Annotated in this window: 100 protein-coding genes, 1 tRNA gene and 1 other RNA gene (1 of these 102 only partly in view); 36 read left to right on the top strand and 66 right to left on the bottom strand. The window is 58.1% G+C overall.

Going from position 1 to position 102,022, the window contains the following annotated elements; genetic code table 11:
- Together ACKWJN_RS10745 and ACKWJN_RS10740 are read left to right on the top strand one after the other, a co-directional pair.
- The coding region (locus ACKWJN_RS10745; RefSeq protein WP_408596759.1) for a sodium-dependent bicarbonate transport family permease at positions 1-567 on the top strand (567 nt) is incomplete at its 5' end.
- A 7-nt stretch (positions 568-574) separates the two neighbouring features.
- Positions 575-1,429, top strand: coding sequence for a DUF6671 family protein (locus ACKWJN_RS10740; protein WP_408596757.1), 855 nt, complete (start codon positions 575-577; stop codon positions 1,427-1,429).
- Between the two features lie 51 nt (positions 1,430-1,480).
- Here ACKWJN_RS10740 and ACKWJN_RS10735 read toward each other — a convergent pair whose 3' ends face one another.
- Together ACKWJN_RS10735 and ACKWJN_RS10730 are read right to left on the bottom strand one after the other, a co-directional pair.
- Positions 1,481-1,897, bottom strand: coding sequence for a type II toxin-antitoxin system VapC family toxin (locus tag ACKWJN_RS10735; RefSeq protein WP_408596755.1), 417 nt, complete (start codon positions 1,895-1,897; stop codon positions 1,481-1,483).
- Positions 1,898-1,899: 2 nt separating this feature from the next.
- Complete coding sequence (locus ACKWJN_RS10730) at positions 1,900-2,130, bottom strand: antitoxin (protein ID WP_408596753.1); 231 nt, start codon at positions 2,128-2,130, stop codon at positions 1,900-1,902.
- Positions 2,131-2,204: 74 nt separating this feature from the next.
- Here ACKWJN_RS10730 and ACKWJN_RS10725 point away from each other — a divergent pair, with 74 nt between their 5' ends.
- The 6 genes from ACKWJN_RS10725 to ACKWJN_RS10700 all read left to right on the top strand — a co-directional run bounded on the left by ACKWJN_RS10725 (position 2,205) and on the right by ACKWJN_RS10700 (position 5,697).
- Positions 2,205-2,393, top strand: coding sequence for a hypothetical protein (locus ACKWJN_RS10725; protein WP_408596752.1), 189 nt, complete (start codon positions 2,205-2,207; stop codon positions 2,391-2,393).
- A gap of 5 nt (positions 2,394-2,398) precedes the next feature.
- Entirely contained in the window at positions 2,399-2,572 is a 174-nt protein-coding gene (locus ACKWJN_RS10720; RefSeq protein ID WP_408596750.1) for a hypothetical protein, read from the top strand.
- A gap of 131 nt (positions 2,573-2,703) precedes the next feature.
- Entirely contained in the window at positions 2,704-3,309 is a 606-nt protein-coding gene (locus tag ACKWJN_RS10715) for a hypothetical protein (RefSeq protein ID WP_408596748.1), read from the top strand.
- 128 nt (positions 3,310-3,437) lie between these two features.
- Positions 3,438-4,415, top strand: coding sequence for a Bug family tripartite tricarboxylate transporter substrate binding protein (locus ACKWJN_RS10710; RefSeq protein ID WP_408596746.1), 978 nt, complete (start codon positions 3,438-3,440; stop codon positions 4,413-4,415).
- Between the two features lie 26 nt (positions 4,416-4,441).
- Complete coding sequence (locus ACKWJN_RS10705; protein ID WP_408596744.1) at positions 4,442-5,035, top strand: nuclear transport factor 2 family protein; 594 nt, start codon at positions 4,442-4,444, stop codon at positions 5,033-5,035.
- A gap of 17 nt (positions 5,036-5,052) precedes the next feature.
- The gene (locus ACKWJN_RS10700) at positions 5,053-5,697 is read left to right on the top strand and encodes a glutathione S-transferase family protein (RefSeq protein ID WP_408596742.1); all 645 of its coding nucleotides are present in this window, start codon (positions 5,053-5,055) and stop codon (positions 5,695-5,697) included.
- On the opposite strand, the gene ACKWJN_RS10695 is transcribed toward ACKWJN_RS10700, so the two are convergent.
- Positions 5,670-6,473, bottom strand: coding sequence for a TetR/AcrR family transcriptional regulator (locus ACKWJN_RS10695; protein ID WP_408596740.1), 804 nt, complete (start codon positions 6,471-6,473; stop codon positions 5,670-5,672). The two genes, ACKWJN_RS10700 and ACKWJN_RS10695, sit on opposite strands and share 28 nt — an antisense overlap.
- Before the next feature lie 81 nt (positions 6,474-6,554).
- Here ACKWJN_RS10695 and ACKWJN_RS10690 point away from each other — a divergent pair, with 81 nt between their 5' ends.
- Genes ACKWJN_RS10690 through ACKWJN_RS10660 form a run of 7 tightly spaced genes read left to right on the top strand, consistent with a single transcriptional unit; the run spans position 6,555 to position 13,101 of the window.
- A complete protein-coding gene (locus ACKWJN_RS10690) occupies positions 6,555-7,805 on the top strand; it encodes an alpha/beta hydrolase (protein ID WP_408596738.1) in 1,251 nt (416 codons plus the stop codon).
- 39 nt (positions 7,806-7,844) lie between these two features.
- A complete protein-coding gene (locus tag ACKWJN_RS10685) occupies positions 7,845-8,822 on the top strand; it encodes a Bug family tripartite tricarboxylate transporter substrate binding protein (RefSeq protein ID WP_408596737.1) in 978 nt (325 codons plus the stop codon).
- 35 nt (positions 8,823-8,857) lie between these two features.
- Positions 8,858-10,543: an AMP-binding protein gene (locus ACKWJN_RS10680; protein ID WP_408596735.1), complete on the top strand. Its 1,686-nt coding sequence runs from the start codon at positions 8,858-8,860 to the stop codon at positions 10,541-10,543.
- A 15-nt stretch (positions 10,544-10,558) separates the two neighbouring features.
- Complete coding sequence (locus tag ACKWJN_RS10675) at positions 10,559-11,179, top strand: VOC family protein (RefSeq protein WP_408596733.1); 621 nt, start codon at positions 10,559-10,561, stop codon at positions 11,177-11,179.
- On the top strand, positions 11,179-11,433 hold the full coding sequence (locus ACKWJN_RS10670; protein WP_408596731.1) for a hypothetical protein: 255 nt from the start codon (positions 11,179-11,181) through the stop codon (positions 11,431-11,433). Before ACKWJN_RS10675 ends, ACKWJN_RS10670 begins: the two co-directional genes overlap by 1 nt.
- Positions 11,430-12,647: an FAD-dependent monooxygenase gene (locus ACKWJN_RS10665; RefSeq protein ID WP_408596729.1), complete on the top strand. Its 1,218-nt coding sequence runs from the start codon at positions 11,430-11,432 to the stop codon at positions 12,645-12,647. The genes ACKWJN_RS10670 and ACKWJN_RS10665 overlap by 4 nt, the downstream gene beginning before the upstream one ends.
- Positions 12,637-13,101 carry an acyl-CoA thioesterase gene (locus tag ACKWJN_RS10660; protein ID WP_408596727.1) on the top strand — a complete coding sequence of 155 codons (465 nt, stop codon included), beginning with the start codon at positions 12,637-12,639 and terminating at the stop codon, positions 13,099-13,101. The genes ACKWJN_RS10665 and ACKWJN_RS10660 overlap by 11 nt, the downstream gene beginning before the upstream one ends.
- On the opposite strand, the gene ACKWJN_RS10655 is transcribed toward ACKWJN_RS10660, so the two are convergent.
- Genes ACKWJN_RS10655 through ACKWJN_RS10645 form a run of 3 tightly spaced genes read right to left on the bottom strand, consistent with a single transcriptional unit; the run spans position 13,091 to position 17,260 of the window.
- Positions 13,091-14,791, bottom strand: a complete 1,701-nt coding sequence (locus tag ACKWJN_RS10655) for an FAD-dependent monooxygenase (RefSeq protein ID WP_408596726.1) — start codon at positions 14,789-14,791, stop codon at positions 13,091-13,093. The two genes, ACKWJN_RS10660 and ACKWJN_RS10655, sit on opposite strands and share 11 nt — an antisense overlap.
- A gap of 29 nt (positions 14,792-14,820) precedes the next feature.
- Positions 14,821-16,071, bottom strand: coding sequence for an MFS transporter (locus ACKWJN_RS10650; RefSeq protein WP_408596724.1), 1,251 nt, complete (start codon positions 16,069-16,071; stop codon positions 14,821-14,823).
- A gap of 16 nt (positions 16,072-16,087) precedes the next feature.
- Positions 16,088-17,260, bottom strand: a complete 1,173-nt coding sequence (locus ACKWJN_RS10645; protein WP_408596723.1) for an ABC transporter substrate-binding protein — start codon at positions 17,258-17,260, stop codon at positions 16,088-16,090.
- A gap of 103 nt (positions 17,261-17,363) precedes the next feature.
- On the opposite strand from ACKWJN_RS10645, the gene ACKWJN_RS10640 reads away from it, so the two are divergent.
- On the top strand, positions 17,364-18,056 hold the full coding sequence (locus ACKWJN_RS10640; protein WP_408596721.1) for a glutathione S-transferase family protein: 693 nt from the start codon (positions 17,364-17,366) through the stop codon (positions 18,054-18,056).
- A gap of 64 nt (positions 18,057-18,120) precedes the next feature.
- Here ACKWJN_RS10640 and ACKWJN_RS10635 read toward each other — a convergent pair whose 3' ends face one another.
- Positions 18,121-18,972, bottom strand: a complete 852-nt coding sequence (locus ACKWJN_RS10635; protein WP_408596719.1) for an alpha/beta fold hydrolase — start codon at positions 18,970-18,972, stop codon at positions 18,121-18,123.
- Positions 18,973-19,058: 86 nt separating this feature from the next.
- On the opposite strand from ACKWJN_RS10635, the gene ACKWJN_RS10630 reads away from it, so the two are divergent.
- The 3 genes from ACKWJN_RS10630 to ACKWJN_RS10620 are packed head-to-tail and all read left to right on the top strand — an operon-like array spanning position 19,059 to position 21,937.
- A complete protein-coding gene (locus ACKWJN_RS10630; protein ID WP_408596718.1) occupies positions 19,059-20,024 on the top strand; it encodes a Bug family tripartite tricarboxylate transporter substrate binding protein in 966 nt (321 codons plus the stop codon).
- Positions 20,021-20,899: an alpha/beta hydrolase gene (locus tag ACKWJN_RS10625; RefSeq protein ID WP_408596716.1), complete on the top strand. Its 879-nt coding sequence runs from the start codon at positions 20,021-20,023 to the stop codon at positions 20,897-20,899. The genes ACKWJN_RS10630 and ACKWJN_RS10625 overlap by 4 nt, the downstream gene beginning before the upstream one ends.
- Positions 20,900-20,941: 42 nt before the next feature.
- Positions 20,942-21,937, top strand: coding sequence for a Bug family tripartite tricarboxylate transporter substrate binding protein (locus tag ACKWJN_RS10620; protein WP_408596715.1), 996 nt, complete (start codon positions 20,942-20,944; stop codon positions 21,935-21,937).
- 104 nt (positions 21,938-22,041) lie between these two features.
- On the opposite strand, the gene ACKWJN_RS10615 is transcribed toward ACKWJN_RS10620, so the two are convergent.
- The 5 genes from ACKWJN_RS10615 to ACKWJN_RS10595 are packed head-to-tail and all read right to left on the bottom strand — an operon-like array spanning position 22,042 to position 27,521.
- Entirely contained in the window at positions 22,042-23,022 is a 981-nt protein-coding gene (locus ACKWJN_RS10615; RefSeq protein ID WP_408596713.1) for a Bug family tripartite tricarboxylate transporter substrate binding protein, read from the bottom strand.
- Positions 23,023-23,040: 18 nt separating this feature from the next.
- A complete protein-coding gene (locus tag ACKWJN_RS10610) occupies positions 23,041-24,579 on the bottom strand; it encodes a bifunctional 3-(3-hydroxy-phenyl)propionate/3-hydroxycinnamic acid hydroxylase (RefSeq protein WP_408596711.1) in 1,539 nt (512 codons plus the stop codon).
- A gap of 2 nt (positions 24,580-24,581) precedes the next feature.
- Positions 24,582-25,487, bottom strand: a complete 906-nt coding sequence (locus ACKWJN_RS10605) for a VOC family protein (protein ID WP_408596709.1) — start codon at positions 25,485-25,487, stop codon at positions 24,582-24,584.
- Positions 25,488-25,499: 12 nt separating this feature from the next.
- Complete coding sequence (locus ACKWJN_RS10600) at positions 25,500-26,531, bottom strand: amidohydrolase family protein (RefSeq protein WP_408596707.1); 1,032 nt, start codon at positions 26,529-26,531, stop codon at positions 25,500-25,502.
- A gap of 18 nt (positions 26,532-26,549) precedes the next feature.
- Positions 26,550-27,521, bottom strand: a complete 972-nt coding sequence (locus tag ACKWJN_RS10595) for a Bug family tripartite tricarboxylate transporter substrate binding protein (protein WP_408596706.1) — start codon at positions 27,519-27,521, stop codon at positions 26,550-26,552.
- Between the two features lie 161 nt (positions 27,522-27,682).
- On the opposite strand from ACKWJN_RS10595, the gene ACKWJN_RS10590 reads away from it, so the two are divergent.
- Positions 27,683-28,675: an amidohydrolase family protein gene (locus tag ACKWJN_RS10590; protein WP_408596704.1), complete on the top strand. Its 993-nt coding sequence runs from the start codon at positions 27,683-27,685 to the stop codon at positions 28,673-28,675.
- Here ACKWJN_RS10590 and ACKWJN_RS10585 read toward each other — a convergent pair.
- The 6 genes from ACKWJN_RS10585 to ACKWJN_RS10560 are packed head-to-tail and all read right to left on the bottom strand — an operon-like array spanning position 28,660 to position 34,950.
- Complete coding sequence (locus ACKWJN_RS10585; protein WP_408596703.1) at positions 28,660-29,250, bottom strand: CoxG family protein; 591 nt, start codon at positions 29,248-29,250, stop codon at positions 28,660-28,662. The genes ACKWJN_RS10590 and ACKWJN_RS10585 overlap by 16 nt on opposite strands.
- A gap of 19 nt (positions 29,251-29,269) precedes the next feature.
- A complete protein-coding gene (locus tag ACKWJN_RS10580) occupies positions 29,270-30,427 on the bottom strand; it encodes a vWA domain-containing protein (RefSeq protein ID WP_408596701.1) in 1,158 nt (385 codons plus the stop codon).
- Positions 30,428-30,444: 17 nt separating this feature from the next.
- Positions 30,445-31,350, bottom strand: a complete 906-nt coding sequence (locus tag ACKWJN_RS10575) for an AAA family ATPase (RefSeq protein WP_408596700.1) — start codon at positions 31,348-31,350, stop codon at positions 30,445-30,447.
- Entirely contained in the window at positions 31,347-32,138 is a 792-nt protein-coding gene (locus tag ACKWJN_RS10570; protein WP_408596698.1) for an FAD binding domain-containing protein, read from the bottom strand. Before ACKWJN_RS10570 ends, ACKWJN_RS10575 begins: the two co-directional genes overlap by 4 nt.
- A 13-nt stretch (positions 32,139-32,151) precedes the next feature.
- Positions 32,152-32,619, bottom strand: coding sequence for a (2Fe-2S)-binding protein (locus ACKWJN_RS10565; RefSeq protein WP_408596696.1), 468 nt, complete (start codon positions 32,617-32,619; stop codon positions 32,152-32,154).
- Positions 32,620-32,637: 18 nt separating this feature from the next.
- Entirely contained in the window at positions 32,638-34,950 is a 2,313-nt protein-coding gene (locus ACKWJN_RS10560; RefSeq protein WP_408596695.1) for a xanthine dehydrogenase family protein molybdopterin-binding subunit, read from the bottom strand.
- 157 nt (positions 34,951-35,107) lie between these two features.
- On the opposite strand from ACKWJN_RS10560, the gene ACKWJN_RS10555 reads away from it, so the two are divergent.
- Complete coding sequence (locus ACKWJN_RS10555) at positions 35,108-36,049, top strand: NAD(P)-dependent oxidoreductase (RefSeq protein WP_408596693.1); 942 nt, start codon at positions 35,108-35,110, stop codon at positions 36,047-36,049.
- A gap of 22 nt (positions 36,050-36,071) precedes the next feature.
- On the opposite strand, the gene ACKWJN_RS10550 is transcribed toward ACKWJN_RS10555, so the two are convergent.
- Genes ACKWJN_RS10550 through ACKWJN_RS10535 form a run of 4 tightly spaced genes read right to left on the bottom strand, consistent with a single transcriptional unit; the run spans position 36,072 to position 40,413 of the window.
- Complete coding sequence (locus tag ACKWJN_RS10550) at positions 36,072-36,662, bottom strand: carboxymuconolactone decarboxylase family protein (RefSeq protein WP_408596691.1); 591 nt, start codon at positions 36,660-36,662, stop codon at positions 36,072-36,074.
- Positions 36,663-36,684: 22 nt separating this feature from the next.
- Positions 36,685-37,662, bottom strand: coding sequence for a Bug family tripartite tricarboxylate transporter substrate binding protein (locus tag ACKWJN_RS10545; protein WP_408596689.1), 978 nt, complete (start codon positions 37,660-37,662; stop codon positions 36,685-36,687).
- Between the two features lie 8 nt (positions 37,663-37,670).
- Positions 37,671-38,639: a Bug family tripartite tricarboxylate transporter substrate binding protein gene (locus ACKWJN_RS10540; RefSeq protein WP_408596688.1), complete on the bottom strand. Its 969-nt coding sequence runs from the start codon at positions 38,637-38,639 to the stop codon at positions 37,671-37,673.
- Positions 38,640-38,682: 43 nt separating this feature from the next.
- Positions 38,683-40,413: a thiamine pyrophosphate-requiring protein gene (locus ACKWJN_RS10535; RefSeq protein ID WP_408596686.1), complete on the bottom strand. Its 1,731-nt coding sequence runs from the start codon at positions 40,411-40,413 to the stop codon at positions 38,683-38,685.
- An 86-nt stretch (positions 40,414-40,499) separates the two neighbouring features.
- Here ACKWJN_RS10535 and ACKWJN_RS10530 point away from each other — a divergent pair, with 86 nt between their 5' ends.
- Positions 40,500-40,958 (top strand): surface-adhesin E family protein, encoded by a 459-nt coding sequence (locus ACKWJN_RS10530; RefSeq protein WP_408596684.1) that lies wholly within the window; start codon positions 40,500-40,502, stop codon positions 40,956-40,958.
- A gap of 26 nt (positions 40,959-40,984) precedes the next feature.
- Here the strand turns inward: ACKWJN_RS10530 and ACKWJN_RS10525 are convergent, their stop codons facing one another.
- Positions 40,985-42,031 carry a type IV pilus twitching motility protein PilT gene (locus ACKWJN_RS10525; RefSeq protein ID WP_408596683.1) on the bottom strand — a complete coding sequence of 349 codons (1,047 nt, stop codon included), beginning with the start codon at positions 42,029-42,031 and terminating at the stop codon, positions 40,985-40,987.
- 179 nt (positions 42,032-42,210) lie between these two features.
- Here ACKWJN_RS10525 and ACKWJN_RS10520 point away from each other — a divergent pair, with 179 nt between their 5' ends.
- Entirely contained in the window at positions 42,211-42,675 is a 465-nt protein-coding gene (locus ACKWJN_RS10520) for a hypothetical protein (RefSeq protein ID WP_408596681.1), read from the top strand.
- Between the two features lie 66 nt (positions 42,676-42,741).
- On the opposite strand, the gene ACKWJN_RS10515 is transcribed toward ACKWJN_RS10520, so the two are convergent.
- From ACKWJN_RS10515 to aceA, 11 genes are all read right to left on the bottom strand, one after another.
- Entirely contained in the window at positions 42,742-43,716 is a 975-nt protein-coding gene (locus ACKWJN_RS10515) for an NADPH:quinone oxidoreductase family protein (protein ID WP_408596680.1), read from the bottom strand.
- Positions 43,717-43,810: 94 nt separating this feature from the next.
- Positions 43,811-43,887: transfer RNA gene (locus ACKWJN_RS10510), tRNA-Pro, on the bottom strand.
- A gap of 22 nt (positions 43,888-43,909) precedes the next feature.
- Positions 43,910-44,374 carry a MerR family transcriptional regulator gene (locus tag ACKWJN_RS10505; protein ID WP_408596678.1) on the bottom strand — a complete coding sequence of 155 codons (465 nt, stop codon included), beginning with the start codon at positions 44,372-44,374 and terminating at the stop codon, positions 43,910-43,912.
- Positions 44,375-44,485: 111 nt separating this feature from the next.
- Positions 44,486-44,821, bottom strand: coding sequence for an integration host factor subunit alpha (locus tag ACKWJN_RS10500; RefSeq protein ID WP_408596676.1), 336 nt, complete (start codon positions 44,819-44,821; stop codon positions 44,486-44,488).
- Between the two features lie 27 nt (positions 44,822-44,848).
- Complete coding sequence (gene pheT / locus ACKWJN_RS10495) at positions 44,849-47,275, bottom strand: phenylalanine--tRNA ligase subunit beta (RefSeq protein ID WP_408596674.1); 2,427 nt, start codon at positions 47,273-47,275, stop codon at positions 44,849-44,851.
- 25 nt (positions 47,276-47,300) lie between these two features.
- Complete coding sequence (gene pheS, locus ACKWJN_RS10490; RefSeq protein ID WP_408596672.1) at positions 47,301-48,353, bottom strand: phenylalanine--tRNA ligase subunit alpha; 1,053 nt, start codon at positions 48,351-48,353, stop codon at positions 47,301-47,303.
- Between the two features lie 120 nt (positions 48,354-48,473).
- The gene (rplT, locus tag ACKWJN_RS10485) at positions 48,474-48,833 is read right to left on the bottom strand and encodes a 50S ribosomal protein L20 (protein WP_100144263.1); all 360 of its coding nucleotides are present in this window, start codon (positions 48,831-48,833) and stop codon (positions 48,474-48,476) included.
- A gap of 26 nt (positions 48,834-48,859) precedes the next feature.
- Positions 48,860-49,063: a 50S ribosomal protein L35 gene (gene rpmI, locus ACKWJN_RS10480; protein ID WP_100144261.1), complete on the bottom strand. Its 204-nt coding sequence runs from the start codon at positions 49,061-49,063 to the stop codon at positions 48,860-48,862.
- A gap of 87 nt (positions 49,064-49,150) precedes the next feature.
- Positions 49,151-49,759, bottom strand: a complete 609-nt coding sequence (infC, locus tag ACKWJN_RS10475) for a translation initiation factor IF-3 (RefSeq protein ID WP_408596763.1) — start codon at positions 49,757-49,759, stop codon at positions 49,151-49,153.
- 67 nt (positions 49,760-49,826) lie between these two features.
- On the bottom strand, positions 49,827-51,734 hold the full coding sequence (thrS, locus tag ACKWJN_RS10470; RefSeq protein ID WP_408596670.1) for a threonine--tRNA ligase: 1,908 nt from the start codon (positions 51,732-51,734) through the stop codon (positions 49,827-49,829).
- A 97-nt stretch (positions 51,735-51,831) separates the two neighbouring features.
- A complete protein-coding gene (gene aceA, locus ACKWJN_RS10465) occupies positions 51,832-53,163 on the bottom strand; it encodes an isocitrate lyase (RefSeq protein WP_408596668.1) in 1,332 nt (443 codons plus the stop codon).
- A 517-nt stretch (positions 53,164-53,680) separates the two neighbouring features.
- On the opposite strand from aceA, the gene ACKWJN_RS10460 reads away from it, so the two are divergent.
- Positions 53,681-54,145, top strand: coding sequence for an SWIB/MDM2 domain-containing protein (locus ACKWJN_RS10460; RefSeq protein ID WP_408596666.1), 465 nt, complete (start codon positions 53,681-53,683; stop codon positions 54,143-54,145).
- A 64-nt stretch (positions 54,146-54,209) separates the two neighbouring features.
- Here the strand turns inward: ACKWJN_RS10460 and ACKWJN_RS10455 are convergent, their stop codons facing one another.
- From ACKWJN_RS10455 to ACKWJN_RS10410, 10 genes are all read right to left on the bottom strand, one after another.
- A complete protein-coding gene (locus ACKWJN_RS10455; RefSeq protein WP_408596665.1) occupies positions 54,210-55,910 on the bottom strand; it encodes a thiamine pyrophosphate-binding protein in 1,701 nt (566 codons plus the stop codon).
- An 18-nt stretch (positions 55,911-55,928) separates the two neighbouring features.
- Entirely contained in the window at positions 55,929-57,140 is a 1,212-nt protein-coding gene (locus ACKWJN_RS10450; RefSeq protein ID WP_408596663.1) for an MFS transporter, read from the bottom strand.
- A gap of 93 nt (positions 57,141-57,233) precedes the next feature.
- Positions 57,234-59,837, bottom strand: coding sequence for an ATP-dependent chaperone ClpB (gene clpB, locus ACKWJN_RS10445; protein WP_408596661.1), 2,604 nt, complete (start codon positions 59,835-59,837; stop codon positions 57,234-57,236).
- 171 nt (positions 59,838-60,008) lie between these two features.
- Positions 60,009-60,485 (bottom strand): molybdopterin synthase catalytic subunit MoaE, encoded by a 477-nt coding sequence (moaE, locus tag ACKWJN_RS10440; RefSeq protein ID WP_408596659.1) that lies wholly within the window; start codon positions 60,483-60,485, stop codon positions 60,009-60,011.
- A 2-nt stretch (positions 60,486-60,487) separates the two neighbouring features.
- Positions 60,488-60,739 carry a molybdopterin converting factor subunit 1 gene (gene moaD / locus ACKWJN_RS10435; RefSeq protein WP_408596657.1) on the bottom strand — a complete coding sequence of 84 codons (252 nt, stop codon included), beginning with the start codon at positions 60,737-60,739 and terminating at the stop codon, positions 60,488-60,490.
- Positions 60,736-61,980 (bottom strand): gephyrin-like molybdotransferase Glp, encoded by a 1,245-nt coding sequence (gene glp / locus ACKWJN_RS10430; protein ID WP_408596655.1) that lies wholly within the window; start codon positions 61,978-61,980, stop codon positions 60,736-60,738. The genes moaD and glp (ACKWJN_RS10430) overlap by 4 nt, the downstream gene beginning before the upstream one ends.
- Positions 61,977-62,507, bottom strand: coding sequence for a molybdopterin-guanine dinucleotide biosynthesis protein B (gene mobB, locus ACKWJN_RS10425; protein ID WP_408596654.1), 531 nt, complete (start codon positions 62,505-62,507; stop codon positions 61,977-61,979). The genes glp (ACKWJN_RS10430) and mobB overlap by 4 nt, the downstream gene beginning before the upstream one ends.
- Positions 62,504-63,937: a threonine synthase gene (gene thrC / locus ACKWJN_RS10420; RefSeq protein ID WP_408596652.1), complete on the bottom strand. Its 1,434-nt coding sequence runs from the start codon at positions 63,935-63,937 to the stop codon at positions 62,504-62,506. The genes mobB and thrC overlap by 4 nt, the downstream gene beginning before the upstream one ends.
- Positions 63,937-65,247 carry a homoserine dehydrogenase gene (locus tag ACKWJN_RS10415; protein WP_408596650.1) on the bottom strand — a complete coding sequence of 437 codons (1,311 nt, stop codon included), beginning with the start codon at positions 65,245-65,247 and terminating at the stop codon, positions 63,937-63,939. Before ACKWJN_RS10415 ends, thrC begins: the two co-directional genes overlap by 1 nt.
- Positions 65,244-66,470, bottom strand: coding sequence for a pyridoxal phosphate-dependent aminotransferase (locus ACKWJN_RS10410; protein ID WP_408596648.1), 1,227 nt, complete (start codon positions 66,468-66,470; stop codon positions 65,244-65,246). Before ACKWJN_RS10410 ends, ACKWJN_RS10415 begins: the two co-directional genes overlap by 4 nt.
- A gap of 89 nt (positions 66,471-66,559) precedes the next feature.
- On the opposite strand from ACKWJN_RS10410, the gene ACKWJN_RS10405 reads away from it, so the two are divergent.
- The 3 genes from ACKWJN_RS10405 to ACKWJN_RS10395 all read left to right on the top strand — a co-directional run bounded on the left by ACKWJN_RS10405 (position 66,560) and on the right by ACKWJN_RS10395 (position 69,413).
- Positions 66,560-66,943, top strand: coding sequence for an Mth938-like domain-containing protein (locus tag ACKWJN_RS10405; RefSeq protein WP_408596646.1), 384 nt, complete (start codon positions 66,560-66,562; stop codon positions 66,941-66,943).
- Between the two features lie 140 nt (positions 66,944-67,083).
- The gene (locus tag ACKWJN_RS10400; RefSeq protein ID WP_408596644.1) at positions 67,084-67,563 is read left to right on the top strand and encodes a peroxiredoxin; all 480 of its coding nucleotides are present in this window, start codon (positions 67,084-67,086) and stop codon (positions 67,561-67,563) included.
- Positions 67,564-67,724: 161 nt separating this feature from the next.
- A complete protein-coding gene (locus tag ACKWJN_RS10395; RefSeq protein WP_408596642.1) occupies positions 67,725-69,413 on the top strand; it encodes a PhoH family protein in 1,689 nt (562 codons plus the stop codon).
- A gap of 3 nt (positions 69,414-69,416) precedes the next feature.
- Here ACKWJN_RS10395 and dnaB read toward each other — a convergent pair whose 3' ends face one another.
- The 8 genes from dnaB to ppsA form a co-directional block, all read right to left on the bottom strand.
- A complete protein-coding gene (gene dnaB, locus ACKWJN_RS10390; RefSeq protein ID WP_408596640.1) occupies positions 69,417-70,826 on the bottom strand; it encodes a replicative DNA helicase in 1,410 nt (469 codons plus the stop codon).
- Between the two features lie 140 nt (positions 70,827-70,966).
- A complete protein-coding gene (gene rplI / locus ACKWJN_RS10385; RefSeq protein WP_408596638.1) occupies positions 70,967-71,419 on the bottom strand; it encodes a 50S ribosomal protein L9 in 453 nt (150 codons plus the stop codon).
- Positions 71,420-71,431: 12 nt separating this feature from the next.
- On the bottom strand, positions 71,432-71,713 hold the full coding sequence (gene rpsR, locus ACKWJN_RS10380; RefSeq protein WP_066706571.1) for a 30S ribosomal protein S18: 282 nt from the start codon (positions 71,711-71,713) through the stop codon (positions 71,432-71,434).
- Between the two features lie 12 nt (positions 71,714-71,725).
- Complete coding sequence (gene priB, locus ACKWJN_RS10375) at positions 71,726-72,016, bottom strand: primosomal replication protein N (RefSeq protein WP_408596635.1); 291 nt, start codon at positions 72,014-72,016, stop codon at positions 71,726-71,728.
- A gap of 23 nt (positions 72,017-72,039) precedes the next feature.
- Complete coding sequence (rpsF, locus tag ACKWJN_RS10370; protein ID WP_408596633.1) at positions 72,040-72,405, bottom strand: 30S ribosomal protein S6; 366 nt, start codon at positions 72,403-72,405, stop codon at positions 72,040-72,042.
- Positions 72,406-72,477: 72 nt separating this feature from the next.
- On the bottom strand, positions 72,478-74,472 hold the full coding sequence (locus tag ACKWJN_RS10365) for a VC_2705 family sodium/solute symporter (RefSeq protein WP_408596631.1): 1,995 nt from the start codon (positions 74,470-74,472) through the stop codon (positions 72,478-72,480).
- Complete coding sequence (locus ACKWJN_RS10360) at positions 74,462-74,725, bottom strand: hypothetical protein (RefSeq protein ID WP_408596629.1); 264 nt, start codon at positions 74,723-74,725, stop codon at positions 74,462-74,464. The genes ACKWJN_RS10365 and ACKWJN_RS10360 overlap by 11 nt, the downstream gene beginning before the upstream one ends.
- Positions 74,726-74,806: 81 nt before the next feature.
- Positions 74,807-77,197 (bottom strand): phosphoenolpyruvate synthase, encoded by a 2,391-nt coding sequence (gene ppsA / locus ACKWJN_RS10355; RefSeq protein ID WP_408596627.1) that lies wholly within the window; start codon positions 77,195-77,197, stop codon positions 74,807-74,809.
- A gap of 134 nt (positions 77,198-77,331) precedes the next feature.
- On the opposite strand from ppsA, the gene ACKWJN_RS10350 reads away from it, so the two are divergent.
- Positions 77,332-78,153 (top strand): pyruvate, water dikinase regulatory protein, encoded by an 822-nt coding sequence (locus tag ACKWJN_RS10350; RefSeq protein WP_408596625.1) that lies wholly within the window; start codon positions 77,332-77,334, stop codon positions 78,151-78,153.
- A gap of 9 nt (positions 78,154-78,162) precedes the next feature.
- Here the strand turns inward: ACKWJN_RS10350 and ACKWJN_RS10345 are convergent, their stop codons facing one another.
- Positions 78,163-78,570 carry a GlcG/HbpS family heme-binding protein gene (locus ACKWJN_RS10345; protein ID WP_408596623.1) on the bottom strand — a complete coding sequence of 136 codons (408 nt, stop codon included), beginning with the start codon at positions 78,568-78,570 and terminating at the stop codon, positions 78,163-78,165.
- Positions 78,571-78,744: 174 nt separating this feature from the next.
- Between ACKWJN_RS10345 and ACKWJN_RS10340 the strand changes: the two genes are divergently transcribed.
- Complete coding sequence (locus tag ACKWJN_RS10340) at positions 78,745-79,431, top strand: Bax inhibitor-1 family protein (protein WP_408596621.1); 687 nt, start codon at positions 78,745-78,747, stop codon at positions 79,429-79,431.
- A 44-nt stretch (positions 79,432-79,475) separates the two neighbouring features.
- Here ACKWJN_RS10340 and rlmD read toward each other — a convergent pair whose 3' ends face one another.
- The 5 genes from rlmD to ppa form a co-directional block, all read right to left on the bottom strand.
- A complete protein-coding gene (gene rlmD, locus ACKWJN_RS10335) occupies positions 79,476-80,867 on the bottom strand; it encodes a 23S rRNA (uracil(1939)-C(5))-methyltransferase RlmD (RefSeq protein WP_408596619.1) in 1,392 nt (463 codons plus the stop codon).
- A gap of 7 nt (positions 80,868-80,874) precedes the next feature.
- The gene (locus ACKWJN_RS10330) at positions 80,875-81,708 is read right to left on the bottom strand and encodes a peptidoglycan DD-metalloendopeptidase family protein (RefSeq protein WP_408596617.1); all 834 of its coding nucleotides are present in this window, start codon (positions 81,706-81,708) and stop codon (positions 80,875-80,877) included.
- 16 nt (positions 81,709-81,724) lie between these two features.
- Positions 81,725-82,528, bottom strand: coding sequence for a protein-L-isoaspartate(D-aspartate) O-methyltransferase (locus tag ACKWJN_RS10325; RefSeq protein WP_408596761.1), 804 nt, complete (start codon positions 82,526-82,528; stop codon positions 81,725-81,727).
- 2 nt (positions 82,529-82,530) lie between these two features.
- Positions 82,531-83,283 (bottom strand): 5'/3'-nucleotidase SurE, encoded by a 753-nt coding sequence (gene surE, locus ACKWJN_RS10320; RefSeq protein ID WP_408596615.1) that lies wholly within the window; start codon positions 83,281-83,283, stop codon positions 82,531-82,533.
- Positions 83,284-83,431: 148 nt separating this feature from the next.
- Positions 83,432-83,968 carry an inorganic diphosphatase gene (gene ppa, locus ACKWJN_RS10315; protein WP_408596613.1) on the bottom strand — a complete coding sequence of 179 codons (537 nt, stop codon included), beginning with the start codon at positions 83,966-83,968 and terminating at the stop codon, positions 83,432-83,434.
- Between the two features lie 220 nt (positions 83,969-84,188).
- Between ppa and ACKWJN_RS10310 the strand changes: the two genes are divergently transcribed.
- The 4 genes from ACKWJN_RS10310 to glp (ACKWJN_RS10295) all read left to right on the top strand — a co-directional run bounded on the left by ACKWJN_RS10310 (position 84,189) and on the right by glp (ACKWJN_RS10295) (position 89,395).
- A complete protein-coding gene (locus ACKWJN_RS10310) occupies positions 84,189-86,234 on the top strand; it encodes a sodium-translocating pyrophosphatase (RefSeq protein ID WP_408596611.1) in 2,046 nt (681 codons plus the stop codon).
- 78 nt (positions 86,235-86,312) lie between these two features.
- Positions 86,313-87,476, top strand: coding sequence for a GTP 3',8-cyclase MoaA (moaA, locus tag ACKWJN_RS10305; protein ID WP_408596609.1), 1,164 nt, complete (start codon positions 86,313-86,315; stop codon positions 87,474-87,476).
- A gap of 3 nt (positions 87,477-87,479) precedes the next feature.
- Positions 87,480-88,118, top strand: coding sequence for a molybdenum cofactor guanylyltransferase MobA (gene mobA / locus ACKWJN_RS10300; protein ID WP_408596607.1), 639 nt, complete (start codon positions 87,480-87,482; stop codon positions 88,116-88,118).
- Positions 88,115-89,395, top strand: a complete 1,281-nt coding sequence (glp, locus tag ACKWJN_RS10295; protein WP_408596605.1) for a gephyrin-like molybdotransferase Glp — start codon at positions 88,115-88,117, stop codon at positions 89,393-89,395. Before mobA ends, glp (ACKWJN_RS10295) begins: the two co-directional genes overlap by 4 nt.
- Before the next feature lie 49 nt (positions 89,396-89,444).
- Here the strand turns inward: glp (ACKWJN_RS10295) and ACKWJN_RS10290 are convergent, their stop codons facing one another.
- The 4 genes from ACKWJN_RS10290 to ACKWJN_RS10275 all read right to left on the bottom strand — a co-directional run bounded on the left by ACKWJN_RS10290 (position 89,445) and on the right by ACKWJN_RS10275 (position 95,072).
- Positions 89,445-92,543, bottom strand: coding sequence for an efflux RND transporter permease subunit (locus tag ACKWJN_RS10290; RefSeq protein WP_408596603.1), 3,099 nt, complete (start codon positions 92,541-92,543; stop codon positions 89,445-89,447).
- Positions 92,540-93,724, bottom strand: a complete 1,185-nt coding sequence (locus ACKWJN_RS10285; protein WP_408596601.1) for an efflux RND transporter periplasmic adaptor subunit — start codon at positions 93,722-93,724, stop codon at positions 92,540-92,542. The genes ACKWJN_RS10290 and ACKWJN_RS10285 overlap by 4 nt, the downstream gene beginning before the upstream one ends.
- A 158-nt stretch (positions 93,725-93,882) precedes the next feature.
- Complete coding sequence (gene rnhA / locus ACKWJN_RS10280; protein ID WP_408596599.1) at positions 93,883-94,335, bottom strand: ribonuclease HI; 453 nt, start codon at positions 94,333-94,335, stop codon at positions 93,883-93,885.
- Positions 94,332-95,072 (bottom strand): class I SAM-dependent methyltransferase, encoded by a 741-nt coding sequence (locus ACKWJN_RS10275; protein WP_408596597.1) that lies wholly within the window; start codon positions 95,070-95,072, stop codon positions 94,332-94,334. Before ACKWJN_RS10275 ends, rnhA begins: the two co-directional genes overlap by 4 nt.
- Between ACKWJN_RS10275 and gloB the strand changes: the two genes are divergently transcribed.
- Complete coding sequence (gene gloB / locus ACKWJN_RS10270; RefSeq protein ID WP_408596595.1) at positions 95,071-95,853, top strand: hydroxyacylglutathione hydrolase; 783 nt, start codon at positions 95,071-95,073, stop codon at positions 95,851-95,853. The genes ACKWJN_RS10275 and gloB overlap by 2 nt on opposite strands.
- Positions 95,850-97,322 carry a transglycosylase SLT domain-containing protein gene (locus ACKWJN_RS10265; RefSeq protein WP_408596593.1) on the top strand — a complete coding sequence of 491 codons (1,473 nt, stop codon included), beginning with the start codon at positions 95,850-95,852 and terminating at the stop codon, positions 97,320-97,322. The genes gloB and ACKWJN_RS10265 overlap by 4 nt, the downstream gene beginning before the upstream one ends.
- Positions 97,323-97,355: 33 nt before the next feature.
- Here the strand turns inward: ACKWJN_RS10265 and recR are convergent, their stop codons facing one another.
- The 3 genes from recR to dnaX are packed head-to-tail and all read right to left on the bottom strand — an operon-like array spanning position 97,356 to position 100,155.
- Positions 97,356-97,952 (bottom strand): recombination mediator RecR, encoded by a 597-nt coding sequence (recR, locus tag ACKWJN_RS10260; protein ID WP_408596591.1) that lies wholly within the window; start codon positions 97,950-97,952, stop codon positions 97,356-97,358.
- The gene (locus ACKWJN_RS10255; RefSeq protein WP_100145958.1) at positions 97,952-98,275 is read right to left on the bottom strand and encodes a YbaB/EbfC family nucleoid-associated protein; all 324 of its coding nucleotides are present in this window, start codon (positions 98,273-98,275) and stop codon (positions 97,952-97,954) included. The genes recR and ACKWJN_RS10255 overlap by 1 nt, the downstream gene beginning before the upstream one ends.
- Before the next feature lie 29 nt (positions 98,276-98,304).
- Complete coding sequence (dnaX, locus tag ACKWJN_RS10250; protein WP_408596588.1) at positions 98,305-100,155, bottom strand: DNA polymerase III subunit gamma/tau; 1,851 nt, start codon at positions 100,153-100,155, stop codon at positions 98,305-98,307.
- Positions 100,156-100,208: 53 nt separating this feature from the next.
- On the opposite strand from dnaX, the gene ffs reads away from it, so the two are divergent.
- Positions 100,209-100,305: signal recognition particle sRNA small type (gene ffs / locus ACKWJN_RS10245), an RNA gene on the top strand.
- 8 nt (positions 100,306-100,313) lie between these two features.
- On the opposite strand, the gene ACKWJN_RS10240 is transcribed toward ffs, so the two are convergent.
- Positions 100,314-102,022: the 3' portion of a DUF1302 domain-containing protein gene (locus ACKWJN_RS10240; protein WP_408596586.1), read on the bottom strand. Its footprint extends 148 nt past the window's final position; only the last 1,709 of its 1,857 coding nucleotides appear in the window; the start codon falls outside the window, past its right edge — the gene reads right to left on this strand; it ends in the stop codon at positions 100,314-100,316.

Raw genomic sequence — 102,022 nt, 5'->3', positions numbered from 1 at the left:
CAAAAAGCGGCCACGCCCGTGGTGGCAGTGGGGGGTGGGGTTGCGGCGCTTGGTGGGCCGTCGGCCAAGCCCACGGCGTCGATCGGCAAGATCTTGCACGAGTCGTTCACCGACGGCGCGCAGTTGCTGCTGTTGGGCGCCATGGTGGTGGGGCTGATCACGGGTGACGCGGGCAAGCAGGCCATGCAACCGTTTTCTGGCGATTTGTTCAAAGGCATGTTGTCGTTCTTCTTGCTCGACATGGGCTTGATGGCTGCGCGCAACTTGCCCCAAGTCAAAGGCAAGTCGCCGGTGCTGGTGGCCTATGCGGTGTTGGGGCCCATCGTGCATGCCAGTGCGGCCCTGGGGTTGTCCTGGTGGCTGGGCCTGCCCGCCGGTGACGGTGCTTTGCTGATGGTGCTGGCCGCCAGCGCCTCGTACATAGCCGTGCCTGCGGTGCTGCGGTATGCGTTGCCAGAGGCCAACCCATCGCTGTACTTCGGGCTGAGTTTGGGGGTGACGTTTCCACTGAACATTCTGGTGGGCATCCCCATTTACGTAAACTTGGCCCACGCAGTTCTGACTTAAATCTCGCATGGCAATTTCTCATCGGCCCGCTTACCAAGGCCTTCAAGTTGCGCTGTTAACGCAACACGGCAAGCAAGACTTGTTACGCACTCCCTTGGAGCGCGCCTTGGGCTGCCAGTTGTTGCACACCAGCGCCTACGACACCGACACCTTGGGCACGTTCACGGGCGATGTGGCGCGGCATGGCTCACAACGCGAAGCGGCCCGACAAAAAGCACAGATCGCCATGGCGCTCACGGGCGCACAGGTGGGGCTGGCCAGCGAGGGGGCGTTTGGCACCGACCCTTTCACGGGCTTGATGCCCTGGAACACCGAGGTGCTGCTGTGGGTCGACCAGCGCCAAGGCTTTGAAGTGATGGGCCTGGCACATGGGCCCGCGCAAAGCGCGCACACGAATGTGAGCACGCTGGAGGCCTTGCACCAGTTCGCCGCGCAAGCGCAGTTTCCTGAGCACCATGTGGTGGTGCGCTCAGAGCCACAGGGTGCGCACCTCTTCAAAGGGGTGTGCACGTGGCCAGACCTTGAAGATGCCTTTCGCTTGGTGAAGGCCGATTCAGCCAACGGCGTGGTGTGGGTAGAAAACGACCTGCGCGCCTTTTGCAACCCCACGCGGCAAACCATCATCCGCAAAGCGGCAGACGACTTGATCCACAAATTGCTGTCTGCCTGCCCCCAATGCCAAGCACCGGGCTACAGCCCCACCCGCCACATCACAGGCTTGCCTTGCCGCGCGTGTGGCCACAAGACACGACTGCCCATGGCCGAGGTGTGGCACTGCGACACCTGCAACCACGAAGAACAACGTACAACCAACGCCGACGACTGGGCTGACCCCAGCCGGTGTGATGCGTGTAATCCTTGATGCAAGCAGGATGGGCCAGCAGGCACGGACGCAGGGGAAGCTTGGATCGACTCAGGCCACCCAGTTTTCCACCCGCAGCCCAGGCACGCGGCTGAATTCGCGCAAGTTGTTGGTCACCAGCGTCCACCCCTCTGCCAATGCGTGAGCGGCTATCCAGAGATCGTTGTTGCCAATGGGCAAGCCCTGTTGCGACAGCGTGGCGCGGACATGGCCATAGTGCTCAGCAGCGGCTGTGGGCAAGGCGCAGGGTTGAATCATCTGCACCAATTGCGCAATGGTGGCCAAAGCGCGTTCGCGGGATTGGCTTTTTTCGGCACCAAAGCGCAGATCGCCCACGGTGATGGTGGACATGGCCAATTGCTGTATCGACAGTGCCTCAAACCTGTGGCGCACAGCCGCTGGCTGCCCTTTGGCGATGTAGATGCAGATGTTGGTGTCCAGCAGGTAGCGGGTGGGCGCACGGGCCATTGTCAAAGCTCCTCGCGCTCTTGGGGCGGGGTGTCTTGGCGGCCGTCGGCCATGAAGTCAGCGGGCAAGCTACCCAGCAAGTCAAACACAGCAGCAGCGTTGGCGGGCACTTGGCGTAGCACGATGTCGTTACCTTGCCGAAAGATCTCGACGCGGTCTTGCTCAAACCGAAACTCTTTGGGCAAACGCACGGCCTGGCTATTGCCAGACTGAAAAATGCGGGCGTAGGTCATGACGAGTCCTTGCACAATGTATCTACATTCAGTATATACATCCATCTATGACCTGTCTAGCAGCTCAGAAGCACATGTCGATTCGAGCTGAGACATGGGTCAAAACCCTTATGTTGAATTTTTTGCAGGTTGTTCAGCGTGCGGGTGAGGTGCCGGCGCAAGGCTTCACTGGCCTCGGCATTGCGGCCTTTTTCCAGCAAGTCCAAGATGCGCAGGTGCTGTTGGCAGTGCTCTTGGTAACGCGTCGGGCAATGTGGAAATGACCTTTGTGAGCTACACCGCCGCCAAGGGCTTCATCAAAGACCCGGACTTGTCCAAGAAGCTGCAAGACCAAGGCGGCGAGCCCGCGCCCATGGGCACGCAACAGTTCCGCGAGTTCATCAAAACCGAGTCGATGCAGTTTCAGCGCATTGTGGACAGCGCCAAGATCACGGCGGAATGAAGAGCCACGCCCAAACCTAACACCTAGGTTTTACATTCTTGTGTGCCCCATAAGTTCTCTCAAGTCTGCGTGGCTGGTGTCGATCAACCGGATGAGAATCCATTCGTTTGTGAACACACCAGGAGCGCCCCGTGAACCCATCTTGCCCCACCGACACCGCTGACACCTCAGCCTACAGCTGCCTGTGCTGCGCCCCCAACAGCCTGTCGGCTGGCCACACGCGTCGTGGTTTTTTAGGCTTGGGCACAGCCGCCTTGGCGGGTGGCTTGTTGGCCACCACCGCCGGCCCCGCGCAAGCGGCCAGTGGCAACTACGAAGCCATGTTGGTCAACTGCATTGACCCCCGCTTCACCACCCTGAGCTGGCAGTACATGGGCTTGTTGCACGGCATCGCACGTGACAAGCTGGCCGACAACTACAGCCAGTTTGTGTTTGCGGGCGGCCCCATTGGCGCCATCCACCCCAAGTTCGCGGCTTGGCACAACACCTTCTGGGAAAACCTCGACATCACCGTGTCCTTGCACCACATCCCCCGCGTGGTGGCCTTGACCCACCGCGACTGCGGCGCGGCCAAGCTGGCCTTTGGCGACGCCAAGGTGGCGACCAAAGAAGAAGAAACCCATGCCCATGCTGAAGCCTTGATGGCATTCAGGGCCGCCGTGATCAAACGCCAGCCCAAGTTGAGTGTGATCACCGGCATCATGGACTTGACGGGCAAGGTTGACCTGATCGGTTGACCTCGCGGGAGGGTGATCCGCGCGGGCACGCGCTATCACCAAGAAGACTTTGGCGACTTTGGGATTGGCGAAGCGCTGACTAAACTGCACTCGGCCCGATACAACCCCCGAGACAAGCAGGTAGCCGCGTGACCCATTTTTTTCTTCGCCTGTCAGCCCCTGTGCTGATCACCCTGGGCCTCTTGTGCGGCCAAGCACTGGCCCAGAACTACCCAACCAAACCGATGCGTCTGATCGTGCCCACCGCCCCAGGCGGGGGCTACGACTTTGTGGGACGTGTGTTGGCCGAGAAGCTCTCCGCCGAATTGGGCCAAGCCATGGTGGTTGAAAACCGCACCGGCTCGGGCACTGTGGTGGGCACCCAAGCGGCAGCGGCGGCTGCACCCGACGGCTACACCCTGCTGATGGGCGGCTTGGCCAACATCGCCTTCACCCCCGGGCTGTACGACAAGCTGCCCTACAACCCCGCCACAGACTTTGTGCCGGTGGCGCTGGCCGGTTCGTTTTCGTACACGCTGATTGCACGCAAGGACTTGCCCTTGAACACGCTGCAAGAGGTGATGGACTTTGCGCGCGCCAACCCCGGCAAACTGACGATTGCCACCGGCGGCACGGGAACAGGCCAGCACGTCGCTGCCGCCTTGCTCAAGAGCCTGGCCCATGTGAATATTTTGGAAGTTCCCTACAAAGGCGCCCAACCGGCTTACACCGATTTGTTTGGGGGTCGGGTGGACTTGTTTTTTGACAACACCGCCACCGTGCGGCCCTTCTTGGAGGGCGATCGCGTGAAAGCCATCGTGACCTCCAACGCCAGCCGCGACCCCTTGTTGCCGCAGGTTCCGTTTGGTCGCGAAGCGGGCTTGCCCGGCTTGGTGCTGGAGAGTTGGATTGGCATTTTTGCGCCAAGCCAAACCCCAGCGCCGGTGGTCGAGACTTTGCGCACCGCCATGGGCAAGGTGATGCAGCAGGCGGACTTGCGCAAACGCCTCGAAGGCTCTGGGGTGCGCGTGTTCAACATGCCAGCCAAAGAGACCGAACAATTTGTCAAAGCAGAAGCCGACAAATGGCCCAAGTTTTTACGCCAAGCAGGCATCAAGGCAGAGTGACCATGGCCCCACACCCCACCCCACCCATGACACTGCAAACCTTGCTTGACCGTGCAGCCATCACCCAAGTCGTTCAAGACTGGGGGCTCGCCCGCGATGCCGGACGTTGGGAGCAGCTGCGTTCTTTCTACACAGCCGATGCGGTGATGTACACCACCTGGTTTGTGGGCCCGGCGCAGGAGTTTGTCGACCGCTCCACCGAAGCCGCCAAGCGGGGCGCCAAGGCGCAACACTTCATTGGCGCGGCCACCCTAGACATCCAAGGCGACAAGGCCTTGGCAGAGACGCGCATGATCTTGCTCGCGCGCGGCATGGTCCACGGCGTGGAAGTAGACGTCACCTGTTACGGTCGGTTTTTCGACCAGTTTGTTCGCCAAGGCGATGCCTGGCGCATTCAGCAGCGTGTGCCGATTTACGAAAAAGACCGCATGGATGTGCTCGACCCAGCCACCCAGCTCACGCTCGATCCGGCTGTGTTGGCCCGCAACCCAGAGGGCTACCGCCACCTGGCCTATATGCAGTCACAAGGCGGTGCCACCATCACCGAAGGCTTACCCACCCCCAACAGCGAGGTGCTGACACGCTTGTATGCGCAAGGTCGCACTTGGCTCAACACTTGATCAACCGAAGGACCCCCATGAAACTCACCCTCGCCTACTGCCCAGGTGCCTGCTCTTTGGTGCCTTACGTCTTGCTCACCGAAGCGGGCGCAGCGTTTGACACCCTGCCCATCAACCTTGGCAAAAACGAACACAACCGCCCCGAGTACCTGCGCATCAACCCCAAGGCCAAGGTGCCTACGCTGATCATCGATGGCGATCCACTGACCGAAAACGTGGCCATTCAAATGTGGATTGCGCGTCAGTTCCCACAGGCCCAGTTGTTGCCCCAAGACCCGATGGCCTATGTGAAAGCCATTTCCTTGATGGCGTGGTGTTCTTCGGGCATTCACCCCAAGCTCACGCAGCAAGCGCGCCCCGAGCGTTATTGCGCCTTGGAGGGCAGCGCCGACAGCGTGCGCGAGCTGGGGTCGCACTCTTTGTTTGAACTGTTTGAAATTGCCGACCAGATGCTGGCCGGACGTGAATGGTTTTTTGACCACTTCACCTGCGTCGACGCCTACTTTTACTGGTGTTTTCGCCGTGGCTCGCAGTTCAAGCCCGATGTCTCGGGATTCAAGAACTGCATGGCCCACCTGCAGCGCATGCAAGCGCGCCCCAGTGTGCAAAAACTCTTGGCCTACGAAGCGCAGGTTCAGGCGGACTTTGCCAAGGCGGCTTGAACACGGCTCTTGGGCAATGGCTTGCCCCGCTTGCTGGGGGGCAGCCACAGTTCAAAGCTGTCGATCAAGAGCCGCAAGCCCTCAGGAAAGACGGTGTCAGAGTCGAGCGTGCTGAAAGCATCCGCAAAATAGTGCGCCCCCGAGAGCTCACCTTGCGGGGCAGAGTGGATGTGGTCTTGGATGTAGTGCGCATGGAAGGCGGGCAACTGCCGACTGACCTGTGCATAGGCTGAGGTCATCACATACTGCGACATCAAGTGGTAGCCCATGGCGGCGTGCTGGGGCTTGAAGCCTGCGCGCTTGAAGATGCTGGCGATGCGATCCAGGTAAAGCACACCAAAGTCGGACTCGCCTTCGCTGACTTGTTGGAACAGACGAAAGCGGTTGTGCGACATCATGTAGCGCAACACACCGCCGTATTCCACCCCCATGGCAAACGACTGGTGGGCTTCACGCCAGAGGTCTTTTTTCCAGTCGCCGGTGAGCGCTTGCAAGCGCGAGTAGCGTTCTTTGAAATACCGGTTGGCCACGCCCGAGATCAGGTCGTCCCGGCTGCCAATGTAGTAATGGATCAAGGTGGGTGCCACACCCAACTCGCGCGCCAAGCCCACCATTGAAATATCCCCCAAGGGCTCGGTTTTGGCCATGGCGGTGGCCGTGGCCAAAATTTGCTCGCGGGTGATGGTGGTGGCGCCCCCGCTTTCGGCAGCTTCATGGCGACTGGGGCGGCCGCGCTTGCGCGCCAGGGTGGCACTTGGAGAAACTTGATTTGACATCGATCAGGGTTTTTCTTGATTTATTTGTGACTGTCTCAATAGTTTAATTGAGACCATCTAAATTAATTGTAAGACGCCGCTATGAGTCAGACCCCCAAGGGCAAAGTCACCGCTGGCTTGCGAGGCGCAGGCTGGAACCCTCAACGCATGGACCGGCCTTTCACCACCCGCCCGTTCAGCCTGCACACGGCGGACAACCAACGCACACTGGGTTTGCTGTACGCGCAAACCGGGCACGAAAAAACCGTGGTGTGTTTGATGCACCCACGCGAGTTCACAGGCACCCCTTACCTGGTGCCCGATGTGCTGGACGCGGGGTGTGCCGCCTATGTGCAAGCGCCCCGATCGATTGGCAACGACTTGCGCTTGGAGCATGAGCTGGCCCTGCTGGACGTGGCCGCCAGCATGGCGCATTTGCGCAGCCTGGGGTTTGAGCGCATCGTGTTGTTGGGCAACTCGGGCGGTGCGGGCTTGTATGCCTTCTACACCCAGCAGGCCTTGCGTGCGCCCGAGCAACGCATTGCACGCACGCCCGGCGGGCGCCCGGTCGATCTGGCGGGTGCCCACATGCCAGCGCCGGATGACTTGATTTTTGTCTCGCCCCACCCCGGTCAAGGCAAGTTGCTGATGAACGGCATCGACCCGTCGGTCAGCGACGAGCACGACCCCTTGTCGGTGGATGCAGCGCTTGACCCGTTCGACGCCCACAACGGGTTTGTCACGCCGCCCGCCTCGTCCCACTACAGCCCTGAGTTTGTGAGCCGCTACCGTGCCGCGCAGCACGCCCGCATCGAGCGCTTAGACGCCCATGCGCGCGCCATCTTGGCCACGCGCGCGCAGGCGCGCAAACAAATGAAAGAAGGTGACACCTCGGTGCACACCCAGCGACGGGCCGCGCACACGCCCATCACCGCCATTTGGCGCACCGATGCCGACTTGCGCTGCTGGGACTTGTCGCTCGACCCCTCTGACCGCGTGGTGGGTGGCCTGTGGGGCCGTGACCCCTTTGCCTCCAACTGGGGCAGCGTGGGTTTTGCCCGCATGGTCACCGCCGAGTCGTGGTTGTCCACCTGGTCGGGCATCAGCTCGAACGCGAGTTTCGAGAAATGCGGCCCGGAGATTCAAGTGCCCTCGCTGGTGATTGAGTACACCGGGGACCAAGCCGCATTTCCGTCGGACATGGCGGCCATTTACGCGTCCATCGGCACCTCCCACAAGCGGCGCGAACGCGTGCGCGGCAACCACCACGGACAGGCCTTGGCCGAAGGCGAAGAGACCGGACAAGTCTTGGCCGGCCGTTTGGTTCAGCAATGGCTGCACGAGCCACGTTGATTTTTTTTCAGATCACCACCACCACCCTGGAGACACCCCATGCTTTTGAAACATCTCTCTCGCACCTTGCTGGCCACGTGCCTTGGTGCTGCAGCGCTTTGCAGTTGGGCACAAACCGGCGCTTGGCCGCAAAAGTCGATCCGCTTGATCGTGCCCGCACCTGCGGGCAGCGCGCCTGACTTGGCGGCCCGCATCATTGGCGACAAGCTCACCGCGAGCCTGGGTCAAACCATCGTGGTCGACAACAAGCCCGGCGCAGGCGGCATTGTGGCCATGAACTTGCTCAAAGCAGCGCCTGCCGACGGTTACACCATTGGCTTGAACCAAGCCGCTGTGGTGGTGGTCACGCCGGTCACCTACAAAGAAGCCACCTACGACATAGAACGCGACTTCGAGACCTTTGCCATCGCCGGCAAAACACCCATGCTGTTTGTCACCAACGCAAGCAACCCCGCCAAAAACTTGGCCGATGCCATTGCCATGGCCAAAGCCAAGCCTGACCAAATTGCGATTGGCAACCCCACCCGAACCTCCATCCCGCATTTGGCCGCCGAGGTGGCGGGCATCAAAATGAATGTGCAGTTTCAACAAGTGTCTTTTGCCAACACCGCGCAAGGCATTCAGTCGGTTGTCAACGGCGACATCGCCATGTATGTGGACGGCACGGGCCCGCTGATTCAATTGGTCAAGTCAGGGCGCTTGCGTGCCCTCGCGGTGGCGGCCGAAACCGAATTGCCTGGCTTGGAGAGCATTCCCTTGGCCAACAAAACCATTCCAGGTTTGAACATCAGCGGCTGGTTCAGTTTTCAGGCCCCCAAGGGCACGTCTGCGGCGATCTTGCAGCGCCTCAACAACGACATCAACCTGGCCATGCAGCAGCCCGATGTGTTGGCCAAGTTCCGTGACTTCGGCACCTACGCCACGCCAGGCTCGGTGGCCGATGCCCAGCGCTTTGTCAAAAGCGAAAAAGAATTGTTTGGCGGTGTCATCCGCACCTTAGGGTTCAAGCCTGAATAAGCCCCTGCGCACCGCCGCCACACACACCACACCCCATGCTGACCTCACGCCAATACCAAGTACGCCACCCCATGCCGGGGGTGGTCTATGCCCCAGAAGCCGACTTGCGCCGCTATGTCGACGGTGGCGCCCTGACCCACGAAACCATGGACCAGGCCTTCAGTGCGTCATTCACCCAACATGCCAAACGCACTGCACTGAGCGGCAGCGAGGGCAGTTTGAGTTACGGCCAGTTGCAAGAGATGACCGACCGCTTGGCGGGTGCGTTCATCCAGATGGGGTTGGCGCCCTTGGACCGGGTGATTTTTCAGATCGGCAACTGCAACGAGCTGGTGGTGGGCTTCATCGCCTGCCTCAAGGCAGGTTTGATTCCCATCTGCACCCTCGCCGCCCACCGCGAACTTGAAATTGGCTACTTGGGCAACCATGCCAAAGCACGGCTGATGTTTGTGCAAGGCGATGACCCAAAGTTCGACGATGTGGCATTTGCCGAGCGCATGCAGGCCGTGGTGCCCACCTTGACGGCCATCGTCCAGGCCCGTGGCACGCCGCGCGGGTCCGCCCACCATCTGCAAACCCTGATCGCGTCGATCAGCCAAGAAAGCGCCAGCGCGCTGCTGGCCCAAGTGCCGCGCGACCCGTTTCAGGTGGCGGTGTTTCAGCTGTCTGGCGGCACCACCGGGGTGCCCAAGATCATTCCGCGTTTTCACAACGAGTACATCTACAACATGCGCTCGGTCGCGGCTTGGAACGGCTACCGCAGCGACGACGTGTTGTTCATGCCCATGCCGATGATGCACAACCTCAACATGGGGTGCTGCTTTGGTCCGTTTTTGTTGACCGGGGGCAACGTGGCCATTGCCACCAGTTTGGCGCCCGAGGCTTTGGGCGATATTTTCAAACGCTGCGAACCCACCTGGACCGTGATGGCCGGGCCTTTGGTGGAGAAGCTCAAACCCGCCGTTCAATCGGGCGCATTGCCTCTGGGCAGTCTGCGCGGGGTCATCAGCGCCAACAACGCCCCGGCCTTGCGCGACTTGTTGGGTGCGCCGGTTTATCACATCTTTGGCATGACCGAGGGCGTGATCATGCTCACGCAAGACACCGACCCGCAAGAGGTGCGCGACACCATGGTGGGCGCGCCGGTGTCGCCATTTGACCAAGTCAAGCTGTTCAAGATTGGCAGCGAGGAGGAAATTGTGGAACCCGGTGTCGAAGGCGAATGCGCCTTTGGTGGGCCCTACACCATCCACGGTTATTACGATGCCCCGGAGCGCGATGCACAGGCCTTCACCCGCCAGGGCTTTTACCGCTCGGGCGACTTGATGCTGTTTCGAGACATTGGCGGCAAGCGCTACTACCAGTTCCGTGGCCGCACCAAAGACGTGGTGGACCGCGCGGGCGAAAAGGTCAACTGCGAAGAAGTGGAGTTGCAAGTCAACCGCCACCCTGCCATCTCGGCCACGGCCATCGTGGGCATGCCCGACCAGGTGTACGGCGAGCGCATCTGTGCCTTCGTCACCCTGCGTGATGGTGCGGTTGTGCCCACCACCGCAGAGCTGGGGCGCTTTTTGGAAGCGGCGGGCATGGCCAAATTCAAGTGGCCTGAACGCATCGAGGTGCTGACAGAGTTCCCCCTCACCAACGCGTCCAAACTCAACAAGCCCGCCCTGCGAACCTTGATTGCCAACATGCTCAAAGCCGAACAAACCCCGCAGTGACACCAGAGACCTCTTATGACCACCCTCACCTCAGCCACCACAGCCCGTCAGCCCATTCCCATTGCGGGCGTTCACCACACGGCACGCCCGACCTGGAAGTTGTCAGAAACCGTGCACTTTTACCGTGACTTGTTGGGGCTGCCGCTGGTGCATGCCATTTCAGCGCGTGGCTGGGGTCCGGAAGACCATGCCGACTTTTTGCATTTCTTTTTTGACAGCGGCAACCACAGCACGATCGCGTTTTTTTACTACATCGGCACCACCCCACCCGACTTTGTGGCGGTGCACGACGACTACCGCTACCGCGCCTCGCACACGGCATGGCGCGTGGACACCCGCGAAGCCTTGTTGGACTGCCGCGCCAAGATCGAAGCCGCTGGCATTGAGGTCAAGTACCAAATTCGCCACGAGGTGATTGAGTCGATTTACTTCAACGACCCCAATGGCTACTCGCTGGAGATCACCTGGCAAGTCCGTCCGTTCGAAGCCATTGACATTCAAGACGCCGCCCGCACCCTCGAAGCAGGCATGGCCCTGGAGCAAGGCCAGCAACCGTTTCAAAAGATCGACCAAGTCTGGCTGACCAAAGGCGCGGCCTTGGCCCAGGCGTTTGAGCAGGCCCAGGAGTCCCATTGATGCCCACGATCTTTGTCCTCAATGTGGAAGAGTTTTTACCCTTGGTGGCGCATGCGCGTGAGGTGCCCGACTACCAGGTCGATGGCCCACGGCTGGGGTATTGGCGCATCTCCGCGCCGCAGCAAATCAGCTTGAAGCGTAAAACCTTGGGCTTCAAGCCTGCGGTGTGGCACGGGGCGTTGACGGGTGGCTTGGTCGGACAGATCACCCACTTTGACAACGATGTGTTGACCATCATCGAAAGCGCCGCATGAAAGTCGCCATCGTGGGCGGTGGCCCCTCGGGGCTGTACCTCGCCCTCTTGCTCAAACGCCGCCAACCCGACTGGCCTGTGAGCGTGATTGAACAAAACAACGCCGATTCGACCTTTGGGTTTGGGGTGGTGCTGGCCGACTCAGGGCTCAACCGTTTGCAAGCAGCAGACCCCCAGGTGTTTGAGCAGTTGGTTGCGAAGATGAATTTCAATGGGGTTCAAACCATCGAAGTGCAACACCATCCGATTGACATTCAACACCCCGCCAAAGGGGGTGCCATTGCCCGCATCGATTTGCTGCATGTGCTGCAACGCACCGCCCAAGAGGTGGGTGTGGATGTGCGTTTTGGTGTGCGCATCGAACACCCCGACGAACTCAGTCAGCATGGTTTGGCCGATGCCGATGTGGTGGTGGGCGCCGATGGCGTGAACTCGGTGGTGCGTGCCGCCTACGAAACAGAGTTTGGCACCACCCAGTCATTCCTGACCAACCACTTTGCGTGGTACGGCACGGCGCGGGTGTTCACCAAATCGGCCTTGGTGTTTCGTGAGTGGCAAGGCGGCTCGTTTGTGGCGCATTACTACCCCTACAGCAGCTCGGCCAGCACCTTTGTGGCGGAGTGCGACGACGCCACCTGGCACAGCTTAGGGCTGCACGCCATGAGCAACGAACAACGCCAACAGGTGTTTGAACAGGTGTTTGCGCCTGAGCTGGATGGGGAGCCACTGATTTCCAACCATTCCAACTGGCGGCAGTTCCCCGTGACGCAAAACGCGCACTGGACGGTGGGCAAGCATGTGTTGATGGGCGACGCGCACACCACGGCCCACTTCTCGATTGGTTCAGGCACCCGCATCGCCATGGAAGACGCGATTGCGCTGGCCGATGCCTTGACCGCGCCGGTGGCAACCGGAGCCCCAGAGCTCAGCCCACTGGCACGCCTGCACAACTTTGCCCAAACGCGCGGCCCGGCCAAAGACAAACTCTTGAACGCCTCACGCAAGTCCTACCTGTGGTACGAGCAGTTTGGGGACTGGATGCGACGCTACACCCCCTATGGGTTCATTCACGCGTTCATGACCCGCACCGGTCGCCTGAGCGAAGAACGCTTGCAGCAGCAATACCCCGAGTTGTTTGCGCAATTTCAGCGCGAGGGTTTGACACAAAAGCCTGTGGCTGCCCACGAACCCCTGGAAAGCGCCCATGCACGCTGACAGCGCCCCCCATGTGTCAACCTACGAACGTGTGGTGTCGCGCCACCCCTTGGTGGTGCGCAAGCGCGTGCGCTGGGCCGACTGCGACCCGGCAGGCGTGGTGTACACCGGTAAGTTCACCGAGTATTTGCTGATCGCTTCGAGCTATTTTTTTGCCGAGTTGGGCGATGGCCGCTACTTTGAATGGATCAAAACGCTGGCCGTCGACACGCCTTGCAAAGGCATGGACTTGACGTTCCATGGTGCGCTGTGGCCCGAGGATGAGTTTGACATGCACTGCACGGTCTCCAACATCCGTGCGCACAGCTACGACATCCACGTCGAGGCCAAGCAAGCCGATGGACGACGCATTTTCACGGGGCGCTTTTCACCCATTTGCATCAGCCGAGAGGTGCGCCAGCGGGTGCCCATTCCAGCCGCCATGCTGGCTCAGCTGCAACGCTTCACCGGCTGATCTGCATCCCTTCATCCACCCTGAGACCTGCGGCTTGCGCCAGCACGGCTGAAGCCTGCTGTGCGCTGTTGCCCCGCCAAGCCACATGATGGTCGGGGCGAACCAGCACCCAATCGGCCCCGTACAGCGCACGCGCTGCGGCGTCGGGTTGATGCACCACCGTCAAGGGCAATGTGAGGGCACTGGCGGCCTCCAACCAGGTGTGTTCGTCGGACTGCGGGCCCAAGGCCAACACGGTGAAGTCCCTGCCAAACAAGTCGGGCAGCCACCTGCCGTCTGCCAGCTTGACAAACGGTGCGCGGCATCCCGCAAACCCACTGGGCACATAGACATTGGGGGCATCGGGCGGGGCCTCGCCCGATTCACGCGCCACGATGCGGCTTTGGTAGCGCAGCCCCAGCTGCAAGCCTGGGATGTTGAACTCCGCATGGGCGTGGGCGTGCACGGCATGGGCCAAGGCGACTCGGGCTTGTTCACCCTCCGTGGTGTCTTGCTCCAGCGATGCCGGGATGGGCATGCGCCCAATGCTTTCGGCCATGAGACGCGCAAACTGTGTGTTGCGCTTGGCGATGGGGTGGCGCTCTTCAAAGTAGGTGTGCAGCAGCGACTCAGGGGCCCAGCCCTGCACCACGGCGGCGAGCTTCCAACCCAAGTTCACGGCGTCGTCGATGCTGGTGTTGTAGCCCATGCCACCGGTGGGGGTGAACAAATGGGCGGCGTCTCCGGCAATGAACAAGCGCCCGGTTTGGAACTGCTCGGCCACCAACATGAAGCCCGCTGTCCAACTGCTTTTGTGCAGCACCTCGTAGTCAAACGGCACGGTGTCCAGGCCGGTGAGCGTGCGCAGGGTGGCATCGACATTGACATCGTCAATGCCTTGACCGGGTTTGAGTTGAATGCCCATGCCAAACTCATCCACGCCGTTGATGGCCACCAAGATGCCGCGCAGTTGGGGGTTCATGACCCAGCTCTGCCAAGCCGGCTGGGCCAACGGGCCGTGCGCCAAGGCGGGGTACAAACCTGCCGCGCGAAAGTGGATCGACAGCATCTGCCCGCCAAAATAATCCCGCTGCTCTTGGCTGGCCCCTTCGTAGCTGGTGCCCATGGTGTGGCGCACGATGCTGCGGGGTCCATCGCACCCCACCACGTACCGCGCTTGCAGCTCATGCGTGCGTTGGGTGGCCACATCGGTGGCGACTACACGCGCGTGCTCGGCGCCATCGGCGACTTGATCGACTTGCCAACCGTAACGCGTGGTCACACTGGGGTAGCGCGCGATCTGTTGACGCAAGATCGGCTCGATGTACATCTGCTGGCCCCGGTGCGGCAACTCTGGGGTGGGCCAAGCGGCTTCGCCGTAGTCGCCAAAGGCGCTTTGCTGAGCCGCCTGGGTGCGGCTGGGGATGCGAAAACGCGCCAGTTCTTTGCCCGCCAATCGGGTGCAATACATCACGTCTTGGGGATAGTCTGCGGCCATGCCGACCTTGCGCACCTGGTCGGCAAAACCACGGCGGCGGTAATGCTCCATGGTGCGTGCGGAGGTGGCGTTGGCTTTGGGGCGGTCGGGGGGCAGCAGTTGCGGCTCGATCAAGAGGCAGGGCACGTTGCGGCATCCCAGCTCAATGGCCAACATCAGACCACTGGGGCCGCCACCCACGATGATGACGTCTGTCGATGCGATGTGGGTCATACCTGAAGCCTTTCTGAATGCGTCGAGGTCTAAGGGCTGGGTTGCGGTGTGGCACGGGCCACCCGCCAATACAGCCACGAAGCGATCGAGACGGTCAACAAATTCCAACCGATGCCGTTGAGGAAGGCGGCTTGGTAGGAGCCGGTGAGGTCAAACACCTTGCCCGACATCCACCCACCGGCCGCCATGCCCACCAAGGTCGCCATGATCACAGCGCCCACGCGGGCGCCCGCTTGCTGGGGCGGGAAGTGTTCGCGCACGATGATGGCGTAAGACGGCACGATGCCGCCCTGAAACAAGCCAAACATGGCCGAGATAAGGTACAGCGGCACCAAGCCATCAAAAGGCAAAAACAACAGCAAGGCCACACCTTGCAAAGCAGAGCCCAGCAAGAGGGTGCGAATGCCGCCAATGTGGTCGCAAATCCAGCCCGAGACCAAGCGGCTGACGATGCCACAGGCCAACATGAGCGACAACATCTCAGCCCCACGTGCGGCACCAAAGCCCAAGTCGGAGCAATAGGCCACGATGTGCACCTGGGGCATGGACATGGCCACGCAGCAGGCAAAACCTGACACACACAACAAGAGCTGGGCTTGCCCTTGGCTCAGACCAAACGGCCGCTCACTGGTGTGCAAGCTCGCACGACTGGGAGTGGCGCTGCTCGGGGTGAGCGCCACCAGTGGCGGACGCTGGCGCATGCGCAAGGACAACAACGCCATGCCCACACCACAAAAAATACCCATGCCGATGTAGGTGTGGCGCCAGCCCAGGGCTTCGATGCCCCACTGCGCCACAGGGGGCCAAAAAGTGCCCGCCACATAGTTGCCGCTGGCGCAAATGGCCACCGCCATGCCGCGCCGTTTGTTCCACCACAACGAGGTGTCGGCCATGAGGGGGGCAAAGGTGGACGCCCCACCCAACAAGCCCAACAACAAGCCATGGGCCAAACCAAAAGTCCAAATGCTGCCCGACAGGCCGGCCAACACAAAGCCTGCGCACACCGCCACCGAGCCCATTTGCAACACCGGGGTGATGCCAAAGCGGTCGGCCAACTTGCCGGTCCACAGCCCGCCCAAACCCAGACACACCATCATCAAGGTATAGGGCAAGGAAGCATCGGCGCGGTTGACGCCGAACTCGGCTTGCACCGTGGGCAACACCACAGCCACCACATACATGCTGCTGTTGCCCAGGGTGACCAACAGCAGCGTGGTGAGCAAGCGCCAAGCGGCGTAGCGCGAGTCGATCAGATCGGCCGAGGCCGGTGTGCGGGGCATGGTGAGACGCGTGGGATCAACGTGTCTTGCCAGGGTCTTTCACGTCTTTGATGGTTTCGATCTCGGTGTTGTAGAGCTGGCCGTTTTTGCGCTCGACTTTGCGGATGTAGATGTTGTGCACCACGTCGCGGGTTTGCGCGTCGATGTACATCGAGCCACGGGGGCTTTCAAAAATCTGGCCTTTCATCGCGGCCAGCAACGCGTCGCCATCGCCCTTGCCTTGGGTGGCCTTGAGGGCTTCCACGATCACGCGCATGCCGTCGTAGGCACCCACGGCCATGAAGTTGGGGCGCATGCCGTTGTTGGCTTTGGCAAAGGCCTCGACAAACTTTTTGTTTTGGGGCGAGTTGTGCGCTGCCGAGTAGTGGTGCGCGGTGACCAAGCCCAGCGCGACTTCGCCCATGTCGTTCAAGATGTCGTCGTCGGTCACGCTGCCTTCGGCAATCACCTTGATGCCGGCTTTGTCCAAGCCGCGCTCGGTGAATTGCTTCATCAAGGCGGTGCCCACGCCTGCGGGCACAAAGGCAAACAAGGCATCGGGTTTGGCGTCACGCACTTTTTGCAAGAACGGCGCGAAGTCGGGGTTGCGCAAGGGCACGCGCAGGGTTTCAACCACCACGCCACCGTTGGCAATGAAGGTGTCTTTGAAAAACTTTTCAGAGTCCACGCCAGGGCCGTAGTCGGTGACCAAGCTGACCACTTTTTTGATGTTGTTCTTGTAGGCCCAATCGGCCAAGGCCGTCACCACTTGCGGCACCGTGAAGCTGGAGCGCACGATGTAGGGCGAAGCCTGGGTGATGCTGGAGGTGGCCGCAGCCATGACCACCATCGGTGTTTTGGACTGGGTGGCCACCGGTGCCGTGGCAAACGCGAGCGGGGTCAAGCCGAAACCCGCCAAGACGTTGACCTTTTGGTTGACCACCATCTCTTGCGCCAAACGCTTGGTCACATCGGGCGTGCTGGTGTCGTCTTTGAGGATCAGTTCAATTTTTTTGCCTGCCACGGTGCTGCCGTTTTGTTGCAAATACAAACGGGCACCGGCTTCCATTTGTTTGCCTGTGGAGGCAAAAGGACCGGTCATGGGCAGCAACAGTCCCACTTTGAAGCTGTCATCTTGGGCCTGTGCAGTGCTCAGGAACAAGCCCATCAGGCTGGCGGCGGTCAAAGCGATCAGGTGTCTTTTTTTCATCATGTCTCCAGGGTGATTGATGGCTGGATTACAGCATCAAATGCGGGGTGGGTCTGTCCATAGAATGACACACCCCTACACCCCCCCCCCGAGGAGACACACCATGCTGAAGTTCTATTACAACGCCGCGCCCAACCCGATGAAGATTGCGCTGCTGCTCGAGGAGCTGGGCTTGCCCTATGAGCCCATCCCCGTGGACACGCGCAAGGGGCAACAGTTTGACCCCGCCTTCAAGCAAGTCAACCCCAACAGCAAGGTTCCCGCCATCGTGGACGGTGACGTCACCGTGTTCGACAGCAATGCAATTTTGTTGTTCTTGGCCGACCGCGCGCAAAAGTTTGTGCCCCTGCAGGTCGACAGCGCCGAGCGCGGCCAAATGCTGTCGTGGTTGATGTTCATCGCCACAGGCATAGGCCCTTTCTCAGGCCAGTCGGTGCACTTTCGCCATGCGGCCCCTGAACCCAAAGCCTACGCCTTGAACCGCTACGACTTTGAGGCGCACCGCCACTGGTCCGTCGTCAACGAGCACCTCAGCACCCACCACTACATGGCGGGCGAGCACTACTCCATCGTCGACATGGCGTTTTGGGGCTGGGCACGCATGGTGCCGTATGTGCTGGGTCAAGACGATGCGTGGGCCACCTACCCGCACGTCAAGCGCCTGCTCGACGAGATCAATGCCCGTCCAGCGGCGCAACGCGCCGAGGCACTCAAGACGCGCAACACCTTCAAGGCGGAGTTGGACGACGAAGCCCGGCGTTTCTTGTTTCCGCAAAACGAACGGCTGAAAAACTAAGCCCGCAGATCAAGACATCCGCTCGGTGGCCCACAAAGTGCTGGCCATTGCCAAGGTGCCTGTCTTACTGGTGAAGTGAACCCACAAAGTTGAGCAGCAACTGATTGAACGCGCCCGGGTCTTCCACCTCAGGCAAGTGCCCGATGCCGGCCAGCTCGACCAAACTCCCGTTGGGCAATTGGGGCAGGAGCAGGTCGGCATTTTCTTGTCGGGGGTTCATGTGGTCTTCGCTGCCTTGCACCATCAGCACCGGCATGGTCAGAGCGCTGGCCAAGTCGGGGGTGTAGAAGTCGCTCAGCCTGAACGAGACGGCCCGCAACAAGCCTGCTGCTTGCGTGCCACGCGAGACTTCCACCAGCAGAGCGCGCAATTGCGGCGACGCATGGGGCCCCACCAAGTTGTCCATGCCTGCGTCGCCGTATTGGTAACTGCCCAAGCGGATGCGTTGGGCGCGGGCTTCAAATTTTTCGCGCCGCTCTTGACTCAGTTGTTTTTGCCCGACGCCAGTGCCCGTCATGATCAATCGGCGCACGCGGTGCGGCTGGCGAATGGCAAAGGCTTGCGCGACCACCGAGCCGAAAGAGTTGCCACACAACACAAAATCCTCGATGCCTAAGGCTTGCGTGAAGTCGGTCAGGGCTTGCGCATAGTCGGCGTCGCTGGGGTGCTCGGTGGCAAGGTTGTCGCTCATCCAATAGCCCGGCGCGTTCCAAGCGACGACACGAAAGTGTTGGCTCAGTGTCAAAAATTGAAACCGAAAGTAAGTCGCATTGCTGCCGATGCCATGTAAAAACAGGACACAGGGCGCATCCACAGGACCTGCTTCGATGTAGCTGAAACGGTCGCCCAGGTAGCGGTCTTGCGCGTGCAGTGGGATACGTGCAAACCGTAAGTCCGGCAGAGGAGAAATGGTCAAAGTGTGTGTCATGATCGACGCAATTTTCAGTGGGCAAAGGTGAAGCCGACCGCTGCATCCTAACCCCAGGTTTTTGGACTCAAACAATGAAACATTGGATTGTCATTGGGATCACGGCCTTGTGTCTGGCCGCAGGCTCTGCGGTGGCGCAAGAGTGGCCCACGCGCCCGGTCAAGTTGATCGTGCCTTACCCCGCAGGGGGCGGCGTGGATGTGATGGCGCGCGCTTTGGCGCAGCGCTTGCAAGACAAATGGCAACAACCCATCACCATTGACAACCGCCCGGGCGCCAACACCTTGTTGGGCACCGAAGCAGCGGCACGCGCCACAGACAACCACACCTTGTTGTTCACCACCGACGCCACCTTCACCATCAACCCGCATCTCTACACCAAGCTGCCCTACGACGCCGACAAAGACTTTGCGCCGGTGACGCAATTGGTCGCCTTCAGCCAAATGCTGGTGGCCAACGCCAACTTGCCCGCCAACAACCTCAAAGAATTGCTGGCCCTGGCCAAAGCACAACCCGGATCTTTGTCTTATGCGTCTTATGGGCCCGGCAGTCAACCGCAATTGGCCACCGAGATGCTCAAGCAAAAAGCGGGCGTCTTCATCGTGCACATCCCTTACCGTGGCATACCGCAAGCGATCACGGCGGTGGTCAGTGGCGAGGTGCCCTTGACCTGGTCGGGCATTGTGTCGGCCAGGCCGCACATCGCCAGCAAACGCATCAAGGCCTTGGCCTACGGCGGTAAAACACGTGCCCCGGCCTACCCCGATGTTCCCACCATGACCGAGCTGGGTTTTCCCGAGGTGGATGCCAATGTCTGGGTGGGCGTGTTTGCGCCGGCCAGCTTTGCACCAGCCCTGGTCAACCGCATGCACCGCGACATCTTGTCCGTGATCAGTGAAGCCGACTTCCGCAGCAAAGAAATCGAGGGCAAGTCGTATGACTTTGCGGGTGCCGGGCCGGACGAATTTCGTCGCCACATCCGCAACGAAAGCGCTTCACGCAGAACCACCATCAAAACTTCAGGCACTGTGATCGAATGAACTCCAACGTCTGGCGAGACCTCACGCAAGCACAACTGGATTGGGCCTACGACCAAGCTCAACACGCACCCAACATGGCCATGGTGATCGCACGCTGCGAGGCCCTCAGCGTCGAAGGACGCGCCATTGCAGAAAAGATCGGCACCGAGGTTCAGCGTTTCGCCTATGGCCCCAGCGACGTCGAGGCACTCGATTGGTATCCCAGCCAACGTGCCCGAGCACCCTTGGTTTTTTTCGTGCATGGGGGTGCCTGGCGCCGTGGCAAGGCCAAAGACTACGCCATGGCCGCAGGCTGGTTGAACTTGGCGGGTGCGCACTTGGTGGTGCCCGACTTTGCCGCTGCCCCTGATGTCGGCGGCAGCTTGCTGACCATGGCCGAGCAACTGCAAAACGCCTTGGCTTTCACCGCACGCAAAGCTGCCGAGTTGGGGGCCAACCCGCGACGCATTTATTTGGTGGGACATTCCTCAGGGGCGCACTTGGCGGCCTGCTTGGCTTCTTACAACTGGCTGCAAAAGGGTTTCACCGAATCGCCTGTGCATGCCTTGGTGTGTTGCAGCGGCATGTACGAGCTGGAGCCCGTGAGCCTGTCGTCGCGCAGCACCTATGTGAATTTCACGCCCAAGACCTTGCAAGACCTCAGCCCCATGCGGCGCTTGCACAACTTCACCATGCCTGTGTCTGTGGCGTGTGGTGAGTTTGAGTCGCCCGAGTTCAAGCGCCAAGCCAGAGAATTTGCGCAAGGTTTGTCGGATCACAAAGCCAATTTGAGGTTTTACTGGGGTGAAGCATTCAACCATTTTGAAATGCTCGAAACCTTTTCTCAACCTGATGGCGTGATGGCCCAAGCCTTGATCGATCTGATGCAACGCTGAGGCCTGTGCGCCCTCACCTTTGCAACTTCCACAGGAAAATCCATGTCCACTTTTCGTGCATCGCGCCGACAACTGATCTCTGGCGCCTTGCTGTATGGCGCCGGTTTGACGGCAAGCAGCCCTGTGGGGGCGCAAAGCCCACGCTACCCGGCACGCCCGGTGCGCTTGATCGTGCCCAATGCGCCGGGCAGTTCGGTCGACACCATCAGCCGCTTGCTGGGCCAACAGCTCACGCCGCTTCTTGGACAGGCCCTGGTGGTCGACAACAAAGCCGGTGCGGCGGGCGCTGTGGGCATCGACGCTGGCAAATTGGCCCCGCCCGATGGCTACACCGTCATCGCGGCGTCGAGCAGTTCGGTGACGGTGGCCCCTTTGCTGCAAAAGGCCATCAGCTACGACCCCCTCAAAGACTTTGAATTGATTTCCCTGGTGGCCTTGTTGCCCAATGTGCTGGTGTGTCGCACCACCTTGCCAGTGAACAAGTTGTCGGAGTTTGTGGCCTACGGCAAAGCCCAAGGCGGCAAGTTCAACATGGCCTCTGCCGGACCGGGCTCGGTGAGCCATTTGGCGGGTGTGGCCTTGAGCGCAGCCGGTGGGTTTGAAGCCCTGCATGTGCCTTACAAGGGGGGCAGCCAATCGGTGGGGTCGGTGGTCAGTGGCGAGACCGACTGGACCCTCACGCCCGCCCCGGTGGCCATGGCCTTGGTCAAGGGTGGGCGTTTGAAAATTTTGGGTCACAGCATGCCCAAAGGCACGCAACCCTTGGGGCCTGTGCCCTCGCTGGCCGAGACCTTGCCTGGCTTTGAGTTCACCAGTTGGATTGGTTGGATGGGCCCCAAAGGATTGCCGCCAGAGGTGCTCGACGGGCTACGCCGTCAATTGACCCTGGCCTTGCAAACCAAAGAAATTCGCGAGGGTTTTGCCGTGCACGGTGCGGTGCCCCACAGCAGCACGGGCGAGGCGTTTCGTGAGTTTTTGGCACGCGACATTGAGCAAACCCGCAAGGCCATTCGGCTGGCCGGGGTGCAGGCCGAGTGAACACCTTCGGTCTGAATTACATTGGGGCTGTGTCTCGGCCGAAGGCATGGCCAAGAAAAAGTAAACCCGCTTGGGTGTGTGGAGTGACCCGGGATGACTCGGGATTACTCCGGCAAGAGGCCAATTTCTTTGGCCACTTCGGCCCAGCGCTCGTGCTCGCGGTTCAAGAAGGCTTCGGTCTTCTCGGGCCCGCCCAAGGGGTCTGCAATCGGCCCCATGGTGAGCATGCGTTGCGCAAACTCGGGCTCGGCCAGCAACTTGTTGACTTCGACGTTGAGTTTTTGAATCGCTGCAGCAGGGGTGCCCGTGGGCGCCATCAAGGCGAACCAACCCACCATTTCAAAGTTGGGCAGCAACTCTGACAACGCAGGCACCTGCTCCCAACCTGCCACGCGTTTGCCCGCTGTGACGGCCAACAAACGCAGGCGGCCTTGGCGCACCAAAGCGGCGGTTGAGGCCAAGTCGGCCACCACGGCTTCGGCATGTCCACCCAACACGTCTTGCACCGCCACCCCCACCGAGGCGTAAGAGACCAAATTGGCCTCCATCTTGGTCCGTGAATTGATCAAGCGCGCGATGATCCCGCCAAAGGTGCGAGGGCCTTCGTTGGCCAGCGACAGCTTGCCGGGTGTGGCCTTGGCACGTGCGATCAGGTCTTGGATCGAGGCGATGGGTGACTCGGCTTTCACCAACACCGCAAACGGGCTCTTGGCCACGAAGGCCACCGGCACAAAGTCTTTTTGCGGGTCGTAGGGCATGGTTTTGAACAGGTGCTTGTTCGTGACCAAGGCGGCCGTGGTGGCGAAGTACAAGGTGTAGCCGTCGGCGGGCGAACGCGCAGCGGCTTGCGCACCGATGATGTTTTGGCCCCCAGGTTTGTTGTCGATCACCCACGGCTGGCCCAAGGTCTTGCCGACGCGCTCGCCCAACAAACGGGCCACGTTGTCGGGGCCCGAGCCAGGCGGCTGCGACAGCACCACCTTGATGGGTTTGTCGGGCCATGCAGCGCTTTGCGCCCACACAGGCAAGGCGCTCAAACCAGCAGCGGTGGCCAGTGCGGTGTGTAAAAAGTGACGACGTGTCATGGGAAGTCTCCGGTTTTTTTATGAAAAGAAAGTGCGCAGGGTGTGCAGCTGTGGGGTGAGTTCTGAGGCAGTGTTGGCGGTGGCAAACACATAGTGGTCGGGGCGCACCCAAGCGGCCTGACAGCCCTGGGTGGTGAACCAGTGGGCGAGCACACCATCGCACTCGGGTGCCTCAGGGGTGCCCAAGCGAATGACCTTGAGTTGGAGCGATGCAGGCACGGCGGCCAAGGCGGCCTCACAGCCCGCATCGGCACTGGCAGCCAAGAACACGCGCCAGCCCGTGCCCAGCACCGAGTCCATGCGCAGCTTGTGCGCGCCTTGCTGCCACCAGGCCTGGGGAAACAGCGTACCAACAGCCGCAGTGCCGGGTACCAAGCAGCCATCGGCCAGTGCGGGTTGCACGTTTTGCCGTGGCATGGGTTGAACCACGCCCCCGCACTCGGCCAACAAATGGGCATCGCGCTCACGGGCTTTGGCCACATCACGCTGGCCCACCAACTGGCCAATGCCTTTGATGCGTCGGGTCAACTCGGTCACGTGGGCTTTGCGCTCTTGTCCGTAGGTGTCGAGCAAGCTGTCTTGGGCACGCCCGGCCAAGACCTCGGCCAGCTTCCAGCTCAAGTTGGCTGCATCGCGTATGCCTTGGCACATGCCTTGGCCCAAAAACGGCGGCTGTTGGTGCGCAGCGTCTCCGGCCAAGAACACGCGGCCTTGGCGCCAGTCTTGGGCCACCAAAGCATGGAAGCGGTAACTCGCTTGGCGCCACAGCGTGGCGTCGTCCGGCGTGAGCCAACGCGCCAGCAAAGGCCAGGTGCCTTCAGGCGTGGCCAAGTGTTGCGGGTCTTCGCCGGGGTTGATCGAAATCTCCCAGCGGCGGTGGTTCTTCGGCCCAATCACCAGCGTGCAAGGACGTTCAGGCTCGCAGTACTGCACACTGGTTTTGGGCAGCTTTTTCAAACCCTGTTCGTTGACCAACACGTCCACCACCAGCCAGGGCTCGTCAAAGCCCAGGTCTTGCAGCGTCACGCCCACTTGGCTGCGCACAAAGCTCGACGCACCGTCGCAGCCAATGACGTAACGCGCTTGCACTTGGCTGCTGTGGCCTTGCGCGTCCACCACCGTCAGCGTGGCCGCTGCGCTGTCTTGCGTGACGGCGGTGACCGTTTGACCCAGCGAGACCGTGACGTTGGGCAGGCTGCTCAGATGGGCGCGCATGGCCGCTTCGACCGGCGGCTGGCTGAACACCAACGAGGGCGTGTAGGCCAGCGGATAAGGCTCGGCCACGGTGGACATGCACTTGATCAACTGGCCGTCAACCCCAAAGAACTCAGAGTTGGTGAAGGGCTCGGTGAAGGACGCGATGGCGTCCACCAAATTCAGCTCTTGGAAGACCCGCATGATTTCGTGGTCCAAGGCAATGGCGCGAGGCTTGTCGTACACATCGTGCAAACGGTCGCCCACCCACACCTTGACGCCACGCCCCCCTAACAAACCCGCTGCCACCGCACCCGTTGGGCCCAAACCCACAATCGCCACATCAAACATGTCAACACTCATCTTCAAACGTTTTCAAACAACACGGCACGCTGGGCTTCTTTGAGCTTGGCGCTGGGGGGCTGAGAGATGCCCCAATGGTCCACACGGCCTTCGGGCCATTTCCAATCCGAAGGTTGACCCACTTTGTAGCTGTCGTCGATTTGCTGCACATCGGCGGTGTACTCGATCACCAGATCGAAGGGGCCCACAAAGTAATTGAAGGCGTTGTTGCCAGGGCCATGGCGGCCTGGACCCCACTCGATGCCATAGCCCGCGTCGCGCATGCGGCCACCGCCGCGCATGACAGACTCCAAATCGGGCATCAAGAAGGCGATGTGGTTCAAGGCGTCGTTGTCGGTGTCGCCCAAGGCAATGCTGTGGTGGTCGCTGTTGCAACGCATGAAGGCCATGATCTTGGTGCGGTCTGACAAGGAAAAGTCCAGCACCTGGGCTAAAAATTCTTGGCTGGCTGGCACATCATGGGTGTTGAGCACCACGTGGGCCAGACGGATGGGATGGTCGGCTGCTTCGGTCAGCGTGGTGCGCAAAGCGTCTCCGAAGACCAATTCAAAAATGCGTCCGTGGGGGTCGGCGATGGTGAGTGAGGTGCCGCCTGCAGGTTCTGCGCTAGGTGACACGGGTTTGACCACTCGGCCCCCATGCTGCACCACCAATGTGGCGGCTTCGTGCAGCGCGCTCTCGCTGTGGGCACGCAAGCTGATGTGCTTGATCTGTGCGTGTTCACCGCCTTGGTGCAGCGCCAGCAGGTGGTGGTCTTGACCTGTGCCGCGCAAGTACACCACGCCAGGGGCACGGTCTGCCACCGTCAGGTGCCAAGTGCGGGTGAAAAAATCTTCGGCCAGCTGCAGGTCGGGCACATTCAGGGCCGCGCTGCGCAAGGCGCTGATGCGAGAAGAAGCATGGGACATAGAAAGCCGCTTTCAGTGAGAAGTCAAAGACAGAAAACGCTGGGCGTTGCCAGCCACCAGTTGTTGCACCACCGCGTCATCGAAGCCCGCATCCTGAATGCGTTGCACGGGGGTGCGATCATGGAAATTGAACGGATAGTCGGTGCCAATCATCAATTGGCTCGCGCCGTAGGTATGCACCAAGTGTCGCAGCGTGGGCGTGTCAAACACCAAGGTGTCAAAGTACAAGGACTTGACCTGCTGGCTGGGCGACACGCCCACCGCCTCACGCACAGCCGGGAACACCGACATCGACTGCTCCAAGCGCGGCAACAGCATGGGCAAGGTGCCCCCGCCATGGCTGAACGCGATGCGCAGTTTGGGTCGGCGCAGCATGAGCTGGCTGGTCAGCACCGAGGCGGCGGCCAAGCCCACGTCAGACGGGTAGGCCAAGATTTGTTGCAGCGGCGCAGGGCCCACCAAACGGTCCATGCCGGTGGGGCGCACCGCATGCACAAACACCGCCAAGTCCAACGCCTCACAGGCTTCAAAGAACGGCTCTAGCTTGGGGTCCCCCACCACCACACCGTTGATGTTGCTGCCAATCTCCACGCCCGACAGCCCCAGCGAGTGTTTGATGTACTGCAACTCTTGCAGCGCCATGTCCATGTGCTGCAAAGGCACCGCGCCCAAGCCCAGCAGTTGCCCCGACGACTCGGCCACCATGAGGGCGATGTGGTCGTTCAAGTAGCGAATCAGCTGCTGCGCGGCCACAGGCTCCAGCCAGTACGACAGCAACTCGGGCATGGGAGACACAGCTTGCTGGGCCAGGCCCATCTCGGTGAAGTCGGCCAAGCGCTTGGAGGTGGTCCAGCATTTGTCAGACACGGTGCGGTAGTTCTTGCCGTCGATCATGACGTGGCGGTGGCAGTTCTCGCCCAGCGCCATCGAGGGCCAGCCCTTGGGCACCACATCGCCCAAGTAGCGGGGAAATTCGGCGGGGATGACGTGCGCATGCACATCAACACCGCAGCATGTGCCGTGGCACGCAGAAACAGGGGACATGTGACGTTCTCGGTTTTTTTATTCGGGCGCTTTGATTTTCGCCACCTCGGCGACCGCGCCCCAACGGGCCAGGTCTTGCACCACCAACTTGCCCAGTTCGGCCGAGGTGCTGCCGGTGGGCGTGACCTGCATGGTCGCCATTTGGCTGGCCACCTCAGGGAGTTTCAAGACGCGGTTGATCTCTGCTTCGAGCTTTTTCACCACCGGCTCGGGCGTACCCGCAGGCGCGAACAAGCCAGTCCAAAACCGAAAGCCCACCTCGGGCAGCCCCAGCTCGGCCATGGTGGGCACTTGGGGCAGCGCGGCCAAGCGCGTGGGTGAGGTCACGGCCAAGGCACGCAACTGCCCAGCGGCAATGGCCGGTGTGGCAGGTCCGGTGTCGACCATCGACATGAGCAAGTCGCCGGCAATCAAGCCGGTGATGGTCTCGCTCATACTCTTGTACTGGATGAACTCGCCCGGTGTGCCGGTTTTGAGGCGGAACAACTCGGACGCGAACTGAAACGCCGGGCCCGAGCCCCCGTAGTTGGACTTGGCGGGATTGGCTTTCATGAAGGCCACCAACTCGGGCACGGTCTGGATGTTTTGTTTGGCACTGACCACCAGCACCAAAGGAAAGGTGGCCACCAGCGACACGGGGGTGAAGTCTTTGGTGGGTGAGTAACGCAGCTTGGGCGTCATCACCGGGGTGAACACCATGTTGCCAATTGGCCCCATCAGCAAGCTGTAGCCATCGGGCGGAGCCTTGGCCACAAAGTCGGTGGCGATGATGCCACCCGCCCCCACCTTGTTTTCCACCAGCACCGGCTGGCCCAAGCTGTTGGACAGCCGTTGCCCCACCAAGCGCGCCAGGGTGTCCATGCCCCCACCCGCGCCCTGCCCCACGACAATGCGGATGGGCTTGTTGGGAAAGTCTTGTGCCAGGGCAGCACCGTGGGGCAAGGCCCAGGATGTGAATGCCAGACAGGCAGCAACAAGGCGTGATCGCATGGGGGTATCTCCTTTTTTGACCTGATATTTTGGAGACGATTGTCGGCGAAGACCTCAGGATGATTTGTCACATGCGTTGGAAAAAACGCCATTCACCCAGCGCCGTGATTGAAAATCCCCTCCTCATCTTTTGCTTCCACCCCTTGTCTACTTTGCCCGCCATGCCCCACACCGAACGCCCTCCTCTGGTCATCGACTTTCACGTGCACATGTTGGAACACGAGGTGTTTGAGGCCTCCACCAACCGCACGGTGTTCACCGGCTTTGGGGCTACGCCGGCCAAAGCGCCGCGCCCGGGCGCACAGGCCTTGATGGGCAAGATGTTTGACCCCCAGGCGATCTTGCAAGACATGGACGCACGCGGCATCGACCGCTCGGTGGTCAGCGCCAGCACGGTGCTGCAAGGCACCTCGTGGGCCGATGCGGCCACCGACTTGAGGCTGTGTCAGCGCTGCAACGACCAAGCCGCGCGTTGGGTGGCGCTGTACCCCGAGCGCTTCATTGGCAGCATGGTGTTGCCGCTGCAAGACCCGCAACTCGCCATGCAAGAGCTGGAACGCGCCAGCAGCCAGCTGGGCTTGCAGGTGGTGAACATGTCGTCCAGCTACCAAGGCGTGTACATGGGCGACCCGCTGTACCACCCGTTTTGGGCCTTGCTGGACGCGCACCAGTTGACCGCGTGGATTCACCCCGAAGGCGTGAGCGACCCCTGGTTTCAGCGCTATGCGTTGTGGAACTCGCTGGGCCAATCGATTGAAGAAACCAAGTGCATGGCCTCGCTGATTTACGAAGGCGTGATGACACGCCACCCCCACCTCAAGGTGGTGATGGCCCACGGCGGCGGTTACTTTGCGCACTACATGGGCCGCTTAGACCGCAACACGGCCAACCGCCCGGACACCGTACGTCACATGGATGGGCAGAGCCCGAGCGCGTTTTTGCGCCGCTTTTACTACGACACCTGCGTGTACGACCCGCAGGTGTTGCAGGTGCTGATCGACCGCGTGGGAGTGGACCGCTTGGTCATGGGCAGCGACTACCCCGTGGGTGAGGCCGACCCCGTGGCTTGGCTGCAAGAAGCCGGGCTGCACGGCGACGATTTGGCGGCAGTCGCCGGTGGCAACGCCGCCCAGCTGCTTCAGCGCAGCACGTAAACCGCTGCAGCCAGCAGCAAAGCACCGGCCACCCAGACCCACACGGGCACCGAGGTGGTGGGTGCAGACGCAGCCTGTGCTGCCACGGCACTGGCGTCATCGGATGCGTTGCCTTGAGCGTCAGCAGAGGCTGCGTCATCTTTCAACACCTGTTCAAAGCGGCTGAAAAAGTCTTCGATCAGCGACTTGGCAGCGCCGTCGATCAAGCGCTGGCCCATTTGCGCCAGCTTGCCGCCGATGCGCGAATGCACGGTGTAGTGCAGCTCGCAGCCTGCGTCCAAGGGTTTGAGTTCCACCTTGCAATCGCCTTTGCCAAAACCGGCCACACCGCCTTGGGCGTCGAACTGCAAAGCGTAGCTGTGCGGTGGCACGATGTCGTTGAGCTGGACCGAGCCCGAGAACTTGGCGGACACCGGGCCAATCTTGATCGCCACGCCCACGGTGTAGCGGTTGTCACCTGAGGCCTCGAATTTGTCGCACCCTGGGATGCAGCGCTTGAGCACCCCGGGGTTGTTGAGCGCGTCCCAGGCTTGTTGTTGCGTCACCGCCAGGGTGCGGCTTCCTTGCATGTCCATCTCATTCTCCGTTCACGGTTCAGTGTTGCACCACCTGGGCCACAGCGTGCGCCAGGTCTTCGAGGCTGTTGAGGTTGTGGATGGGCAATAGGCCATCGACACACCGGTTCAACACCTCGGGGCCGCGCGCTGTGGGCGTGTAGCCCGCAAAGCGCAGCAGAGGATTCAACCACAAGACGCGCCGCGTGCGCCGCTTGAGCTCGCGCATGGCTCGCTCCAGCACCTCGGGCTCGCCGGTGTCCAAGCCATCGGTGATGAGCAGCACCACGGTACGCCGCCCCACCAGCTGGCGTGCGTGCTGTGTCAGCAAGCCTTGCACAGCGTCGCCCAGGCGGGTGCCCGAGCCATAGTCGGTGACGGTGCGGTTGACCGTCTCCAACATGGTGTCGGTGTCGGGCTGGCGAAAAGCGGCGCTCAAGTCGGTCAACTGGGTGCCAAAGGCAAACACTGCACGCGGCACCTTGCGTGTGGCCTGGTGCAAGAACGCCAGCAGCCAGCGCGCATACACCGCCATCGAGCCCGACACATCCACCAAGATGAGCAAGGGCAAGGCTTGTTGGCGCCGTTGCAAATGCGGCAGGCGCACCAGCTCACCGTCGTGGCGTGCCGCCCATTCCATGGCGCGGGCCCAGTCGAGCCGCGTGCCCTGCCCGCTGGCGGCCAAACGCCGACCCCGCACTTGCGGCAGGTCCAGGCGTACCTCGCGCAACAAACGCTGCATGTGGCGCGCATCTTGGGCGCTCAAGCTTGCGAAATCGGCTTGGCGCAAACGCGCATAGGCACTGGCGCGCAGCGCCAAGGGGTCGTCGTCTGGCGTACCCGGCGTGTCGTGCAGGGGCTGCGCCACGGCGGGTGTGGCCAAGGCCTCTTGCGCACGGCGCTGCGCCGCAGAAGCTGGCGGTGGGTCACCGTCTGAGGGCGATACATCCGCTGCCAGCGAGAGCGCCGAGGCCTCGCCAGGTGCACGAAAAAAAGCGTCAAACACCGCTTCAAACACAGCCCGGTCTTGGGGCCGTGACACCAGCACGACTTCGAGTGCAAAGCGCAGGTCTTCTTTGCGGACCACGCCCACCTGCACCGCGGCTTGGGCGGCCAAGGCCACGCGGGTGCAGTCGATGGGCACAGCCGCGCGCTGCAAAGCCCGTGCAAACGCGGCCAGGTTCTCAAGCGCCAACATGTGGGTGGTGGGTGAAATTAGCCGTGGGCCGTGGGGCTGAGCAGCTGCGCCAACAGGTCGTTGAGGGCCACCACGTCTTCGCGCTGCTTGAACAACAGGCCAGCAGTGTCTTGCACCCGTGTGGCATCGAGCGCAGTGGTGTGCAAAGCGACCAAGGCCTTGGCCCATTCCACGCTCTCGGCAATGCCGGGCACGCGGGCAAAGTGCGCGGCCAGGGCCTGGCTGCGCAGCTGGGCCACAAAGTCGCTCACCTGCTGGGTCAGTTGCTGGCTGGCTTGCGGCACCTGGGCCCGCAAAATGGCCAACTCGCGCGCGCGTTCGGGGTAGTCCATCCAGTGGTAGAGGCAGCGGCGCTTGACCGCATCGTTGAGCTCACGGGTGCGGTTGCTGGTCAGCAGCGTGATGGGCGGCACCTGCGCTGTGACCGTGCCCAGCTCGGGGATGCTGATTTGGTACTCGCCCAAATACTCCAACAAAAACGCTTCAAAGGGCTCGTCGGCGCGGTCTACTTCGTCGATCAGCAGCACCGCACCCGGGGCCGGGGTTTGCAAGGCTTGCAACAGCGGGCGGCGAATCAGGTAGCGCTCTTGGTAAATCTCGCGCTCCAGCTGCTCGGGCGTGGCGCTGTCGTGCGCGGCGCGCATGTGCAAGAGCTGGGCGGCGTGGTTCCACTCGTACAGGGTTTCGCGCTGTTCGATGCCGTCGTAACACTGCAAGCGAATCAGCGGACGCGCCAACACCTTGGACAAGGCCTTGGCCAGCTCGGTTTTGCCCACGCCGGGCTCGCCTTCGAGCAACAAGGGGCGCTGCAAGCTGAGCGCCAAAAACACCGTGGTGGCCAAGCGCCGGTCGGCCCAGTAGCCATGGGCGGCCAAGGCCTCGGTCAGTGCGTCAATGCTGGCAAGTGCTGCCGCTGCGCTCATGCCAGGGCCAGGCGCACCGCACGTTGGGTTTGCACCGTGATCAAGTGGGCACGGTAGTCGGCGCTGGCGTGCAAGTCACCGTTCAGGTCTGACGCGTCGATGGCCACATGCGCCACCGCCTCGGGCGTGAAGCTTTGGGTCAACGCCGCTTCTAAGCCCGCATGGCGGAACACGCCGTTGCCTGCGCCCGTGATGGCCACGCGCACACCGGCTTGGGTTTGCGCCACAAACACGCCCACCAAGGCAAAGCGCGAGGCGGCCTGCTTGAACTTGGCATAGGCCGCGCGCTGCGCCAGGGGGAAGCGGATGGCAACAACTAACTCGCCCGGCTCCAAGGCCGTGCTGTAGAGGCCTTGAAAAAAGTCTTCCGCGGCAATGCTGCGCTGGTTCGTGACCACGGTGGCACCCAAGGCCAGCACCGCGCTGGGGTAACAGGCGGCAGGGTCGTTGTTGGCGACCGAGCCACCCAAGGTGCCCATGGCGCGAATTTGTTTGTCGCCAATGCCGTTGGCCAGTGCCGCTAAGGCAGGCAAGTGCTGACGCACCAAGGCGTTGCTGGCCACGTCTTGGTGGCGCGTCATGGCACCGATGACCAAGTGGTCGCCGTCTTGGCACACGCCTTGGAGCTCGGGCAATGCGCCCAAGTCCACCAGCAGTTCAGGCGCGAGCAGGCGCTGTTTCATAGAGGCCAGCAGCGTTTGGCCGCCAGCCAAGGCTTGACCGCCGGCTTGCAGATGGCTCACGGCTTGCGCCAAAGCGCTGGGACGTTCGAAGTTGAATGCGTACACGTGTGGACCCCTTTCAAGCCTTCATGGCGGCAGCACCTTGCTGCACCGCCAAGACAATGTTTTGGTAACCCGTGCAACGGCACAAATTGCCTTCAAGCATGTCGCGGATCTCGTGGGCCGAAGCGTCTGGCTTTTTGTGGCACAGGTCGATCGCGCTCATCACCATGCCGGGGGTGCAAAAGCCGCACTGCAAGCCGTGGCATTCTTTGAACGCGGCTTGCATGGGGTGCAGTGTGCCGTCGGCTTGGGCCAAGCCTTCGATGGTGGTGATGTGTGCGCCCTGGGCTTGCGCCAGCAGCACGTTGCACGACTTGACCGAGCTGCCATTCATCAGCACGGTGCAAGCGCCGCACTGGGCGGTGTCACAGCCCACATGCGTTCCGGTGAGTTGCATGTGTTCACGGATGGCCTGGACCAACAAGGTGTTGGGTGCGGCGTCGAGGGTCACGGCTTTACCGTTGACGTTGAGAGAAACCTGCATCGATGTGTCCTTTTGATTTCAAGCCGCGTGCATCAAGCGCCACAGGCGATAAGGGGTCAGCGGCATTTGCAGCTGAGGAGCCAGGTCGGCACGGCCATGGCGGGCCAAGGCGTCGGCCACGGCGTTGACCACGGCGGGTGTGGCACCGATGGTGCCCAACTCGCCCACACCTTTGACGCCCAAGACGTTGTTCTTGCACGGGATGCTTTGGTCCATCTCGGTGACAAACAGGTTGGGCATGATGTCGGCGTGGGGCACGGCGTAGTCCATCAAGCTGCCCGTCAGCAGCTGGCCGGTCTCGTCGTCGTACACCACATGTTCGAGCAGCGCTTGGCCAATGCCTTGAACCGCACCACCGTCAAGCTGACCGCGCACGATCATCGGGTTGATGACACGGCCCACGTCGTTGACCGAGGCATAGGCCACCACTTGCACTTCGCCAGTTTGTGGGTCGAGTTCGACCTCGCACACATGGCAGCCATTGGGCCAGGTCGGGCCTTTGGCGGCGGTGGTGGAGTTGAGTTCAATGCGCTGGTTGGGTTGGGCACTGGCCAACTCGGACAGGCTGACCTTCAGATCGGTGCCCGCGACATGGAAGCTGCCTTGTTCGTAACGCAAGTCTTGCGGTGCGGCCTCAAGCGCTTGGGCGGCCAGCTCTTGGGCTTTGTCCAGCGCTTGCTTGGCACCCACGCTCACGGCAGAACCACCGGTGAACAGCGAACGCGAACCTGCGCTGCCAAAGCCGTTGCCACGGTCGGTGTCGCCCATGACCACGCGCACTTGCGACAGGGGCACGCCAAACACGTCCACCACCAACTGTGCCAGCGAGGTGGCAATGCCCTGCCCCATGGCGTTGACGGCGGTGAAGACCTCAATCACACCATCGGCCAGCACTTGCACGTGCACGTTTTCTTCCAAAGCATTGCCGCCCGTCCACTCCAAGAAGGTGGCCACGCCCAAACCGCGCCACAGGCCTTGCTTGGCCGACGCAGCGGCGCGCTGCGCAAAGCTGTCCCAATGCGCCAGGGCCAAGCCTTGGTCCATGATGGACTCAAAGTGGCCCACGTCATAGGTTTGGCCCATGGGGTTTTTGTAGGGCATCTGCGAAGGCTGCACAAAGTTGCGGCGACGCAGGGCGATGCGGTCGATGCCGGTTTGGCGCGCCGCCTCGTCCATCAAACGTTCGATGTTGTAGATCGCCTCCGGGCGACCCGCACCCCGGTAAGCGCCGGTGCTGGCGGTGTTGGTCAACACGCCGGTGAAGTGGAAGTCGATCAGCGGAATGTCGTACACGCTGGTTTGCACCCAGGGGCCAATCAAGAGCTGAATGGCCACACCGGTCATGACGGCGTAGGCGCCCACGTTGGCGTTGTTCTCGATGCGCAGCGCCAAAATTTTGCCGCTGGCGTCGAGCGCCAAGGACGCGTGCGACTCGATGTCGCGGCCGTGCGAGCTGCTCAAGAAGTCTTCGCTGCGGTCGGCAATCCATTTGACGGGCAACTGCAAGCGGTGCGCACAATAAGCCACCACAAGGTCTTCAGCGTAGGGGCCGGTTTTCATGCCAAAGCCGCCGCCCACGTCCCCCACCACCACGCGCACTTGCTCAGGCTTGAGGCCCAACAAGCCCGCCACCGCACCGCGCACGGCGGTGGGCATTTGCGAGCTCATGCGCACCACCAGACGGCCGGCGTCGATGGAAGCCACCACGCTGCGGGGCTCGATGGTCAACGCAACCAAGCGCTGGTTGGTGATGTCGAGTTGCACCACATGGGCTGCCGCGGCAAAGGCTTTGGCAGCAGCCTCGCGGTCGCCATAACGGGTTTCGGCCACGCGGTTGTCGGGCGCATAGGAAATCAAAGGCGCACCGGGCTTGAGGGCGTCGGTCAGGGTCACCGCGCAAGGCAACTCGTCAAAGTCGATCTGCACCGCTTCTGCCGCGTCACGCGCTTGTTGTTCGGTGTCGGCCACCACGGCCACCACGGGTTCGCCCACGTAGCGCACGCGGTCCACCGCCAAGATATGACGCACCGGCGTGGCGGCAGGCGTGCCGTCTGCGCGCGTGAAGTTGGCCACACCAGGCATGGCAGGGCGACCCTCGTCGACCAGCTGCTGGCCTGTCACGACCAAGCGCACACCGGGCATGGCCTGCGCGGCGGAGGTGTCGATCGACACAATGCGTGCGTGGGGATAAGAGGAGCGCACAAAGCACAAACGCGTTTGGCCTTGCGGCGTCACGTCGTTGGCGTAAATGCCCGCACCTTTGAGCAACTGCTCGTCTTCCAGTCGTTGAACAGCTTGTCCGCTGCCAAACCGTGTCGTTGTTGAGACCAAGTTCAAGCTCCCGTGGGTTGGTTAACTGCGACGAGTGTATCGCCCGAAGAATGCCCCGGTGTCACACAGGTGTGTCAAACAGCTCGAAGTGCCTGTGCAGGTGTTGATAATTTGTTGATCCCCCCATCAACCCCCTCACAACCTGTGGAGCACTGCTTTGACATCCCCCAAAAAACGCCCAGCCCCCGCTAGCAATCGCTCCCGCATCGGCATCATCGGTCTGGGCATCATGGGCGGCATCATGGCCGAAGAGTTGTTGCGCCAAGGTTTCAAGGTCTGCGGTTTTGACATTGCGCCTGCCGCCAAAGCACGCCTCAAAAGCCACGGGGGTCAGCCCTTGGCCAGTGTGCAAGCGGTGAGCGACCAATCCGACATCGTGATCGTGTCGCTGGCCACTTCCAACGCGCTGCGGCAAGTCACGCAGGCGCTGGCGGACGCCGCAACCAAGAGCAAGCACACGCCCTTGGTGATTGAAACCAGCACCCTGCCCTTGGCCGACAAGATGCATTGCGCAAAAACGCTCAAATCCGCGGGCGTGAGTGCGCTGGACTGCCCCATCAGCGGCACCGCGGTGCGCATGAAAGACCGCGCCTGGACCATCTATGCCAGCGGCCCCAAGGCAGCATTCCAACAAGCCTTGCCGATCTTGAATGCCTTCACCGACAGCGTGCCGCACGTGGGTGCTTATGGCAACGGCACCAAGATGAAATACGCCGCCAACCACTTGGTGGCGATTTACAACGTGGCCTACGCCGAGTCGGTGACGCTGGCACGCAAGATGGGTTTGGACCCGCAACAAATGCTGGACTTGTTTGGCCCCAGCCCCGTGCTGGGCACGGGCGTGATGCGCTTGCGCATGGACATGATGGTCAAGCAGCAGTACACCCCGCCCACCATGAAGGTGGAGGTGTGGCAAAAAGACATGCAGGTGATTGGCGACATGGCCAAGTCACTGCACTGCCCCACCCCGGTGTTCAATGCCTGCGCCTCGGTTTACACCGCGGCCATGGCGCAAGGCTTGGCCTTGCATGACACGGCATCGACCGCCGAGGTGTTGGGGCGCATGGCGGGGTTGGAGAGCCCGAAATCTGCCAAGTGACTTCAGGGCTTGAGCGCTCTGCTCAGGGTGCGGATGCTTTAGCAGCAGCCTTCGGTGCTGGCGCTTTGGCAGCAACCTTGGGTGCTGGTTTGGCCACCCGAGGGCTTGGCGGGCGTTGAGCCGAAGGCGTTTTGACTTTGGCTTTGGTCTTAGCTTTGGGCGCAGTGGCCTTGGCCGCTTGTTTCAAAGCCTCCTCAGCCGCTTCGATCAGCGGCAACTCTTCACGCACCGCCTTGTAGGCATCCAGGGCCGCAGGCCCACCGCAGTACAAAAACGAATGCAGCAACAACTCGCGCAGCTCGGTGCGGGTGATGCCGTTGCGGATGGCGCCACGCAAGTGAATGCGCAACTCGGCCGGGCGGTTCAAGGCAATGCACATCGAGAGCGTGGCCAAGCTGCGGTCACGCAGCGACAAGCCTGGGCGCGTCCACACGCTGCCCCAGGCAAATTCGGTGGCCACTTCTTGAAACGGCATGTTCAAGTCGTTGGCGTTGTCAAACGCTTTTTGCACATAGTCGGGTCCCAACACTTGGGCCCGCATGGCCAAACCCGCTTTGTAGGCGGCGGTGGGGGTCTTCTTCTTGGGGCGTGGCGTGGGTTTGGCTGTGCTCATGGGGGTACTTTGTGCAGAAGGTTCAATCGGCTTTGATGTTGGCAGCGCGCACCACCGCACCCCATTTGTCTATTTCGGTCTTGATGTAAGCCGCAAATTGCTCAGGCGTGTCGCCCACTGGCAAGGCACCTTGCTGGTTGAGTTTTTCGGCCACGTCTTTTTGTTTCAAGATGTCCACGATCTCTTGGTTCAAGCGTGTCACGATGGCCTTGGGCGTTTTGGCCGGGGCCACGATACCCACCCAGGAATACGCTTCATAACCCGGCACGCCGGTTTCGGCGATGGTCGGAATGTCTGGCAGTGATGGCAAGCGCTTGGCACTGCCCACCGCCAGCGCAGTGAGCTGGCCTGAGCGGACCTGGGGCAACACCGAGGGAATGCTGCTGTAGAGCATCTGCACCTGACCGGTCAGCAAGTCGGCCAAGGCAGGCCCCTGTCCTTTGTAGGGCACGTGCACGGTTTGCACATGGGCCATGGTGTTGAACAACTCGCCCGCCAAATGGCCCGAGTTGCCGCTGCCAGGTGAAGCAAAGAACAACTGCTGCGGTTTGGCCTTGGCCAGGTTGACCAAGTCGAGCGTGGTTTTGACGGGCACCGATGGGTGCACCACCAACAGCAACGGGTAGTTCACCAGGTTGGTGATGGGCGAGAAGTCTTTGGTGGGGTCGTAAGGCAGCTTGTCGTACAAGCTCGGGTTGACGGCCATGGGCCCGGCAGCGGCCACAGCCAAGGTGTAGCCGTCGGCGGGCGACTGCATCAGCGCTTGCAGACCCACAATGCCGTTGGCACCGGCTTTGTTGTCCACCACCACCTGTTGCCCAAAGCGGTCGCTGAGTTTTTGAGCGATCAAGCGGGCAATCACGTCGTTGCCGCCCCCGGGTGGAAACGGCACGATCAAGCGAATGGGTTTGTTCGGGTAGTTTTGCGCTTGCACCGAAGTGCTGACCCAGCCCAGCAGCGCCAAAACCAAACACAGCAGACGAGACAAAGTGGTGGTCATGGTGGGCCTCAGTTCGCTTTGATGTGGTTGTCTTTCGCCACCTGCGTCCACAACACAATTTCAGAAGCGATGAATTTGGAAAAGTCTTCGGGGGTGTTGGTGTACGGAATCACCGACATGCCGCTGATGCGTTTTTTCACGTCGGGCAGCTCAATCACACGCGCCACTTCTTCTTGCAAGCGTTTGACGATGGCAGGTGGTGTGCCAGCGGGCGCGAGCAAGCCGTTCCACAGCGAGGCTTTCAAGTCGATGCCCAACTCCGACAAGGTAGGCACGTTGGGAAAGTCTTTCAAACGCTCGGCCGAGGTGACGGCCAAGGGTTTGACACGGCCACTTTGCAAGCCCACGTTCGCGGGGCCCACGTCAGCCAGGGTCATGGTGACGTCCCCCGTCATCACCGCCGTGACTGAGTCGTTGGCGCCTTTGTAAGGGATGTACATGAAGCGGCCCCCGGTTTTGTTGTTGAACAACTCGGTGATGAGCTGAAACGAAGCCGAGCTGGCCCCGTAGTTCGACTTGTCGGGGTTTTGCTTCGAGAAAGCCACCAACTCTGCCACCGACTTGACGGGGTTGTTGGCATTGACCAGCAACACCATGGGCGAAATGCCGACCAAGGTGACAGGCGCAAAGTCTTGCGGGCCATAGGGCAATTTGGCGTACAACGCGTGGTTGAACACCATGGGGCCGCTGGCCCCCATCAGCAAGGTGTAGCCATCGGGTTTGGCTTTGGCTACGTAAGTGGAGCCCACGATGGCCCCCACACCGGGCCGGTTTTCCACCACCACCGCTTGCCCCAGAGAAGCAGCCAGTTTTTCGGCCACGATGCGCGCCAACACGTCGGTGCCGCCTCCCGCCGAGTAGCCCACCACCATGGTGATGGTCCGCGTGGGGTAGTCCGTGGATTGAGCCGTCGCGCTGCTCAGGCACAGGCCTGCCAGCAGCGACACGGTGAACGCAAAGGTGTGATGAAGACGCATGAGATGTTTCCTATTCAAGACAAAGCATTCAATTGACACACGGTCACTGCAGACCGATGTGCACATTCAAGACCGTCGATTGCCCGCTGTCCAAAGCTTGCAAACAACGCGCAATCGCAGCGGGCACCTCGGCCGGATCGCTGACGCATTCGCCATAGGCGCCAAAGGCTTGGCCGATTTGTTCGAAATGGCGTTGTTGACCTTGCAGGCGGGCCTGAAACTCATCGGTTTGCTTGGCCACACCTTGGGGGTAGACGCGCAAGACCGCCTCTTTGACGGCTTGCCAACCGCCGTTGTCGAGCACCACGGTGAAGATGGGCAAGCCGTAGCTTTGGGCGGTGGCATAGACCGAGCTGGGGGTCGAGAAATGAAAGCCACCATCGCCCACAATTTGCACCACACGGCTATGAGGCCGAGCCAGTTTGATGCCCAGCGCCATGCCGCCGCTGTAGCCCAAACCGCCGCCAGCGCCCGCAATCATGCTCAAAGGTTCGGTGCGCGGGATTTGGTTGAGCACGGCAAAGGTGTTGCGAATGGCTTCGTTCACCACCACATCGTGCGGCGCGATGGCCGCCCCGATGGCGGCACACAGATAGGCGGGCGAAATGGCCCCCACTTGACCAGGGCTGAGCGCGGCTTGCTGCAAAGCTGCCACACGCGTTTGCTGGGCAGCACGCAGCTGCGTCATGCGGTCGGCCACGCGCTGGTGAAAGGCTGCATCGGCCTTGGCGCGCACGATGGTGGCCACTTGGCGCAGCACGGTGGCGCAGTCGGCCTGCACGCGCAGGTCGGTGGCAAAGCCCCACATGGGGAAATCTTTTTTGACCGTGTCCACATCGACATGGCTCCAACGGGTGTGGGGCTGGGGCTTGGCGTATTTGGGCAACCACGGCACATCGACATCGAGCAGCCAACCCACGTCGGCCTGGGCCAGGCCGACCGAGGGGTCAAAGCCCGCAAAGCACGGTGATTCGCGCGAGATGCACAGGTAGCTGGGGCTGAACTCAAACACCTGAATGCCACACAACTCGGCCAGGTCTTGCAGGGCGTGCACGGCTTCTGCTTTACGTCCTAGGTAGGCGGTGACCACCATCGGGTGTTCGGCGTGCAGCAGTTGTTCGGCCAGGGCCTCCGCACAGGAAGCCTCCACGCCACCCGCAAGCACCGCGCCGTAGCGAGACTCGGGGTACGACCGCACGGCTTCAGGGGCCCAGGTTTCGGCCAGTACTTCACGCGGCAAGGTCAAGAACACTGGGCCCGGCGGGTCGCTTTGCATCACGGTGTGCCCTCGGCGCAAGACCTCTTTGGTGATCACGCCGGTGGGCAGGTTGTATTCCCACTTCACATACGAGCGCACCAAACTGCCGATGTCAAAAGGGTCTTGCACAAAGTGCACATAGTTGTCGCGTGAGCCTTCAAGTTCACCGTGCAGGGTGAATGGCGCTTTGCCGGCCATCAGCAAGACAGGCAAACGACCGCGAAACATGTTGTGCATGCCCATGGCCGCATTGGCGGTACCCGCGTCCACATGCACCATCACCGCTTGGCCACGCCCGGTGACGGCGGCAAAACCTGCGGCCATGTGAATGGCGACGTTTTCATGGGGACACAAAATAACTTGGGGATGCGGTCTGCCTTCTTGGTCCCACTGGGCCAGGGCCTCGATCAAGGACACATGGTCGGTGCCAAAGTTGGAGAAGATGTGCTCGATGCCTAAATCGTTGAGCCCCTCCCAAAAATAGTGTGCGGAGGTGGGCTGTGAAGATTCAGACATGGGAATGGCAAACGCGTGAGTAATTCGTAAGCATGCTACCAATCAGGCCTTGCAGGCTCGGCTAGGGGATTCCCTAGAATTTGGCCATGCTCAAATCGTTTGCCCTTCTCGCCTGTTTGCTGTTTCATCCATTCGGTCATTCTGCTTGGGTGTATTTCGACGATGGCAACGGCAGCACCGACGACTACTACGATTCGGCCATCACGCCCCAAGGAAAAAACACCACGATCAAAACCTTCACCGCCCACGCCATCGTCAACCGGGTGCCGTTCTACGACCCCAAGATCAAAGGCAAGGTGACCCAATTTGTGAAGTTTGGCTCCGAACAATCGTCGTACGAGTTCGATTGCAAAGAAAAAACGGTGCAACTCAAGAGCCGGGTGTTTTATGCCGACCGCGAGGGCAAGTTGGTGATCATCGCGTACAAGAACACCGACCAGGTGATCGGCAACGACAACTCAGACTTTGCCAAGCAGTTTCAGAAAAAAATCATTTACTCGGACCAAACCCGAAACCTCAAGCTCATGTCACTGGCCTGCAAATGAGACGATGGGGTGTGGCGTGGCACACACTAAGCCAACGGCAGCTGGTCGGGGAACTTGGCTTTGGACCGAGCTTCGTCGGCGCTGATCGCGCCTTGCTTGACGAGCCAGGCCAGACTTTGGTCCAAGGTTTGCATGCCCACGCCGGCGCCTGTTTGAATGGCTGAGTACATCTGCGCCGCTTTGCCCTCGCGAATCAAATGACGTACCGCCGGGGTGGCCAACATGACTTCGTAGGCAGCCACTCTGCCAGGCCCCTGACGTCTTTTGCACAACACCTGATAGACCACTGCGGACAACGACTCCGAGAGCATGGTGCGCACCATGTCTTTTTCATCGGCTGGGAAAACGTCCACCATGCGATCGACCGATTTAACCGCCTCAGAGGCATGCAAACTGGCCAACACCAAATGCCCTGTTTCTGCCGCTGTGATGGCCAGACGAATGGTGTCAAGGTCTCGCATCTCACCCACCAAGATGACGTCTGGGTCTTCGCGCAAGCCTGCGCGCAGGGCATTGGCGAAACTCTGTGTGTGGGCGCCAAGTTCGCGCTGATGGATCAAACACTGCTGAGGGGTGTGCACAAACTCCACGGGGTCTTCGATGGTCAGCACATGACGTGGCAAAGCCAAGTTGAGTTCTTGGATCATGGCCGCCAGGGTGGTCGACTTGCCTGAGCCTGTAGGCCCAGTGACCAAGATCAAACCCCGCGGACTGCATGCCAATGGGCCGAGCAATGCGGGCGCATGCAATTCGGACAAACGCGGCGCCTGATTTGGCACAACCCGACATGCCAAGGACATGCCACCTGAATGATGAAAGGCATTGATCCGAAATCGCGACAAGCCCTTGACTTCATAAGACAGATCGCACTCCAAGTGTTGCGCAAAGAACGCCCGTTGCTCGGCCTGCATGACTTGGTCGACCATCACCGCCATGTCATCAGCTCGCAAGGCGGGACTGTCACACCGATGCAGGTCACCATCGATGCGCAACACGGGGGGTTCGCCAACCCTCAAGTGCAGGTCTGAGCCTTTCATGTCGATGCAGTGAGTCAGCCAAGTGTGAATGTTCATGGGCGAAGTGGCATGGAGATGCGGTGAATCAAACAAGCCTTGATTGTTCAGTCCGCTCAAGCACGCAGCGTCCCCAAGGGCTTACAAACCGCGAAAGCAGATCCTTCATGACGACCTTGCCAGCGCCTGCAAAAAATACCTTACAGTTTGAGTTTTGAACACTGACGGTGAGCGACCTTATGAAAAAAATAATCTGTACTTTGGCTGTTGTGAGCCTGTTCGGTTGTGCCAACCAAACGCAAACTGGCAACGCCTACACAGCGGGTCAATCACGTCAAGCGCAAACGGTTCAGCGTGGCAAAGTGATCGCCGTCAAGGACGTGGACGTGGCAGCTCACCCCAGCGGTGTGGGCGCTCTGGCAGGCGGCGCCTTGGGCGGGATTGCAGGCTCCAACAATGGCCGCGCTGGCTCTAACCAATCGGCAGCTTCGTCGATCGTGGGCCTGGTCATCGGCGGCATGGCGGGCAGCGTGGTCGATAAGAAACTCAACACCCTTAAGGGTCAAGAAATCAGCATTGTGTTGAACAACGGCACAGAGATCGCCATCGTTCAAGAGATCGACGAGAAAGAAGGCGCATTCCTGGTGGGCGAGCAAGTGCGTGTGTTGAGCGGCGTGGGCGGCACCAGCCGCGTGTCGCGCTGATTCAAAGGACTCGCGTCAACACCTTGCGTGTGCGAATGACGAGACCGTGCTTGCGCACTGTTCGACTCAGGGTGTCACCACCAATTTGCCGCTGACTTGACGGTTGGCCAGACGCTCAATCGCCAGACCTGCCTCTTCCAAGGTGTAGAGGCCTGACACACAAGGTTTGATGTCTCCAGCCAAGTACATGGCATTGAGCGCTTGCAGATCGCGCGCATTGTCCAGGGGCTGACGGCGGATGTAGTCGCCCCAAAACACACCCACCAAGGCGCAACCTTTGAGCAAGACCAGATTGAGTGGAATGCGAGGGATGTCGCCATTGGCGAAACCCACCACCAAATAACGCCCTCGCCAAGCCATGCTGCGCAATGAGGGTTCGGTGTAGGCGCCACCGACTGGGTCACACACCACGTCGACGCCCTGTCCTTGTGTGAGGACTTTGAGTCGTTCGCGCAAATCCTGCGTCGCGTAATTGATCAGTTCATCCGCCCCATGTTGGCGACACATCTCTAGTTTTTCCTCGGACGAGGCGGCTGCAATCACGCGCGCGCCCATGGCTTTGGCTATTTCAATCGCGGCCAAACCAATGCCCCCCGAGGCACCCAACACCAACACCGTTTCACCTGGGCGCAATTGGCCTCGGTCTTTCAAGGCGTGGTAACAGGTGCCATAAGTCATCAAGAAAGCGCCTGCCATGTCATAGGACATGCCCTCTGGCATGGGCATCAAGCGGTCCTGCGACACCACCGCTTGTTGCGCGAACGCCCCCCAAGCCGTGAAGGCGATCACCGACTGACCGACCCATGCGGGATCTGCGCCCTGCCCTGCCATGCGCACCACGCCAGCCAACTCGCCACCGGGCGTGAAGGGCAAGGGCGGCTTCATCTGGTATTTGTTTTGAATGATCAATGCATCGGGAAAGTTGATGCCTGCGGCTTTGACCTCGATCAGCACCTCACCGGGACCTGGCACCAAGTCCGGCACCTCCTCCACACGCAACTCACTGGGGGGACCGAAATGGTTACAACGCAAAGCACGCATCACAATGCTCCTTGGATCAACGGGATCGACACACGAAGAGAAATGACAAAGACAAAAGGGTTAGTAGACATCATCTACTAACCCTTGTCATTTCTGGTCGGCGTGGCGGGATTCGAACTCGCGACCCCTTGCACCCCATGCAAGTGCGCTACCAGGCTGCGCTACACGCCGAAGACAACTAGTATACCGTGACTCAGACCGTCTCTGAAAGAAGATCGCGAATTTGCACCAACTCTTTGCGAAGCACTTGCATGCCCTCATCGGTGGCACGAAATTCAAATTCGGTCACCCAGTCTGGTGTGACTTCTTGATCAGCATCGCCGAGGTCGATCCCGTCGTCCATGGCATCCGCCCCATCCAACAGGTCCAGGGTGGCACGACGACGCTCGCGCTCGGATTGCACCAACTCTTGTAACTTGTTGCGCGCACCACTGATGGTGAAGCCTTGGTCGTACAAGAGGTCGCGAATGCGGCGAATCATCAGCACTTCATGGTGCTGGTAATAGCGGCGATTGCCACGTCGCTTCATGGGGCGCAGTTGCGTGAATTCCTGCTCCCAATAGCGCAGCACGTGCGGCTTGACGCCGCACAAGTCGCTCACTTCACCGATGGTGAAGTAGCGTTTGGCTGGTATGGAAGGAAGGAGGGATTTCTCCATGAAATCAGGGGCTTGTAAACGGGAGCGCAGAGGTTACACGAAGAATGGCTTCGCTGCCCCTATTTTTTCGTTTTCCAAGCAAAAAAGTAAATGACCGACATTCGTTGTCAGTCAGAGGTCTACTTTCGCAGGAGAGTCACCTTGAATTTGTTCTTTGAGCTTGTGGCTGGCGTGAAACGTCACCGCACGACGCGCCTCGATGGGTATGGCTTCACCCGTGCGAGGGTTTCGACCAGGACGTGGTGCCTTGGTACGAATCTGAAAGTTGCCAAAGCTTGAGATTTTGACGTCCGTGCCCTCAACCAAACTTTGTGCAATGAGATCGAAAAAGGCGTCGATCATGTCTTTGGACTCACGCTTGTTCAGACCAATTTGCTCAAACAACAATTCGGCCAATTGGGCTTTGGTCAACGCGGGCGTTTCGAGGCTCTCGAAGGAAAGTTCCATAAGGGTCTTACTTTAAATCGTGAACCATCACGCACGAAGGCGCGCGGCCAGTTGTTGGGTCAACTGTGCGACCACAGCTTGAACCACGCCTTCAATTTGCGCTTCGTTCAGCGTGGCTTCGTCGCTGTTGAGCGTCAAGCGCACGGCCAAGCTTTTCTCGTCCAAAGCCATGCCCGCGTTGTCAGTCTTGGGGCGGTACACATCAAACAAGACCGCTTGACGCAGCAAGCCATGGGTTGGGGCGGCATGCACGGCAGCCATCAAGGCCGCATGCGTGACGCTCTCTTTCACGATCACCGCAATGTCGCGTTCCACCGCTGGAAATCTTGCGACAGGCTGAGACACTGGCACTTGTCGTTGCAACACGGCGTCAAGTTGAAGTTCGAACATCACAGGGGCTTGTGCCAAGTCCCAGCTTTGTCGCCAACGCGGGTGCAACTCCCCCACATGGCCGATGACCGCACCGTGGAGCAGCACCTTGGCACAACGCCCAGGGTGCATGGCCGGATGGTCTGAAGCCTCAAAACTGGGCTGCGCAGGTGCCAGCAAAGCTTGCACATCGGCTTTGACGTCAAAGAAATCAATGCCCTGCTCTTTGCTGCCCCATTGCGCAGGAGCCGCGCCGCCAAACACCATGCCAGCCACATGCATGGGTTGATCAAACCCCTCTACGGTGGTGTCGGTGTCTTTGACGGACGGATCTTTGTTGAACACGCGACCGAGTTCGAACACGCGCACGCGGCTGGCCTTGCGGTCCACGTTGAACTTGACGACGTTGAGCAAGGAGCCCAGCAGCGAAGAACGCATCACGCTCATCTGGCTGGCGATGGGGTTGAGCAGTTTGATCGGGCTGGGATTGCCAGCAAGTTCATGTTCCCAGCGCTCTTCGACAAAACTGAAGTTGATGGTTTCTTGGTAGCCCAAAGCTGCCAATTGACGGCGCACAGCATGAGGACTGCGCTGAGACTCCAAACGAACCTTGGCCGTCACAGGGGCCAGCGGCGGTGTGGTGGGTAAGTTGTTGTAACCCACCATGCGCGCGACTTCTTCGATCAGGTCTTCTTCGATCTGCAAGTCAAAACGGTAAGACGGTGCTTGCACGGTGACGGTGCCAACGCCTTCTGCCACGGACAAGCCCAATCCGCGCAAAGCTTCGACCACACGCTGTTGTGTCAAGGGCATGCCGATGACTTTGGCCGCGCGGGCCACGCGCAGCGTGACCGATTTTTCCTGCGGCATATTGACCTGCTGGTCGACGACAGGGCCCACGGTGGTCTGTGGCGTGCCACAGATATCGATCACCAACTGGGTGATGCGCTCGATGTGCTCAACCGTCAACTGAGGGTCTACACCGCGCTCAAAGCGATGTCCTGCATCGGTGCTGAAGTTGAAGCGACGTGAACGGCCCGTGATGGCCGAGGGCCACCAGAAGGCGGCCTCGATGTAGATGTTTTGCGTGCTGTCACTCACGGCGGTGGCGTCGCCCCCCATGATGCCTGCGAGCGATTCGACTTGGGTGTCATCGGCAATGACGCCGACTTTGTCATCCACCGAGACGGTCTGGCCGTTCAAGAGTTTGAGCGACTCGCCCGTCTGACCCCAACGCACGTCCAAGCCACCATGAATTTTGTCAAGGTCAAACATGTGTGAGGGGCGGCCAAGTTCGAACATCACATAGTTCGAAATGTCGACCAAGGGGCTGACACTGCGTTGACCGCAACGCGCCAATCGGTCAACCATCCAAGCAGGCGTTTGGGCTTGCGTGTTGACGCCGCGCACCACACGACCCGAGAAGCGGCCACACAGATCAGGCGCACTGATCTTGACCGCGAGTTGGTCTTTGTTGCTGGTCGGTACCGCTGGGATGCTTTGCGCTTTGAGAGGCGCACCGGTCAAGGCGGAGAGTTCACGTGCGATGCCATAGACGCTCAAGCAATGCGCCAAGTTAGGCGTGAGCTTCAAGGTGAGCAAGGTGTCGTCGAGTTGCAGGTATTGGCGGATGTTTTGGCCCAATGGCGCATCGGCGGGCAACTCCAACAATCCACCATGGTCATCGGCAATTTTGAGTTCTTTGGCGGAGCACAACATGCCTTGGCTTTCCACGCCGCGCAGTTTGCCCACTTTGATTTTGAAAGGTTTGCCATCCTCGCCTGGTGGCAACTCAGCCCCTACTGTGGCGCACGGAATTTTGATGCCAACGCGGGCATTGGGTGCGCCACAGACGATGTTGAGCAAGCTACCCTGCCCAATGTCCACCTGGCACACACGCAAGCGATCGGCGTCAGGGTGCTGGACAGCTTCTTTGATTTCGCCCACCACGATGCCGGTGAAAGGCGGTGCGACCGTTTGAAGTTCTTCAACCTCTAGACCGGCCATGGTCAAGGTATCGGCCAGCTCTTGGGTATTCAGGGGGGGGTTGCAGAATTCGCGCAACCAGGACTCGGGGAATTGCATGTTGAATCTCGTATCGGTGGGCGAATTACTGGAACTGGCTCAAAAAGCGAATGTCGCCGTCAAAGAAGAGACGTAAGTCGCTGACGCCATAACGCAGCATGGTCAAGCGGTCGGTCCCCATACCAAAGGCAAAGCCAATGTAGCGCTCGGGATCGAGGCCCATGTTGCGAATGACGTTGGGGTGCACTTCGCCAGAACCTGCCACTTCCAACCAGCGCCCAGCCAATGGTCCGCTTGAAAATTGAATGTCAACCTCGGCGCTGGGTTCGGTGAATGGGAAAAAGCTGGGACGGAAACGCAACACCAAGTCGTCGGTTTCGAAAAAGGTTCGGTAGAAGTCAGTGAAGACAACCTTGAGGTCTTTGAAACTCACGTTCTCACCCACCCACAGGCCTTCGCATTGGTGGAACATGGGTGAATGGGTGGCATCGCTGTCGACGCGGTAAGTTCGGCCTGGTGCGATGACACGGATCTCAGGCATTTGTTGCCCTGCATCGAGCAAAGATTGGTGGCGCTTGACATGTTGCACCGCATGGCGAATTTGCATGGGGCTGGTGTGAGTGCGCAACAAGTTGGGCGCGTCTGGGCTGCCACCTTCCAAGTAGAAGGTGTCGTGCATGGAGCGCGCGGGGTGATCTTGTGGCGTGTTCAGCGCTGTGAAGTTGAACCAATCGGTCTCGATCTCAGGGCCCTGGGCCACATCAAAACCCATGGAGCCAAAGATGGCTTCGATCCGCTCCAGCGTCAATGACACGGGGTGCAAACCGCCGCTCATGCGTGAACGCCCAGGCAGAGTGACGTCCAGTGCTTCGGCTTTGAGTTGCGTCTCCAGTTCGGCATCGGCCAAAGCTTGGCGACGAGCAGTCAAGGCCGCTTCGATCGCTTGCTTGGCCACGTTGATGACTGCACCACGTGATTTTTTTTCTTCCACGCTCAATGCAGCCATGCCCTTCATCAACTCGGTGATGCGACCAGACTTGCCCAAAAACTGGGCCTTGGCATTTTCAAGATCAGCTGGGGTGGCGCTTTGTGCAAACAAGGCCTGCGCGCTGGTGACCAAAGTGTCCAACTCGTTCATAGGAATTCGGAAGTAAGAAACAAAAAAGGGATTGAAGCTGGTTGCAGCTTCAATCCCTTGGCTGGTGGGTACGTTACGGTGTTGCGATAGCGCGCAGCCGCAACGTGACCTCAGCGGGCATCAAGCGGCCAGCTTGGCTTTGACTTGGTCCACGATGTGACTGAATGCAGCCATGTCGTGCACCGCCAAATCGGCCAGCATCTTGCGGTCGATTTCGATCGCTGCCTTTTTCAGGCCGTTGGCAAACTGGCTGTAGGTCAAACCACACTGACGTGCAGCGGCGTTGATACGGGCAATCCACAACTGGCGGAACACACGCTTTTTGGTGCGGCGGTCACGGTAGGCGTATTGACCCGCCTTCATCACCGCTTGTTTAGCGATGCGGAAGACATTACCGCGGCGGCCGCGGAAACCTTTGGCTAAAGCCAGAACTTTTTTGTGACGGGCACGGGCCGTGACACCACGTTTAACGCGAGGCATATTTTTTCTCCTTGTTCGTCAGTTAATTACAGGCCAGTCTTTGGCAGCATTTGTGCCATGTGACCCATGTTGGTCTCATGCACAGCCACTGAACCGCGGAGGTGACGCTTGTTTTTGGTGGTCTTCTTGGTCAGGATGTGACGCTTGAAGGCTTGACCGCGCTTGACGGTGCCACCTGGACGAACGCGAAAGCGCTTTTTAGCGCTGCTTTTGGTCTTCATTTTGGGCATATGAATGCTCCTTTTATTTGTGCTCGTGAGGCGCCTACGCACCGATGCGCAGTCTTGTTAGCCCCGAGACACTAATTCGCCACCAATTTACGCAGTCTCTGCCGAAGCAGCCTCTGCGGCGGGTTTGGCGGCGCCACCCGATTTCCTCTTGCCTGGCGCGATCATCATGATCATCTGACGCCCTTCGAGCTTGGGGAACTGTTCAACCACGATCAGATCCGCCAACTCATCACGGATGCGCTGCAACAGCGCCATGCCGATTTCTTGGTGCGTGATCTCGCGGCCCCGAAAGCGCAACGTGATCTTGCATTTATCACCATCATCCAAGAAACGCTTGATGTTGCGCATCTTGATGTTGTAGTCACCATCGTCGGTACCGGGCCGGAATTTGATTTCCTTGACCTCGATGACCTTTTGCTTGGACTTGGCTTCCGCCGCCTTCTTTTGCTCTTGGTACTTGAACTTGCCGTAATCCATCAATCTGCAGACGGGTGGAACTGCTGTGGCAGCAATTTCAACCAAATCCACATCGATCTCACCGGCCATGCGCAAGGCTTCAGCCAAGCTCACAATGCCCAATGGCTCGTTATCAGGACCGGAGAGACGGACTTCCGGGGCCATGATTTCCCGGTTAAGGCGGTGTTTGCGTTCCTCGCGCTGGCGGCGGTCGCGAAATTCTGTAGCGATGGTGACTATCCTTAAAAATCAAAAACAAGCCGACACACGTGTGCGACGCACAACTCTTGGCAATTTCTAGGAGAAATCAGCGTTTGAGAGCGATGTCAGAGGCAATCTTTTCAGAGAACGCTTGAAGAGACATCACACCGAGGTCTTGGTTGCCTCGGGCGCGCACTGCGACGGCGCCTGCTTCCTTCTCTTTGTCGCCTACGACCAAGATGTAGGGAAGCTTTTGCATCGAATGCTCACGTATTTTATACGTGATTTTCTCGTTGCGCAGGTCTAAATCAACCCTAAGCCCTTGATTTCGCAGCGTTTTCGCAACTTCTTGCGCATATTCAGCCTGCGAATCGGTGATATTGAGCACAGAAACTTGCACCGGAGCCAACCAAGTGGGCAAGGCCCCCGCGTGCTGTTCGATCAGAATCCCGATGAAACGCTCCAAGCTCCCCACGATGGCTCGGTGCAGCATGATGGGACGGTGGCGGGTGCCATCTTCTCCCACAAACTCGGCATCCAAGCGCTCAGGCAAATTGGGATCCACTTGGATCGTGCCGCATTGCCACTCACGACCAATGGCATCCTTCAGCGTGTATTCAATCTTGGGGCCGTAAAACGCGCCCTCGCCTGGCAAATAAGAAAACGCACAACCTGAAGCACGCAGGCCATCTGCCAAGGCAGCCTCTGCGCGGTCCCAACTCTCTTCGGTGCCAATGCGCTTTTCTGGGCGCGTGGAGAGTTTGTAAATGATGTCTGTGAAGCCAAAGTCTCGGTAGACCTTTTGCAATAAGGTGGTGAAGGCCACAACTTCTGCTTGGATCTGATCCTCTGTGCAAAAAATATGGCCATCGTCTTGGGTGAAGGCCCGCACCCGCATGATCCCGTGTAAGCCGCCACTGGGCTCGTTGCGGTGGCATTGACCAAACTCACCAAAGCGCAATGGTAAATCGCGATAGCTCTTGATACCTTGCTTAAAGATGATGATGTGACCCGGACAATTCATGGGCTTGAGTGCGTAGTCACGCTTCTCAGACTCGGTGACAAACATGTTGTCGCGGTATTTGTCCCAATGCCCGGTTTTCTCCCACAAGCTCTGATCCAAAATTTGCGGGCCTTTGACCTCGAGATAGCCGTTGTCGCGATACACACGACGCATGTACTGCTCGACCTCTTGCCACACGGTCCATCCTTTGGGATGCCAAAACACGGTACCTGGAGAGTGCTCATCGATGTGGAACAAATCCAACTCGCGTCCCAGTTTTCGATGGTCGCGTTTTTCTGCTTCTTCCAACCGAACAAGGTATTGCTGCAAATCGTCTTTGCTGGCCCAAGCCGTGCCATAAATGCGTTGCAACATTTCGTTGCGGTGGTCACCTCGCCAGTAGGCGCCGGCCACCTTCATCAGCTTGAAGTGCTTGAGCTTGCCCGTGCTTGGCACATGAGGGCCTCGGCAAAGGTCTTCGAAATTGCCTTCGCGGTACAAGCTCACATCTTCATTGGAAGGGATGCTCGCGATGATCTCCGCTTTATAGTGCTCCCCCAACCCCTTGAAGTAAGCAACGGCCTCATCGCGTGGCAAGACACGACGCACAACGGGTTCGTCTTTGTTGACCAACTCGGCCATGCGCTTTTCAATCGCGGCCAGGTCTTCTGGGGTGAAGCTGCGGCTGTAAGAGAAATCGTAAAAAAAGCCGTTCTCGATCACAGGCCCGATGGTGACTTGCGCTTGAGGGAACAATTCTTTGACCGCATAGGCCAGCAAGTGGGCGGTGGAGTGACGGATCACCTCCAACCCTTCTGCATCTTTGGCGGTGATGATGGCCAAACTCGCATTGGCATGCAGGGTGTAGCTGGTGTCGACCACTTGGCCATCCACCTTGCCAGCCAGGGCGGCTTTGGCCAAGCCTGCGCCTATGGAAGCCGCCACTTCGGCCACGCTCACTGGGCCGGGAAATTCACGCTGCGAACCGTCGGGGAGAGTAATCTGAACCATGTGTCTTCAAGTAAAAAAGCGCGGCTGTGGCCGCGCTTGAAAAGGTGTCTGAACGCTGAGAACGGATTTTACGCCGCCCTCGCATTCGGCATCTTGCTCAGTGAAACTGCTCTTCTTCAGTAGAACCTGTGAGGGCTTTCACAGATGATGAACCGCCTTGGATGACGGTGGTCACATCGTCGAAGTAGCCTGCGCCCACTTCTTGTTGGTGTGACACGAAGGTGTACCCCTTGTCACGTGCTGCGAACTCAGGTTCTTGCACCATGTTGACGTAATGCTTCATACCTTCGCCGTTGGCGTATGCATTGGCGAACTGGAATGTGTTGTACCAGTTGATGTGGATCCCCGCCAAAGTGATGAACTGGTACTTGTAGCCCAATGCAGACAAGTCTTCCTGGAACGAAGCGATTTGGCTGTCGTTGAGGTTTTTCTTCCAATTGAATGAGGGTGAGCAGTTGTAAGACAACAACTTGCCTGGACAAGCCGCATGGACCGCCTGAGCGAATTCACGTGCAAACCCGATGTCGGGCACGCCTGTTTCGCACCACACCAAGTCGGCATAAGGTGCATAAGCCACACCGCGGCTGATGGCTTGTTCAACACCGTTCTTGACTCGGTAAAAACCTTCTTGGGTACGTTCGCCAGTGAGGAATGGTTTGTCATTGGCATCATGGTCCGAAGTGATCAAGTTGGCCGCTTCGGCATCGGTACGGGCCAGCACGATGGTGGGCACGCCCATCACGTCCGCAGCGAAACGTGCCGAAATGAGTTTTTCACAAGCTTCTTGCGTGGGAACCAACACTTTTCCGCCCATGTGACCGCATTTCTTCACAGCCGCTAATTGGTCTTCGAAGTGAACGCCAGCTGCACCCGCTGAGATCATGTTTTTCATCAATTCAAACGCATTCAGCACGCCGCCGAAACCTGCTTCAGCGTCGGCGACGATGGGCAAGAAGTAGTCGATGAATTCTTTGTCGCCTGGATTGATGCCGCGGCCCCATTGAATTTCGTCGGCGCGCTTGAAGGTGTTGTTGATGCGGCGCACCATGGTGGGCACCGAGTCATAGGCGTACAAGGATTGGTCGGGGTACATGGTTTCAGACGTGTTGCCGTCCGCGGCCACTTGCCATCCGGACAAGTACACCGCTTCTAAACCTGCTTTGGCTTGTTGCATGGCTTGGCCCGCAGACATAGCACCAAAGGAATTCACATAGCCCTTCTTCGCTTCGCCATTGACCAAACGCCACAGTTTCTCGGCACCGCGACGGGCCAAAGTGTTTTCAATTTGCAAGCTGCCGCGCAAGCGCACCACATCGGCTGCGCTGTAACCTCGCTTGACGCCTTTCCAACGGGGGTTGGTGGCCCAGTCTTTTTCAAGCGCTGCGATTTGTTGTTCACGGCTGAGTTGTTCGTTCAGGGATTGGGGCATGGTTCACTCCAGAGGTTGATTGACAAATTCACGGTGTTTTGACAAGACTTGTTCAAGCACCGATGGGGTCATCGTAACTCTTGTATAAGACCATGCAATTGTCTTGTGTCTTATATAAGAATTATTTTTTTACATTATAAATCAACAACTTACTAACATTATTTCTCTATGCAAAAATCAATTTCTCATATCAAGAAAAAATGATGCGGCGCATCAATTCAATATTTCGCATTACAAAATATTATTTCATTCGCTTGAATGGATGCCGCACTGACACGACGGTACTGCTTGCGCACCCAGGCTCAACGCTGACCGATCAATGCGGCATTGGCGATTGCGACGGCACGATCGGGTGCAGTTCTGCGAGTGAATATGCACTATGAAAAAAACAACATTCAAGAGTGAAAAAAGTACTTTCCCCCTTGGAAAGCACATACTTCTCAATTAGCATCTGAGGTGCTCAACAGATTTCAGTTTTTGATGGGCAATGACAAACACTTCTAGAAGGAAATCGACCATGGCAACTGCAAAAAAAGCTCCCGCTAAAAAAGCACCCGCAAAGAAAGCAGCTCCAGCTGCTAAAAAAGCTGCTCCCGCTAAAAAAGTAGCCGCTAAAAAAGCTGCGCCAGCCAAGAAGGCTGCGCCTGCTAAAAAAGCAGCACCTGCTAAAAAAGTAGTGGCTAAGAAGGCACCTGCAAAAAAAGTAGCCGCTAAAAAAGCACCTGCTAAGAAGCGCACGCCTAACGCGGCATTCATGAAAGCCATGACGCCAAGCGCTGCCTTGGCTGCTGTGATTGGTCAAACTGCTGTCCCACGCACTGAAGTGGTGAGCAAGCTGTGGACATACATCAAAAAACATGGCCTGCAAGACAAAGTCAACAAGCGCAACATCAATGCCGATGACAAGCTCAAAGCTGTCTTTGGCAAAGCCCAAGTCACCATGTTTGAATTGGCTGGCTTGATCGGCAAACACCTGAAGTAATTGACTTCTTGCCGAAAAAAAGGGCCGCTCATGAGCGGCCCTTTTGTATTCGCACCCTCACTTGTCAGGCACCATTTTGTCGGCGCTCAAGTGCCGCATCACGAATGGCACTCAAGGTCCCGCGGGTGGTGATGACCTCGGGGTCAAGCATGATCTCAATCAAGGTGCCTTCAGGACGAGCAAGCGCAGCTTTGAATTCAGCTTCGAACTCATCCGTGCGCGTGATTCGTACACCTGCATATCCATAAGCGCGCGCCAAAGCAGCAAAATCTGGGTTTTTCAAATTTGAGCCACTGTCATGTCGGGGAAACTCCCGCTCTTGATGCATGCGAATGGTTCCGTACATGCCGTTGTTGAGCAACACGACGATGGTTTTGGCACCATGCTGAGTGGCTGTGGCCAACTCTTGACCATTCATCAAAAAGTCCCCGTCCCCTGCAATCGTGAACACTGTGCGACCAGTGATCAGGTTGGCGGCAATACCAGCTGGCACGCCATAACCCATAGAGCCCACAGTTGGCGCCAATTGCGTCCGCAAGCCACTTGCAAGTCCATGGTGTTGATGGAATCGATGCACCCAACTCGCAAAATTACCCGCCCCATTGGTCAGCACAGCATCGGCGGGCAACAGTTGGCTGATGGTGTTGACAATGGCGGGCATGTTGATGTCTCCCGGCATCGCTTGAGGCACCAAGTTATCTTGATAGTCTTGGTGAGCAGACTCCGTCCACGCCTCCCACGGTAAGCTCACAGGCGCAGTCAAAACCTCCAGTGATCGAGCAGCCGCGTTCATCGTCGAGAGAATGGCCAAATCAGCTTGGTAGACCCGATTGAGCTCCTCTGCGCTGGCATGCATATGCACCAGCTTTTGTTTGGGTCTTGGCGCTTCAAGCAAGGTGTATCCATGGGTCGTCATTTCTCCCAATCGAGGGCCTATTGCCAAGATCAAATCGCTTTCACGAATGCGTTGCGCCAGTTTGGGGTTGATGCCAATCCCCACGTCACCAGCGTACTGGGGATGGTGGTTGTCAAAAATATCTTGAAAGCGAAACGCGTTGCCCACTGGCAATTTCCAATTTTCTGCAAACCGTTGCAGGGCTTGTGCCGATTGCGGGGTCCAACCTGTCCCGCCTGCGATCACAAAAGGCCGTTGGCAAGCCAGCAGCATCTCTCGCAGTTGACGCAAGGCCCCCGGATCACTCCAGGCCTCCACAGGCTCCACGCGCGCCAAAGGACGCGCGCTGACGTGACGCACCAACATGTCTTCTGGCAAAACCACCACAACAGGCCCCGGGCGCCCATTCATGGCGGTGGCAAAGGCGCGGGCGATGTATTCTGGAATCCGCTCTGGATCGTCAATGCGCTCCACCCGTTTGGCCATGCCACGGGTGCTGGGGCCAAAAAAGCTGTTGTAGTCCACTTCTTGGAAAGCCTCTCGGTCGCGGAAATCACTGCCGACATCCCCAACAAACAACACCATCGGCGCACTGTCTTGAAAGGCCGTGTGAATGCCAATGGAGGCATTGGTTGCACCTGGACCTCGGGTGACAAAACACACGCCCGGCCGACCGGTCAGACGCCCTTGGGCATCGGCCATGTAGGCCGCGCCACCTTCTTGGCGATTGATGACGAATTGAATTTTGTCTTGGTAGGCGTGAAACCCGTCCAAGACGCCCAAGTAACTCTCTCCAGGCACACCAAACGCATGGGTCACGCCTTGCTCAATCAAGCACTCAACCAGCAAGTGTCCAGCCATCTGTTTCATGATATTTCTCCAATTAACTTAAACGTGTACCGTGCGTCGCCCCACCGCCAGCGCGACCCAAACACTGAGCAGCAACACCATCGCCGCACCAATCAAGGTTGAGCCAAACCAACCATGGTCCATGAACACACCAAACATCAAAGGGGTGATGGCAGAGCCCACATCGATGCCGGAATACACCATGCCATAAACGCGGCCCGTGGCTCCTTTAGGCGTGGCATTTTTGATCATCATGTCTCGTGACGGCCCGCCCACGCCAATGGCAAGACCCGTCAATGCCAGCACCACCATGGTGGCTGTCGCCCCCAACCACCCACTGCCACACAGGGCCATGAACAAAGCCGCGACCGCCATGCAAACCGCAACCACCCACTCGCTTTGTTTGGGCAAACGCGCGGCAAAAAAGCCTCCAATCACCACCCCCGCAGCAGCACACAACATATATGCCGTGAGGGTCATGGTGGCGGCTTCAAACGTCACACCATGCATGGCCTGCAAGATGGAGACGGAAAAACTCTGCACGATCACCAAGGTCATGGCCGTGAGCATGAAAAAGCCGAAGCACCACCAAACGACTGTATTTTTTAAAAATGCCAAAGTGTGAACCTGAGGTGCCCCCTCCGGGTGAACAGTCTGATGCGTGAGCAAACTCGCGCGATGCCACACCAACAAAAGCAAAATGCCAGAAAACATCAACGCCGCGCCCAAATAGGCCATACGCCAGTCAAACAAACTGCTCAAGCCAACCATGAAAATGGGCGCTACGGCCCAACCCAGATTACCTGTCAAAGCATGCACGCTGAAGGCATATCCCAGGCGCTGGGCAGAGATTTTTTGATTCAAGATGGTGAAGTCTGCCGGATGAAACGTGCTGTTACCCAATCCAAGAAGGACGGCAACGCCCATCAAGGTCGCGTAGTTGTGAGCCACAGAGGCCAGCAGACAAGCCAACACAAACGCAGTCAATGCTGCGAAAAGCACCGGTCGCGCGCCCACACGATCGACCAAGAAACCTGCGCTGGCCTGGCCGATGCCCGAGACCACGAAAAACACCGACATCAACAAGCCCAGTTCGGCATAGCTCAAACCAAAGGTTTGAATGAACACCGGAAACATCAAAGGCAAAAGCAGATGCGAAAAATGTGACCCGGCGTGCGCCAAGCCCACCAAACCTATCACTGCAGCGTCATCGCGCCAAGGCACGGCATGGGGGTCAAGGGGAGATGTCATGAAGTCTCATCAAATCAGCGCAAAGGCCAGGAAGAATGGGATCCTAACCTTTGCGCCGCTTTGGAGACGTCGACTGGGGGACAAACCCCCGGGTTAACTGGCTACTTTGGTGAAGGCGAACTCACCCGGAGCACGGACTGGATCCACGCTCACCGCGATGTGGTCTTTGGGTCCAAATTTGCCCTCTAACAAGAGCTTTGACAACGGGTTCTCAATGCGTTGCTGGATGGCGCGTTTGAGGGGACGTGCACCAAAGACAGGGTCAAAACCGACCTTGGCCAATTCAGCCAAGGCTGCAGGTGAGACCTGCAACCCGAGGTCCATCTTGGCCAGACGCTCGGAGAGCACCTTGAGTTGGATGTCTGCAATGCGCGCAATGTGCTGCGCATCGAGGGCATGAAACACCACGGTTTCGTCAATGCGGTTCAAAAACTCAGGACGGAAATGGCTCTTGAGCTCATCCCAGACAGCATCTTTGATGTCTTGCGGGTCCTGTCCCACCATGCTTTGGATGATTGGAGAACCAATGTTGGATGTCATCACGATGACCGTGTTTTTGAAATCCACGGTGCGTCCTTGACCATCGGTCAATCGACCGTCGTCGAGCACTTGCAACAAAATATTGAAGACATCGGGATGTGCTTTTTCCACCTCATCGAGCAGCAACACGCTGTAAGGCTTGCGTCGCACCGCCTCGGTCAAGTAGCCACCTTCGTCATAGCCCACATAGCCGGGTGGTGCACCGATCAAACGGCTGACAGAGTGCTTCTCCATGAATTCACTCATGTCGATGCGAATCATGTGGTCTTCGCTGTCAAACAAGAAGCCCGCCAACGCTTTGCACAACTCCGTTTTTCCAACACCCGTTGGGCCAAGGAACAAGAAGGAACCGGTGGGGCGATGGGGGTCACCCAAACCAGCACGGGAGCGACGAATCGCGTTGGCCACAGCCGTGATGGCCTCCTCTTGACCCACCACACGTTGGTGCAACTTGTCTTCCATCTGCAGCAACTTGTCACGCTCACCCTGCATCAACTTGGACACAGGTATTCCCGTGGCACGTGCCACCACTTCAGCAATTTCTTCAGCCCCCACTTGGGTGCGCAACAACCTGTGTCCACCTGACTTGGCAGCTTTGCTGGTTTCGTTGGCGTTGGCTTCTTTCAAGCGCTTTTCCAGCTCGGGCAACTTTCCATACTGGAGCTCAGCCACCTTGTTGAAGTCCCCTTTGCGGGTGAACTCTTCAATTTGGTGACGCAGGCGGTCAATTTCTTCTTTGATTTGCGCGCCGCCATGGGCGGATGCTTTTTCAGACTTCCAAATCTCTTCCAAGTCCGCATAGTCTTTGCCGAGTTTGGTGATTTCTTCTTCCAACAAACCTAAGCGTTTTTGGGAGGCCTCATCCTTTTCTTTACGCACGGCCTCGCGTTCAATTTTGAGCTGGATCAACCGGCGATCCAACTTGTCCATCACTTCGGGCTTGGAATCAATTTCAATCTTGATCTTGGCAGCAGCTTCATCGATCAGGTCAATCGCTTTGTCAGGAAGAAATCGGTCTGTGATGTAACGATGTGACAACTCAGCCGCCGCAACAATGGCGGGGTCGGTGATCTCTACGCCATGGTGAACTTCGTACTTCTCTTGCAAGCCTCGCAAGATGGCAATGGTGGCTTCAACCGAAGGTTCGCCAACGATGATTTTTTGAAAACGACGCTCTAAAGCCGCATCTTTTTCAATGTACTTTCGGTATTCATCCAAGGTCGTCGCGCCCACACAGTGCAGTTCACCGCGCGCCAAAGCAGGCTTGAGCATGTTGCCCGCGTCCATGGCCCCCTCGGCTTTGCCAGCCCCCACCATGGTGTGCAGTTCGTCAATAAAGACGATGGTTTGACCTTCGTCCTTGGCCAATTCGGTGAGCACGCTTTTCAGGCGTTCTTCAAACTCACCACGGTATTTGGCTCCCGCCAACAAAGCCGCCATGTCCAGTGACAACACCCGCTTGCCTTTGAGTGAGTCAGGAACTTCACCCGAGACAATGCGTTGTGCTAGGCCTTCAACGATCGCCGTTTTACCTACACCAGGCTCGCCAATCAGGACCGGGTTGTTTTTGGTTCGTCGTTGCAAAACTTGAATCGCACGGCGAATTTCATCGTCACGGCCAATCACGGGATCGAGCTTGCCGCTGCGCGCACGCTCGGTCAAATCAACGCAGTACTTTTTGAGGGACTCGCGCTGGCCTTCGCTCTCAGCGTTGTCCACCTTTTGTCCACCCCGCACAGCGGTGACCGCGGCCTCCAAGCTGTGTCGGCTCAACCCGTTGTCACGCGCGAGCTTGCCCCAATCGCCCTTGTGATCGCAAAGCGCCAGCAAAAACAACTCGCTGGCAATGTATTGATCGCCACGTTTGATGGATTCTTTCTCAGCCGCTTGGATCAGCGACACCAAATCACGCCCGACCTGCACCTGCTCTTGCCCTTGAACTTTGGGCAAACGGTTCATGGCTGTTTCGGCAGCTGTAGCCAACCCGGCCACGTTGACGCCAGCGCGCTGCAGGAGCGACTTGGGGCCGTCATCTTGTCGCAACATGGCCACCAATACATGCGACGGTTCGATGTAGGCATGGTCGTTGCCCAGTGCCAAAGTTTGGGCTTCGGAGAGTGCTTCTTGGAATTTGGTGGTCAGTTTGTCGAGACGCATGAAAACTCCGCAATCAGATGTTGAATGACTCAGTAGCTGAGGCTGTTGCCACACTTTTCAAGTGGCTCGCTCAAGACCAAGATTGACATAGGTCAATGAATTCAAGCCCAAAGCACCGCGTCACATGGGTCAAAAGGCTGCCCGAGGCTGCTCGCACCACACGCCCGGGGGTCAGTCCGCGTTGTGCGCTTGAATGCCCCAACGCGCCAAGGCCTGGTCATCACTGACGCGCGCGTCGACCCAACGCGCACCATCTGGGGTGACTTCTTTTTTCCAAAAGGGGGCTTGCGTTTTGAGGTAATCCATCAAAAACTCACATGCCTGAAAGCTCATGCCACGGTGCGCCGAGGTCACGGCCACCAAGACGATTTGGTCCATCGGCTGCAACAACCCCACGCGGTGAATCACCTTGGCGGCATAAATATCAAAACGCTGCTGGGCTTGCGCCATCATGGCTTGGATCGATTTTTCGGTCATCCCTGGGTAATGCTCCAGCTCCATGCTTGAAACTGAACTGCCTTCATTGCGCTCACGCACCGTGCCCACAAAACTGCACACGGCACCCACGCGGGAATCTCCTTGGCGCAAAACCGACAACTCCTGACTGACGTCAAAGTCTTGAGTTTGGATGATCACGCTGAAAGACATGATCAACCACCGGTCACTGGAGGAAAAAAGGCCACCTCACAGCCTTCGGACAAGGTTGCAGTCGCCTCGCACAGGTCTTGGTTGAGCGCCATGCGCACCGCTCGTCCTTGGGCCAGCGCCTCGGCGTAAGCCCCGCCACGTGAGATCAACTCGGCTCGCAACTCAGCCAACGAGGCCGCTTGGGTATCTAAGGCTTCACTGCCACAACCCACAGCCTCGCGGATCGATGCGAAATAACGCACCGTCAAATTCATGACAACCACTCCGCAAAGGAAATAAACTGAACTGTGTCACCTTTTGCAATGGTTTGACCGGCAGGGTTATCGACCACACCATCGCCCCAGACAGCAGAGGTGAGAACGCCAGAGCTTTGGTTGGCAAACAAGTCCAAGCCACCTTGGGCATTTCGCTTGACACGCAAAAATTCACGCCGCTTGTCTGCGCGAAGCCAATCAAAATTCGCGGTCTGTGCGGTACGGGTGATGTCTGTGTTTTTCAAACCTTGCAGCGCCAACACAAAGGGGCGAACCAGCAACAAGAAGGTGACAAAACTAGACACTGGATTGCCTGGCAAACCCATGAAATGGCATACCCCGGCGGTTGGATCGGCACGATTCACCTGACCGTAGGCAAACGGCTTGCCGGGTTTGATGGCGAGCTGCCACAGATTCAAGGTCCCCAAGGCCTGCACAGCAGGTTTGATGTGGTCCTCTTCCCCCACAGACACGCCACCACTCGTCAACACCAGATCATGACCAGCGGCGGCATCGCGCAAGGCTTGAACTGTGGCTTCACGCTGGTCGGGCACGATGCCCAGATCCGTGACTTTACAACCCAGGCGCTGCAGCATGGCGCGCAGAAAAAAACGGTTGGAGTTGTAAATAGAGCCCGCAGCCATGTCTTGGGGCGCCACATCTCCTGGCATGACCAGTTCATCACCGGTTGAGAACAATGCCACGCGGGGTCGAGCGGCCACGTGCAACTGCGCCATGCCAATGCTGGCCGCCAGGCCCAAAGAAGCGGGGGTGAGGCGATCGCCCGTCAACAACACCTTGGAACCAAGGGTGACATCCTCGCCGGAGCGGCGAATCCACTGCCCGGCTGGCGTGGGTTTGAGGACCTTGACGTATGACGGCTCCATCGGTTCGCAATCCTCTTGCATCACCACAGCATCAGCACCTTCAGGAATAGGCGCACCGGTGAAGATACGCGCGGCCTCCCCAACACCCAAAGGCGCGCCCTGAGTACCCGCAGGGATGCGCTGCGTGACACGCAGCAGCGCACCGGCTTGTAGGCAATCGGACGCTCGCACGGCATAGCCATCCATCGAACTATTGTCTTGCGGTGGCACTTGCAAACCAGCCGTCACATCTTGCGCCAGAACACGACCATCGGCCTCAAAAGTCGAGACCCTCTGAACGCCAGACAAAGGCTTGGCATGTGCCAACAGCTGGGGCAAGGCTTCATCTAAAGACAACAAGGCAGGTCGCGTCATATCAAAGGTGGGGTGTAGTCAAATCGGTCTTGGTGGGTGAGCAACCAATCGCAGACAGCTTGAGGATCGTTCAAATCTAGCACAGGACGCTGCGTAGGTTCTGGCAATGCCTCAGGGGTATCGGTGGCAATAGCCACCACAAAGTCGTCTTCTGGGTAGCGCACGGGCTGCCCTGAAGACAGGCGCCAAACCTCAATTTTTTGCAGATCGCTGTGCTTGAAGCCCTCAACCAAAACCCAGTCGACACCGTCGTAGACTTCGGCCAACAAATGATGCACCGAAAGCTGGGTGGGTTGTTCAAATTCACGTTGCAAAACCAACCGTCGGTGCGATGCCAACACCACTTCAAATGCTCCGGCTTCCCGATGGCGCCAACTGTCTTTGCCTGGATGGTCAATGTCAAAGTCGTGGTGCGCGTGCTTGACCACAGACACACGCAGGTGGCGCATTCGCATGACACCGATCATTTGCTCCACCAAGGTGGTTTTTCCGGAGCCAGAAAAACCAGCAAAAGCCACCACCTTCATGAATGAGCGCAGTGCTGGCGAATGTAATCTTTGACCAGTGTCACGTCAGCAGCCATCACGCGTACCCGGCGAGGTAAAAGCTCTAGGCCATCAAACTTTGAAGGTCGTTCAGGCTCTTGGTTCAGGGCCTCGACGATGGTGGCCGCAAACTTGATCGGCAAAGCGGTCTCAAGCACCACCATGGGCACGCCTGCAGACACATGCTCACGGGCAACTTTGATGCCATCGGCCGTGTGCGTATCCACCATTTGGCCAAAGGCTTGGTGGACCGAGCGAATGGTCTGCAACCGATCCGCATGGGTGCTTTTGCCACTGACAAATCCGTAGCGTGCATGCGCTTGCTCAAACAGAGGATCTGCGCTCAAGTCAAATCGACCATTGGCCGAAAGTTCATGCCGAAACAGGGTGTCGACGCGGGCACCATCACGGCCCAGCAGGTCAAAGACAAAGCGCTCGAAATTGCTGGCCTTGGAAATGTCCATGGAGGGACTGGATGTTTCATGGGTGTCGGCACTGCCGCGCACACGGTAGACGCCCGTTCGGAAAAACTCATCCAACACATCGTTTTCATTGGTTGCCACCACCAGTTGGGCGATCGGCAAGCCCATCATGCGCGCCACATGACCCGCACACACATTGCCAAAGTTCCCACTCGGCACGGTAAAACTTGCCTGCTGCGCATTGTCTGAGGTGACTTGAAAATAACCAGCAAAGTAATAGACCACCTGAGCTAACAAGCGTGCCCAGTTGATGGAGTTGACTGTGCCAATTTTGTACCGGCTCTTGAAGTCCAAATCATTGGACACTGCCTTGACCAAATCTTGGCAATCGTCAAACACACCTTCAATCGCGATGTTGTGGATGTTTTCATCCAGCAGACTGAACATTTGCGCTTGCTGGAACGGGCTCATGCGCCCGTGTGGGCTGGTCATGAAGACACGTACGCCGTGTTTGCCGCGCATGGCATATTCGGCCGCGCTTCCTGTGTCACCACTGGTGGCACCAAAAATATTGAGCTCTTCGCCACGGCGAGCTAACTCGTACTCAAACAAGTTGCCAAGCAGTTGCATCGCCATGTCCTTGAATGCCAAGGTGGGCCCGTTGGAGAGGGCTTCAACGAAGACACCCGGCTCCAGCGGACGCACGGGGACGATGGCGGCTGTGCCAAAAACTTCTGGGGTGTAGGTCTTGATGCACAAGGCCTTGAGGTCATCGGCTGGAATGTCGTCGATGTAGAGGGAGAGCACCTCATACGCAAGGTGGGCATATCCCTTCGACGCGTAAACACTTCGCAAACGCGCCAACTCAGTCCCTGCCACTTGAGGATAGTGTTGCGGCAAGTAAAGGCCGCCATCGGGGGCCAAACCTTCCAACAAGATTTCGCAAAAACGTTTGCGTTCTGGGTGGCCGCGGGTCGACAGGTATTGCATCAGTTGAGCTCTTCTTTGCGGATACGCGTGATAGGTGCAAGAACCGTGGTGAGTTGCTGCATTTCAGCCAAGGCTTGGTTCATTTTGGCTTCTGGGCAGTCATGGGTCAGAATGATCAGGTCGGTGTAGCTCTCGCCCTCACCCGCTTCACGCTGAAGAACCGCGTCAATGCTGATGTCGGCGGCAGCCAAAATACCCGTCACCTTGGCCAATACACCCGCTTGGTCGGCCACGCGAAGGCGAAGGTAATAACTGGTCACCACTCGGTCCATGGAGAGCATCGGCAAGTCGCTCATCGCATCGGGCTGGAATGCCAGATGCGGTACACGGTTCAGTGGATCCACGGTGTGCAAACGTGTGATGTCCACCAGATCGGCGATCACTGCGCTGGCCGTAGGCTCGCTGCCTGCGCCTTTGCCGTAGTACAGGGTCGTCCCCACAGCATCGGCGTGCACCATGACGGCGTTCATCGCGCCCTCGACATTGGCAATCAGGCGCTTGGCGGGCACAAGACAAGGGTGAACTCGCAGCTCAATGCCGTGCGCCGTGCGCTTAGAAATCCCCAAGAGCTTGATGCGATAGCCCAGCTGTTCGGCATAGCGAATGTCTTGTGATTCCAGCTTGGTGATGCCTTCTACATAGGCTTTGTCAAACTGAACTGGCACCCCAAACGCAATGGCCGACATGAGGGTGGCTTTGTGCGCGGCATCCACACCTTCAATGTCAAACGTAGGGTCTGCCTCGGCATAACCCAAGGCTTGCGCTTGCTTGAGCACGTCATCAAAAGCCAAGCCTTTGTCGCGCATCTCAGACAAGATGAAATTGGTGGTGCCATTGATGATGCCCGCCAACCACTGGATGCGGTTGGCCGTGAGACCTTCGCGCAGGGCCTTGATGATCGGAATCCCCCCTGCCACAGCAGCCTCAAATGCAACCATCACGCCTTTCTGGTGTGCGGCGGCAAAAATTTCTGTCCCATGCACAGCGAGCAACGCTTTGTTGGCCGTGACCACATGCTTGCCGGCTGCAATAGCTTCCAACACCAATTGCTTGGCAACGCCGTAGCCACCGATCAATTCGACCACGATATCGATCTCAGGGTTGGCGATGATTTGGCGGGCATCGCCGACCACTTGAATGTCGCTGCCTACGATGGATTGGGCTCGGGCCGTATCCAAATCAGCCACCATGGTGATTTGAATCGGTCGCCCAGCTCGGCGTTGAATTTCTTCTTGGTTGCGTTGGAGCACTTCAAAAGTGCCTCGTCCCACGGTGCCTATGCCGAAAAGGCCTACTTGTATCGGTTTCATGCGGAATGTTTGTGACGGTAGTTTTCTAGGAATTTGGCGATGCGCGCAATGGCTTCGCGCAAGTCATCTTCATGCGGTAAGAACACGATGCGAAAGTGGTCGGTACTGGGCCAGTTGAATCCTGTCCCTTGCACCAACATGACTTTGGTTTCTTGGAGCAATTCCAAGAAAAAATGTTGGTCATCTTGGATCGGGTAAACCTTGGGATCCAGACGTGGGAACATGTAAAGTGCAGCCTGAGGTTTGACACAACTCACGCCGGGGATTGCGCTGATGAGTTCATAGGCCAAATCGCGTTGCTTGCGCAACCGACCACCCTCCCCCACCAAATCGTTGATGCTCTGGTACCCCCCCAAAGCTGTTTGGATGGCCCATTGGCCTGGCACATTCGCGCACAGCCGCATGTTGGAGAGCATGTTCAAGCCCTCGATGTAATCTGTGGCGGGCTTTTTGTCACCCGAGACCACCAACCAGCCTGCTCGATACCCACAAGAACGGTAGCTTTTAGACAAAGAGTTGAAGGTCAACGTCAACACATCTTGGCTCAGGCTGGCGATAGGCGTGTGCTTGATGCCGTCATACAGCACCTTGTCGTACACCTCGTCAGCAAAGATGACCAAGCCATTTTCACGGGCCAGAGAGACGATCTGCTTGAGCAAGTCATCAGAATACAAAGCTCCCGTGGGGTTGTTGGGGTTGATCACCACAATACCTTTGGTGTTCGACGTGATCTTGGCACGGATGTCGTCGAGGTTTGGCATCCAGCCATTGTCTTCATCACAGAGGTAATGAACGGGTGTGCCGCCAGACAGACTGACCGCTGCCGTCCACAATGGATAGTCAGGTGCTGGCAGTAATAGCTCGTCGCCGTTGTTCAACAACGCGTTGGTGGCCATCACAATCAATTCGCTGGCACCGTTGCCCAAGTAAATATCATCCAGCGTGACACCTTTGATGCCTTGTTTTTGGGTCTCGTGCATGACGGCTTTTCGAGCCCCAAAAATGCCTTTGCTGTCCGAATAACCTGCCGAATTGGGCAAATTTCGGATCATGTCTTGCTGAATCTCTTCTGGCGCATCAAACCCAAACACGGCCAAGTTGCCGATGTTGAGCTTGATGATCTTGTGGCCTTCCTCCTCCATTTGACGGGCTCGGTCCATGATGGGACCGCGTATGTCATAACAGACGTTGGACAGCTTGTTGGATTTTTGGATCTTCTTCAAAGTCCCTCCGGGGGCGCTTTTACGGGTGAAAACCTATAATTTGACCACAGAACTCGCACGCTTCAAGCACACCACCTCGACAACCCACCATGAAACTGCAACCCGACCGAATCGATGTGCCCTCTGTCACGGGGTATGGCCCCGGATGGGTGGCCATCCAGGGGGAAAAAATTCACCACAGCGTGGTCATCTCATCGAACGGCGCTCAACTCGATTGGCAATGCGAGCGGTTTGAAGACTTAGAGCCCTCGCATTTTGCGCAACTGGCCCAACTTGATGTCGAGTTGGTTATTTTTGGCAGCGGACGTTTGCTCCGTTTTGTATCCCCCGGCTGGATTCAAGGCATGATGGAAAAACGCATCGGTTTGGAAACCATGGACACCCAAGCAGCCTGCCGCACCTACAACATCTTGGCAGGCGAGGGCCGCAAGGTGGCTGCGGCACTGTTGATAGACAGCCCAATGAAGTGTTGAATCCGCCACGAGTTGGTCATCTGGGCGAAATACAAGGTCCGATTTGATTTCAAGTTAAAATAACAGGTTGCCGTTGGGGGCGTCTAGACAGTTGCCCCAGACCATCGGCCGTCTTTACTGTCACACCTGATTGAAGCGCTATGGCAATTGTTGTCAACAAACCCCTTCCCGAATTTGAAGCCAATGCCACGGGTGGCATCAAGGTGTCCAACAACTCGCACACCGGACAAATGTTGGTGCTGTACTTTTACCCCAAGGACAACACGCCTGGGTGCACCACAGAAGCGATGCAATTCCGAGACAAATACAAAGATTTCGTCAAAGCCGGTGCTGTCGTGTTTGGGGTCTCTCGTGACAACATGAAGTCGCATGATGACTTCAAAACCAAACTCGAACTACCCTTTGAGTTGATTGCGGACACCGAAGAAAAGATGTGCCATATGTTTGGCGTGGTGAAAAACAAAATCATGTACGGCAAGAAAGTCAAGGGCATTGAGCGGAGCACCTTCTTGATTGGCGCTGACGGTCTGCTCAAAGAAGAATGGCGAGGACTGAAAGTACCAGGTCACGTGGATGATGTGCTCAAAGCCGTCAAAGTTTTGAAAAAGGCAGGTGGCTGAACGATTCATGCCCAACAACCGTCATGGGGCTCGGGTATAGTGGCTCTATGACGATGAAAGACGAGAACACGTTTCACCCCACAAAAGCCGCTTGGACACCAGGCGGCTTTTGCGCTTTTTAAGCCTCATGCCTGCGTTTTAACCTTCCTTTTGACCATCCCATGCCACTGCCTCCTGCACCTACCAAACGCGCCGCCATACTGAGCAATGAAGGCCTTGAAGCCGCCACAAAATCTCGTCCAACGCGCAGGGCTTTGGTCCAAGACGAGGAAGCCGATCACAGCCCAGACACGACATCGTTTGAAGCGCCGCAACACGCCAGCCACGACATCAGCCCAAAAGCCCACGTGCACCTGACTCCCGTCCAGGCCAGCGAGAAAGCTCGACCTCCAGAGCGCCGACCTGTGGCTGCCCGTCAAACGACTTCGGTTGCAACATCCCCTAAAAAGGCCAAACGAAGCGGGCCTGTCAAACTGTTTGTGCTTGACACCAATGTGTTGATGCACGACCCCATGTGCCTGTTCAACTTCGAAGAACATGACATCTTTTTACCCATGATCGTGCTGGAAGAGCTCGACAGCAACAAAAAAGGTGTCACTGAAGTCGCGCGAAATGCACGGCAAACCAGTCGGACATTGGATGCATTGGTGGCCAACCACGGCGCTGACATCACATCAGGCTTGAAACTCGACAGCACCGGCCATCGTCAAGTGGGTGGGCGATTGTTCTTTCAAACCCAAACACTCGACTTCAATTTGCCAGCCAGCCTGCCCCAAGGTAAGGCCGATAACCAAATTCTGGGGGTTGTCGATGCATTAAGGCTGCAACATGCCCCCCGTGACGTGGTGCTGGTCTCCAAAGACATCAACATGCGGGTCAAAGCACGCGCATTGGGCTTGGCGGCAGAAGACTATCAAAACGACAAGACGCTCGAAGATGGGGACTTGTTGTACTCTGGCGCCTTGGCCCTTCCGCATGATTTCTGGATCAAACACGCCAAGTCGGTGGAAAGCTGGCAAAGCGGCAGCCAGACCTTCTACCGTTTGGCTGGACCCATCGTGCCAGAGTTGCACATCAACCAGTTTGTCTATTTCGAGGCCCCTGGCGAACCCAGTTTGTATGCCCGGGTGACTGAAATCCGTGGCAAAACGGTGGTTTTGAAAACACTCAAGGACTTCAATCACCTCAAGAATGCTGTTTGGGGCGTCACCACCCGCAACCGCGAACAAAACTTTGCCATGAATTTACTGACAGATCATGAGATTGATTTCGTCACACTCACAGGCACAGCGGGTACGGGTAAAACCTTGATGGCTTTGGCCGCTGGCTTAACGCAAGTGCTCGACGAGCGTCGTTACACCGAAATCATCATGACACGCGCCACGGTGAGTGTGGGTGAAGACATTGGCTTTTTGCCAGGCACCGAAGAGGAAAAGATGGGCCCATGGATGGGCGCTTTAGACGACAACCTTGAGGTATTGGCCAAGACCGAAACCAGCGCTGGCGAATGGGGTCGGGCAGCCACCAGTGAATTGATTCGCAGCCGTATCAAGATCAAGAGCCTGAACTTCATGCGAGGGCGAACGTTCTTGAACAAGTACCTGATCATTGACGAGGCGCAAAATTTAACGCCCAAGCAAATGAAGACATTGATCACGCGAGCGGGTCCTGGAACCAAGATTGTTTGCATGGGCAACTTGGCTCAAATTGACACGCCTTATTTGAGTGAAGGCTCTTCCGGATTGACCTTTGCCGTGGACCGGTTCAAAGGTTGGCCGCATGGCGGTCACATCACATTGGCGCGAGGCGAACGCTCTCGATTGGCAGACTACGCCAGCGACGTTCTCTAAGACTCAGAAGTCGCCGTTGTTGTAACCACTGGCCAAACTCTCAAACTTGGTCAGAGGTTTCAAGAAGGCCAGCTTGACTGTGCCCGTGGGTCCATTGCGTTGCTTGCCGATGATCACTTCAGCAACACCGGGCTCTTTGGATTCTTTGTTGTAGTAATCATCGCGGTAAATGAACATGATCACGTCAGCGTCTTGCTCAATGGCGCCTGACTCACGCAAGTCACTCATCATTGGGCGCTTGTCCGTGCGCTGCTCCACACTTCGGTTCAACTGAGACAATGCAATCACGGGGCATTGCAATTCTTTGGCCAGCATTTTCAAGCCACGTGAAATCTCACCAATTTCAGTTGCACGGTTATCTCCTCCGCTGCTGTTTGAACCGCTCATCAACTGCAAATAGTCGACCACGATCAAACCCAATTTGCCGCACTGTCGCGCCAAACGACGGGCGTTTGCACGAAGTTCACTCGGAGTCAATCCTGGCGTTTCGTCAATGTGCAAAGAAACATTGCGTAATTTTTCGATCGCCTCGGTCAAACGCGGCCACTCGTCATCACTCAATTTACCGGTTCGCAAATGGCCTTGGTCAATCCGACCAATCGAGCCCACAATACGCACCGCCAATTGTGAAGCGCCCATTTCCATAGAGAAAACGGCAACCGGCAATCCTTCATTCAAGGCCACATGCTCTGCTATGTTGATCGCCAAGGCGGTCTTACCCATGGAGGGACGAGCAGCCAAGACGATCAAGTCTCCGGGCTGCAGGCCAGACGTCATGCGATCAAAGTCAAAGAATCCGGTAGGTACACCCGTGATGTCGTTTTGGTTGTCGGCCATCTCTTGGACGCGATCCAACAAATCAACCACCAATTGAGGCATCGCTTGGAAGCCTTGCTTCATCCGCGAGCCCTCTTCCCCTATGTTGAAGATTTTTTGCTCTGCCTCGTCCAAGATTTGTGCCACGGCACGCCCTTGGGTGTTGAATGCGTTGGTAGCGATCTCGTCGCTGGCGCTCACCAGCTTGCGCAAAATTGAACGCTCACGCACGATTTCGGCATAACGACGAATATTGCTGGCGCTCGGCACATACTGCGCCAAGGCATTCAAGTAGCCCAGACCACCGATCTCCTCCGCTTTTCCCAAGGCCTGTAAATGCTCATACACCGTGATCACATCCGCTGGACGGCTGGTGTTGACCAAGGCCCCAATCGCCGCATACACCTGCCGGTGCTCATAGCGGTAGAAGTCTCCATCCACCAACAAATCCCCGACCCGATCCCAAGCACCGTTGTCGAGCAACAACCCGCCCAACACACTGGACTCTGCTTCGATCGAGTGCGGAGGAATGCGCAATTGAGCGATTTGTTTATCGCTTGAGAAGCCTTCTTCAAGGCCTGATAAAACAGCTGACATAGGATTCCTGTGAATGCGACATCCTAAGCCCTTGGCGCATACAAGTCATGGGATAACCCTGTGGATAAGGCTGGGGTTAGCGGAGGAAATCAAAAGAAAAAGCCGCTCCGAGGAGCGGCTTTCTGTTGACTAGGGAAAACTTAAGCAGTTTCGCCGTAAACAGACACGGTAATGTCGACCACGACATCGGTATGCAAAGCCACGCTGACCGTGCTGTCACCCACCACCTTGATAGGTCCTGTGGGCATGCGGACTTGCGCTTTGGCCACGGCATAGCCGTTCTTGGTGAGTTCTTCAGCGATGTCGAAGTTGGTGACAGAACCGAACAAGCGTCCGTCCACACCGGCTTTTTGGCTCAACTTGATGGAAGTACCGGCCAGTTTTTCACCTTGGGCTTGAGCCGCTGCCAGCTTCTCAGCTGCAACTTTTTCAAGTTCGGCGCGGCGGGCTTCGAATTCCTTGATGGCGCTTTCAGTGGCGCGACGAGCACGGCCTGAAGGGATCAAAAAGTTGCGTGCATAACCATCTTTCACCTTGACGATTTCGCCCAGGTTGCCGAGGTTCACGACCTTGTCGAGCAGAATAATTTGCATGGTCGTTTCTCCTTAGATTTTGTGCTGGTCGCTGTAAGGCAACATGGCAAGAAAGCGAGCACGCTTGATGGCCGTGTTGAGCTGACGCTGGTAAATGGCACGGGTGCCGGTCAAACGCGCGGGAATGATTTTTCCGTTTTCGGCAATGAAGTCACGCAAAGTATCGATATCTTTGTAATCGATCTCCTCTACGCCAGTGACGGTGAAACGGCAAAAGCGCTTACGCTTGAACAGCAAGGATTGCGTGTTGCGCTTGGGGCGCTTGTCTTTGTTGAATTTCTTGAACGTAGCCATGATCTGGGCTTTCTATGAAATTGACTGAAAATTTTGAATATGAAGAACAACGTTTTTGCTATTGCGCGGAGAGGCGATAAAACCTGTGAATTGCCAAAGGCTACCTAAAGGAAGCTGAACCAATCGCTCAGCCAGAGCTCCAATGGCAACGGTTTTGACGCTTGCTTTGACTTGGCGTTGCTGCCCTGCTTCTTCGATCTCAGACTCATGTTCGAGTCTCAAATCAAGCGCTGGCAGACCTACCGGGGTGTACCGCAAAGCAGAAACCTCTGCGATACAAGCGGTCAAAACAATCTGATTCACACCTTGCAATGAACCGCAAAAACTTAGGCCGAGAACTCGGCTTGTTGAGCTTTGCGGGCTTCTTCGCGCTCAACCGTTTTCATCATCGAAGAAGGCGTTGTGTCAGCCTTTTTCTTGAACACGGTCAGATGGCGCAACACAGCATCGTTGAACTTGAATGCATGCTCGAGTTCAGACATCACCGCCTGATCTGCTTCGATGTTCAAACAGATGTAATGGGCTTTGGCCAACTTGTTGATCATGTAAGACAGCTGGCGTCGGCCCCAGTCTTCCATACGGTGAATGGCACCGCCACCTGCGGTGATCATGCCTTTGTAACGCTCCAGCATGGCTGGCACTTGTTCGCTTTGATCCGGGTGGATCAGCAAAATGATTTCGTAATGACGCATGGACACTCCTTGAGGGTTAAAGCCACCCACGGCGTCAGACGTGGTGTAGCAAGGGAAAGCCTACGATTATAGTCAATTTTTGTTTGAAGAGATTTTACTAAACAGCCACCCCATCAATAAGCCCATTGGAACGCCAAAAACAGCGGCGCAGGTTGGATCCAGTCCCCACCAAACCGTGTCATCAGGCCGGAGTTGCAGCTTCATGTGTACCCAAGGGTGATTGGAAACGATGTAGTAAAAGGACAGGCCCAATCCCGAGATCATGGCAACAATGGCCCCCACTCGGTTCATGGCTGACCAATAAATTCCCAACAGCAGCACAGGAAAGAAAGTGGATGCGGCCAATGAAAAAGCACAGGTGATCCAAAACAAAATATTAACCGGACGATGGGTCGCGAACCAAGCCGCCAACAAAGCCACCACCATGAGCAAGATTTTGGACAACATCACCCGCCGCAAAGGGGGTGCTTGTGGCGCCGCCGTCTGAAAGTACAAGTCTTGCGCCAATGCGTTAGAAATGGTCAGCAACAGGCCGTCTGCCGTCGACAAGGCCGCAGCCAAAGCCCCAGCAGCAATTAAACCCGTGAATACGGGCGACAAACGCGCGATTTCGGGCACAGCCAGCACCACGTAATCGTTGAAGAATCGGACGTCAGAGAACTGCACCGTGCCGTCCTGATTGAAGTCTTCGACGGTCAGCAATGCCAGTTTGCGCAATTTGAGTCGATCCGCCCAATCAGGTAATTGGTCGATATTCACACCCACCAACTCTGTCAAGACAAAAGACTTGATCAACACCGCCAAGGCTGAGGCACACGCATAAACCACCACAATGAAAATCAAGGCCCAGGCCACGGAACGCTGCGCTTGTACCGGACTTGAAGCTGTATAGGAACGCACTAACACGTGCGGCAAAGCTGCGGTCCCCACCATCAAACAAAACACCAAGGCAACCGTGTTCACCCAGCCTTGGTTCCATCCTGTCAAGCCAGGCGCTTGAAACCCAACCGGTCGATTGAGCGTCTGAGTCAAATGTTCACGCTCAGTCCACCATGCCTGAGTCAGTTGGTCGACCCCGGTCTCTCGCCAAGCCGGGTTGCTTTCCAAGGCTTGGATTTCACGCAAAGTTGCCCCCTCAGCTTTGGCTTGTGAAATTTTTCGTGCGATCAATTGCCGCTCTAGAGCGCGAGCGGCAATTGGATCCGCGATCTTCAGGTCCAAATCTTGAATACGTATTGCAATCGCCTGCCGCGTGAGTTGCTCTGCAGGATCAGCCTCAATTTCTTTGGCTCGGCGCTCTATGGAGTGCAAGGACTGCGCCGCAGCCAAAGGCAACACCGGATGGCCCTGGGTCTTCCATGACACCGCAACGCCCAAAGCCACCATAGACGCGACGATGACCACGCACTGCACCACTTGAGTCCAAGTGACCGCCCGCATCCCCCCCAAAAAAGAGCACAGCAAAATGCCCCCCAGAGCCAAGAACACGCCCAATTCAAAAGTCAAACCCGAGAGCATGGAGGCAACCAATCCGATGCCATAAATCTGGGCTATCAAATAAACACTGGAGCACAGGATCGCCCCCCATGCAGCCAGCCATCGAACGGCAGTGCTGTCAAAGCGCCGACCTAAAAAGTCAGGAATGGTGATGGCCGATGACCTATTGAGCTTGGCAGCGAACAAAAATCCCAACAAACAAAAACCACCGGTCCATCCGAGAACATAAGCAAGACCGCCGGCGTGACGACCATCGCCAACAAAACCATCCGAGAGCAATAACCCAGTCAACCCAATGAATGATGCGGCGGACATCCAGTCTGCCGCAGTGGCCATGCCATTGAAAGGCGCGCTGACACGACGCCCTGCCACGTAATATTCATCGGGGTTACTGGTTCGGCAAAACAGACCGATCAAGGCATAACCAATGATCGACGCCACCAAAAAAAACCCATTGATCAGGGACTTGGAGACACCCAGCAAGTCTGCCAGCCAAAGCGCCAAGGACAAGGTCGTCAACCCCATCAAGCCTGCCAGGACCAAACGCCATCGCCAAGGCCTAAAACTCATACAGGGACTCCGCCGGTTGACGCGCCCACCACCAAGCCAACAGGGCATAAAACACCGGCAGGGCTTGTGCGACCAACCAGAAATGAAGAGCCGTTCGATCGGGCCAGAACCAAGCCGCAGCCAAAGCGACCACCGTCACGAACACCAGCAAAAACAAGCCGACACACGTGCGCTGGGACAACACCCCTGGGGCCGTTGTGGGGATGGCTTGTTCACCCAAGTCTTCGAAAGGAGCATGCGTTGGCTTGTACATCACAGAGCGTTGTAACAGCTATAAGCAAAGACGCACCCTAGGATTGCCCCGAGGTGCGTCTCATCCGTTTCATCTCTAGGCTTACTTTGCCAAAGACTTCCAAGTTTCAATCACGCTGTCGGGATTGAGGGAGATTGAACTGATGCCCTGATCCGCCAGCCAATGCGCGAAATCGGGGTGGTCACTGGGTCCCTGACCACAAATGCCAACGTATTTGGAATGGGACAAACAGGCGCTGATGGCCTGGGTGAGCAAAGCCTTGACAGCAGGATCTCGCTCATCGAAATCAGCGGCCAAAAGCTCCAAGCCCGAATCGCGGTCAAGCCCTAAGGTGAGCTGCGTCAAGTCATTGGATCCAATAGAAAAACCATCAAAAAATTGCAAGAAGTCTTCCGCCAAGATGGCGTTGCTGGGGACCTCACACATCATGATGAGCTTGAGGTCATCGACGCCACGCTTCAATCCGTGATCAGCCAGCAACTGGGTGACACGCTCAGCCTGTTTCAAGGTGCGAACAAAAGGCACCATCACTTGAACATTGGTCAGTCCCATGTCAAGTCGCACACGTTTCAAGGCCTCACACTCCATGGCAAACGCTTCACCAAAGTCTTCGCTGATGTATCGGGCTGCACCACGAAAACCCAGCATGGGGTTCTCCTCTTCGGGTTCGTAACGGCTGCCGCCAATCAACTTGCGGTACTCATTGGATTTGAAGTCTGACAAACGCACGATCACAGGCTTGGGCCAAAAGGCTGCGGCGATGGTCGCCACGCCTTCGGCCACTTTGTCGACATAAAAAGCGCGGGGAGAGGCATGCCCACGTGCGACCGATTCAACGGCCTTCTTCAAATCAGCATCCACATTGGGGTAATCCAAAATCGCCTTGGGGTGAACGCCGATATTGTTGTTGATGATGAACTCCAAACGCGCCAAGCCCACGCCTTCATTAGGCAGTTGGCAAAAGTCAAATGCCAACTGTGGGTTGCCCACGTTCATCATGATCTTGGTCTTGATGTCGGGCATCGTGCCACGCTGAACTTCGGTCACTTCGGTTTCGAGCAAACCGTCGTAAATGAAGCCGGTATCTCCCTCGGCACAACTCACCGTCACCAAGGTGCCGTCCTTGAGAAGTTCTGTGGCGTCCCCACAGCCAACGACAGCCGGGATCCCCAATTCACGGGCAATGATGGCGGCATGACATGTCCGTCCACCCCGGTTGGTGACGATGGCGCTGGCACGCTTCATCACCGGTTCCCAATTGGGGTCGGTCATATCGGTGACCAAGATATCGCCCGCCTGCACTTGGTCCATCTCGCTGATGCTGTGAACCAAACGCACAGGGCCTGTGCCAATCTTCTGCCCAATGGCGCGCCCCTCAGCCAAGACAGCACCATGGCCTTTGAGTTTGTACCGAAACTCGGACTGGCCTTTTTGTTGGCTCTTCACAGTTTCAGGACGTGCCTGCAAGATGTACAGCTGACCGTCGGTGCCATCTTTGCCCCATTCGATGTCCATCGGACGGCCATAGTGCTGCTCAATCACCATGGCGTAACGGGCCAACTGCTCAACATCGTCATCGGTCAAAGAGTAACGATTGCGCAATTCGGTGGGCACATCGGTTGTTTTGACCAATTTGCCAGAGGCCTTTTTCTCTTCAGGCGTCGCAAATTCCATTTGAATCAGCTTCGAGCCTAAATTACGTCGAATCACTGCCCGCTTGCCCGCTTGGAGCATCGGCTTGTGAACATAAAACTCATCTGGATTGACGGCGCCCTGCACCACAGTTTCTCCCAATCCATAGCTTGATGTGATGAACACCACATCTTCAAAACCAGACTCGGTGTCGATGGTGAACATCACGCCTGCGGCCCCCAAATCAGAGCGCACCATGCGTTGCACGCCAGCCGACAAAGCTACATCAGCATGGGCAAAACCCTTGTGCACGCGGTAGCTGATGGCTCGGTCGTTGTAGAGGGAGGCAAACACTTCTTTCATTTTGTGCAGCACATCCTCGATGCCATGCACATTCAGAAATGTTTCTTGCTGCCCAGCAAACGAGGCATCAGGCAAGTCTTCGGCTGTGGCAGAAGAACGCACGGCAAAAGAGGCCTCTGGGTTGCCTGATGACAAGGTGATGAAGGCCTCACGGATGGCTTTCTCGAGATCTGCCGGGAAAGGTTGTGCCTCGACCATCGCGCGAATCTCGCCCCCCGCTTGGGCCAAAGCACGCACATCGTCGGTATCCAAGGCTTGCAAGCGTGCGTTGATGCGCTCAGTCAAACCGTCATGCTGCAAAAACTCTCTAAAGGCGTGGGCAGTGGTTGCAAAGCCCGTGGGGACACGCACACCGGAAGGAAGTTGCGAAATCATCTCGCCGAGGCTGGCGTTTTTACCGCCGACCGACTCGACGTCGGTCATCCTCAGGTTTTCAAACGGAACGACCAAGGCGGTCGGACTGAAAAGTGCAGACATGGGAAAGCTCCAGAAGTTAAAACCGACCAGACCATGCGGCGGCTGCAACCTTGTAATTCTTGGAGGGGGTTGGGTTGTCGCATGTCTAAATTTGGATAATGTCCCATTGTAGGTCGCCAACACAGAAAGTTTTCATGCCCAACCCCACCGTTTTTTTCGTCTCAGACGGCACTGGCATCACCGCCGAAACATTTGGCAATGCCATCTTGGCGCAGTTTGAGTTGAAGTTCCGCCATGTTCGCCTGCCCTTTGTCGACTCCGTGGACAAGGCGCACCAAGCTGTTCGTCAAATCAACCACACCGCTGAAGTCGAAGGACGTAAACCGATTGTTTTCACCACCCTGGTGAACATGGAAGTCCTCAACGTCATCACTGAAGGGTGCAAGGGCATGTTGCTGGACATGTTTGGCACCTTCGTCAACCCACTTGAGAAAGAACTGGGCATCACCTCGAACCACCGCATCGGTCGGTTTTCAGATGCCAGCAAGAGCAAGGAATACCACGACCGGATCGAAGCCATCAACTTCAGCCTGTCCCATGACGATGGGCAACTCAACCGGGACTTGGAGTTGTCGGATGTGATCTTGGTGGGTGTCAGTCGCAGCGGCAAAACACCCACCAGCTTGTACTTGGCCATGCAATACGGGCTGAAAGCGGCCAATTACCCGTTGATCCCCGAAGACTTTGAGCGCCGTCAATTGCCCCCGGCATTGATGCCCCACAAAAAGAAAATATTCGGATTGACGATTCAACCTGAACGTCTGAGTGAAATTCGAAATGAACGACGGCCCAACTCCAGGTATGCCAGCTTGCCCAATTGTCGGGACGAGGTGTCAGAAGCCGAAGCCATGATGCGCAGAGCAGGCATCAGGTGGCTCTCCACAACACACAAGAGCATTGAAGAAATTGCCACCACCATCCTGCAAGAGATCAGCCCTGAACGGCTGATTTACTGACGGACCTGTTTACAAGCCAATGGCTGCAATACCAGCCTTGGCAATTTGAGCGTCTTCGTTTGACTTCACGCCACTCACGCCGACAGCTCCAATGCACTGTCCGTCCTTCAGAATCGGCACGCCGCCCTCAAGCAAGCCATTCAAATCTGGCGCACTCAGAAACGCCACACGCCCGCCATTGATCACATCCTCGTAAATCTTGCTCTCGCGTCGTCCGAGTGCCGCGGTATTGGCTTTCGCGGGAGCCATATGGGCAGAAAAGGGAGGCGCCCCATCCAAGCGCTGCAAGCCCAACAAATGGCCACCATCGTCCACAATGGCAATGGTCACAGCCCACTGATTTTTCAGGGCTTCCGCCTCAGCAGCGGCGGCAATCAATTTGACGTCCGCAGACTCAAGAACATGCTTTGTTTTCATGGTGTTTATACCTATCAGTTGAACAACAGGGCCAGAGCATAACGTTTTGTCGCGGTGAGCCCAGTTGCAAACTCAAGAAATAAACCTCCCAAAAAGTAGGTTGTCCTTGACTTCGGCAACTCAGCCCTAAAATATCAGCCATCTGCATGTGCAGGTGTTTCTGGAGATCGTGAGATGAACGACCAAGTCCATAGCTTTGACTACGACGTACTTCCGGCGCAACAACGCAATCGCGTGATGCGCAATACCTACTGGCTGCTCGCGCTGAGCATGCTGCCCACCGTCTTGGGTGCATGGGTAGGTGTCGCCACTGGCATCAGCTACGCCCTGTCCGGCGTGATGGGTATGATTTTGATGTTGGCAGGCGCCTTTGGGTTCATTTACGCCATCGAACGCACCAAAGAAAGCGCCACCGGGGTCTACGTGCTCCTGGGCTTCACCTTCTTCATGGGTTTGATGCTTTCTCGCATGATCGCCATGGTGCTGGGCTTTAAAAATGGCGCCGAATTGGTGATGACCGCTTTTGGTGGGACTGCCGGCGTTTTCTTCTTGATGGCCAGCTTGTCCACGGTCATCAAACGTGACCTCTCTGGCATGGCCAAATGGCTCATGGTCGGCGTTGTGGTGCTCATGGTCGGCAGCATCATCAACATGTTTGTGGGCTCTTCAGCCGGCATGATGGTCATCTCCATGCTGTCGATGCTGATATTCAGCGCCTTCATGCTGTACGACCTCAAGCAAATTGTGGATGGCGGCGAAACCAATTACATCAGCGCCACGCTGACTTTGTACCTGGACGTCATCAACGTGTTCCAAAGTCTGTTGGCTTTGTTGGGCATTTTTGGTGGCGAGCGCGAATAAATCCTGGCTCACGCATAAAAAAAGAGACCCTCGGGTCTCTTTTTTTATGCCAACTCGAAAACGGCCATGCTTTCTACGTGTGCCGTGTGCGGGAACATATTCACGGCGCCCGCATGCGTACAACGATAACCAGCCACGTTCACCAGCAACCCTGCATCGCGTGCCAACGTGGCTGGATTACAGCTCACATACACAATGCGTTTGGGAGGCAGCCACCCTTGGCGTAATTCGGGTTGCTCGTTCAATGAAGCCAATGTTTGTGCCAAAGCAAAAGCACCCTCCCGAGGCGGGTCGACCAACCATTTGTCTGCCACTCCGTCTTGGATCAACAACTCTGGTGTCATCTCAAAGAGGTTACGAGCCACGAATTGCGTTGGCGCCAAAGAAGCTTGATGCAAGCTTTGGTTGTGAAGCAAATTTTCGCGTGATCGAACGACCAGTGCTTCGCTGCCTTCAATACCCAACACCTCGCGCGCAAGCGTTGCCAATGGCAAGGTGAAATTTCCCAAGCCACAAAACCAATCGATCACGCGCTCATGGGCTTGCACATCCAACAATCGCAACGCTCGGGTCACCAACACACGGTTGATATGGGGGTTGACCTGCGTGAAATCCGTGGGTTTGAATGGCATGGTGATGCCATATTCAGGCAGTGCGTAGGACAGCTGCTCTGACGGCTGGTCAACCAGCAAACGAACCGTGTCTGGCCCCTTCGGCTGCAACCACCATTGCACATGGTGCTGGACGGCAAAGTCATGCAAATGGGTCAAGTCCCCATCGCTCAAAGGTTCGAGGTGGCGCAAAACCAGGGCCGTGACGTGGTCGCCACAGGCCAATTCAATTTGGGGACAGGTCTCACGCGCTTGCATGCGTCCGATCAGGTCGCGCAGGGGCATCAGCAACGCCTCGACATGTGGCGGCAAGATGGGGCAATGCTGGGTATCGGCGACATAGCGACTCTTGCGCTCGTGAAAGCCTATCAACACGACGCCCTTCTTGACCACATACCGCACCGAAAAACGGGCACGGTAACGGTAACCCCAAGCGGGCCCCTGAATTGGGCGCAACAAAGTCTCTGCTTTGACTTTCCCCAAATGCCAGAGGTTGTCCTCCACCGCTCGCTGCTTCACAGCCACTTGGGCTGTCGCATCCAAATGCTGCATCTTGCAACCGCCGCAGGCTCCGGCATGCAAACCAAAGTGCGGACAACCCGGCGTCACGCGTTGGGATGATTCACGAAAAACCTCAATCAGCGAGCCCTGCTCCCAATTGTTTTTTTTGCGGTGAATGTTGGCACTGACCACCTCAAATGGGAGGGCCCCATCCACAAACACCACCTTGCCATCGGCGCGATGGGCCACCCCTTGGGCGTCAAGGTCCATGGATTCAATGTGCAAGGCATGTTCAGGCCATACCGTATCGGCCGAATTCGACATATCAGACTCAGTTAGCGGGCAAATATTTGGTGGGGTCCACCGGCTTGCCTTGGCGGCGAATTTCAAAATGGAGCTTCACCTGGTCGGCGTCGCTGTTGCCCATTTCAGCGATTTTTTGCCCTTGTTTGATGGCTTGGTCCTCTTTCACCAGCAAGGCTTGGTTGTGAGCGTAGGCCGTGAGATAGGTGTTGTTGTGCTTGAGGATGATCAGGTTGCCATAGCCGCGCAGACCCGAACCGGCATACACCACGCGGCCATCGGCAGCGGCCAACACCGGGTCACCCGCTTTGCCTGCGATGTCCAAGCCTTTGTTTTTGACCTCATCGAAACCCGCAATCAAATTACCGCGCGTAGGCCATTTGAAAACCAGTGCTTCCTCCGTCGCATCTGCGGCTGGTGTTGATGGCGGTGTCAAAGCGGGAGCAGGAGACACCGGGAGTTTGGTGGGGGCAACGGAAACACTGGCAGATGCCGCGGAGGCGTTGGTCATCGGAGCAGAAGGCAAAACCGGACGAACGACGACCATATCTTGGCCAGGTGGCACAACCCGCAAGACCTGCCCTGTTTCAATCAGGTTGGGGTTTTCAAGACCATTCCAACGCACCAAATCCCGCCAGGATTGGCCATGGTCCATGCCAATGCGAATCAGGGTGTCGCCAGGTTTGACGGTATAAAAACCGGCCTTGCCTGCATTCTCAGCACCCAAAATCAGCTTGTTGGCAGGCGCAGAGTTGGCGGAGGTTCTGTCTTCCACTGGCGCCGGGCGACCTTTGCTGGCGCAACCCGACATTCCCACGAGGGTCATCCAGGCCACCATCACCCACAGTCCAGCACGCAACATCCGATGTTCTCCCACGTCAAGCAACCCCAGATTTTAGAGGCACGAAGTGCACCGCCTCGAGCAAACTCTGATGCACACCATGAGGCGTTTTGTCAATCACCAACAGGGCTTGTTGACCCTGGGTGGTTTGCATGGGCGCCACGATGCGCCCACCCACGGCCAGCTGATCGATCCAAGCTTGCGGCAAAGCCTCCCCACCAGCCGCTGCAATGATGGCGCTGTAAGGCGCCCCCTTGGGATAACCCAACATGCCGTCACCAAAAATCACATGCACATTGGGCAGTCGCAAAGGCCTCAAATTTTCGCGTGCCTTGTCATGCAAACCGCGCAAACGCTCAATGCTGTACACCTCGCGTGCCACGTGTGACAGCACGGCGGCTTGGTAACCACAGCCCGTACCGATCTCCAGCACCCGTCCCAACGGGGCTTCACCCTGCAAGCCCGGCGCTTCGCGCAGCAAAGCAATCATTCGGGCCACTACGTTGGGTTTGGAAATGGTTTGTCCCAGACCTATTGGCAAACTGGTGTCTTCATAAGCCTGGTTGACCAAAGCACTGTCCACAAAGCGATGACGCTCAGTCCGGCCCATGGCGTCCAACACCACGTCATCCGTCACACCCTGGGCAGCCAATTTTTGCACCATGCGCGCGCGCACCGTCGAAGAATCCAACCCCACCCCGACAGGACTTGCCATTGGCACAGGCTTGGTTCGCATGGGCGACTGAGGGGTCAAAACGCGTGTGGCACCCAGCAAGCTTTCGGGTGGCTTGGAGGTCTTGTCCGAATCCAAACGGGCCGGAAAGCTGGGACGCGGCTTCATCATCAAGCCCGTGCCAAACGCTGGCGCCAAGTGGGCAGTTCTGCGTGCTCGGTCAAGTCCACATGCAAGGGCGTGACAGAGAGGTGCCCCTCAAAGGTGGCATGAAAGTCAGTGCCATCGCTGTCATCTTTGGCCGCTCCTGCGCTGCCGATCCAGTACATGGTCTGTCCACGGGGGCTGGTTTGGGTGATCACACGTTCGGCCGCATGGCGACGCCCCAGTCGCGTCACACGCAGGTCTTTGATCTGCTCAAGTGGCCGACTGGGAATATTCACATTGAGCAACCAAGGGTCCGCTGCACCAGACTGCTGCGACATCAACTGCTCGACCAAAACGCGTGCTTTGGCGGCTGCCGCATCCAAGTGAGCCCACCCCTTTTCAACTTGCGAAAAAGCAATGGCTGGAATGCCAAATAAATAACCTTCCATGGCCGCCCCGACCGTGCCGGAGTAGATGGTGTCATCCCCCATATTGGCCCCGTCGTTGATGCCCGACACCACCAAATCTGGCTTGTAGCCGAGCAAGCCGGTCAAAGCGATGTGAACACAGTCGGCCGGTGTGCCATTGACATAACGAAAGCCGTTGAGCCCTTGATGCACGTACAAAGGGGAATGCAAGGTCAAGGCATTTGACTTGGCGCTGTTGTTTTGTTCGGGCGCCACCACCTCGACATGCCCTAAATCTTTGAGCGCTTCATACAAAGCCACCAGACCGGGGGCCTGGTAACCGTCGTCGTTGGAAATCAAAATGTTCATGCAAGCCCTAGGGTTAACCACGAATTGTAGAGGCTAGTGGAGCGCACAAAACGCAAAAAAGCCCATCCAAAGATGGGCTTTGAAGAAGCGGATGAACCCAGCTGTTTTGGGGAGGCGCCCCCCCCCAAGTGGTCAACCCATCACGGTGTTAAGCGTGTGCTTTGTTGTAGTTGGCAATGCCATCCATGATTTCTTTTTTGGCCGATTCTGGGCCTTCCCAGCCATTGATCTTGACCCACTTGCCTTCTTCCAAATCTTTGTAATGTTCAAAGAAGTGGGCGATGGTTTTCAAGCGCAAGGGATTCAGATCTTCAGGTTTTTGCCACTGGGTGTAAATCGACAAGATTTTGTCAATCGGGACGGCCAACACTTTGCCGTCTTCACCCGCCTCGTCGGTCATTTTCAAAATGCCAATGGGGCGGCAAGGCACCACCACGCCAGGGATCAAAGGCACAGGCGTGATCACCAAAACATCCACCGGATCGCCGTCACCACTGATGGTTTGTGGCACGTAGCCGTAGTTGGTGGGGTAATGCATGGCCGTGCTCATGAAGCGATCGACGAAGATGGCGCCGGTCTCTTTGTCAACCTCGTACTTCACAGGATCTGCGTTCATCGGAATTTCGATGATCACATTGAAAGCTTCGGGCACATTTTTACCGGGTTTGACGTTATCTAAGGACATGGTGTCTCGTTGGAAGGTTGAAAGAAACTCTACGGATTAACCCCCATTTTACTTTCACAAGCCTTTCGCACCCGACGCACTTGCTTTAAAGTGTCTGAGTTGGCCAATCACAGCGCAGAGATCTCTCAATGGCTGGAGGAAGCAACGCAGCGGTGGTGCCTAGGCAACCCAAGCGTTGGCTCCACCTCCCCGGGAAACAACATCAAGGAGTACATCTCTTATGTCTGCCAACAATGCGCTTCTTTTCGCGCTCGCTTGTGGCCTGGTCGCCGTGATCTACGGGTTCTGGGCACGCTCTTCCATCCTCTCCTTAGACGCGGGCAATGCCCGAATGCAAGAAATTGCAGCAGCCATCCAGCAAGGTGCAGCCGCTTACCTTGCCAGGCAGTACCGAACCATTGCATTGGTCGGTGCGGTCTTGGCCATTTTGATTGGCTTCTTTTTAGGCTTGCAAACTGCCGTTGGGTTTGTGTTTGGTGCAGTGCTGTCAGGGGCTTGCGGTTTCATTGGCATGAACGTTTCCGTCAAAGCCAACGTGCGCACCGCACAAGCCGCCACCCATGGCATTGGCCCAGCCCTCGATGTGGCGTTCAAGGGCGGTGCCATCACCGGCATGTTGGTGGTGGGTCTTGGCCTTTTGGGCGTCGGTGGGTTTTACGGATTTTTGGTCGGCAACGGCAACCTCACGCCCGATAAATCGTTGGCCACCTTGCTCAACCCCTTGATGGGTTTTGCCTTTGGCTCTTCCTTAATTTCCATCTTCGCTCGTTTGGGAGGTGGCATCTTCACCAAGGGCGCTGACGTAGGTGCTGACTTGGTGGGCAAAGTCGAAGCAGGCATTCCAGAAGACGATCCCCGAAACCCAGCCGTGATTGCAGACAACGTGGGCGACAACGTGGGCGACTGCGCCGGCATGGCGGCCGACTTGTTTGAAACCTATGCGGTGACCTTGATCGCCACCATGATGTTGGGCGCACTGATGGTGGTCAGCGCCCCCACCCAAGCTGTTCTGTACCCCTTGATGCTGGGTGCGGTGTCCATCTTGGCCTCCATCGTGGGGTGTTTTTTCGTCAAGGCCTCGCCCGGCATGAAAAACGTCATGCCCGCCCTCTACAAAGGCTTGGCGGTTGCAGGCGTGTTGTCCTTGATAGCTTTTTACTTCGTCACCCGCGCCATCATGCCCGACGACGCCTTGGGTGCCGGTACCCAAATTCGGCTTTGGGGCGCCTGCGCTGTCGGCTTGCTGTTGACCGCGGCCTTGGTCTGGATCACCGAGTACTACACCGGCACGCAATACCCACCGGTGAGGCACATTGCACAAGCCTCGACCACGGGTCACGGCACCAACATCATTGCAGGCTTGGGTGTGTCCATGCGTTCAACCGCGTGGCCCGTGCTGATGGTCTGCGCAGGCATCTTGTCGGCTTACCAACTCGGCGAACTGTATGGCATTGCCATCGCTGCCACCGCCATGCTCAGCATGGCCGGCATCGTGGTGGCATTGGACGCTTACGGCCCCATCACCGACAACGCCGGTGGCATTGCGGAAATGGCCGAGCTGCCCAAGTCCGTGCGTGACGTGACCGACCCCCTGGACGCCGTGGGCAACACCACCAAAGCCGTGACCAAAGGCTATGCCATTGGCTCAGCCGGTTTGGCCGCTTTGGTGCTGTTTGCCGACTACACCCACTCGCTGGAAAGCCGAGGACTCAACATCGCCTTCAGTTTGAGCGATCCCAAAGTGATCGTGGGTCTGTTCATTGGCGGCTTGATTCCCTACCTCTTTGGCGCAATGGCCATGGAAGCCGTGGGGCGGGCTGCGGGTTCGGTCGTGGTCGAAGTGCGTCGTCAATTTGCCGATGGACAAATCATGGCGGGCCAGCGCAAACCCGACTACAGCGCTGCAGTCGACATGTTGACCACAGCGGCCATCAAAGAAATGGTCGTCCCTTCCTTGCTGCCCGTGGTGGTTCCCGTCATCGTCGGTCTGACCTTGGGTGCCGCGGCCTTGGGCGGCTTGCTCATGGGCACCATCGTGACGGGCTTGTTCGTGGCGATCTCCATGTGCACCGGGGGTGGGGCCTGGGACAACGCCAAAAAATACATCGAAGACGGCAACTTTGGTGGCAAGGGCAGCGAAGCTCACAAAGCAGCCGTCACCGGCGACACCGTGGGCGACCCTTACAAAGACACGGCGGGTCCCGCCGTCAACCCACTGATCAAGATCATCAACATCGTGGCCTTGCTGATCGTTCCCTTGCTTTGACAAGCACTTGCTGAACCTACAAAACCCGCTTCGGCGGGTTTTGTTTTTTGTGGTGCTTGCTGAGGCAAAATCGGGCCCATGTCTGAACGTGTCATTGAGTTGGTTGACCAACGCCTCCAAGCCCTTGCTGCGGTGGTCCCTGCGCAGCCCATCCTCGCCCAAGGAGAATTGACAGACGCTTTGGGTCGGCCCCTGCATGATTTGCGCATCAGCGTGACCGACCGCTGCAACTTCCGTTGCAGCTATTGCATGCCCAAAGAGGTGTTCAACAAAGACTACACCTACTTGCCCCACAGCGACTTGCTGAGCTTTGAAGAAATCACCCGTTTGGCGACCGTCTTCGTAAGCCATGGCGTGCGCAAAATTCGTCTCACCGGTGGAGAACCTTTGCTGCGCAAAAACCTCGAAGTGCTGATCGCGCAACTGGCCGCTTTGAAAACGCCTGACGGTGCTCCACTCGACTTGACCCTCACCACCAATGGCTCACTGCTTGCACGCAAAGCGCAAGCCCTCAAAGAGGCAGGATTGAACCGAGTCACCGTCAGCCTCGATGGCATGGACGATGCCGTGTTTCGCGCCATGAACGATGTGGACTTTCCGGTGGCTGATGTGTTGGAAGGCATTGCCGCAGCGCAAGCCGCAGGCTTGGGCCTTGACAGCCAAGGCCGCAGCAGCGGGCTCAAAGTCAACATGGTGGTCAAACGCAGCACCAATGTGGACCAAATCTTGCCCATGGCCCGCCATTTCCGTGGCAGCGGCATCACGCTGCGCTTCATCGAGTACATGGATGTCGGTGCGACCAACGGTTGGTGCATGGACGACGTGTTGCCCTCAGCCGAGGTGATTCGCTTGATCCAACAAACCTACCCCTTGGTGGCACTTGAACCCAGCGCCCCCGGCGAGACCGCACAGCGCTGGGGCTACGCCGATGCGTCGGGCCAATTCGACCCGAACTTGGGCGAAGTGGGCGTGATCAGCAGCGTCACACAAGCGTTTTGCCGTGACTGCAACCGCGCCCGTTTGTCCACCGAAGGTAAGTTGTACCTCTGCTTGTTTGCCAGCCAGGGCTATGACCTGCGTCAGTTGCTGCGCCAACCCCACAGCACCGATGCGGATTTGGCCTCGGCCATCGGTCACATCTGGCAAGGCCGCGACGACCGTTACTCCGAACTGCGTGCCAGCCAAGTTGCTGACACACACCCTGCGGTGCGCCGGGTTGAGATGAGCTACATCGGTGGCTAAGCCATGACATCGGCCATCTCCGCTCAAACCATCACCGGCCTCATCTTGGCCGGAGGACGCGGCAGCCGCATGGGCGGCGTGGACAAGGGCTTGCAAAACTTCAACGGCATGCCCCTCGCGTTGCACACGCTGATGCGCCTTGCCCCTCAAGTGGCCGAGGTCATGGTCAACGCCAACCGCAACCTGTCAGCCTACGAGTCCTTGGGCGTGTCCGTCTGGCCCGATGCCTCGGCCGACTTTGCCGGCCCCTTGTCGGGCTTTCTGGTGGGCTTGGAGCATTGCGAAACGCCTTACCTGCTGACCGTCCCTTGCGACAGCCCGCGCTTTCCGTTGGACTTGGCTCAGCGTTTGGGCGACGCATTGGCGGCGGACAACGCAGACATTGCCATGGCGGCAGCCCCCGAAACCAACGCACAAGACGAGGTCCAGGTCCGCACGCAACCGGTGTTTTGCCTGCTGCGGCGCGAGCTGCTGGAGAGCCTGGTGCGCTTCACCCACGGCGGCGGACGCAAGATCGATGCTTGGACCGCCCAGCACCACACCGTGGTGGTGCCCTTTGATGACCCCACCGACGACCGTCTGGCTTTTTGCAACGTCAACACCTTGCAGGAGTTGCAAGCGCTGGAAAACGCCGCCCCATGAAAAGCCTGGCCGACATTGCAGCCGCCTTGCAGGGTTACGACCCGCAAGCCCTGACCGTGTCACAGGTGGGCGACTTTTTGGCCCAGTTGACACAACCCTTGTCTGCGCACGAAGCACAAGACCTTCCCCTGTTTGACGCGCTGGGCCGGGTGCTGGCCCATGACGTGATCTCGCCCATCCATGTGCCGCCCCACAACAACTCGGCCATGGACGGTTTTGCATTCGATGGCAGCCAACTCACGCCCACCCAAGCCTTGCACCTGCGTGTGGTGGGCACCGCGCTGGCAGGCAAAGCCTGGCAAGGCCGCGTGCAAGCGGGCGAGTGCCTGAAGATCATGACCGGGGCCATCTTGCCCGAGGGCCTGGACACGGTGGCGCCGCAGGAGCTTTGCCAAGTCCACACCGAATCAGACGCCACCATCACCGTGCCTGCGGGCGTGTTTCAGCGCGGTGACAACCGTCGCTTGCAGGGCGAAGACCTGAGGCAAGGCCACGCGGCCTTGCATGCAGGGGCGCACCTGACGCCTGCAGCCCTGGGGCTGGTCGCTAGCTTAGGCACGCCCAAGGTGCGGGTACACCGCCGTTTGCGGGTGGCCTACTTCTCAACCGGCGATGAAATCTTGAGCTTGGGTGAAGCGCCCCGCGAAGGCGCGGTGTACGACAGCAACCGCTTCACGGTGTTTGGCCTGCTCACGCGCATGGGCTGCGAGGTGGTCGACCTCGGTGTGGTGCGCGACGACCCACTGTTGCTGGAAGCCGCTTTCTCTGAAGCCGCCGCTCAGGCCGACGCCATCATCACCAGTGGCGGCGTGAGCGTGGGTGAAGCAGACTTCACCAAGGCCATGATGAAGAAACTCGGCGACGTGGCGTTTTGGAAAATCGCCATGCGCCCAGGCCGCCCCATGGCCGTGGGGCGCTTGGGCAACTCGGTGTTGTTTGGCCTGCCTGGCAACCCGGTGGCCGTGATGGTGACCTTCTTGGCCTTTGTTCGCCCTGCCCTGCTGCGCATGATGGGCAGCACCGCCCCTATGCCCCCCCTGTTGCGCGCCAAAAGCCTGGAGGCCTTGCGCAAAAAACCAGGCCGCACCGAGTACCAGCGCGGCACGGTCAGCACCGCTGCGGACGGCAGCTTGCACGTGCGCACCACGGGCAATCAGGGCTCAGGCGTGCTCAGCTCGATGGTGCAAGGCAATGGCTTGATCGTGTTGCACCACGCGCAAGGCAACGTCGCTGTGGGCGACGAAGTGGATGTGATGGTGTTTGAAGGCGTGGTCTGACAAGACCGTCAAGAAACACCCGATGCCAGGCGGCACCGGGTGGCATGCATCAAGGCATCATCTCGGGCGCAATCTCCATCGGACCCGTGCCGCTGTAACGCTCCAGGTAAATGTAGATCACCGGCGTGATGTAGAGCGTGATCACCTGAGAGAACGCCAAGCCGCCGACCACCACAATGCCCAAGGGCATGCGCAACTCGGCACCAGCACCCAGCCCCAAGGCGATCGGCAAAGCGCCCATCATGGCAGCCAAAGTGGTCATGAGGATGGGGCGGAACCGGGTCAAGCATGCCGAGCGAATGGCGTCACGCGGCGACATCTGGTGCTGGCGCTGCGCCTCCAACGCGAAGTCGATCATCAAAATGGCGTTCTTCTTCACAATCCCGATCAGCAACAAAATGCCGATGGTGGCAATGATGGTCAGCTCCATGTTGAAGAGTCGCAAGAACACCAAAGCACCGATCGCGGCCGAAGGCAGGCCCGCCAAAATGGTCAGCGGGTGGATGTAGCTTTCGTACAAAACGCCCAACAGCACATAAATCACAAACACCGCACTCACCAGCAAGATGATTTGCCCCGCCTGTCCACTTTGGAACACCGCCGCATCACCCCCGTAGCTGGTGATGATGGTGGGCGGCAAATTGATGGCTTTGACGAAGTCGTCAATTTTTTGCGTCGCGTCACCCAACGGCACATCAGGTGCCAAGTTGAACGAGATGGTCACGGAAGGAATTTGCCCCTGGTGGTTCACTGCTGTTGGGCCAATGAAACGTTTGAAAGTGGCCAAGCTCGACAAAGGCACCAAGCGGTCGGTGGCACGACCCCGCAGGTAAATGTCGTTCAAGCCGTTTTCAAACTGGCGGCTTTCCTCGAGAGACTCCAAGATCACTTGGTAGGTATTGACCGGGGTGTAAATGGTGGAGATTTGCTTCTCCCCATACGATGAATACAAGGCGGTGCGGATGTCTGCCACCGACACCCCGGCACTGGCGGCTTTTTCGCGGTCAATGTCAATCAACACGTTCAGACCCTTGAGCTGAGAGTCGCTCGTCACGTCGCGGTAAATGGGGTCAGCCCGCATCTCGCGGATCAACTTCTCAGACCATTCATTCACACCGTCAAAGCCCACGCTTTGCAAAATGAACTGGTAACGGCTCTTGCTGACCTTGCCGCCCAATTGCAAGTTCTGAACAGGACGCATGTAAACATTCATGCCCGGCAGTGATCGAAACTTGCCACGCAAGCCTTCCAACACTTTTTGCATCGGGGCGCGTTCGCTCTTGGGCTTGAGGTTGACGAACATACGCCCGTTGTTGGGCAAGTTGCCGGTGTTGGCGCCCCCCCCCACAAACGACACCATGCTCAACACGTTGGGGTCGTTGCGCACCATCTCAGCAGCCTGGTCCTGCAACTTCAACATGGCTGAGAAAGAAATGTCTTCGGAAGCCTCGGTGGTGATCTGAATCTGGCCAATGTCTTCTTCTGGGAAAAAACCTTTCGGTACCCAGATGTACATGGCAATGGTGACGGCAAAGGTGCCAATGGCGACAGCCAAAACCCAGCGCTGGTGGGCCAAACATGCGTCTAGGCTGGACTCGTATTTGCGCAACACCCAATGGAACAATTGGTCGAACTTGACGGTGATCCAATAGTCCTTGGGCTCTTCGCCATGTTTGGGCAAGAACTTGCTGCACAGCATGGGCACCAGGGTCAAAGACACCACAGCCGAGACCAAAATAGAGAGCGACACCACGACAGCAAACTCGCGGAACAACAAGCCAATCGGGCCAGGCATGAAAAAGATGGGGATGAACACCGCCACCAAAGAAATCGAGATCGAGATGATGGTAAAGCCCACCTCTTTGCTGCCCTTGAGTGCGGCTTTGAGCGGGTGCATGCCCTGCTCCACATAGCGCATGATGTTCTCGAGCACCACGATCGAGTCGTCCACCACCAAGCCCACCGCCAAGGTGATGCCCAACAGCGACACGTTGTCCAAGCTGTAGCCCATCCAATACAAGATGAAAAATGCGCCAATCAGTGACACAGGCAAACTCAGCGCTGGGATCACCGTGGCCGCAGCATGCTTCAAGAACAAGAAGATCACCAACACCACCAAGCCCACCGTCAAGCCCAAGGTGTAGTTCACGTCGTGGATGGATTCGCGAATGGACGCTGAGCGGTCGTTGAGCAAGTTGATTTGGATCGAGCCCGGCATTTGCTTTTCAAACTTCGGGATCATGCGCCGGATGCCGTCCACCACCTTCACGGTGTTGGCACTGGGTTGGCGCAACACGGCAATGATGACCGAGCGCTCGCCCATGTAAGACCCACTGGTCTTGACCTGCTCATAGCTTTCGCTGACCACCGCCACATCCGACAAACGGATGGGTAAACCGTTGCGCTGGGCAATCATCAGGTTGGCAAATTCTTTGGCACGCACCAACTGGGGGTTGGCATAAATCGTCAGCGCTTGACGCGGGCCATCCAGCACGCCCACTGGTGCATTCGAATTGGCCTTGTTGACCGCTTGCGCCACATCGTCCATGGTCAAGTTGTTCATGGCCAACTTGGCAGGGTTGGCGCGCACGCGCACGGCGTAGCGCTTTTGTCCGTAGACCAACACCTGGGCCACGCCATCGATGGTGGACAAGTTGGGAGAAATCAGGTTTTCTGCGTAGTCGCTGACTTCAAACAAATCCATCGACGGTGAACTCAAGGACATCAACAACACCGGTGCATCGGCGGGGTTGACCTTGCGGTAGGACGGTGGAATCGTCATCTCAATGGGCAAGCGCCGCTGTGCACGCAGCAAAGCAGCTTGCACATCCACGGCAGCCTTGTCGATGTCGCGCTCGTTGTTGAACTCCAGCGTGATGACGGTGGAGCTCAAAAAGTTGGTTGAACTGATGACCGAGATGCCGTCGATGGTGGAGAACTCTTTCTCCAAGGGCAAGGCCACAGACGACGCCATGTTCTCAGGGCTGGCACCCAACAAGGTGGCCGACACCTGAATGACCGGGCTGTTGAAACTGGGCAATGCCGCCACGGGAATTTTGGTGTACGCAATGACACCTGCCACCACTGTCGCAATCGACAGCAGGATCGTCATCACCGGACGACGAATACAGAGTTCTGAAATCGTCATTTTTGGGCTTCGGCTTTCACGTCGGGTTTAGCGTCTGTCTTGGGCGCCGATGAGGCATCGGGTTTGGCCTCGGGTTTGGCCTCGGTCTTGGCCGCCGCTGCATCACGCACTTTGGCCTTGGGGCGCAGGTTTTGTTTTCCTTCGACCACCACTTTGTCACCCGCATTCAACCCTGTGATGACGGCAAATCCTTGGCCTTGCGTGAGCACCTTGATTGGTTTGAGTTCCACCGTGTTGTCGGCGCCCACCACGAAGACTTGCTCACCGCGTGTGTTGGCCACCACCGCTTGCGAGGGAATCACCAAGGCGTCTTTGATGTTGCCCGCTTTGAGTTGCACCCGCACGAATTGCCCTGGAATCAAAGCGTGGTCCGCATTGCTGGCTTCTGCCTTGACCTTGACGGCACCAATGGCTGCGTCCACCTGGTTGTCGATCACATAAACCTTGCCTTGTCGCTTCTGCCCACCTGTCGCCTCAAAAGACACCGTGGGTGCTTGGCCGGACTGCTGCATGGCAAACAATGGGCCCAAAGCACTTTCTGGCACCGTGAATTGCACATTGATCGGGTCGAGCTGGGTGATCGTCACCATGGCCCCCTGAGCCGTGGTCGCCGTGGCCGTGGTGATGGTTGAAACGGTGTTGCCGGGCTGCACCAATGCACCAGGGAACACGTTGATGATGCCAGCGCGCCCCGTGATGGGCGAGCGGATGGTGTCATAGCTCAAAGTGGCCTGGGCCGCATTGGCAGCGGCCAATAAAGACTGCGCATTGGCGCGCGCGGTATCCACCGAGCCCTGCGAAATAAAGTTTTGGCGCAACAACTCGATCGAGCGTTCGAGTTGACGCTGTGCGTCGTCAGAGGCGGCCTTGGCTTTTTCAAAGTTGGCGCGGTCAGCACGGTCATCGAGCGTGAACAAAATGTCGCCTGCTTTGACCCGCTGACCTTCCTTGATGTGCACCTTGGCCACCACATTGGTCACCTGCGGACGGACATCCACAACGTTCGATGCCACGGTGCTGCCGGTGGAGTCCACCAGAAGCGGGAAGTCTCGCTGCGCCACCTCAAAGGTCGTGACGGTTTGCACAGGCGCTTTGACCTCTGCTTTTTCAACCGGCCAAAAATACTTGGCAGCGCCACCGGCAAGTGCCAAAACAAGGAGTAACCAAAGCAGACGTTTCATGTGGGTGTTTGGAAAGGTAGGGTTGAGGGCAAACCAGGAAAAAAACAAGGCGCTGAGCGACTGTGGAAATGTAACAGTTAGCATGCAAATCACATCTGGGGAAGTCACCAGTTACGCCCTGGCACAGGGGCATATTCAGCCCGACTTCACAAATACTGTCACTTATTGGACAGCACCTGGTCAACCCCTCGGTTGGCCAAGCCATCGGCCCGCTCGTTGTCCACGTGCCCGGCATGGCCTTTGACCCAGTGCCAGCTGATGTGGTGAACGCCGTCATGCGCCAAAGCATCGAGTTGTTGCCATAAGTCTGCGTTTTTCACAGGCTGCTTGGCCGCGGTGCGCCAACCTCGGGCTTTCCAGCCATGGATCCATTCGGTGATGCCCTTGCGCACATATTCACTGTCCAAATACAAAGCCACCTGACACGGACGCTTGAGCGCACGCAAGGCCTCAATCACCGCAGTCAACTCCATGCGGTTGTTGGTGGTGGTGAGTTCACCGCCAAAAATCTCTTTCTCTTGGCCTGATGGCGAGCGCAACAAAGCACCCCAGCCACCCGGGCCAGGGTTGCCCTTGCAGGCGCCGTCGGTGTAAATCTCAATCTGGTTCATTCCATTCCTTTTGAAGCTGTTGTGACGGCACGGGCCTGTCTGGCAGCAGGCCGCTTCCAAGCCGGCCCCATCAAACGCATGCCGCGCACGCGCTTGATGGCGACCATGCAATACACCGCACCCAAAATCGGCCACCAGCGGGCTCCGGCTGTGTCCATCCACGCCATGCGCTGCAGCCAGCGCTCGGATCGAAAAGCGGGTCGGTAACACCCCAGTTGGTTTGAAGCGACTTCAAAACTCAACAGTTGCAACCAATCGCGCAAGCGCCATTGACCGATGGGTTGGCCCAGGTCCTGTGCATCATGGCGCCAGCGTGGCTTGATGCCCCACAAGCTGGTGGGGTTGAAACCCAAGATCACCAGACGCCCCTCGGGCACCAGCACACGCTCAACTTCACGCAAGGTGGCATGCGGGTCTGAACTCAACTCCAAGGTGTGTGGCAGCACCACCAAATCCAGGCTGCCATCGGCCAGTGGCAAGGCGTGCGATGCCGTCAACAGCAGGCCAGAACCCAGCGTGCTGGCCTGGGGCAGGCTGTTGCAGCCCAGCCAGCGATGAGGGATGCGGTTGTTTTGCAGGGCATTCAAGCTGGGCATGCCCAGCTGCAAGGCATGAAAGCCAAACACATCGGCCACCGCGCGATCGCACTGCATCTGCTCCCAGGCCAATGCGTATTGACCCGCAGGGGTCAGCAGCCAATCGTGCAAACTATCGGTTTTGAGAGGTTCTGGTGTCATGAAACTGATTTCGCTGCCCGCATTCGCCGACAACTACCTGTGGTTATGGCAACAAGATTCACTCGCCGTGGTGGTTGACCCGGGCGATGCTCAGCCCGTTTTAGAGGCACTGGCACGCGAAGGGCTCACGCTGGCGGCGATTCTAGTCACCCACCACCATGCCGACCACATCGGAGGCGTTGACGCACTGCGCCAAGCCACTGGTGCGCAGGTCTTTGGCCCCGCGCGTGAGGACATCCCCAACCCCTTCACGCCCGTGATGGATGCAGACCATCTTGAGCTGCTGGGGCACAAGGTCCAAGTGATCGATGTCCCAGGTCACACGGCGGGCCATGTGGCTTATTTTGTCGCCACGGCACCCGAGGGCCCGGTGCTGTTTTGCGGAGACACTTTGTTTTCAGCCGGCTGCGGTCGTGTGTTTGAAGGCACCCCCGCCCAAATGCTGGCTTCGCTAGACACCTTGGCCGCGCTGCCTGGCAACACCCGCATCTGCTGTGCCCACGAGTACACTCTCTCCAACCTGCGATTTGCCAGTGCCGTCGAACCGCACAACCGTGCGCTCCACACCTACACGACCCACTGCCAAGCACTGCGCGCACAGGGACGGCCCACCCTGCCGGCACTGCTGGCCACCGAACTGCAGATCAACCCGTTTTTACGGACCCGACACCCGGATGTGCGACACGCTGTTGCACACCATGCAGGGTTGGGCAACACCAACGCCACAGACGATGTGGCTGTGTTTGCCGCTCTGCGCCAATGGAAGAACGATTTCAAATGAAACTTGCACTCTTTGTTGTGAGCCTGGTTCTTGCGCTGCTCAGCGGCTGCGCCAATTTGCCCACCGACAAAGTCGACCTTCCCCCAGCATCGCCCACTGTCACGCCACTTGCACCGGGCTTGAGCCCTGTTGGCAAAGGCACGGCCTCCTCCCAAAGCGTGGCCCACTTGGCTCTGCCCAACGATTTGTGGGAGCGCATCCGCAAGGGCTACGCCATGCCCACCCTCGAGAGTGAACTGGTCCAAGACCGCACCCAGTGGTATGCCAGCAAACCCGATTACATCCAGCGCATGACGGAGCGCTCCAGCAAATACCTGTTTCACATCGTCGACGAGTTGGAGCGCCGAAAGATGCCCACCGAGTTGGCACTGCTGCCTTTCATTGAAAGTGCGTTCAACCCGCAAGCAGTCTCCAGCGCGCGCGCCAGCGGCATGTGGCAGTTCATGCCAGCCACTGGCAAAAGTTTCGACCTCAAACAAAATGCGTTTCGCGATGACCGACGCGATGTGCAAGCCTCTACCCGCGCTGCGCTGGACTACCTGCAGCGCCTCTATGGCATGTTTGGCGACTGGCATTTGGCGCTGGCCGCCTACAACTGGGGCGAAGGCAATGTGGGGAAGGCCATCGCGCGCAACCAACGCGCGGGCTTGCCCACCACCTACGCCGACTTGAGCATGCCCATGGAAACGCGCATGTACGTGCCCAAACTGATGGCCATGAAAAACATCGTGGGCCATCCACCCACCTTCAGCGTCACGCTGCCCCATATTCCGAACCACCCTTATTTTCAAAGCGTGCCCTTGCCGCGCGACATGGATGTCAGCGTGGCGGCCAAGTTGGCTGAAATTTCGGTCGACGACTTCAAAGCCCTCAACCCCTCGGCCCACCGCCCGGTGTTGTTGGCCGCAGGCATTCCCAGCATCTTGTTGCCCTGGGACAATGCCGAGGTGTTCCAACGCAATTACGAGTCGTCGGGCTTGGGTCGCATGGCCACATGGACCGCGTGGGTTGCACCCAGCACGTTGAAAGTGGCGGACGCAGCCAAGCGCGTGGGCATGAGCGAAAGTGACTTTCGCGCGCTCAACAACATCCCGCCCCGCATGTTGATCAAAGCGGGCTCAGCCCTGCTGGTCCCGCGGACAGCGCACACCGTGGACGATGTGACCGCAGGCTTGGCCGACAACGGACGTCTGGACCTTTCACCGGAACAAATGCTCAAACGCATCACCGTCAAAGCGGGCAAGCAAGACACGGTGGCCAGTGTGGCCAAGCGACACAACCTCAAAACCGAACAAGTCGCCGAATGGAACAAGGTGTCGGAGAGCGCCAGCTTCAAGACCGGCCAGCAGGTGGTGTTGTTTGTGGCGCCCAAATCGGGCAACGGCAAAGCGCCCTCAGCCACGCATCAAGACAAAACCAAGCTCGCCAAAAAGAAACCTTCCAACGACACCCGCTTGGCCAAAAAATAAGCTGACACGGGGCGACAAGCCCCGCAGTGGCACTCAAGCGTTGCGCCGGTCCACCAAGGCATGGGCAATCGTGCCCAAATCCACATACTCCAACTCACTGCCCACCGGCACACCACGTGCCAAGCGGGTGACTTGCACCCCACGGCGCTTCAAGGCCTCACCCAGCACATGCGCCGTTGCTTCGCCCTCGGCCGTGAAGTTGGTGGCCAAAATCACTTCTGTGACCACCCCATCACTGGCACGCTCCATCAGTTTTTGCAAGCCAATGTCTTTGGGGCCAATGCCGTCGAGTGGGCTGATGCGCCCCATCAACACAAAGTACAACCCTTTGTAGGCAGCTGTGCGCTCCACCGCCGATTGGTCAGCGGGGGTTTCGACCACACACAAACGCGTGGTGTCGCGTGACTCGTCCAAACAGGTCTCACACACCGCCTGGGTGGTGAAGGTGTAGCAACGCTCACAATGCCGGACCGCAGCGGCTGCCTGGTGCAGGGCTTGAGACAACAGCTCGGCCCCTTCGCGGTCGTGCTGCAACAGGTGGTAAGCCATGCGCGAGGCCGACTTGACGCCCACACCGGGCAAACGTCGCAAAGCCTGTATCAGGCCTTCCAGCACAGACAGGTCGGCCATTAAAACGGCATCTTCAAGCCAGGGGGCAGGCCTGCGGTGAGCTTGCTCATCTTGGCGTCGCTGGTTTCAGCGGCTTTACGCACCGCGTCATTGAAAGCCGCAGCCACCAAGTCTTCCAACATGTCTTTGTCGTCGGCCAGCAAGCTGGGGTCGATCGTCACGCGCTTGATGTCGTGTTTGCAGGTCATCAGCACCTTGACCAAGCCCGAGCCCGACTCACCCGTGACCTCGATGTGGGCCAATTCTTCCTGGGCCTTTTTGAGGTTGTCTTGCATGGCTTGGGCTTGCTTCATCAGGCCAGAGAGTTGTCCTTTGTTGAACATGTTTTTCCTTCAGATAGAACTTGAAAATCTCACACCGACTGGATGCTGCCAGGCACGATGCGTGCCCCATAGTCTCGCATCAAGCCCTGCACATACGGATCGTTGAGGATGATGGCTTCCGCGGCCAGCTGACGTTCAGCCGCAGCCACCGCATTGCGTTTGGCTGGACTGTCTTGCACACGTCCCACCTCCACGGTCAAGCGCACCGCATGACCGGCGCTGGCCAGTGCTTGCTGCAAGCGCTCGCGGCTGGTGGTGTTGTTGAGTGACTCACGCTCCACACGCAACATCCAAGTGTCGGTGTCACGCGCTACCAACTGCGACTGCAAGGCCAACTCACGCACCAAAGCATTGATGGTTTCGGCCGTGGCCATCTGCGTCACCAAACCGTGCCAAAACTCACCCTCTGGCGTCGCCACCACCTGGGGGACCTCAGGTGGTGATGCAGCACCTCGTTCGCTGGACAAACGCGATTCAGGCTGTTGCCGAACCGGCACCGCCACCCAGCCCGCATCGTCAGGGGGTGTCTGGGCGTCGGTCCTGCTTGGCGCTGACCCCACGGCGGGCACGTGCGCTGTGCGCTGGGGCAACTCGCGCACCGGCAGTTGCAAACCAGACGGTTGGGGGCTGGGGCTGGCAGCCGCAGCAGCCGTCGGCTTGGCATCCACAACAGGTGGCGCCGCAAGTGGCGTGGGTGGGGGTGTCAGTGCGACACGGCGTTCAACACGGGGTTCAATTGGAGTTTTTTTTTCAGCCGATGCTGCTGCACTTGGTTCGAGCGCGGGCTTGAAGGCCAACAGCCGCAACAACACCATGGTCATGGCGGCGTATTCATCGGGCGCCAAGCCCAACTCTTGGCGGCCGTGCAAACACAGGCTGTAGAGCAACTGGGTTTCGTCGGCGGGCATCAACTGGGCCAGCCGCGCCAAGTCTTGGGCCTCTGGATCGGCATCCGAACCGACCATGCTGGGGACCGCCTGACATACCGCCATGCGTTGCAGCACCAGGGTCATGTCTTCCAAGGTCGCGGCAGCGCTCAAGCCATGCACACGCAAGGCCTCTGTGGTGTCGACCACCGATTTGCCATCGCCCAAAGCCAAGGCCTCGATCAAACGAAACACATGCGTGCGGTCGGCGCTGCCCAGCATCTGGCGCACAGCCGCTTCTTGCAATTGGCCACCGCCGTAGGCAATGGCTTGGTCGGTCAGGCTCAGCGCGTCACGCATCGAACCGCGTGCGGCACGCGCGAGCAAACGCAAGGCTTGCGGCTCTGACGCGATCTGTTCTTGCGCCAGCACATGGCCCAAGTGCTCCAACACCGTCTCAGGGGCCATGGGCCTCAAGTTGAACTGCAAGCAGCGCGACAACACCGTGACCGGCACTTTTTGCGGATCGGTGGTGGCCAGCACAAACTTCAAATATTCAGGCGGCTCTTCCAAGGTTTTCAACATCGCGTTGAACGCGGTGTTGGTGAGCATGTGCACCTCGTCGATCATGAAGACCTTGAAGCGGCCTTGCACCGGCTTGTAAACCGCTTGCTCCAACAGGGACTGCACTTCGTCCACGCCACGGTTGGACGCGGCATCCAACTCGGTGTAATCCACAAAACGACCGGCATCGATGTCGGTACAGGCTTGGCAAACGCCACATGGCTCGGCCGTGATGCCACCGGTGCCTTCCACGCCTTGGCAGTTGAGCGACTTGGCCAACACGCGCGACACCGTGGTTTTGCCCACGCCACGGGTGCCCGTGAACAGGTAGGCATGGTGCAAACGCTGGGTGGTCAGGGCATTGGTCAGTGCCTGCACCACGTGCTCCTGCCCCACCATCTCGGTGAAGGTTCTGGGGCGGTACTTGCGGGCGAGCACGAGGTAAGACATAAGCGGGCGATTCTAAAGGGTGGCTCTGGTGCCTTGTGACTACAATGGTCAGCGACGGGCCTTCCCACATGGGGAAGCGGCCAACCGGGTCAGGTGGGGAACCAAGCAGCCCTAACTGTGGAGCCAGTGCTGGGGTCAAGGCTCGTCACCCCCCTCTTCTAAAACCGCACGCCGCCAATCACGCTCAAAGTGCTCCGGTCGATCTGGGTGTTGTAGCGCCCGCCCCAGGTGTGGTGGTAATGCATTTCTCCAAAGTAGCCCTCTCGCCACAGCACCCGCACACCGGGTCGCATCACGCGACGCCCCTCGACAAAAGTGCCGTCAAACGAGTAACCCGACACATCGTGCGCCACGTACAACATCGGGGTCCAGGCAGCCCCCCACGCGGACTCGCTGTAAGCAGCGGACAACTGCATGCGGTAGCCCCAGGACAGCGAGGTGACAAAGCCATCTTGCGCGCAGGTTTTTTGAGCCACGCTGGTGTCGATGCAGACGGGTCCACCGGTGTAGGCGGCAACCCCAAAGTCATCTGAACGGCCATAACGCAAGGTGCTCGCGCTTGGCAAACTCGCCACATGGCTGAGCCCCAACTCTGCGGTCAGCAACCAACGCTCAGCGGCCAGCACTTGGGGCAACACTTGGACAGCGCCCACACTGGCGGTGGTCACTTTGAAGCGGTCATAGCCATCAAAACTCCCGCCCAAGCCAATGGCGTTGACGCCTTTGGCCAAATTCAATGCCGAGTTGGGCGCACGGGACAAAAAGGCCGCCATCAAATCTGCCGCATTCAAGTTCAACGGCTGGTTGGGTCGGTAAGCCACTTCCCCATAGAACTGTCGGGTTGGATCCAGCTTGGACTCAAAACTGGCCCCCAACAACTGGATCGCTTCCGGATACTGCATGGCATAGCTGGTGGCACCAGGCCCGGTCAGGCGCTGAATCAAGGCTGCTTGCGTGGTGTCCAAACCCGAAGCAAAGGTGGGGCTGTTGAGCCGGATGCTGGGCGCGCGGCTGTGGTACTGCATCGCGTACAAACGCACATGGCCCGCCATGTCACGAGGCTCAAATTTCCAAGACAAGCCAAACTGCCCCGATCCGGCAAAAGCCACATCGTCGGCTCGGTGGGCATAACGCCCAGTGGCCAGTGCCGTGGGGTCGCTCACACCCGGCAGGGCATTCACGAAGCCGCAACCCGTCGAGGCAAAGTTGGCCGTTGAATAAAAGGTCCCACAACCTGGCAACACATTGGCACGCGATTCATATTGGACAAAGCCGTCCCAAGTCGAGGCATCACTGGTTTGCAATAGGCCATAGAGCATGCCCACGGGCAGGCGCATCTCCTCTGCGGCGGCTCCTGGACGCACACCCGCTGCGTAGTTGAAGGGGTTGATGGCATTGACGCCCCCCGCCAAAAACTTGGACTGCCCCCAGTTCACATACTGCCGCCCCAAACGCAAGGCCAAGGCGGATGTTGCCCCCACGTCCAGCTGGGTGTAGCCATAGACATCCATCCACTGAAGATTGGCAAATTGCGCTTCAGGCGCAAATCCTGCATCACTCAAGCGTGCATTGGGTGTGAACCCATTGGGCCAATTGCCGTAAGCGTGGTCACTGGTTTTGAGCGCCGTGTCCTGCCAGCCTTTGGCCCGCAAGAACACCCCCGTGTCTTGCTGGCGCAAGTCCATGCTGCCCATGGCTTTGAGCACGGTCGAGACCGCTTGGCCGGATGAAAAATTCAAGTCATTGCCACCCGCACTGGACCCAGCGGCCAGTTGCCCAGCGGGAGCTCCTGGCACGCGGGCGGCGGACACCCCTCCCAAGACACTGGCACTGGGATCTTCGGTGCGTAGGGTGGTGCCCCATGTGG

The sequence above is a fragment of the Limnohabitans sp. genome (assembly GCF_046052825.1).
Lineage (GTDB): Bacteria > Pseudomonadota > Gammaproteobacteria > Burkholderiales > Burkholderiaceae_C > Limnohabitans.
This window is presented reverse-complemented; position numbering and strand designations above follow the sequence as displayed.

Bases quoted from the DNA above. Each gene is read 5' to 3' on its own strand.
- ACKWJN_RS10740 (WP_408596757.1), top strand. From the start codon at position 575: ATGGCAATTTCTCATCGGCCCGCTTACCAAGGCCTTCAAGTTGCGCTG.
- ACKWJN_RS10735 (WP_408596755.1), bottom strand. From the start codon at position 1,897: ATGGCCCGTGCGCCCACCCGCTACCTGCTGGACACCAACATCTGCATC.
- ACKWJN_RS10730 (WP_408596753.1), bottom strand. From the start codon at position 2,130: ATGACCTACGCCCGCATTTTTCAGTCTGGCAATAGCCAGGCCGTGCGT.
- ACKWJN_RS10725 (WP_408596752.1), top strand. From the start codon at position 2,205: ATGTCGATTCGAGCTGAGACATGGGTCAAAACCCTTATGTTGAATTTT.
- ACKWJN_RS10705 (WP_408596744.1), top strand. From the start codon at position 4,442: ATGACACTGCAAACCTTGCTTGACCGTGCAGCCATCACCCAAGTCGTT.
- ACKWJN_RS10700 (WP_408596742.1), top strand. From the start codon at position 5,053: ATGAAACTCACCCTCGCCTACTGCCCAGGTGCCTGCTCTTTGGTGCCT.
- ACKWJN_RS10695 (WP_408596740.1), bottom strand. From the start codon at position 6,473: ATGTCAAATCAAGTTTCTCCAAGTGCCACCCTGGCGCGCAAGCGCGGC.
- ACKWJN_RS10690 (WP_408596738.1), top strand. From the start codon at position 6,555: ATGAGTCAGACCCCCAAGGGCAAAGTCACCGCTGGCTTGCGAGGCGCA.
- ACKWJN_RS10685 (WP_408596737.1), top strand. From the start codon at position 7,845: ATGCTTTTGAAACATCTCTCTCGCACCTTGCTGGCCACGTGCCTTGGT.
- ACKWJN_RS10680 (WP_408596735.1), top strand. From the start codon at position 8,858: ATGCTGACCTCACGCCAATACCAAGTACGCCACCCCATGCCGGGGGTG.
- ACKWJN_RS10675 (WP_408596733.1), top strand. From the start codon at position 10,559: ATGACCACCCTCACCTCAGCCACCACAGCCCGTCAGCCCATTCCCATT.
- ACKWJN_RS10670 (WP_408596731.1), top strand. From the start codon at position 11,179: ATGCCCACGATCTTTGTCCTCAATGTGGAAGAGTTTTTACCCTTGGTG.
- ACKWJN_RS10665 (WP_408596729.1), top strand. From the start codon at position 11,430: ATGAAAGTCGCCATCGTGGGCGGTGGCCCCTCGGGGCTGTACCTCGCC.
- ACKWJN_RS10660 (WP_408596727.1), top strand. From the start codon at position 12,637: ATGCACGCTGACAGCGCCCCCCATGTGTCAACCTACGAACGTGTGGTG.
- ACKWJN_RS10655 (WP_408596726.1), bottom strand. From the start codon at position 14,791: ATGACCCACATCGCATCGACAGACGTCATCATCGTGGGTGGCGGCCCC.
- ACKWJN_RS10650 (WP_408596724.1), bottom strand. From the start codon at position 16,071: ATGCCCCGCACACCGGCCTCGGCCGATCTGATCGACTCGCGCTACGCC.
- ACKWJN_RS10645 (WP_408596723.1), bottom strand. From the start codon at position 17,260: ATGAAAAAAAGACACCTGATCGCTTTGACCGCCGCCAGCCTGATGGGC.
- ACKWJN_RS10640 (WP_408596721.1), top strand. From the start codon at position 17,364: ATGCTGAAGTTCTATTACAACGCCGCGCCCAACCCGATGAAGATTGCG.
- ACKWJN_RS10630 (WP_408596718.1), top strand. From the start codon at position 19,059: ATGAAACATTGGATTGTCATTGGGATCACGGCCTTGTGTCTGGCCGCA.
- ACKWJN_RS10625 (WP_408596716.1), top strand. From the start codon at position 20,021: ATGAACTCCAACGTCTGGCGAGACCTCACGCAAGCACAACTGGATTGG.
- ACKWJN_RS10620 (WP_408596715.1), top strand. From the start codon at position 20,942: ATGTCCACTTTTCGTGCATCGCGCCGACAACTGATCTCTGGCGCCTTG.
- ACKWJN_RS10615 (WP_408596713.1), bottom strand. From the start codon at position 23,022: ATGACACGTCGTCACTTTTTACACACCGCACTGGCCACCGCTGCTGGT.
- ACKWJN_RS10610 (WP_408596711.1), bottom strand. From the start codon at position 24,579: ATGAGTGTTGACATGTTTGATGTGGCGATTGTGGGTTTGGGCCCAACG.
- ACKWJN_RS10605 (WP_408596709.1), bottom strand. From the start codon at position 25,487: ATGTCCCATGCTTCTTCTCGCATCAGCGCCTTGCGCAGCGCGGCCCTG.
- ACKWJN_RS10600 (WP_408596707.1), bottom strand. From the start codon at position 26,531: ATGTCCCCTGTTTCTGCGTGCCACGGCACATGCTGCGGTGTTGATGTG.
- ACKWJN_RS10595 (WP_408596706.1), bottom strand. From the start codon at position 27,521: ATGCGATCACGCCTTGTTGCTGCCTGTCTGGCATTCACATCCTGGGCC.
- ACKWJN_RS10590 (WP_408596704.1), top strand. From the start codon at position 27,683: ATGCCCCACACCGAACGCCCTCCTCTGGTCATCGACTTTCACGTGCAC.
- ACKWJN_RS10585 (WP_408596703.1), bottom strand. From the start codon at position 29,250: ATGGACATGCAAGGAAGCCGCACCCTGGCGGTGACGCAACAACAAGCC.
- ACKWJN_RS10580 (WP_408596701.1), bottom strand. From the start codon at position 30,427: ATGTTGGCGCTTGAGAACCTGGCCGCGTTTGCACGGGCTTTGCAGCGC.
- ACKWJN_RS10575 (WP_408596700.1), bottom strand. From the start codon at position 31,350: ATGAGCGCAGCGGCAGCACTTGCCAGCATTGACGCACTGACCGAGGCC.
- ACKWJN_RS10565 (WP_408596696.1), bottom strand. From the start codon at position 32,619: ATGCAGGTTTCTCTCAACGTCAACGGTAAAGCCGTGACCCTCGACGCC.
- ACKWJN_RS10550 (WP_408596691.1), bottom strand. From the start codon at position 36,662: ATGAGCACAGCCAAACCCACGCCACGCCCCAAGAAGAAGACCCCCACC.
- ACKWJN_RS10545 (WP_408596689.1), bottom strand. From the start codon at position 37,662: ATGACCACCACTTTGTCTCGTCTGCTGTGTTTGGTTTTGGCGCTGCTG.
- ACKWJN_RS10540 (WP_408596688.1), bottom strand. From the start codon at position 38,639: ATGCGTCTTCATCACACCTTTGCGTTCACCGTGTCGCTGCTGGCAGGC.
- ACKWJN_RS10535 (WP_408596686.1), bottom strand. From the start codon at position 40,413: ATGTCTGAATCTTCACAGCCCACCTCCGCACACTATTTTTGGGAGGGG.
- ACKWJN_RS10530 (WP_408596684.1), top strand. From the start codon at position 40,500: ATGCTCAAATCGTTTGCCCTTCTCGCCTGTTTGCTGTTTCATCCATTC.
- ACKWJN_RS10525 (WP_408596683.1), bottom strand. From the start codon at position 42,031: ATGAACATTCACACTTGGCTGACTCACTGCATCGACATGAAAGGCTCA.
- ACKWJN_RS10520 (WP_408596681.1), top strand. From the start codon at position 42,211: ATGAAAAAAATAATCTGTACTTTGGCTGTTGTGAGCCTGTTCGGTTGT.
- ACKWJN_RS10515 (WP_408596680.1), bottom strand. From the start codon at position 43,716: ATGCGTGCTTTGCGTTGTAACCATTTCGGTCCCCCCAGTGAGTTGCGT.
- ACKWJN_RS10505 (WP_408596678.1), bottom strand. From the start codon at position 44,374: ATGGAGAAATCCCTCCTTCCTTCCATACCAGCCAAACGCTACTTCACC.
- ACKWJN_RS10500 (WP_408596676.1), bottom strand. From the start codon at position 44,821: ATGGAACTTTCCTTCGAGAGCCTCGAAACGCCCGCGTTGACCAAAGCC.
- pheT (WP_408596674.1), bottom strand. From the start codon at position 47,275: ATGCAATTCCCCGAGTCCTGGTTGCGCGAATTCTGCAACCCCCCCCTG.
- pheS (WP_408596672.1), bottom strand. From the start codon at position 48,353: ATGAACGAGTTGGACACTTTGGTCACCAGCGCGCAGGCCTTGTTTGCA.
- rplT (WP_100144263.1), bottom strand. From the start codon at position 48,833: ATGCCTCGCGTTAAACGTGGTGTCACGGCCCGTGCCCGTCACAAAAAA.
- rpmI (WP_100144261.1), bottom strand. From the start codon at position 49,063: ATGCCCAAAATGAAGACCAAAAGCAGCGCTAAAAAGCGCTTTCGCGTT.
- thrS (WP_408596670.1), bottom strand. From the start codon at position 51,734: ATGGTTCAGATTACTCTCCCCGACGGTTCGCAGCGTGAATTTCCCGGC.
- aceA (WP_408596668.1), bottom strand. From the start codon at position 53,163: ATGCCCCAATCCCTGAACGAACAACTCAGCCGTGAACAACAAATCGCA.
- ACKWJN_RS10460 (WP_408596666.1), top strand. From the start codon at position 53,681: ATGGCAACTGCAAAAAAAGCTCCCGCTAAAAAAGCACCCGCAAAGAAA.
- ACKWJN_RS10455 (WP_408596665.1), bottom strand. From the start codon at position 55,910: ATGAAACAGATGGCTGGACACTTGCTGGTTGAGTGCTTGATTGAGCAA.
- ACKWJN_RS10450 (WP_408596663.1), bottom strand. From the start codon at position 57,140: ATGACATCTCCCCTTGACCCCCATGCCGTGCCTTGGCGCGATGACGCT.
- clpB (WP_408596661.1), bottom strand. From the start codon at position 59,837: ATGCGTCTCGACAAACTGACCACCAAATTCCAAGAAGCACTCTCCGAA.
- moaE (WP_408596659.1), bottom strand. From the start codon at position 60,485: ATGTCTTTCAGCGTGATCATCCAAACTCAAGACTTTGACGTCAGTCAG.
- moaD (WP_408596657.1), bottom strand. From the start codon at position 60,739: ATGAATTTGACGGTGCGTTATTTCGCATCGATCCGCGAGGCTGTGGGT.
- glp (WP_408596655.1), bottom strand. From the start codon at position 61,980: ATGACGCGACCTGCCTTGTTGTCTTTAGATGAAGCCTTGCCCCAGCTG.
- mobB (WP_408596654.1), bottom strand. From the start codon at position 62,507: ATGAAGGTGGTGGCTTTTGCTGGTTTTTCTGGCTCCGGAAAAACCACC.
- thrC (WP_408596652.1), bottom strand. From the start codon at position 63,937: ATGCAATACCTGTCGACCCGCGGCCACCCAGAACGCAAACGTTTTTGC.
- ACKWJN_RS10415 (WP_408596650.1), bottom strand. From the start codon at position 65,247: ATGAAACCGATACAAGTAGGCCTTTTCGGCATAGGCACCGTGGGACGA.
- ACKWJN_RS10405 (WP_408596646.1), top strand. From the start codon at position 66,560: ATGAAACTGCAACCCGACCGAATCGATGTGCCCTCTGTCACGGGGTAT.
- ACKWJN_RS10400 (WP_408596644.1), top strand. From the start codon at position 67,084: ATGGCAATTGTTGTCAACAAACCCCTTCCCGAATTTGAAGCCAATGCC.
- ACKWJN_RS10395 (WP_408596642.1), top strand. From the start codon at position 67,725: ATGCCACTGCCTCCTGCACCTACCAAACGCGCCGCCATACTGAGCAAT.
- dnaB (WP_408596640.1), bottom strand. From the start codon at position 70,826: ATGTCAGCTGTTTTATCAGGCCTTGAAGAAGGCTTCTCAAGCGATAAA.
- rplI (WP_408596638.1), bottom strand. From the start codon at position 71,419: ATGCAAATTATTCTGCTCGACAAGGTCGTGAACCTCGGCAACCTGGGC.
- rpsR (WP_066706571.1), bottom strand. From the start codon at position 71,713: ATGGCTACGTTCAAGAAATTCAACAAAGACAAGCGCCCCAAGCGCAAC.
- rpsF (WP_408596633.1), bottom strand. From the start codon at position 72,405: ATGCGTCATTACGAAATCATTTTGCTGATCCACCCGGATCAAAGCGAA.
- ACKWJN_RS10365 (WP_408596631.1), bottom strand. From the start codon at position 74,472: ATGAGTTTTAGGCCTTGGCGATGGCGTTTGGTCCTGGCAGGCTTGATG.
- ACKWJN_RS10360 (WP_408596629.1), bottom strand. From the start codon at position 74,725: ATGTACAAGCCAACGCATGCTCCTTTCGAAGACTTGGGTGAACAAGCC.
- ppsA (WP_408596627.1), bottom strand. From the start codon at position 77,197: ATGTCTGCACTTTTCAGTCCGACCGCCTTGGTCGTTCCGTTTGAAAAC.
- ACKWJN_RS10350 (WP_408596625.1), top strand. From the start codon at position 77,332: ATGCCCAACCCCACCGTTTTTTTCGTCTCAGACGGCACTGGCATCACC.
- ACKWJN_RS10345 (WP_408596623.1), bottom strand. From the start codon at position 78,570: ATGAAAACAAAGCATGTTCTTGAGTCTGCGGACGTCAAATTGATTGCC.
- ACKWJN_RS10340 (WP_408596621.1), top strand. From the start codon at position 78,745: ATGAACGACCAAGTCCATAGCTTTGACTACGACGTACTTCCGGCGCAA.
- rlmD (WP_408596619.1), bottom strand. From the start codon at position 80,867: ATGTCGAATTCGGCCGATACGGTATGGCCTGAACATGCCTTGCACATT.
- ACKWJN_RS10330 (WP_408596617.1), bottom strand. From the start codon at position 81,708: ATGTTGCGTGCTGGACTGTGGGTGATGGTGGCCTGGATGACCCTCGTG.
- ACKWJN_RS10325 (WP_408596761.1), bottom strand. From the start codon at position 82,528: ATGAAGCCGCGTCCCAGCTTTCCGGCCCGTTTGGATTCGGACAAGACC.
- surE (WP_408596615.1), bottom strand. From the start codon at position 83,283: ATGAACATTTTGATTTCCAACGACGACGGTTACCAGGCCCCCGGTCTG.
- ppa (WP_408596613.1), bottom strand. From the start codon at position 83,968: ATGTCCTTAGATAACGTCAAACCCGGTAAAAATGTGCCCGAAGCTTTC.
- ACKWJN_RS10310 (WP_408596611.1), top strand. From the start codon at position 84,189: ATGTCTGCCAACAATGCGCTTCTTTTCGCGCTCGCTTGTGGCCTGGTC.
- moaA (WP_408596609.1), top strand. From the start codon at position 86,313: ATGTCTGAACGTGTCATTGAGTTGGTTGACCAACGCCTCCAAGCCCTT.
- mobA (WP_408596607.1), top strand. From the start codon at position 87,480: ATGACATCGGCCATCTCCGCTCAAACCATCACCGGCCTCATCTTGGCC.
- glp (WP_408596605.1), top strand. From the start codon at position 88,115: ATGAAAAGCCTGGCCGACATTGCAGCCGCCTTGCAGGGTTACGACCCG.
- ACKWJN_RS10290 (WP_408596603.1), bottom strand. From the start codon at position 92,543: ATGACGATTTCAGAACTCTGTATTCGTCGTCCGGTGATGACGATCCTG.
- ACKWJN_RS10285 (WP_408596601.1), bottom strand. From the start codon at position 93,724: ATGAAACGTCTGCTTTGGTTACTCCTTGTTTTGGCACTTGCCGGTGGC.
- rnhA (WP_408596599.1), bottom strand. From the start codon at position 94,335: ATGAACCAGATTGAGATTTACACCGACGGCGCCTGCAAGGGCAACCCT.
- gloB (WP_408596595.1), top strand. From the start codon at position 95,071: ATGAAACTGATTTCGCTGCCCGCATTCGCCGACAACTACCTGTGGTTA.
- ACKWJN_RS10275 (WP_408596597.1), bottom strand. From the start codon at position 95,072: ATGACACCAGAACCTCTCAAAACCGATAGTTTGCACGATTGGCTGCTG.
- ACKWJN_RS10265 (WP_408596593.1), top strand. From the start codon at position 95,850: ATGAAACTTGCACTCTTTGTTGTGAGCCTGGTTCTTGCGCTGCTCAGC.
- recR (WP_408596591.1), bottom strand. From the start codon at position 97,952: ATGGCCGACCTGTCTGTGCTGGAAGGCCTGATACAGGCTTTGCGACGT.
- ACKWJN_RS10255 (WP_100145958.1), bottom strand. From the start codon at position 98,275: ATGTTCAACAAAGGACAACTCTCTGGCCTGATGAAGCAAGCCCAAGCC.
- dnaX (WP_408596588.1), bottom strand. From the start codon at position 100,155: ATGTCTTACCTCGTGCTCGCCCGCAAGTACCGCCCCAGAACCTTCACC.